Origin of the sequence: Mesorhizobium sp. M0954 (assembly GCF_040319155.1) — a bacterium.
GTDB lineage: Bacteria > Pseudomonadota > Alphaproteobacteria > Rhizobiales > Rhizobiaceae > Mesorhizobium.
The window spans coordinates 1-112,131 of the sequence record NZ_JAMYNR010000007.1; the positions used below are offsets into that span (position 1 = coordinate 1).

110 protein-coding genes, 3 tRNA genes and 1 pseudogene (1 of these 114 only partly in view) are annotated in these 112,131 nt (G+C 62.2%); 69 read left to right on the forward strand and 45 right to left on the reverse strand.

Features of this window, described 5'->3' with window-relative positions; all coding sequences use genetic code 11:
• Both NKH93_RS11215 and NKH93_RS11220 read right to left on the reverse strand, forming a co-directional pair.
• The coding region (locus tag NKH93_RS11215; RefSeq protein ID WP_352970359.1) for a DDE-type integrase/transposase/recombinase at positions 1-695 on the reverse strand (695 nt) is incomplete at its 3' end.
• 231 nt (positions 696-926) lie between these two features.
• Entirely contained in the window at positions 927-2,348 is a 1,422-nt protein-coding gene (locus NKH93_RS11220) for an MFS transporter (RefSeq protein ID WP_352970361.1), read from the reverse strand.
• Positions 2,349-2,643: 295 nt separating this feature from the next.
• Between NKH93_RS11220 and guaB the strand changes: the two genes are divergently transcribed.
• From guaB to NKH93_RS11235, 3 genes are read left to right on the forward strand one after another with little or no spacing between them, the layout of a single operon-like run.
• Positions 2,644-4,146, forward strand: a complete 1,503-nt coding sequence (guaB, locus tag NKH93_RS11225) for an IMP dehydrogenase (RefSeq protein WP_352458563.1) — start codon at positions 2,644-2,646, stop codon at positions 4,144-4,146.
• A gap of 31 nt (positions 4,147-4,177) precedes the next feature.
• Positions 4,178-4,717, forward strand: coding sequence for a hypothetical protein (locus tag NKH93_RS11230; RefSeq protein WP_352542392.1), 540 nt, complete (start codon positions 4,178-4,180; stop codon positions 4,715-4,717).
• Between the two features lie 28 nt (positions 4,718-4,745).
• A complete protein-coding gene (locus NKH93_RS11235; RefSeq protein ID WP_352542385.1) occupies positions 4,746-5,165 on the forward strand; it encodes an MAPEG family protein in 420 nt (139 codons plus the stop codon).
• A gap of 12 nt (positions 5,166-5,177) precedes the next feature.
• Here the strand turns inward: NKH93_RS11235 and rnd are convergent, their stop codons facing one another.
• Together rnd and NKH93_RS11245 are read right to left on the reverse strand one after the other, a co-directional pair.
• The gene (gene rnd, locus NKH93_RS11240) at positions 5,178-6,329 is read right to left on the reverse strand and encodes a ribonuclease D (RefSeq protein WP_352542386.1); all 1,152 of its coding nucleotides are present in this window, start codon (positions 6,327-6,329) and stop codon (positions 5,178-5,180) included.
• A gap of 73 nt (positions 6,330-6,402) precedes the next feature.
• Positions 6,403-7,650, reverse strand: coding sequence for an MFS transporter (locus NKH93_RS11245; protein ID WP_023674455.1), 1,248 nt, complete (start codon positions 7,648-7,650; stop codon positions 6,403-6,405).
• Positions 7,651-8,040: 390 nt separating this feature from the next.
• Between NKH93_RS11245 and NKH93_RS11250 the strand changes: the two genes are divergently transcribed.
• The 4 genes from NKH93_RS11250 (at position 8,041) to aspS (ending at position 13,115) form a co-directional block, all read left to right on the forward strand.
• Complete coding sequence (locus tag NKH93_RS11250; RefSeq protein ID WP_352970364.1) at positions 8,041-9,309, forward strand: ABC transporter substrate-binding protein; 1,269 nt, start codon at positions 8,041-8,043, stop codon at positions 9,307-9,309.
• Positions 9,310-9,377: 68 nt separating this feature from the next.
• Complete coding sequence (locus NKH93_RS11255; protein WP_352472057.1) at positions 9,378-10,250, forward strand: carbohydrate ABC transporter permease; 873 nt, start codon at positions 9,378-9,380, stop codon at positions 10,248-10,250.
• Positions 10,251-10,286: 36 nt separating this feature from the next.
• Positions 10,287-11,111, forward strand: coding sequence for a carbohydrate ABC transporter permease (locus NKH93_RS11260; RefSeq protein WP_352970366.1), 825 nt, complete (start codon positions 10,287-10,289; stop codon positions 11,109-11,111).
• Between the two features lie 213 nt (positions 11,112-11,324).
• A complete protein-coding gene (aspS, locus tag NKH93_RS11265; RefSeq protein ID WP_352970558.1) occupies positions 11,325-13,115 on the forward strand; it encodes an aspartate--tRNA ligase in 1,791 nt (596 codons plus the stop codon).
• Positions 13,116-13,195: 80 nt separating this feature from the next.
• Here the strand turns inward: aspS and NKH93_RS11270 are convergent, their stop codons facing one another.
• Complete coding sequence (locus tag NKH93_RS11270; protein WP_352970368.1) at positions 13,196-14,410, reverse strand: aq_1923 C-terminal domain; 1,215 nt, start codon at positions 14,408-14,410, stop codon at positions 13,196-13,198.
• 372 nt (positions 14,411-14,782) lie between these two features.
• Here NKH93_RS11270 and parC point away from each other — a divergent pair, with 372 nt between their 5' ends.
• Complete coding sequence (parC, locus tag NKH93_RS11275; RefSeq protein ID WP_352682070.1) at positions 14,783-17,035, forward strand: DNA topoisomerase IV subunit A; 2,253 nt, start codon at positions 14,783-14,785, stop codon at positions 17,033-17,035.
• Positions 17,036-17,285: 250 nt separating this feature from the next.
• Positions 17,286-18,506, forward strand: a complete 1,221-nt coding sequence (locus NKH93_RS11280; protein WP_352542394.1) for an AI-2E family transporter — start codon at positions 17,286-17,288, stop codon at positions 18,504-18,506.
• On the opposite strand, the gene NKH93_RS11285 is transcribed toward NKH93_RS11280, so the two are convergent.
• From NKH93_RS11285 to NKH93_RS11295, 3 genes are all read right to left on the reverse strand, one after another.
• Positions 18,494-19,390: a DMT family transporter gene (locus NKH93_RS11285; RefSeq protein WP_352472036.1), complete on the reverse strand. Its 897-nt coding sequence runs from the start codon at positions 19,388-19,390 to the stop codon at positions 18,494-18,496. The two genes, NKH93_RS11280 and NKH93_RS11285, sit on opposite strands and share 13 nt — an antisense overlap.
• A 122-nt stretch (positions 19,391-19,512) precedes the next feature.
• A complete protein-coding gene (locus NKH93_RS11290) occupies positions 19,513-20,277 on the reverse strand; it encodes an arginyltransferase (protein WP_352472035.1) in 765 nt (254 codons plus the stop codon).
• Positions 20,278-20,415: 138 nt separating this feature from the next.
• Positions 20,416-20,886: an RDD family protein gene (locus NKH93_RS11295; protein ID WP_352472034.1), complete on the reverse strand. Its 471-nt coding sequence runs from the start codon at positions 20,884-20,886 to the stop codon at positions 20,416-20,418.
• 210 nt (positions 20,887-21,096) lie between these two features.
• Between NKH93_RS11295 and sthA the strand changes: the two genes are divergently transcribed.
• A complete protein-coding gene (gene sthA / locus NKH93_RS11300; protein ID WP_352472033.1) occupies positions 21,097-22,485 on the forward strand; it encodes a Si-specific NAD(P)(+) transhydrogenase in 1,389 nt (462 codons plus the stop codon).
• Between the two features lie 9 nt (positions 22,486-22,494).
• Here sthA and NKH93_RS11305 read toward each other — a convergent pair whose 3' ends face one another.
• Positions 22,495-23,169 (reverse strand): alpha/beta hydrolase, encoded by a 675-nt coding sequence (locus NKH93_RS11305; RefSeq protein WP_352970370.1) that lies wholly within the window; start codon positions 23,167-23,169, stop codon positions 22,495-22,497.
• 216 nt (positions 23,170-23,385) lie between these two features.
• Between NKH93_RS11305 and NKH93_RS11310 the strand changes: the two genes are divergently transcribed.
• A complete protein-coding gene (locus NKH93_RS11310) occupies positions 23,386-24,561 on the forward strand; it encodes an OpgC family protein (RefSeq protein WP_352926110.1) in 1,176 nt (391 codons plus the stop codon).
• A gap of 23 nt (positions 24,562-24,584) precedes the next feature.
• Here NKH93_RS11310 and NKH93_RS11315 read toward each other — a convergent pair whose 3' ends face one another.
• Complete coding sequence (locus NKH93_RS11315) at positions 24,585-25,667, reverse strand: LacI family DNA-binding transcriptional regulator (protein WP_352501502.1); 1,083 nt, start codon at positions 25,665-25,667, stop codon at positions 24,585-24,587.
• Between the two features lie 163 nt (positions 25,668-25,830).
• Here NKH93_RS11315 and NKH93_RS11320 point away from each other — a divergent pair, with 163 nt between their 5' ends.
• On the forward strand, positions 25,831-25,974 hold the full coding sequence (locus tag NKH93_RS11320; RefSeq protein ID WP_352970372.1) for a hypothetical protein: 144 nt from the start codon (positions 25,831-25,833) through the stop codon (positions 25,972-25,974).
• A 57-nt stretch (positions 25,975-26,031) separates the two neighbouring features.
• Positions 26,032-26,175, forward strand: coding sequence for a hypothetical protein (locus NKH93_RS11325; RefSeq protein WP_352472029.1), 144 nt, complete (start codon positions 26,032-26,034; stop codon positions 26,173-26,175).
• A gap of 26 nt (positions 26,176-26,201) precedes the next feature.
• On the opposite strand, the gene NKH93_RS11330 is transcribed toward NKH93_RS11325, so the two are convergent.
• On the reverse strand, positions 26,202-26,570 hold the full coding sequence (locus NKH93_RS11330) for a DUF423 domain-containing protein (RefSeq protein WP_352542399.1): 369 nt from the start codon (positions 26,568-26,570) through the stop codon (positions 26,202-26,204).
• Positions 26,571-26,623: 53 nt separating this feature from the next.
• Positions 26,624-27,874, reverse strand: coding sequence for a multidrug efflux MFS transporter (locus NKH93_RS11335; protein ID WP_352682064.1), 1,251 nt, complete (start codon positions 27,872-27,874; stop codon positions 26,624-26,626).
• Positions 27,875-28,070: 196 nt separating this feature from the next.
• Between NKH93_RS11335 and NKH93_RS11340 the strand changes: the two genes are divergently transcribed.
• Positions 28,071-28,733 (forward strand): GntR family transcriptional regulator, encoded by a 663-nt coding sequence (locus tag NKH93_RS11340; RefSeq protein WP_352472024.1) that lies wholly within the window; start codon positions 28,071-28,073, stop codon positions 28,731-28,733.
• A gap of 96 nt (positions 28,734-28,829) precedes the next feature.
• Positions 28,830-29,087, forward strand: coding sequence for a DUF982 domain-containing protein (locus NKH93_RS11345; protein ID WP_023674477.1), 258 nt, complete (start codon positions 28,830-28,832; stop codon positions 29,085-29,087).
• A 51-nt stretch (positions 29,088-29,138) separates the two neighbouring features.
• On the opposite strand, the gene NKH93_RS11350 is transcribed toward NKH93_RS11345, so the two are convergent.
• Positions 29,139-29,297, reverse strand: coding sequence for a hypothetical protein (locus NKH93_RS11350; protein ID WP_254817539.1), 159 nt, complete (start codon positions 29,295-29,297; stop codon positions 29,139-29,141).
• A 113-nt stretch (positions 29,298-29,410) separates the two neighbouring features.
• Complete coding sequence (locus tag NKH93_RS11355; protein WP_352970375.1) at positions 29,411-30,454, reverse strand: aldo/keto reductase; 1,044 nt, start codon at positions 30,452-30,454, stop codon at positions 29,411-29,413.
• 280 nt (positions 30,455-30,734) lie between these two features.
• Here NKH93_RS11355 and ppk2 point away from each other — a divergent pair, with 280 nt between their 5' ends.
• A complete protein-coding gene (gene ppk2, locus NKH93_RS11360) occupies positions 30,735-31,655 on the forward strand; it encodes a polyphosphate kinase 2 (protein WP_352472021.1) in 921 nt (306 codons plus the stop codon).
• Positions 31,656-31,703: 48 nt separating this feature from the next.
• On the opposite strand, the gene NKH93_RS11365 is transcribed toward ppk2, so the two are convergent.
• From NKH93_RS11365 to NKH93_RS11375, 3 genes are all read right to left on the reverse strand, one after another.
• Positions 31,704-32,351 carry a dihydrofolate reductase family protein gene (locus tag NKH93_RS11365; protein ID WP_352472020.1) on the reverse strand — a complete coding sequence of 216 codons (648 nt, stop codon included), beginning with the start codon at positions 32,349-32,351 and terminating at the stop codon, positions 31,704-31,706.
• Between the two features lie 400 nt (positions 32,352-32,751).
• Positions 32,752-33,783, reverse strand: a complete 1,032-nt coding sequence (gene hemB, locus NKH93_RS11370) for a porphobilinogen synthase (RefSeq protein WP_352542426.1) — start codon at positions 33,781-33,783, stop codon at positions 32,752-32,754.
• Between the two features lie 86 nt (positions 33,784-33,869).
• Entirely contained in the window at positions 33,870-34,691 is an 822-nt protein-coding gene (locus NKH93_RS11375; protein ID WP_352970377.1) for a DUF8605 domain-containing protein, read from the reverse strand.
• Positions 34,692-34,836: 145 nt separating this feature from the next.
• Here NKH93_RS11375 and NKH93_RS11380 point away from each other — a divergent pair, with 145 nt between their 5' ends.
• The 17 genes from NKH93_RS11380 to NKH93_RS11460 all read left to right on the forward strand — a co-directional run bounded on the left by NKH93_RS11380 (position 34,837) and on the right by NKH93_RS11460 (position 51,217).
• Positions 34,837-35,880, forward strand: a complete 1,044-nt coding sequence (locus NKH93_RS11380) for an enoyl-CoA hydratase/isomerase family protein (RefSeq protein ID WP_352970379.1) — start codon at positions 34,837-34,839, stop codon at positions 35,878-35,880.
• Positions 35,877-36,299, forward strand: coding sequence for a DUF6163 family protein (locus NKH93_RS11385; RefSeq protein WP_023674485.1), 423 nt, complete (start codon positions 35,877-35,879; stop codon positions 36,297-36,299). Before NKH93_RS11380 ends, NKH93_RS11385 begins: the two co-directional genes overlap by 4 nt.
• Positions 36,300-36,501: 202 nt before the next feature.
• Positions 36,502-37,017, forward strand: coding sequence for a transcriptional regulator LdtR (gene ldtR, locus NKH93_RS11390; RefSeq protein WP_023674486.1), 516 nt, complete (start codon positions 36,502-36,504; stop codon positions 37,015-37,017).
• A gap of 338 nt (positions 37,018-37,355) precedes the next feature.
• Positions 37,356-38,609, forward strand: coding sequence for a L,D-transpeptidase family protein (locus NKH93_RS11395; RefSeq protein ID WP_023674488.1), 1,254 nt, complete (start codon positions 37,356-37,358; stop codon positions 38,607-38,609).
• Between the two features lie 125 nt (positions 38,610-38,734).
• Positions 38,735-40,381 (forward strand): Na+/H+ antiporter, encoded by a 1,647-nt coding sequence (locus NKH93_RS11400; protein ID WP_352472014.1) that lies wholly within the window; start codon positions 38,735-38,737, stop codon positions 40,379-40,381.
• Positions 40,382-40,497: 116 nt separating this feature from the next.
• Complete coding sequence (gene glyA / locus NKH93_RS11405; protein WP_352449301.1) at positions 40,498-41,811, forward strand: serine hydroxymethyltransferase; 1,314 nt, start codon at positions 40,498-40,500, stop codon at positions 41,809-41,811.
• A gap of 70 nt (positions 41,812-41,881) precedes the next feature.
• Entirely contained in the window at positions 41,882-42,466 is a 585-nt protein-coding gene (locus NKH93_RS11410; RefSeq protein WP_352472055.1) for an invasion associated locus B family protein, read from the forward strand.
• A 153-nt stretch (positions 42,467-42,619) separates the two neighbouring features.
• Positions 42,620-43,129, forward strand: a complete 510-nt coding sequence (gene nrdR / locus NKH93_RS11415; protein ID WP_352472013.1) for a transcriptional regulator NrdR — start codon at positions 42,620-42,622, stop codon at positions 43,127-43,129.
• Positions 43,130-43,131: 2 nt separating this feature from the next.
• Positions 43,132-44,262 carry a bifunctional diaminohydroxyphosphoribosylaminopyrimidine deaminase/5-amino-6-(5-phosphoribosylamino)uracil reductase RibD gene (ribD, locus tag NKH93_RS11420; protein WP_352926097.1) on the forward strand — a complete coding sequence of 377 codons (1,131 nt, stop codon included), beginning with the start codon at positions 43,132-43,134 and terminating at the stop codon, positions 44,260-44,262.
• A gap of 30 nt (positions 44,263-44,292) precedes the next feature.
• Complete coding sequence (locus NKH93_RS11425) at positions 44,293-44,910, forward strand: riboflavin synthase (RefSeq protein WP_352926095.1); 618 nt, start codon at positions 44,293-44,295, stop codon at positions 44,908-44,910.
• A 130-nt stretch (positions 44,911-45,040) separates the two neighbouring features.
• Positions 45,041-45,535, forward strand: coding sequence for a 6,7-dimethyl-8-ribityllumazine synthase (ribH, locus tag NKH93_RS11430; RefSeq protein WP_352501516.1), 495 nt, complete (start codon positions 45,041-45,043; stop codon positions 45,533-45,535).
• Entirely contained in the window at positions 45,532-46,032 is a 501-nt protein-coding gene (gene nusB / locus NKH93_RS11435) for a transcription antitermination factor NusB (protein WP_023674496.1), read from the forward strand. The genes ribH and nusB overlap by 4 nt, the downstream gene beginning before the upstream one ends.
• Complete coding sequence (locus NKH93_RS11440; protein WP_352770062.1) at positions 46,029-47,246, forward strand: MFS transporter; 1,218 nt, start codon at positions 46,029-46,031, stop codon at positions 47,244-47,246. The genes nusB and NKH93_RS11440 overlap by 4 nt, the downstream gene beginning before the upstream one ends.
• Positions 47,247-47,405: 159 nt before the next feature.
• Positions 47,406-48,317, forward strand: a complete 912-nt coding sequence (gene osmF, locus NKH93_RS11445; RefSeq protein ID WP_352542407.1) for a glycine betaine ABC transporter substrate-binding protein OsmF — start codon at positions 47,406-47,408, stop codon at positions 48,315-48,317.
• A gap of 43 nt (positions 48,318-48,360) precedes the next feature.
• Positions 48,361-49,536 (forward strand): ABC transporter permease, encoded by a 1,176-nt coding sequence (locus NKH93_RS11450; protein ID WP_352926093.1) that lies wholly within the window; start codon positions 48,361-48,363, stop codon positions 49,534-49,536.
• On the forward strand, positions 49,533-50,471 hold the full coding sequence (locus tag NKH93_RS11455) for an ABC transporter ATP-binding protein (protein ID WP_352770060.1): 939 nt from the start codon (positions 49,533-49,535) through the stop codon (positions 50,469-50,471). The genes NKH93_RS11450 and NKH93_RS11455 overlap by 4 nt, the downstream gene beginning before the upstream one ends.
• Entirely contained in the window at positions 50,468-51,217 is a 750-nt protein-coding gene (locus NKH93_RS11460) for an ABC transporter permease (protein ID WP_352820063.1), read from the forward strand. Before NKH93_RS11455 ends, NKH93_RS11460 begins: the two co-directional genes overlap by 4 nt.
• Before the next feature lie 27 nt (positions 51,218-51,244).
• Here the strand turns inward: NKH93_RS11460 and NKH93_RS11465 are convergent, their stop codons facing one another.
• Complete coding sequence (locus tag NKH93_RS11465; protein WP_352820064.1) at positions 51,245-51,478, reverse strand: hypothetical protein; 234 nt, start codon at positions 51,476-51,478, stop codon at positions 51,245-51,247.
• A 79-nt stretch (positions 51,479-51,557) separates the two neighbouring features.
• Between NKH93_RS11465 and NKH93_RS11470 the strand changes: the two genes are divergently transcribed.
• Both NKH93_RS11470 and NKH93_RS11475 read left to right on the forward strand, forming a co-directional pair.
• The gene (locus tag NKH93_RS11470; RefSeq protein ID WP_352820065.1) at positions 51,558-52,058 is read left to right on the forward strand and encodes a DUF2165 family protein; all 501 of its coding nucleotides are present in this window, start codon (positions 51,558-51,560) and stop codon (positions 52,056-52,058) included.
• A gap of 251 nt (positions 52,059-52,309) precedes the next feature.
• A complete protein-coding gene (locus tag NKH93_RS11475) occupies positions 52,310-54,451 on the forward strand; it encodes a sodium-translocating pyrophosphatase (protein ID WP_352501522.1) in 2,142 nt (713 codons plus the stop codon).
• 123 nt (positions 54,452-54,574) lie between these two features.
• On the opposite strand, the gene NKH93_RS11480 is transcribed toward NKH93_RS11475, so the two are convergent.
• Entirely contained in the window at positions 54,575-55,108 is a 534-nt protein-coding gene (locus NKH93_RS11480; protein WP_352472003.1) for an outer membrane protein assembly factor BamE, read from the reverse strand.
• Between the two features lie 114 nt (positions 55,109-55,222).
• Here NKH93_RS11480 and NKH93_RS11485 point away from each other — a divergent pair, with 114 nt between their 5' ends.
• From NKH93_RS11485 to NKH93_RS11515, 7 genes are all read left to right on the forward strand, one after another.
• Positions 55,223-55,762 carry a ubiquinol-cytochrome C chaperone family protein gene (locus NKH93_RS11485; protein WP_352501523.1) on the forward strand — a complete coding sequence of 180 codons (540 nt, stop codon included), beginning with the start codon at positions 55,223-55,225 and terminating at the stop codon, positions 55,760-55,762.
• Positions 55,763-55,802: 40 nt separating this feature from the next.
• Positions 55,803-56,351 (forward strand): YceD family protein, encoded by a 549-nt coding sequence (locus tag NKH93_RS11490; RefSeq protein WP_352456592.1) that lies wholly within the window; start codon positions 55,803-55,805, stop codon positions 56,349-56,351.
• 123 nt (positions 56,352-56,474) lie between these two features.
• Positions 56,475-57,545 (forward strand): phosphate acyltransferase PlsX, encoded by a 1,071-nt coding sequence (plsX, locus tag NKH93_RS11495; RefSeq protein WP_352472001.1) that lies wholly within the window; start codon positions 56,475-56,477, stop codon positions 57,543-57,545.
• 9 nt (positions 57,546-57,554) lie between these two features.
• Positions 57,555-58,526, forward strand: a complete 972-nt coding sequence (locus tag NKH93_RS11500) for a beta-ketoacyl-ACP synthase III (RefSeq protein WP_352970383.1) — start codon at positions 57,555-57,557, stop codon at positions 58,524-58,526.
• Between the two features lie 104 nt (positions 58,527-58,630).
• Positions 58,631-58,954: an integration host factor subunit alpha gene (locus NKH93_RS11505; RefSeq protein ID WP_023717292.1), complete on the forward strand. Its 324-nt coding sequence runs from the start codon at positions 58,631-58,633 to the stop codon at positions 58,952-58,954.
• Positions 58,955-59,199: 245 nt separating this feature from the next.
• Positions 59,200-59,742, forward strand: a complete 543-nt coding sequence (locus NKH93_RS11510; RefSeq protein ID WP_352682035.1) for a MerR family transcriptional regulator — start codon at positions 59,200-59,202, stop codon at positions 59,740-59,742.
• Between the two features lie 74 nt (positions 59,743-59,816).
• Entirely contained in the window at positions 59,817-60,158 is a 342-nt protein-coding gene (locus NKH93_RS11515) for a hypothetical protein (RefSeq protein ID WP_352926083.1), read from the forward strand.
• A 126-nt stretch (positions 60,159-60,284) separates the two neighbouring features.
• On the opposite strand, the gene NKH93_RS11520 is transcribed toward NKH93_RS11515, so the two are convergent.
• Positions 60,285-60,476 (reverse strand): hypothetical protein, encoded by a 192-nt coding sequence (locus tag NKH93_RS11520; RefSeq protein ID WP_023674514.1) that lies wholly within the window; start codon positions 60,474-60,476, stop codon positions 60,285-60,287.
• Positions 60,477-60,793: 317 nt separating this feature from the next.
• Here NKH93_RS11520 and NKH93_RS11525 point away from each other — a divergent pair, with 317 nt between their 5' ends.
• Both NKH93_RS11525 and NKH93_RS11530 read left to right on the forward strand, forming a co-directional pair.
• The gene (locus NKH93_RS11525; protein ID WP_023674515.1) at positions 60,794-61,072 is read left to right on the forward strand and encodes a helix-turn-helix domain-containing protein; all 279 of its coding nucleotides are present in this window, start codon (positions 60,794-60,796) and stop codon (positions 61,070-61,072) included.
• Between the two features lie 119 nt (positions 61,073-61,191).
• Entirely contained in the window at positions 61,192-61,650 is a 459-nt protein-coding gene (locus NKH93_RS11530) for a YbaK/EbsC family protein (RefSeq protein WP_352456594.1), read from the forward strand.
• Between the two features lie 38 nt (positions 61,651-61,688).
• Here NKH93_RS11530 and NKH93_RS11535 read toward each other — a convergent pair whose 3' ends face one another.
• The 7 genes from NKH93_RS11535 to NKH93_RS11565 all read right to left on the reverse strand — a co-directional run bounded on the left by NKH93_RS11535 (position 61,689) and on the right by NKH93_RS11565 (position 67,783).
• Positions 61,689-61,883, reverse strand: coding sequence for a hypothetical protein (locus NKH93_RS11535; RefSeq protein WP_023674517.1), 195 nt, complete (start codon positions 61,881-61,883; stop codon positions 61,689-61,691).
• A gap of 69 nt (positions 61,884-61,952) precedes the next feature.
• The gene (locus tag NKH93_RS11540) at positions 61,953-62,264 is read right to left on the reverse strand and encodes a hypothetical protein (RefSeq protein ID WP_352970386.1); all 312 of its coding nucleotides are present in this window, start codon (positions 62,262-62,264) and stop codon (positions 61,953-61,955) included.
• Positions 62,265-63,031: 767 nt separating this feature from the next.
• Positions 63,032-63,108: transfer RNA gene (locus NKH93_RS11545), tRNA-Pro, on the reverse strand.
• Positions 63,109-63,144: 36 nt separating this feature from the next.
• Positions 63,145-64,434, reverse strand: coding sequence for an O-antigen ligase family protein (locus NKH93_RS11550; RefSeq protein WP_352970389.1), 1,290 nt, complete (start codon positions 64,432-64,434; stop codon positions 63,145-63,147).
• The gene (locus NKH93_RS11555; protein WP_352449322.1) at positions 64,431-65,966 is read right to left on the reverse strand and encodes an undecaprenyl-phosphate glucose phosphotransferase; all 1,536 of its coding nucleotides are present in this window, start codon (positions 65,964-65,966) and stop codon (positions 64,431-64,433) included. The genes NKH93_RS11550 and NKH93_RS11555 overlap by 4 nt, the downstream gene beginning before the upstream one ends.
• A gap of 116 nt (positions 65,967-66,082) precedes the next feature.
• Complete coding sequence (locus tag NKH93_RS11560) at positions 66,083-67,207, reverse strand: glycosyltransferase family 4 protein (protein ID WP_352501530.1); 1,125 nt, start codon at positions 67,205-67,207, stop codon at positions 66,083-66,085.
• A gap of 12 nt (positions 67,208-67,219) precedes the next feature.
• Complete coding sequence (locus NKH93_RS11565; RefSeq protein ID WP_023674625.1) at positions 67,220-67,783, reverse strand: polysaccharide biosynthesis/export family protein; 564 nt, start codon at positions 67,781-67,783, stop codon at positions 67,220-67,222.
• A gap of 255 nt (positions 67,784-68,038) precedes the next feature.
• Here NKH93_RS11565 and NKH93_RS11570 point away from each other — a divergent pair, with 255 nt between their 5' ends.
• Entirely contained in the window at positions 68,039-70,288 is a 2,250-nt protein-coding gene (locus tag NKH93_RS11570; RefSeq protein ID WP_352918838.1) for a GumC family protein, read from the forward strand.
• A gap of 23 nt (positions 70,289-70,311) precedes the next feature.
• Here NKH93_RS11570 and NKH93_RS11575 read toward each other — a convergent pair whose 3' ends face one another.
• Positions 70,312-71,541, reverse strand: coding sequence for a GNAT family N-acetyltransferase (locus tag NKH93_RS11575; RefSeq protein ID WP_352970394.1), 1,230 nt, complete (start codon positions 71,539-71,541; stop codon positions 70,312-70,314).
• 90 nt (positions 71,542-71,631) lie between these two features.
• Here NKH93_RS11575 and NKH93_RS11580 point away from each other — a divergent pair, with 90 nt between their 5' ends.
• On the forward strand, positions 71,632-72,690 hold the full coding sequence (locus NKH93_RS11580) for a polysaccharide deacetylase family protein (protein ID WP_352501533.1): 1,059 nt from the start codon (positions 71,632-71,634) through the stop codon (positions 72,688-72,690).
• On the opposite strand, the gene NKH93_RS11585 is transcribed toward NKH93_RS11580, so the two are convergent.
• On the reverse strand, positions 72,687-72,914 hold the full coding sequence (locus NKH93_RS11585; protein ID WP_023674629.1) for a DUF2842 domain-containing protein: 228 nt from the start codon (positions 72,912-72,914) through the stop codon (positions 72,687-72,689). The two genes, NKH93_RS11580 and NKH93_RS11585, sit on opposite strands and share 4 nt — an antisense overlap.
• A 151-nt stretch (positions 72,915-73,065) precedes the next feature.
• On the opposite strand from NKH93_RS11585, the gene NKH93_RS11590 reads away from it, so the two are divergent.
• Positions 73,066-74,160 (forward strand): COX15/CtaA family protein, encoded by a 1,095-nt coding sequence (locus NKH93_RS11590; protein WP_352745893.1) that lies wholly within the window; start codon positions 73,066-73,068, stop codon positions 74,158-74,160.
• Here the strand turns inward: NKH93_RS11590 and NKH93_RS11595 are convergent.
• From NKH93_RS11595 to speB, 3 genes and pseudogenes are all read right to left on the reverse strand, one after another.
• Positions 74,150-74,988 (reverse strand): annotated as a pseudogene (locus tag NKH93_RS11595) (aminoglycoside phosphotransferase family protein). The gene NKH93_RS11590 and the pseudogene NKH93_RS11595 sit on opposite strands and share 11 nt — an antisense overlap.
• The gene (argC, locus tag NKH93_RS11600; protein ID WP_352449330.1) at positions 74,989-75,915 is read right to left on the reverse strand and encodes an N-acetyl-gamma-glutamyl-phosphate reductase; all 927 of its coding nucleotides are present in this window, start codon (positions 75,913-75,915) and stop codon (positions 74,989-74,991) included.
• Positions 75,916-75,944: 29 nt separating this feature from the next.
• A complete protein-coding gene (gene speB / locus NKH93_RS11605) occupies positions 75,945-76,952 on the reverse strand; it encodes an agmatinase (RefSeq protein WP_352449331.1) in 1,008 nt (335 codons plus the stop codon).
• A gap of 305 nt (positions 76,953-77,257) precedes the next feature.
• Between speB and NKH93_RS11610 the strand changes: the two genes are divergently transcribed.
• On the forward strand, positions 77,258-78,316 hold the full coding sequence (locus tag NKH93_RS11610; protein ID WP_352820070.1) for a glycerophosphodiester phosphodiesterase family protein: 1,059 nt from the start codon (positions 77,258-77,260) through the stop codon (positions 78,314-78,316).
• Between the two features lie 353 nt (positions 78,317-78,669).
• Here NKH93_RS11610 and NKH93_RS11615 read toward each other — a convergent pair whose 3' ends face one another.
• Positions 78,670-79,548 carry an aldo/keto reductase family oxidoreductase gene (locus NKH93_RS11615; RefSeq protein ID WP_352820071.1) on the reverse strand — a complete coding sequence of 293 codons (879 nt, stop codon included), beginning with the start codon at positions 79,546-79,548 and terminating at the stop codon, positions 78,670-78,672.
• A gap of 94 nt (positions 79,549-79,642) precedes the next feature.
• On the opposite strand from NKH93_RS11615, the gene NKH93_RS11620 reads away from it, so the two are divergent.
• The gene (locus NKH93_RS11620; RefSeq protein ID WP_352614137.1) at positions 79,643-80,551 is read left to right on the forward strand and encodes a LysR family transcriptional regulator; all 909 of its coding nucleotides are present in this window, start codon (positions 79,643-79,645) and stop codon (positions 80,549-80,551) included.
• An 87-nt stretch (positions 80,552-80,638) separates the two neighbouring features.
• Here NKH93_RS11620 and NKH93_RS11625 read toward each other — a convergent pair whose 3' ends face one another.
• From NKH93_RS11625 to NKH93_RS11640, 4 genes are all read right to left on the reverse strand, one after another.
• Positions 80,639-81,169: a hypothetical protein gene (locus tag NKH93_RS11625; protein WP_352766872.1), complete on the reverse strand. Its 531-nt coding sequence runs from the start codon at positions 81,167-81,169 to the stop codon at positions 80,639-80,641.
• Between the two features lie 223 nt (positions 81,170-81,392).
• Complete coding sequence (gene rpsI, locus NKH93_RS11630) at positions 81,393-81,875, reverse strand: 30S ribosomal protein S9 (RefSeq protein WP_023674644.1); 483 nt, start codon at positions 81,873-81,875, stop codon at positions 81,393-81,395.
• Position 81,876: 1 nt separating this feature from the next.
• Entirely contained in the window at positions 81,877-82,341 is a 465-nt protein-coding gene (gene rplM, locus NKH93_RS11635; protein WP_023674645.1) for a 50S ribosomal protein L13, read from the reverse strand.
• A gap of 214 nt (positions 82,342-82,555) precedes the next feature.
• Complete coding sequence (locus NKH93_RS11640) at positions 82,556-83,020, reverse strand: PaaI family thioesterase (protein WP_352471978.1); 465 nt, start codon at positions 83,018-83,020, stop codon at positions 82,556-82,558.
• A 156-nt stretch (positions 83,021-83,176) separates the two neighbouring features.
• Between NKH93_RS11640 and NKH93_RS11645 the strand changes: the two genes are divergently transcribed.
• From NKH93_RS11645 to NKH93_RS11665, 5 genes are all read left to right on the forward strand, one after another.
• Positions 83,177-83,998 (forward strand): enoyl-CoA hydratase, encoded by an 822-nt coding sequence (locus NKH93_RS11645; protein ID WP_352970397.1) that lies wholly within the window; start codon positions 83,177-83,179, stop codon positions 83,996-83,998.
• A 9-nt stretch (positions 83,999-84,007) separates the two neighbouring features.
• Positions 84,008-84,430 (forward strand): VOC family protein, encoded by a 423-nt coding sequence (locus tag NKH93_RS11650; protein WP_352449340.1) that lies wholly within the window; start codon positions 84,008-84,010, stop codon positions 84,428-84,430.
• A gap of 76 nt (positions 84,431-84,506) precedes the next feature.
• Positions 84,507-85,028: a CoA-binding protein gene (locus NKH93_RS11655; protein ID WP_352471975.1), complete on the forward strand. Its 522-nt coding sequence runs from the start codon at positions 84,507-84,509 to the stop codon at positions 85,026-85,028.
• Positions 85,029-85,173: 145 nt separating this feature from the next.
• Complete coding sequence (locus NKH93_RS11660; protein WP_023674650.1) at positions 85,174-86,454, forward strand: O-acetylhomoserine aminocarboxypropyltransferase; 1,281 nt, start codon at positions 85,174-85,176, stop codon at positions 86,452-86,454.
• 5 nt (positions 86,455-86,459) lie between these two features.
• A complete protein-coding gene (locus tag NKH93_RS11665; protein ID WP_352471974.1) occupies positions 86,460-86,810 on the forward strand; it encodes a cupin domain-containing protein in 351 nt (116 codons plus the stop codon).
• A 159-nt stretch (positions 86,811-86,969) separates the two neighbouring features.
• On the opposite strand, the gene NKH93_RS11670 is transcribed toward NKH93_RS11665, so the two are convergent.
• Positions 86,970-88,427, reverse strand: a complete 1,458-nt coding sequence (locus tag NKH93_RS11670) for an LVIVD repeat-containing protein (protein WP_352970402.1) — start codon at positions 88,425-88,427, stop codon at positions 86,970-86,972.
• A gap of 109 nt (positions 88,428-88,536) precedes the next feature.
• Between NKH93_RS11670 and NKH93_RS11675 the strand changes: the two genes are divergently transcribed.
• Positions 88,537-89,451 carry a LysR family transcriptional regulator gene (locus tag NKH93_RS11675; RefSeq protein ID WP_352471971.1) on the forward strand — a complete coding sequence of 305 codons (915 nt, stop codon included), beginning with the start codon at positions 88,537-88,539 and terminating at the stop codon, positions 89,449-89,451.
• Between the two features lie 160 nt (positions 89,452-89,611).
• Here the strand turns inward: NKH93_RS11675 and NKH93_RS11680 are convergent, their stop codons facing one another.
• The gene (locus tag NKH93_RS11680; protein WP_352970405.1) at positions 89,612-90,859 is read right to left on the reverse strand and encodes a cytochrome P450; all 1,248 of its coding nucleotides are present in this window, start codon (positions 90,857-90,859) and stop codon (positions 89,612-89,614) included.
• Positions 90,860-90,956: 97 nt separating this feature from the next.
• On the opposite strand from NKH93_RS11680, the gene NKH93_RS11685 reads away from it, so the two are divergent.
• Positions 90,957-92,060 (forward strand): NAD(P)/FAD-dependent oxidoreductase, encoded by a 1,104-nt coding sequence (locus NKH93_RS11685; protein WP_352614130.1) that lies wholly within the window; start codon positions 90,957-90,959, stop codon positions 92,058-92,060.
• A gap of 7 nt (positions 92,061-92,067) precedes the next feature.
• Here NKH93_RS11685 and NKH93_RS11690 read toward each other — a convergent pair whose 3' ends face one another.
• Entirely contained in the window at positions 92,068-92,658 is a 591-nt protein-coding gene (locus NKH93_RS11690) for a hypothetical protein (RefSeq protein ID WP_352542611.1), read from the reverse strand.
• Positions 92,659-93,032: 374 nt separating this feature from the next.
• On the opposite strand from NKH93_RS11690, the gene NKH93_RS11695 reads away from it, so the two are divergent.
• From NKH93_RS11695 to NKH93_RS11725, 7 genes are all read left to right on the forward strand, one after another.
• The gene (locus NKH93_RS11695; protein WP_352970408.1) at positions 93,033-94,427 is read left to right on the forward strand and encodes a TackOD1 domain-containing metal-binding protein; all 1,395 of its coding nucleotides are present in this window, start codon (positions 93,033-93,035) and stop codon (positions 94,425-94,427) included.
• On the forward strand, positions 94,424-95,698 hold the full coding sequence (locus NKH93_RS11700; RefSeq protein ID WP_352918814.1) for a glycosyltransferase family 2 protein: 1,275 nt from the start codon (positions 94,424-94,426) through the stop codon (positions 95,696-95,698). Before NKH93_RS11695 ends, NKH93_RS11700 begins: the two co-directional genes overlap by 4 nt.
• Positions 95,699-95,712: 14 nt before the next feature.
• A complete protein-coding gene (locus tag NKH93_RS11705) occupies positions 95,713-96,723 on the forward strand; it encodes an HlyD family secretion protein (protein WP_352970411.1) in 1,011 nt (336 codons plus the stop codon).
• 345 nt (positions 96,724-97,068) lie between these two features.
• Positions 97,069-97,698: an ATP-dependent Clp protease proteolytic subunit gene (locus tag NKH93_RS11710; protein WP_023674655.1), complete on the forward strand. Its 630-nt coding sequence runs from the start codon at positions 97,069-97,071 to the stop codon at positions 97,696-97,698.
• 304 nt (positions 97,699-98,002) lie between these two features.
• Positions 98,003-99,277: an ATP-dependent Clp protease ATP-binding subunit ClpX gene (gene clpX, locus NKH93_RS11715; protein ID WP_006332719.1), complete on the forward strand. Its 1,275-nt coding sequence runs from the start codon at positions 98,003-98,005 to the stop codon at positions 99,275-99,277.
• Between the two features lie 280 nt (positions 99,278-99,557).
• Positions 99,558-101,969 (forward strand): endopeptidase La, encoded by a 2,412-nt coding sequence (gene lon / locus NKH93_RS11720; protein ID WP_352501552.1) that lies wholly within the window; start codon positions 99,558-99,560, stop codon positions 101,967-101,969.
• A gap of 196 nt (positions 101,970-102,165) precedes the next feature.
• Positions 102,166-102,438 (forward strand): HU family DNA-binding protein, encoded by a 273-nt coding sequence (locus NKH93_RS11725; protein ID WP_006201846.1) that lies wholly within the window; start codon positions 102,166-102,168, stop codon positions 102,436-102,438.
• 74 nt (positions 102,439-102,512) lie between these two features.
• Here NKH93_RS11725 and NKH93_RS11730 read toward each other — a convergent pair whose 3' ends face one another.
• Positions 102,513-103,535: an aldo/keto reductase gene (locus NKH93_RS11730; RefSeq protein ID WP_352970414.1), complete on the reverse strand. Its 1,023-nt coding sequence runs from the start codon at positions 103,533-103,535 to the stop codon at positions 102,513-102,515.
• Between the two features lie 183 nt (positions 103,536-103,718).
• Between NKH93_RS11730 and hxlB the strand changes: the two genes are divergently transcribed.
• Together hxlB and NKH93_RS11740 are read left to right on the forward strand one after the other, a co-directional pair.
• Entirely contained in the window at positions 103,719-104,285 is a 567-nt protein-coding gene (hxlB, locus tag NKH93_RS11735) for a 6-phospho-3-hexuloisomerase (protein WP_352820085.1), read from the forward strand.
• A 5-nt stretch (positions 104,286-104,290) separates the two neighbouring features.
• Positions 104,291-105,034 carry a creatininase family protein gene (locus NKH93_RS11740; RefSeq protein ID WP_352471961.1) on the forward strand — a complete coding sequence of 248 codons (744 nt, stop codon included), beginning with the start codon at positions 104,291-104,293 and terminating at the stop codon, positions 105,032-105,034.
• A gap of 50 nt (positions 105,035-105,084) precedes the next feature.
• On the opposite strand, the gene NKH93_RS11745 is transcribed toward NKH93_RS11740, so the two are convergent.
• From NKH93_RS11745 to NKH93_RS11755, 3 genes are all read right to left on the reverse strand, one after another.
• Positions 105,085-106,002, reverse strand: a complete 918-nt coding sequence (locus NKH93_RS11745; RefSeq protein WP_352970417.1) for a carbohydrate ABC transporter permease — start codon at positions 106,000-106,002, stop codon at positions 105,085-105,087.
• 13 nt (positions 106,003-106,015) lie between these two features.
• Positions 106,016-107,137, reverse strand: coding sequence for a carbohydrate ABC transporter permease (locus NKH93_RS11750; RefSeq protein WP_352456633.1), 1,122 nt, complete (start codon positions 107,135-107,137; stop codon positions 106,016-106,018).
• Between the two features lie 128 nt (positions 107,138-107,265).
• Complete coding sequence (locus NKH93_RS11755; RefSeq protein WP_023674663.1) at positions 107,266-108,930, reverse strand: ABC transporter substrate-binding protein; 1,665 nt, start codon at positions 108,928-108,930, stop codon at positions 107,266-107,268.
• A gap of 293 nt (positions 108,931-109,223) precedes the next feature.
• Between NKH93_RS11755 and NKH93_RS11760 the strand changes: the two genes are divergently transcribed.
• Genes NKH93_RS11760 through rbsK form a run of 3 tightly spaced genes read left to right on the forward strand, consistent with a single transcriptional unit; the run spans position 109,224 to position 111,712 of the window.
• Positions 109,224-110,282, forward strand: coding sequence for an ABC transporter ATP-binding protein (locus tag NKH93_RS11760; RefSeq protein WP_352449436.1), 1,059 nt, complete (start codon positions 109,224-109,226; stop codon positions 110,280-110,282).
• 31 nt (positions 110,283-110,313) lie between these two features.
• The gene (locus tag NKH93_RS11765; protein ID WP_352471958.1) at positions 110,314-110,766 is read left to right on the forward strand and encodes an RbsD/FucU family protein; all 453 of its coding nucleotides are present in this window, start codon (positions 110,314-110,316) and stop codon (positions 110,764-110,766) included.
• A gap of 4 nt (positions 110,767-110,770) precedes the next feature.
• Positions 110,771-111,712, forward strand: coding sequence for a ribokinase (gene rbsK / locus NKH93_RS11770; protein ID WP_352769962.1), 942 nt, complete (start codon positions 110,771-110,773; stop codon positions 111,710-111,712).
• A 93-nt stretch (positions 111,713-111,805) separates the two neighbouring features.
• Here rbsK and NKH93_RS11775 read toward each other — a convergent pair.
• Positions 111,806-111,882: transfer RNA gene (locus NKH93_RS11775), tRNA-Asp, on the reverse strand.
• 217 nt (positions 111,883-112,099) lie between these two features.
• On the opposite strand from NKH93_RS11775, the gene NKH93_RS11780 reads away from it, so the two are divergent.
• Positions 112,100-112,131 (forward strand) — tRNA-Val (locus NKH93_RS11780); it runs 44 nt beyond the window's last position.

Here is a 112,131-nt window from a genome sequence, read left to right on the forward strand (position 1 = left end):
CCGATGGCGATGCCGATTTCGATCAGCCAGACGCCGAGCAGGGTAAAGTCGTTGCGGCCGCCATCGCCCCAAGGCGGGCCGTTGTCGGTGGCGATACGAAAGGGCAGGCCATAGCGGCGGAAGGCCGTGATCAGGCGCGTTTTCACGGTTTCGGTGGTCTGGTCGGAGCAGGCCGACAGCACGATCGAGAACCGCGAATGGTCGTCGAGCACGGTCAGCGGATGCAGGCGCCCGGCGCGCAACGGCACATGACCCTTGAAGTCCATCTGCCACAGATCGTTGGGCGCTTCGTGCTCGAAGCGGATGAAGGGCTTTGCCCCGCCGCCCAGCGCCCCGAGCTCGACGCCGTTGCGACGCAAGATGCCGGTCACCGTCGAGGGCGACGGACAGCCAATCCCCTGGCGCGCCAGGACCCGGGCGATCTTGCGCCCGCCCCAGGCCGGATGTGCCGCCCGCACCGAAAGCGCCGCTGCTTCGACCTCCCAGGCGCTGCGCCTGGGACTCGAGAGCGGTTGGCGCGAACGCTCCAAAAGCCCGGCCTCGCCCTCCGTCCGATAGCGCGCGATCAACTTGTGAGCCACGGTCCGACCGATCCCAAAGCGCCGGCACAACGCGCTCACATTCGCTCCCGGCGCGCTCGCCAACCTGACAAATTCCAGCTTCTGTTTCATCGCGCTCGTGTCCTCGAATGGCATCCCGAACCTCCCGGCGCAAAGCGCGCCAAACTGTTCGCGATGTCCTCGCACACCTGTTCGCGATGTCTCCGGTCCAAACAGGGGGGAGATCGGATGTCATCGCGACCTTCGCAAACCTTCGACTGTGAAGAGTGAGTGCAGTGCCGAAGCTGCCAATCTCCCTCCTTGAGGGGGAGATGGCCGGCAGGCCAGAGGGGGTGCCGTCGCGCCGGCGGTGGAGGGCGCCACTCCTCAACTCCCCGGCGGGCTCACCGGCTCCAGCGTCTTCGGCGGCGTCAACCGGCCATGGCCAGACACGGCATTGCCGGCGTCCGGCGCCAGCCGCATGAACGACAGCGAGGCTGCCGCCGACACCGCCGCTACGATGAAGAAGGCGGTGTGGAAGTCGCTCAGCGTCAGCGGGCCGCCATGGATCTTGGTCGACACTTCCAGGATGCCGCCGGCCAGCGCCACGCCGAGTGCGATCGCCAACTGCTGGAACACCGCGGTGATCGGCGTCGCCTTGCTGGTGTCGGCGGCCGAAATCTCGGCATAGGCAAGCGCATTGATGCCGGTGAAGAACATCGAGCGGATGAAGCCCCCGGCGAGCAGCATGGCGAGGATCAGCCCGTAGGGCGTGTCGGGTGTGAACAGGCCGTTGATGGCGATGGACGCGGCAGCGATGAGCGAGCCTGAAATCAGCACCCGCCGGAAGCCGGCGACCCTGAAGATCAGCGCGGTGACGAATTTCATGCCTATGGCGCCGATCGCCGAGACGAAGGTGATCATGCCGGACTGGAACGGCGTCAGCCCGAAACCGATCTGGAACATCAGCGGCAACAGGAAAGGTACGGCACCAATGCCGATGCGGAACAGTCCGCCGCCGAGCACCGACGAGCGGAACACCCGATTGCGAAACAGCTCGAGCGCCAGCAGCGGATTCTTGGCGCGGCGCGCGTGCAGCAGGTAAAGCACCGCCGATGCCAGCCCGACGACAACGGTGATAAAGCCGGCGACTGGCGGCAGAGCCGGCAGGCTGACCACCGACAGGCCGAACACGATGCCCGATGCCGCCAGCCCGCTCAGCACGAAACCGATGAGATCGAGCGGCGGCGTCTGCGCGGCGTCGGTCTTCGGCAGGAAACGCGTGGCCAGCCAGATGCCGATCAGCCCGATCGGCACATTGATCAGAAAAATCCAGTGCCAGGAAAAATAGGTCGTGATGAAGCCGCCGACCGGCGGGCCGACCAGGGGGCCGACCAGAGCCGGGACAGTCAGCCACGACATGGCGGCGACGAGCTCGCTTTTCGGCGTCGCGCGTACCAGCACCAGCCGTCCGACCGGCGTCATCATGGCGCCGCCAATGCCTTGCAGGAAACGTGACACTACGAAAGCCGGCAGCGAATTGGAAATGGCGCACGCGACTGAACCGACGATGAACACGGCGATCGCGGCACGGAAGACATTCTTGGCGCCGAAGCGGTCGGCCATCCAGCCGCTGATCGGAATGAAAATCGCCAGCGATACAAGATAGGCGGTCAGCGCCAGCTTGAGCGCGATCGGGCTGGTGTGGATGTCGATGGCGATCGCCGGCAACGATGTCGCAATGACGGTCGAATCCATGTTTTCCATGAATAGAGCGACCGCCAGGATAAGCGGAATGGTGCGGTTCACGATGGATCCGGCCTTGAAATGTGCGTCGCGATTGCTTGCCGGCCCTGGGGGCCAAACCGACAGGTAGGGCGGTTATCATGGCTTGGCCCGGATGTCGCATTAATTTGCTGTCACGTTTGTGCGACCGCAAGTCTCGCAGCCCCTGGGGCAAAATGCAGCTTCGCCACTACACAACCATCGGCTTTTCAACGGCCACGGGACGTGTTACGAGCCAGCGCCAATCCTGAAAGGGAAGAAGACGAGTCGGCGCTGTCCATCCAGGGCGAGCGCCTTTCCTGCATTCCGAGGGCTGGCCATGGCAAAAATCATCGAGACGTCCACCGGCGCATTGGCGCTGACCTTTGACGACGTGCTGCTGCAGCCGGGCCATTCCGAGGTCATGCCCGGCGAGACCGACATCCGCACCCGCATCGCCGGCGACATCGACCTCAACGTGCCGATCCTGTCGGCCGCCATGGACACGGTTACCGAGGCGCGGCTCGCCATCGCCATGGCCCAGGCCGGCGGCATCGGTGTCATCCACCGCAATTTCTCGCCGGCCGAACAGGCCGAGCAGGTGCGGCAGGTGAAGAAATTCGAGTCCGGCATGGTGGTCAACCCTGTCACCATCGGTCCCGAGGCGACGCTTGCCGATGCGCTGGGTCTGATGCGCACCTACAGCATTTCGGGCATTCCGGTGGTCGAGAACGGCGGCACCGGCGGCCACACGGTCGGCCGGCTCGTCGGCATCCTGACCAACCGCGACGTCCGCTTCGCCTCCGATCCGGCGCAAAAGGTCTATGAGCTGATGACCCGCGAGAACCTGATCACGGTCAAGGAGAACGTCGATCAGGACGAGGCCAAGCGGCTGCTCCATCAGCACCGCATCGAGAAGCTTGTTGTGGTCGATCGGGACGGCAATTGCGTCGGGCTGATCACGGTCAAGGACATCGAGAAGTCGCAGCTCAACCCGCACGCCACCAAAGATGCGCAGGGGCGCTTGCGCGCCGCCGCCGCCACCAGCGTCGGCGATGACGGTTTCGAACGCGCCGAGCGCCTCATCGACGCCGGCGTCGACCTTCTCGTGATCGACACCGCGCACGGTCATTCGCAGCGCGTTCTGGATGCGGTGACGCGGGCCAAGAAACTGTCCAACTCGGTTCGCATCCTGGCCGGTAACGTCGCCACCGCGGAAGGCACCTTGGCGCTGATCGATGCCGGCGCCGACGCGGTCAAGGTCGGCATCGGACCAGGCTCCATCTGCACCACCCGCATCGTCGCCGGCGTCGGCGTGCCGCAGCTCTCGGCGATCATGTCGGCGGTCGAGACGGCGCAGAAATCCGGCGTTTCGGTCATTGCCGATGGCGGCATCAAATATTCGGGCGATCTCGCCAAGGCACTGGCCGCCGGCGCAAGTGCTGCGATGATCGGCTCGCTGCTGGCCGGCACGGACGAGAGCCCGGGCGAGGTCTATCTGCACCAGGGCCGCTCCTTCAAAGCCTATCGCGGCATGGGCTCGGTCGGCGCGATGGCGCGCGGCTCCGCCGATCGTTATTTCCAGGCCGAGGTGCGCGACACGCTGAAACTGGTCCCGGAAGGCATCGAAGGGCAGGTGCCGTACAAAGGACCTGTGTCTGGCGTGCTGCACCAGCTTGCAGGCGGCCTGAAAGCCGCTATGGGTTATGTCGGTGGCCGCGACCTTGCCGATTTCCGCGAGCGCGCCACTTTTGTGCGGATATCCAATGCCGGACTTCGTGAAAGCCACGCCCATGACGTCACGATTACCCGCGAAAGCCCGAATTATCCTGGCGGAGCCTGACCGTCATGCGTCTTGGCGCAATCTGGCGGCAATGATCCTGCGGCTGTCGCGCCACGCGGCCGCACTCTGTGTCGCCACCGTGGCGGTTTTCATCATCATGACGGCAATGGAGTTCCTCTATTTTCGCCAATTGAGCGGCGGTCTGCCGTCGCTCGACATGCGCTATGCCGGTTTCACCCCGGATGAGGGCATGGCCTGGCTGACGGCACTCGGCCGGCGCGGCAGCGAAATTATTCTCGTCTGGCATTACCTGACCTTCGACCTGCTGTTTCCGGCGCTGCTGTCGCTGACGATGGTCAGCCTGATCCTGGCCACGGGCCGGCGGCTGAAGAATTTCCGTGCACTGCCTGCGCAAACCCAGTCGATATTCGCGGTTGTGCTGGTGCTGCCCTACCTGCTTACCGACTATGCCCAGAATATCGCTGTGGCTCGTCTTTTGTCCGATTTTCTGTCGGCCAATCCGGATTCGCTGTCCTTCGCCTCGGCGCTGATCGTCACCAAATTCGCCCTACTGGCGATACCAGTGACCGTCACTGCGGCTTTCACTCTGATGGCTCAGAAACGGTCTTGAAGGCTGGGTGACAGAGACAGGGGGCATCTTGAACCAGACCGCGATCTTCTGGCCGATGCTGGCGCAGGTGCTGCTGGTCTATATCGTCTACGTCGTTATGGGCCGGCGCCGCCATGGTGCGGTCAGATCGGGCGAAGCCAAGGCCGGCCAGTTCAAGACGCGCTCGACGGAGCCAGGTTCCAGCGTCACCGTCGCCGACAATCTGAGCAACCAGTTCGAACTGCCGGTGCTTTTCTACGTCTTATGCTTGACGCTGCACGTGACCAATGGCGTCAATTATCTGACCTTGGCACTGATGTGGATCTTTGTCGTCTCCCGCTATCTTCACGCATCGGTCCACTTGACCAGCAATCAGCTGATCCTGCGCAGCAGGGCATTCTACCTGGGCGCGGTGGTTCTTGCACTTGGATGGATATGGCTAGCGGTGCATCTGCTCGGCTTGGTCTGAGCAAGCTCAATGCTACAAATCGAACACAGCGATCTTGCGCTTGTCGAACCTGATGGCGAGTTCACCGCGCACCAGCTTGAGCGCGGCCTCGCCGAAGACGGCACGCCGCCAGCCTTGCAATGCCGGCACGTCGGCTTCGTCGCCCTCGGCAGCGATGCGGTCGATGTCGTCACTGGAGGCGAGTACCTTCGATGCGACGCCTTCCTTTTCGGCAACGATCCGCAGCAGCACCTTCAGCAACTCCGCCGCGGCGCTTGACCCCTCCGGCGGCTGGAAGCTCTTCGGCAGCTTCGGCATCTCTTCCCTGGGCAGGGCAAGGGCAGCGTTTACCGCGCCAAGCAGTGCCGTCGCCGTCGACGAGCGCTCCCAGCCCTTCGGCGTGGTACGCAGCTTGCTCAGTGCCGCAGCGTCGCGCGGCGCCTGCTGCGCCACTTCGTAGATAGCATCGTCCTTGAGCACCCGGCCGCGCGGCACGTCGCGCTCGCGCGCTTCGCGTTCGCGCCAGGCGGCCACCGCCTGCACGATCGCCAGTTCCTGCGGCTTGCGCAGCCGCATCTTGAGCCGCTTCCAGGCATCCTCGGGATGCGGATCGTAGGTCTCGCGCGAGGTCAGCACGTCCATCTCCTCGTTCAGCCAGTGGGCGCGGTTTTCCCGCACCAGCTCGGCACTGAGATGCTTGTAGACCTCGATCAGGTGGGTGACGTCGGCGAGCGCGTAGTCGAGCTGCTTTTCGGACAGCGGACGGTGGCGCCAGTCGGTGAAGCGCGAGGACTTGTCGAGCCGCGCTCCGGTGATGCGCTGCACCAGCTGGTCGTAGGAGACGCTGTCGCCGAAGCCGCAGACCATTGCCGCAACCTGGGTGTCGAACACCGGATGCGGCACCAGATCGCCGAGATGCACGATGATTTCGATGTCCTGGCGCGCCGCATGAAAGACTTTGACGATCGCCTCGTTGGACATCAGCCTGAAGAACGGTTTCAGGTCGATGTCGGGCGACAGCGGATCGATCAGCGCGGTCACCCCGGGCGCTGCCATCTGGATCAGGCACAGGATCGGCCAGAAGGTCGTTTCGCGAATGAATTCGGTATCGACGGTGACGAATTCCGCCTTTTCGAAAGCGGCAATAGCGGTCTCGAGTTCTTTCTGGGTGGTGATGACGTGCATCAAATCGCTTTTGGCAAGGGATAGGGTCTCTTTCAATTTCAGCCGCGCGCGCTTTCGTCAAGCGCAAGCACCTCTATCCAGGCTTTGCGGGTTCATCGGGATCGGCATTCCGCTTCGCCAGCCGGGCAAAAACCGTCGAAGTGCGCAACAGCGCCGTAAAACGGCTGCGATGGGTGGCCGGCACGGCGGAGCGCGCCTGCATCCGGTAAAGGATGACGGCCACGAAGATCGCATAGACGGTGGCGCTGAACACGAACAGCGCGCTCGGCCCGAAAAATTGCATCACCGTCGAGGCTGCGAACGGCCCGCCGATGGCGCCGAAGGAATAAAACAGCATCAAGGCAGCGTTGATCAGCACGAACTCGCCCTTGTCGGCGCGGTCGTTGGAATGCGCCGCTGACAACGAATAGAGCGGCATGGCGAAGCAGCCGAAGATGAAGACGAGCAGGAAGTTGAGAAACGGGCTGCCGCCTGCCACGAATGCCAGCGCCAGTGCCGCCACCATCGCACAGCACGTCGTCATCAGCAGCACCGAGCGCCGGTCCCAGCGGTCGGAGAGATAGCCAAGCGGGTATTGGATGATGGCGCCGCCGAAAATGCCGACGCTGACGAAGGTGACGACGTCGGCGACCGACATGCCGATCTGCTCGGCATAGACCGGCGACAGGGTGCGGAAGGCGCTGTTTGTGACGCCGACGGCGATACAGCCGAAGCAGCCGAGCGGCGAGATCCGCCAGACGCGCGCCAAATCGAGCTTGACGTCTTCCGGCGGCGTCGGATTGGAGCGGTCGCCGAGCGAAACCGGCACCAGCGAAACGGTGATCATCATCGACATGATGGCGAAGATGGCAAAGCCGCCGGCGCCAAAGATCGGGATCAGGAACTGGGCGCCCGTCACCGAGCCGATGTCGACCATCCGGTAGATGGCAAGCACCCGCGCCCGGTCGGTGTTGGTGACGCCGGAATTCAGCCAGGCTTCCATGATGGTGAACAGGCCGGCAAAGCAGAACCCGCCGGCAAAGCGCACGGCGCACCACATCACCGGATCGATGACCAGCACCAGAAGCAGCGTTCCCGCCGAGGCGATCGCCGCGAGTGCCGAAAAGGCGCGCACATGGCCGACGGACTTCATGATGCGGGTCACGGCAAGGCAGCCGAGCAGGAAGCCGGCGAAATAGAACGTGCCCATCAGGCCGATCGAGGAAGCGGGAAAACCTTCCTGCGCACCACGCAGCGCAATCAACGTGCTCTGCAGGCCATTGCCGCCGAGCAGGATGCCGGCGGCGATCAGGAGGGGGATCAGCGGGCGGATGGAGGACATGAAGGAAAGCCTGTCGTTGATCCTTCTTGAACCATCGCCTTCGCCAATGCCAGCGGCAATTCCCGGTGGCGTTGGGGCCAGCCGGGGGCCTTAATGCATGTCGCGCAAAAGTGTGCAGCGGTTTTGCGATAACGACATGCATAAAAACAAGAACCTAAAGCGCGTCGCCGAGGCCGATCGAACGCGACACGTTTTAGGTGCATTAACGAGGGGGAACTTGCGCTACCGCGTGGCGCCAGACCCTCCGTGTTGGGAACCAAGGCGTATCTTTGTAGTTCAGTGCTGGTGGGCGAATGCGCGTCTTGTGAGCTGCCGGTGTGCGGAGATGGTGTCAGGCATCGACGTCGTTTCTGCTGCCCGGCCTGAAGCTCCAAAGGGAGGTCCGCCATCATGAAATTTCATTCCGCATTTGCGGCATTTGCCGTGGCCGCAGTTCTGGCGGCCGGGCCGGCGCGGGCTGTCGACCTCGTCATGGTGTCCGGAGATACCGGCAACGGCCAGAGAATCCTTCGCGAGATCCTCGATCAATACGAGAAGACGACCGGCAACAAGGTTAGCGTCGTTCCGCTGCCCCCCTCGGCGACGGACCAGTTTGGCCAATACCGGCTCTGGCTTGCCGCCGGAAGCAGCGACGTCGACGTCTATCAAACGGACATCATCTGGGCCCCCCAGCTTGCAAGGCAGTTCATCGACCTGACCGAAGCGACCAAGGATGTCGTTGGCGCCCATTTCCCATCGATCATCAAATCGCAGACCGTGGACGGCAAGCTCGTCGCCTTGCCGATATTCACCGACGCTCCGGCGCTCTACTACCGCAAGGATCTCCTCGACAAATACGGCGCCAGGGTCCCGGCCAGCTGGGCTGAACTTGCCGATACCGCCAAGCTTGTCATGGATAAGGAGCGCGCGGCCGGCAACAAGGACATGTGGGGTTTCGTTTTCCAGGGCAACGCCTATGAGGGGCTGACCTGCGATGCACTCGAATGGGTGAAGTCGAACGGCGGCGGCCAGATTATCGAGCCGGACGGCACCATCTCCATCAACAATCCGCAAGCAGCTGCGGCGCTGGAAATGGCGAGGAGCTGGGTGGGAACCATCTCACCGCCCGGCGTTCTGGCCTACCAGGAAGAAGAGTCGCGCGGAGTTTGGCAGACCGGCAACGCCGTCTTCATGCGCAACTGGCCCTACGCCTACGCGCTTGGCAACAGCGAAAGCTCCCCCATCAAAGGCAAGTTCGAGGTGACGACGCTGCCGCCGGGGTCTGGTGAGGGCGCGCACCCGGCAGCAACGCTTGGCGGCTGGAATCTCGCGGTTTCCAAATATTCGAAGAACCCGGATGCAGCGATCGAGCTGGTCAAATGGATCGCCTCGCCTCAGATGCAGAAGTACCGCGCCTTGAAGGGGGCATATCTGCCGACCATCCAGGCACTCTATGACGATGCCGACATCGCCAGCGCCCAGCCGGTGATTCCGCGCTGGAAGGAAGTCGTCCACAACGCGGTGCCGCGTCCCTCGGCCCAAGCCAAGAGCCGGTACAATGAGGCATCGAGCGAGTTCTGGACCGCCGTCCACAACACCATTTCCGGCGAGGGCACAGCCGCCGACAACCTTGCCGATCTGGAGTTCTCCTTGACCAGGCTCAAGGGCACCGCCTGGTGACCTCGCCGCGCTCAGGCTCGCTGCTGGCGCGTCAGCGTGTGCGCTCGGCATGGCTGCTGCTTGCTCCGATGCTCATCGTGCTCGCCGCCGTTGCCGGTTGGCCGTTGATGCGCACGATCTATTTCGGCTTCACCGACGCCTCGCTCGCCGACCTCGAAGCCCGCCGCTGGGTTGGCTTCGCCAACTATTTCTCCGTCGTGCAAATGCCGAGCGGCCGCGTCGTCTATGACGGGCTGCTCGCCGATCCGGTCTGGTGGCGCGCCGTCTGGAACACGGTGCGCTTCGCGGTGATTTCGGTGACCTGCGAGACGGTGCTCGGCATGATCGTCGCGCTGGTGCTCAACGCCAGGTTTCGCGGCCGCGGTATCGTGCGCGCCGCGATCCTCATCCCTTGGGCGATCCCGACGATCGTCTCGGCGAAAATGTGGCAGTGGATGCTCAACGACCAGTTCGGCATCATCAACGACGTCCTGCTCAAGCTCGGCCTGATCAGCACCAAGATCGCCTGGACGGCCAGCGCCGACACGGCGATGGTCGCCGTCCTTGTTGTCGACATCTGGAAGGCAACCCCCTTCATGGCGCTTCTCATTCTCGCCGGCCTCCAGATGCTTCCACAAGAAATCTACGAGGTCGCCAAGCTCGACGGCGTCGGCGCGTGGAGAATTTTCTGGAAGATCACTTTGCCGCTCATCCGACCGGCGTTGATGGTGGCCATGATCTTTCGCGGTCTCGATGCCCTGCGCATCTTCGATCTGATCTACGTGCTTACGCCAAACAACATACACACCAAGTCGATGTCGGTGTTTGCCCGCGAGAGCCTGTTTGAGTTCGACAAGTTCGCTTCCGGTTCCGCCGCCTCGACGCTTCTCTTCCTTATCCTCGCTCTGCTGACCATGCTCGTTCTTTGGCTCGGCCGGATAAGACTGGACAAGGACTATTGACCATGGGGGACTATTGATCATGGGGGACTACTGACCATGTGGATCGTCAAGCGCACGGCTTTCTACCTCCTCGTCGCCGTTATCGTCGTCGTCGCGGTGTTCCCGTTCTACTACGCCATCATCACCAGCCTGAAATCGGGGACGGCGCTCTTCCAGATCGACTATTGGCCGAAGACGATTACCTTCAGCAATTACAGGACCGTGTTCACCGAGGGGACCTTCCTGCGCAACCTCGTGAACTCGCTGTTCATCTCGAGCGCCGTTGTCGTCATTTCGCTGTTCCTGGGTGTCACCGCTGCCTATGCGCTGGCGCGCATCCGCTTCCGCGGCCGCTCGGCTCTGCTCCTCATTATCCTGTCCGTTTCGATGTTCCCGCAATTGGCGGTGCTTGCCGGTCTTTTCGAGCTGATCCGCACCTTCGGCCTCTACAATTCGCCGTTCGCGCTGATCTTGTCCTACATGATCTTCACCTTGCCGTTCACCGTCTGGGTGCTCACCGCCTTCGTTCGCGACCTGCCGATCGAACTGGAGGAAGCGGCGATCCTCGATGGCGCCACGCCCTGGATCATCATCAGCCGCGTCTTCCTGCCGCTCATGTGGCCGGCGCTGGCGACCACCGGGCTCCTCGCCTTCATCGGTGCTTGGAACGAGTTCCTGTTCGCCCTGACGTTTACCTCCAGCAACGAGCAGCGAACCGTGCCGGTGGCGATCGCGCTGCTCTCCGGCAGCTCGCAGTTCGAGATCCCGTGGGGCAACATCATGGCCGCATCGGTGATCGTCACCGTGCCGCTCGTCGTCCTCGTTCTCATCTTCCAGCGCAAGATCATTTCCGGTCTCACGGCGGGCGGGGTGAAGGGGTGAGTGCATAGTTGAACTGCGGGCACAGAGCAGCGAACTCAGATTGACGCCTCGAGCATAAATTGATGCCGGTGGGAAGGGGCGGGAAGAACGCGAACTCGACCCGGCTGCCGCTTGCCTTGACAAATGCACCCTCTCATGTGCTTTTCGCGCAAATTTTCAGGCTGGGCCATCATGCCTTGGCCGCAACCCAACATCCGGACTTTAAGAATGACAATGCATCGTTACCGCAGCCATACCTGTGCCCAGTTGAGGAAGGCCGACGTCGGCTCGACCGTTCGCCTGTCGGGCTGGGTGCATCGCGTGCGCGACCATGGCGGCTTGCTGTTCATCGATTTGCGCGACCATTACGGCCTGACCCAGATCGTCGCCGATCCGGATTCGCCTGCCTTCAAGATCGCCGAGACCCTGCGCGGCGAATGGGTTGTGCGCGTCGACGGCGAGGTCAAGGCGCGCCTCGCCGACACCGTGAACCCCAATTTGCCGACCGGCGAGATCGAGATTTTCGCGCGCGAGATCGAGGTACTGTCGGCCGCCAGGGAATTGCCGCTGCCGGTCTTCGGCGAGCCGGATTATCCAGAGGACATCCGCCTCAAATACCGCTTCCTCGACCTGCGCCGCGACACGCTGCACAAGAATATCGTTGCGCGGACGAAAATCATCGCCTCGATGCGCAAGCTGATGGGCGAGGTCGGCTTCACGGAATTCTCGACGCCGATCCTGACCGCCTCGTCGCCGGAAGGGGCGCGCGACTTTCTGGTGCCGTCGCGCATCCACCCCGGCACTTTCTATGCGCTGCCGCAGGCACCGCAGATATATAAGCAGCTGATCATGGTGTCCGGCTTCGACCGCTACTTCCAGATTGCGCCCTGCTTCCGCGACGAGGACCCGCGCGCCGACCGTCTGCCGGGTGAATTCTACCAGCTCGACGTTGAGATGAGCTTCGTCGAGCAGGAGGATGTGTTCACCACCATGGAGCCGGTGATGCGGGGGGTGTTCGAGACCTTTGCCGCCGGCAAGCCGGTGACGGAGAAGTTTCCGCGCATTGCCTATGATGTCGCCATGCGCAAATACGGCACCGACAAGCCGGACCTGCGCAACCCGATCGAGATGCAGGCCGTCTCGGATCATTTTCGCGGCTCTGGCTTCAAGGTATTTGCCAACATCCTTGCCAACGATCCGAAGGCCGAGGTCTGGGCCATTCCGGCCAAGACCGGCGGGTCGCGCGCCTTCTGCGACCGCATGAACTCATGGGCGCAAGGCGAGGGCCAGCCCGGCCTCGGCTACATCTTCTGGCGCAAGGAGGGCGAGAAGCTCGAAGGCGCCGGGCCGCTGGCCAAGAACATCGGCGAGGAGCGCACCGAGGCGATCCGACAACAACTCGGCCTCGCCGATGGCGATGCCGCCTTCTTCGTCGCCGGTGATCCGAAGAAGTTCGTCTCCTTCGCGGGAGCGGCGCGCACCCGCGCCGGCGAGGAGCTCAATCTTGTCGACCGCGACCGCTTCGAATTGTGCTGGATCGTCGACTTCCCGTTCTTCGAATGGAACGAGGAGGAGAAGAAGATCGACTTCGCGCACAATCCTTTCTCGATGCCACAAGGCGGCATCGATGCGCTTAACGGCGAGGATCTGCTCGGCATCAAGGCGTTCCAGTACGACATGGTCTGTAACGGTTTCGAGATCGCCTCCGGCGGCATCCGCAACCATCTGCCCGAAACCATGGTCAAGGCGTTCGAAACCGTCGGGCTGGACCGCGCGACGGTCGAAGAGCGCTTCGGCGGTCTTTATCGCGCCTTCCAGTATGGCGCGCCGCCGCATGGCGGTATGGCGGCCGGCATCGACCGCGTCGTCATGCTTCTGGTCGGCGCCAGAAACCTGCGCGAAGTGACTATGTTCCCGATGAACCAGCAGGCCTACGACCTGTTGATGAGCGCGCCGTCGGAAGCCAGCCCGCAGCAGCTTCGCGAATTGTCGCTGCGGGTGGTGGCGACGAGGAAAGAGGTTTAGAAAACGCTCCGAACCGGTGCTGTTGATTCATAAAAAAGCCCGGCATCGCTGCCGGGCTTTTTGCTTGAAGCCTGTCTCGGTCAGTCTTCGTTTGCCGTAACCGTCACGCCGAGCGTTTTCGGCAGGTCGAGCGGGTTGGACATGGCGCCCGCCATGATCAGCGCGAACGGCACCGCTGCCGGCGGCTCGGCCGAGACCTCGATGCTTTGCGGATCGTCGAGGAACTTGTTGACCGCGGCCGAAACCTGCGCGGTCAGTTCCGGATTGTTGAGCTGCGCCATGCCGAAGGGCACGATCGCCTTGGCCTGGTTGGCGATGTCCTTGCCGGACATGCCTTGCTGCTTGCCGGCATAATCGAGCACCTTTTTGGTCAACGAATCGTCGTCGAAGCGCATCGAGGCGCTGTTGAACGAAAGCTGCTGCAGCAGCCCGAGCATGGCCATGCCTTGCGCCGAATTGTCCGCGCCTTCGGGCTGCGCTGCCATCTTCTTCTGCATCTCCTGCAGTGATTTGATGACGTCCAGCGTGTAGCCGCCGAGATCGAAGGTCATGCCGAGCGTGCCGGCATTGTCGACCGATATTTCGTATTTCGACAAGTCCATCCTGCCGTCGGTAGGCTGCCAGGTGCCTTCCATCTCAAGATTGCCTGTTATGTTCTGGTAGCCGAGTGCGTTGATGACTTCCTTGGACTTCGGATCTTCGACCAGGGTCAGGTCGGCAGCGAATTTTTCCGTAGTGCCGGAAAACGCCATGGCCTTGCCGTCGGCCGGCGGCGTGATTGCGATGGCAAGCCCGTCCATCGAGAAAGCAGTTTTGTCAGCCACTTTGACTGTCATGTTGTCGAGCTCGGCCGATTTGTACATCATCAGCGAGCCCAGCGGACCGGTTGCGCCTTCGGCCGGAACCGTCATGTCGTGGATGACGAAGGGGCTGAGATTGAGCGTGACGCCATCTTCGCTGTGTTCGAACGGCGACGTCGATACGGTCGCGATTTGATAGCCGCCATTGGCTTCGGTCACACCTTCGAGCTTGACGTCGCCGATCTTGAGCGCCTCCTTTTCGGCCGCCGGTTTGACCGCTACGCCTTGCAGAACCATGCTGGAGGTGTCGCCGGTTACTCCGGTCCAGGAGAGGTCGACACCCTGCGCGGCGAGGGCCGCCTTCAGCCGGTCGGCGACCGCGGTATCCTGCGCGAACGCCGCATTCAGCGGCAGCGTCAGCAAAAAGGTCGAAAAAGCCAGTCTCTTAACAAGTGTCGAGTGTCTTTTAATAAGTGTCGAGTGTCTGATCGTCATCGAGAGCTCCCCTGAGAGTGTCCTGAAATTCTTTTCAAATCGTCGCGTCGTCACCATTCGGTGACGAACTGGACCGGAAAAAGGCGGGCCTCGGCACAATGGTCGAAAATCGCGGCCAAAGGCAAACCCGATCCATCAGCCTTGCGATAGAAGCAGGATGTAACGGATTGATGTTGGCCGGCGTCGCGACGCTTCCAATTCCTGTTGCATAATGGGTGTCGCGCAAAAATGTGCAACGGTTTTGCGATAACGACATGCATCAAAACAAGGACCTAAAGCGTCGCATGGGGCCGGTCGAACGCGATGCGCTTTAGGAGCACGCATACCGGTGTGCCTCTTGCCGCGAATCACCCGCTCGGCTAGTGCCAGCCCATGGGAAAAAGGCTTTTGCCGCCCGAGAGTGGCGGCGGCGACAATATTGAGCCGGTCGATCTGAAGAAGGCGCTGGAAGAGCGCTATCTCGCCTACGCGCTGTCGACCATCATGCACCGGGCGCTGCCGGACGTGCGCGACGGATTGAAGCCGGTGCATCGTCGCATCATGCATGCCATGCGCCTGTTGCGGCTCAACCCCGACCAGGGTTTTGCCAAATGCGCCCGCATCGTCGGCGAGGTGATGGGCAAATTCCATCCGCATGGCGACCAGTCGATCTACGACGCGTTGGTGCGGTTGGCGCAGGATTTTTCGATGCGCTACCCGCTGGTCGACGGGCAGGGCAATTTCGGCAATATCGACGGCGATAACGCCGCCGCCATGCGCTACACCGAAGCGCGCATGACCGAAGTGTCGACGCTGCTGCTGGAAGGCATCACCGAGGACGCCGTCGATTTCCGCCCGACCTACAACGAGGAAGACGAGGAGCCGGCCGTGCTGCCCGGCGCCTTCCCGAACCTGCTCGCCAACGGCTCGTCCGGCATCGCCGTCGGCATGGCGACCTCGATCCCGCCGCACAATGCGGCCGAGCTCTGCGACGCCGCGCTTCACCTGATCGATCATCCGGATGCGCCCGTCACCAAGCTGATGGATTTCGTGCAAGGTCCGGATTTCCCGACCGGCGGCATCATCGTCGACAGCCGAGCCTCGATCCTCGAAGCCTACGAAACGGGTCGCGGCGGCTTTCGCGTCAGGGCGAAGTGGAGCCAGGAGGACCAGGGCAGGGGCACCTGGAACATAGTCGTCACCGAAATCCCTTACGGCGTCCAGAAGGCCAGACTGATCGAAAAGATCGCCGAGCTCTTGATGGCGCGCAAGCTTCCGTTGCTCGAGGATATCCGCGACGAGAGCGCCGAAGACATCCGCGTCGTGCTGGTGCCGAAGAGCCGCTCGGTCGATCCCGGCATCATGATGGAATCGCTGTTCAAGCTGACCGAGCTCGAAAGCCGCTTTCCGCTCAACATGAACGTGTTGTCGCGCGGCAAGGTGCCGAACGTGCTGTCGCTGAAAGGTGTGCTCAAGGAATGGCTGGAGCACCGCCGCGACGTCCTGATCCGCCGCTCCAAGCACCGCCTCGGCGAGATCGAAAGGCGGCTGGAGATCCTCGCCGGCTATTTGATCGCCTACCTCAACATCGACGAGGTGATCAGGATCATCCGCGAGGAGGACGAGCCCAAGCAGGTGATGATGGTGCGCTGGTCGCTGACCGACACCCAGGCTGAAGCCATCCTCAACATGCGGCTGAGAGCGCTGCGCAAGCTCGAGGAATTCGAAATCCGCGAGGAATTCAATGGCCTGACCGGGGAGAAGAAGCAGATCGAGGCACTGCTTGCGTCCGACGCCAAGCAGTGGGCGACGATCAAGTGGGAAGTCGCCAATGTTCGCCAGAAATACGGGCCCGACACCGAGATCGGCAAGCGCCGCACCGAGTTCGCCGACGCACCCGAGCATGACCTGACCGATATCGCCCACGCCATGATCGAGCGCGAGCCGGTCACCGTGGTCGTTTCGGAAAAGGGCTGGCTGAGGGCCATGAAAGGTCATCTGACCGACCATTCGGCCCTGACCTTCAAGGAAGGCGACAGCCTCAAGCTCGCCTTCCACGCCCAGACGACCGACAAGGTGCTGGTCTTCACCACCGGCGGCAAGTTCTACACGATCGGCGCCGACCGGCTGCCGGGTGGGCGTGGCCACGGCGAGCCGATCCGCATCATCGTCGACATGGACAACGACCAGGATATCGTCACCGCTTTCGTCCATGATCCCAAGCGCAAGCTGCTGCTGGTGTCGCATGACGGCAACGGTTTCATCGTGCCGGAAGAAGAAGTCGTCGCCAACACCCGCAAGGGCAAGCAGGTGATGAACGTCAAGGCGCCCGACGAAGCCCAGCGCTGTGTGAGCGTCGCCGGCGACCATCTCGCCATTGTCGGCGAGAACCGCAAGATGCTGGTGTTCCCGCTGGCCGAGATCCCCGAGATGGGACGCGGCAAGGGCGTGCGCCTGCAGAAATACAAGGATGGCGGTGTCCTCGACCTCAAGACCTTCACGCTGGCAAGCGGCCTGTCCTGGCAGGATTCGGCAGACCGCACCTTCACCAAATCGCGTGACGAGCTTGCCGAATGGATCGGCGCCCGCGCCTCGGCCGGCCGCATGGTGCCGAAGGGTTTCCCGAGGACTGGCAAGTTCGGGTGAAGCGGTAATCTCCCCCCTCGAGGGGGGAGATGGCCGGCAGGCCAGAGGGGGTCCCCGCGCATGAAGCGCCAGCCTGCTTTGTTCGTGGTAAGGTCGCGTCAGGACGTCCCGACCCCCTCTGTCGCCTTCGGCGACATCTCCCCCTCAAAGGGGGAGATTAGCAGCGCCACCCGAACATTTGGAATGTCGTCACGATTGCTGCACTATATCAGTGCATAAGCGATGCGATGGGCTAGGGAGAATTGGGCGCTTGAAGGAAATCAGGATCCAGAAGCCGGAGCGGCAACAGCGTCTGTTTGGCCTGTCGACGCCGCTCAGGGCCGCTGTCATTCCACCGCTGTCGGCGGCGCGCTGGCTCCTGGTGCTGATCGTCGCCGCCGGCGTATATTTTTTCCACGGCTTCCTGTTCCCGGTCCTTGCCGCCCTGGTTATCGCTTTCGCCAGTTGGCCGCTCTATCGGCGGCTGCTCGCAGGCGTCGGCGGCAACCGCACGATTGCCGCTACGCTTGCGATCCTGTTCATCCTGACCTTCCTGGTGGTGCCGATCGCGCTTGCCGGCACCTACGCCATCAACGAGGTGCGCGAATGGGTCGGCTGGGCTATCGAGACCAACCGCTACGGCGCGCCGACGCCGCACTGGATCGCCACGCTGCCTGTAGTAGGCGAATGGCTCAATGAACAGTGGACGGTCAACGTTGGCCATCCAGGCGGTATCGGCGAACTGATCCAGCTGATCAGCGGCGCCAATATCGGCAGCATCTATCGCGGCGCGCTTGCCGCCGGCGGCAGCGCCTTCGGACTTTTGCTGACGCTGCTGTTCATGATGATCGCATTGTTCTTTGCCTATCGCGACGGCGAGCATTTCGCCGGGCAGGTCGATCGCCTCGGCGAACGCATCCTGCCGGCCCGATGGGAACGGATCTCACGCGTGGTGCCGGCGACGATCTCGTCGACGGTTACCGGTATGACCGTTATCGCCATCGGCGAAGGACTGGTGCTGGGCATCGCTTACTGGTTGGCCGGCGTACCGTCGCCGGTGACGCTCGGCGCGCTGACCGGCATCATGGCGCTTATCCCCGGCGGCGCGCCGCTGTCGTTCACGCTGGTCTCGATCTATCTCGCCGCCAGCGGCTCGCCGATGGCGGGGCTGGCGCTGTTCGTCTGGGGCGCGGTCGAACTCTTCATCGTCGACAAGACATTGCGCCCGAAGCTGGTCGGCGGGCCGATAAAGCTGCCCTTCCTGCCAACCTTTTTCGGCCTGATCGGCGGCGTCAAGACAATGGGTTTTCTCGGCCTGTTCATCGGCCCGGTGCTGATGGCCCTGCTGGTCGCAATCTGGCGCGAATGGCTGCGCGAGGTGGAACTGACCGATGAACTCGCTGCCGCCGAACCGGCGGAGCAGGAAGATGCACCGCCGCAGATTGAAATTGTTGCCGAACGCGCCGCCGCGAAAAAGAATCAGGCCGGGTGACTGACGGCGAACGTGGCGCGGCGCTTGCGCCCGTCGTGCAACTGCCAGAGCGAATGGCCGATCAAGGTCATGATGAGGATCGCGCCGCCGATCAGGCTGTTGCGCGTCGGTGTTTCGGCGAAGATCATCCACACCCAGACCGGCGCCAGCACGGTTTCAAGCAGGTAGAACATCGCCACCTCCGGCCCGGAGATGTATTTCGGGCCGTTGGCGAGGCAGAAGAAAGAGATCGGCATGATGACGGCACCGTTGAAGACGATCCACCATGGCGCGTTGACGTGAAAACCCACCTTGGAAACCATCAGGGTGGCGACGGCCAGCGGCAGGACCACTCCGATCAGCGCCGTGAAACCCATATCCTTGCCGCTGGCGCGCGAGATGGTGATGGCCGCGGCGATCATGAAAGCCGAGCATAGCGCCATCAGGTCGCCGAAGAGATGTCCGGTTCCAACGGAATCGCCGACAATGATCGTCACGCCGACGATCATAAGTGCCAGCGCTGCAAGCGTCAGGGGCCGTGGCCTCTCCTTCAGGAACAGCCATGACAAAAGGGCCGCGAACATGGTTGTGAACGCCAGGATGAAAACGAGGTTGGCTGTCGAGGTATTGTAGACACCGGTGATGAAGGCGATCGAGCCGAGCCCGTAGAGGCCGGCAACGATGAGCCCTGACCAGCCCGGTACAAGCTGCGGTGCCTTTGCGCTCAGCGATCGCCAGGCGGCCCAGATGATAAGCGTGGCGACGAAGGTCGTGCCGGTGCGCAACAGCAGGATCGTCCACGCCTCGCCGTCGGCGAGCCGGATCAGCGGAATGTCGACGGTCAGCGTCAGCCCGCCGATGGCGGTGATCAGAAGGCCTCTCTGGTGGTCGTTGTGGGAAGACATGCGGCAATTCTCGCGTAGGCTTGGAGGCGCAAAATTGACCCGCCCGGTTTCCCAGCCGATCGGCCGGAAGCCCAGCGGCATCCTCCTCGAAACAATTTAAGAGTGAATACCGAAAGCGAAGATCAGCGCGAAACCGCTTCGTGATTGTAGCGTTCCCAGCCTTTCGGGCCGAGATGCTCCTGCGGCTGGAAGCGCATCTTATAATTCATCTTGCGCGAGCCGTTGACCCAGTAACCCAGGTAGACATGGGGCAGACCCATCGCCCTGGCGCGGGCGATGTGATCGAGGATCATGAAGGTGCCGAGCGAACGGTCCTCGAAGTCCGGGTTGAAGTAGGAATAGACCATCGACAGGCCATCGGCCATCTTGTCGGTAAGCGCCACGGCGATCAGTTCGCCCTGGCCCTTGCCGGTAATGAAGCTGTCAGGTCCGCGGCGACGGTATTCGATGACCTTGGTGTCGACATGGGTATCCTCGACCATCATGGCGTAGTCGAGCACGGTCATGTCAGACATGCCGCCACGGCGGTGGCGGACGTCGAGATAGCTGCGGAACAGCGAATACTGTTCGGTGGAGGGTTCGGCGTCGTGCATGGCGCCGACCAGATCCGAATTATGCTGTATGACCCGTTTCATGTTGCGGCTGGCGGTGAATTCCTGCGCCAGGATGCGCACGGACACACAGGCGCGGCAGGTCTCGCAGGCCGGCCTGTAGGCGATGTTCTGCGAGCGCCTGAAACCGCCCTGCGTCAACAGATCGTTCATCTCGGGGGCCTTGTCGCCGACCAAGTGTGTGAACACCTTGCGCTCGAACTGGCCCTCGAGATAGGGACATGGCGAGGGCGCGGTCAGAAAGAACTGCGGCGACTGGGTCGGGTGCTGCGTCATCGAGCCTTGGAAATACTCCTGCGAATCGCTCTACCTTTGGCGCGGACGCCGAAAAATTCAACAGGATTGTGAAAGCCTGGTTGATTGGACGTCTTCACATTTGTGCGCAAAGGCTGCGGCCGCGCTTCAAAAGTCTGCTCAGCGGCCACTGCGGCTGACAACGGTGCCGAGCAGCAGGTCGTGCAGCGTGCGCTTGCGGTCGGAAAACAGGCTCACCAGCAGGACCAGCGGCGAAAGGATGACATTACCGGCCCAAAACAGCACCGAATGCACGACGGCGGTCAGCCCGTCGATGCGGCTGCCGTCGAGTCGGTCGAGCCGGATGCCCATCATCTTCATGCCGGTGGTGGCCTGGTCTTTACTGCCGAGCGTGTTCCAGATGTAGAGGATGGCGACGGTCGGCACGAGAATGGAAAACAGCATCCAGCCGAGGCCGAGCGTCAACAGCCCGAACAGGAACACCAGGATCGCGAATGGAATGGTGAGCAGCGCGACGATGAAATAGTCGATGACGAAAGCGAGAATGCGCCGCGTGCGCACGCCCTCATAAGAGCGGACATCTTCGAGCCTGCTGGTGATGATTTCGCCGTCGAGAACGCGAGCGTTCATGCCATTTCCTCGTAATCGAACCCGGGTTAATGCACGGGCCGCGTATTGATGAAATGGTGAAGGTTCGCGGCGGAATCAAGATCGAGCCTTTCGCCGCCGTGTAGATGGCGACAGAGCGCCTGGGGCCGTCTGACTTGTTGAATTCACGGCGCGGATAGCGTTAGTTTGCTGCGGCGCACAAAGCGCGCCGAGCCGAGGGGACGGGGCGACATGGACTACGACATGCTGGTCATCGGCAGCGGCCCATCCGGGCGCCGCGCCGCGGTGCAGTCGGCCAAGCTCGGCAAGTCGGTGCTGGTGGTCGACAGGGGCCGGCGTCTCGGCGGCGTTTCGGTGCATACCGGCACTATACCGTCGAAGACGTTGCGCGAGACGGTGCTCAACCTCTCCGGCTGGCGCGAGCGCGGCTTTTATGGACGCGGCTACCGCGTCAAGCAGGACATTTCGGTCGGCGATCTGGTCGAGCGCCTGCACAAGACGCTCGACCATGAGGTCGAGGTGCTGCAGCACCAGTTCATGCGCAACACGGTCAAGAGTGCGCGCGCCGCGGTAAAATTCCTGGGCCCCAACAAGGTCAGCCTGACCACCGACACCGGCGACTACAGCGAGGTTGGCTTCGCCCATGCGCTGATCGCGGTCGGCACCCGGCCGCACCGGCCGCGCGACGTGCCGTTCGACAAGACACGGATCTTCGACAGCGACGAGATGCTGGAGCTCGATCGGCTACCGCGCACGCTGACGGTGATCGGCGCCGGCGTCATCGGCGTCGAATATGCGACAATCTTTTCGGCACTCGACGTTCCGGTGACACTGGTCGAGCCGCGCAACACGATGTTGGATTTCGTCGACCGCGAGATCGTCGACGACTTCATCCATCAGATGCGCGACCGCGGCATGACCATCCGATTGGGCAGTGCCGTCAAGGAGATCGCCTCGAAACCCGACTATGCTGAGGTGACGCTGGCCGACGGCCGCACCATACGTTCCGAGATCGTGCTTTATGCCGCGGGACGCACCGGCAATGTCGGCAATTTAGGGCTCGACGCCGTCGGCATCGAGGCTGATTCGCGAGGCCGCATCAAGGTCGATCCGCAGACCTTCCAGACCAGCGCGCCCAACATCTATGCCGCCGGCGATGTCATCGGCTTTCCGAGCCTGGCATCGACCTCGATGGAGCAGGGCAGGGTGGCCGCCTGCCATGCCTTCGGCGTGCCCTTGCCGCCCCCGCCCGAAACCTTTCCCTACGGCATCTACGCCGTGCCGGAAATCTCCACCGTCGGGCAATCCGAGGAGCAGGTGCGCGAGAGTGGTGCCGCCTACGAGGTCGGCGTGGCGCGGTTCCGCGAGACATCGCGCGGCCACATAATGGGCGTCAACACCGGTTTCCTGAAGCTTCTGTTCTCGATCGAAACACGCCGTCTGCTCGGCGCCCATATTGTCGGCGAGGGCGCGACCGAACTCATCCACATCGGCCAGGCGGTCATCAATCTCGGCGGCACCGTCGACTTCTTCGTCAACAACACCTTCAACTATCCGACGCTGGCCGAAGCCTACAAGATCGCCGGGCTGGACGCCTGGAACCGCATGGGGCGAGGGTAGCTTCGGGGCTCATCGATCCGACGCTGCAACGGCGACCGCAGGATCCGCCAGCCATTGCCTGACGATGTCGGCGTCCGGATCGCCAATTTCATGGCCGGAGGCGACGGTGTGGGCCTCGACCTTGGCGCCATGCGAGTTCAGTAGAGCGGCCAGCACCGGCGCGAATGGCACGTAGGTCAGGTCGGCGGCGCCGGCGATGATCAGCGCCCGCGCCTTCGACAGGTCGGCCGGCGGCACCTCGTCGAGCACCGGCATCGGACGCAGCAATGCAGCGCGCTCGATGAAGCCCGGATGCAGCAGCATGACGCTTGAGACCAAATTGGCGCCGTTCGAATAGCCGAGAAAGGTCGCGTGGCGGAGATCGAGGCTGTGGCGCTTCGCGACGCCGGCGACGAAGGCCGCGAATGCCTCCGCCTCCGCGCGGATGCTTGCCTGCTCGAATCGCGTCGGGGTGATTCGCGTGAACCAACGGAACCCGTCCTCCTGAGGGATGCGGCCACGGACCGCAACCAGCGCCGCATGCGGCGCGATTTGCCGACCAAGCGGCAGCAAGGTCGTCTCGTCGACACCCGATCCATGCAACAGGAACAGCCAGTCACCCAGTAAGTTGGCGGGTCGATGGAGCCGGTAGAAAAAGCCTGAATTCTCCTGCAGAATACCGTCTTCGAGGCTCTCCTCGGCCATGGTCACATCCTCTTGATTTCGCGTTACTTTCGTTAATTTGCCGGCTTCAAAACAAAATATTTTCAAGCTCCGCGAAAGTTGATTGAACCGGGCGCATTTCAGTCCGTTTCTTTGCCGATATAATCCCCGCGGGGGGATCGAAGCAGTGTGCGCCGGGTGGTCGCCCGAGGGATCGCATGCCGGACATAAAACAACCAGCTTTAAGGCCTTTTATCGATGACCATGCCAGTTTCGCCGGAACGCGATACGCGTATTGACGTGTTCCGGGCTCTCGCCCTCCTGACCATATTCATCGACCACGTGCCGGGCACCGTTTTCGAAACCCTGACCTATAAGAATTTCGGGTTTTCGGATGCGGCCGAGGCCTTCGTGCTGATCTCCGGCATGTCCGTCGCTCTTGCCTACGGCACCAAATTCCAACCAGGAAACCGGCTGGTCGCAACGCTGAAGATGTGGCGCCGCGCCGGCGTGCTCTATGTCACCCACATCGTCACGACGATGGTGGTCATGGCTATCTTCTGCGCAGCGGCGGTGTTTGCGAAACGGCCGGACCTTCTGACCCTGATCAACATCGAGCCGCTCGTCAGGAACCCGCCGCAAGTCCTCGTCGGCATCGTCACGCTCGGCCATCAGCTCGGTTACAACAACATACTGCCGGTCTATGCGGCCCTGCTGTTGATGGCGCCGGCCTTCCTGCTGTTCATCAGCTACAGGCCGCTGGCGGCGCTTGCCGTATCCGCAGCCCTTTGGCTGATTGCCGGTATCTACCAGATCGCGCCGCCGAACTACCCGGAGCCCGGTTTCTGGTTCCTCAATCCGCTGTCATGGCAATTGCTGTTCAATATCGGCATGGCCAGCGTGTTGCATGTGCGGCGCGGCGGCACCGTCCCTGTCAATCGCTGGCTGGTCGGCGCGGCCGCCGCCTATGTGCTGACGGCGCTCGTCTGGGTGCACAGCCCGCTGTGGGGGCATGTGTCATGGCTTGACCTGCCGGTGGTGCTGACCGGTTTCGACAAGACGTTCCTGTCGTTGCCGCGGCTGCTGCACATCCTGGCGATGAGCTATCTGGTCGTCGCCTTGCCCTTCGTCTCGAACCTGTTCCGCACCGGCCGCGACAATCCGCTCGCCATATTGGGCAAACGCTCGCTGCCGGTTTTCATTGCCGGCACGGTGATTGCCATGGCGGCGCAGGTGATGAAGCTGATCAACCCGGGCGGCATTGCCTATGACAGTCTGCTGCTCGCCGCCGGCATCGCCATGCAGTTCGCGCTCGCCTTCTATCTGGAGTGGCTGTCCGCCATCGGCTGGTCCGGCAAGGGCAAGCCGGTCCGCAACGAGGCGCCGCCTGTCCGTCCATCCTTTGGCATCGGTCCCATGGCGGCCAATAGGTAAGATTTGGAGCCGATCTGCCCCAGTCAGCCTGTACTTGGCGGCGGTCCGGACGATGCCCTGACGACAAGTTCGACGTCGAGCGTTTCTCGCCGCACGGTGCCGTCGAAGTCGAGGATTCTTCGCGCTGCCCGGCGGCCGATCTCGGCGATCGGCTGGGCGATGGTGGTGAGCGGAGGCTCGCAAGTTGCGGCTTCAGGCACGCCGTCGAAGCCGACGACGGAAACATCGCGGGGAACCGCGATGCCCCGTGCGTTGAGCCATTCCAATGCCACCATCGCGATCCGGTCCGACATCGCCAGGATGGCGGTCGGCGGTTCCGCCGAGGCGAAGATGGTTTCGACACCGGCCCTTGTGCTCGCCTTATCGTTTTCCGTCTCGTAGACCGGCACCTTGGCGGTGTCGACACCAAACCGGGAAAGCTCTTCGAAATAGCCGAGGAGGCGGTCACGGGTTCCGGTATAGACCGCGGTCCGGACCTGCTCGGGCGAGACAAGACCGGTGCTGTCGTCGGCGAAGGCCAGCGACAGCACGGCGAAGCGGCGATGTCCAAGTTCCGCCAGATGGCGCGCCGCGAGCCGGCCGCCGGCAACATTGTCGATACTGATCGCCGAGACCGTCTCGTCCTGCGAGCCGAGCTCGAGCGCGACGAAGGGGAGCTTTCGTTCGCGCGTCAGCTCAACGAGACGCGGACCGCCCTCGATGCAGAAAAGGATGAAGCCATCCACGAGGGCGCTCTGGATATTCCAGGCAAGTTTTTCCTCGTTGCCAGCCGACACGAGGGCTATCCCCGCGCCGGTGGCGTCGCAGGCTTCCGAGATGCCGGCCATCATCACGCGGGCAAACGGGTCGTCGAAGAAATAGGACAGCGGCTCGGTTGTGGCGACGCCGATTGCATTGACCTTGCCGGCGCGCAGCAGCCGGCCCTTGGGATCCGGGCCGGCGTAGCCCAGCGCCTCGGCCGCCGCCTTGACCCGCTCGCGGACTTCCTCGCGCACGATTTCGGGACGGCTGAAGGCATTGGAGGCAGTGCCGTGCGATACGCCCGCGGCTTTGGCGATGTCTGCCAGCCGGATGGGCCTCCTGCTGCCCTCGGTGGGTGATGTCATTTGTTCGTCTCCAGGACTCCTGTCCGACAGTAGTGCCGATTACCTAACATCTTCCTTGGATCGATTCAAATTTTTGCTTGACATTTATGCTGTGACGCATATTCTTGAATCGATCCAAGAGCGGTTTTGCCCGCACATTGGATCGATACAAGAGGAGAGTGCCATGCACCCCGTCAATTATCTGTTCGAGGACATTTACCGGAACGACTGGAGCATCCGCTCGAGCGCGGAGGCCCTCAAGGGGCGCGACAGGACCGGTCCGTGGATTCGCGACCTGCGTTTCCTCGTAGGACGCAAGCGGAGCTGATCGGCGGCCTATTTTTTGTGCCCGCTGATTGGATCGATTCAAAAAGGAGATTAAGCCATGCACCCGATCAAGCATCTGTTCGAAGACATCTATCGCAATTATTGGGGCATATCGCCGGCCACCGAACGGCCGGAGCGGCGGCGTGTGGTCAAAACGGCCAAACGCGACGGCCAAGTCCGGCCCGAACGTCGCCAAGACTGACAGAACCGGCGAACCTGGCTGCCGCGTCAAGGGCGCGGCCGCACCAGCGCCGAGGCGGCCATCATCAGCCAGCCGCCGATGAGCAACGTGCCGCCGATCGGCGCCGACATCGGGAACAGCCGCGAGCCAAGGAAGTCGCGGGCCAAAAGATCTCCCGAGAACAGCAGAAGCCCGACGAGAAGGATGAGGCTTCCGGTTCGCAGGATGCTATTGCCACCGAGCAGCCCGACGGCAAGGAAGACCGGCGCATGCAAGAGCAGGAAGGATGCGGCCGTACCGACCAAAGCGCCGCCGAGATGCGCCGCCGCCGCCGAAAGCGCCACGCCAGCCGCGCCGCATAGGCCGCCGGCAAAAACCAGAATGCGGCCGCCTGCCGCGTGTTCATCCGTGCTCATGTCCACGCCTCCGTGATTCCTGGCGACCGCCTGAGATAGTGCTGCGAACCGTGTCAGGATTTGCCGGCTTCCGCCAGCATGTCGCGCTCGCGGCGCGACTGGACCAGCCAGTTATAGGCCGCTCCGCCCGCCATCAGAATGGATGTGCCGAGAAACACCGAGCGCATACCGAAATGGCCGCCGGCAAAGCCGCCGAGCAACGGTCCGGCGACCTGCCCGACATATTGTGCCGAGATCGACAAGCCCAGCACATTGCCGCCGACCCCGTCGGGCACATTGTGGCGGATGACGCTGGTGATGCAGGGCAAAAGACCGCCAAGCGCTAGGCCCATCAGGAAACGCAGGCCGACGAGTTGCCAGCCCTGGGTAACGAAGGCCTGCGGGATCAGCAGCAGCGCCGAGACGGCGAGTGCGGCAACGATGACGTTCCAGTGGCCGATACGGTCGGCGAGATTGCCGAGCCGCGACGCCGACAGGATGGCGCCGAGCGCTGCCGCTGACATGACGATGCCGGAGACCAGCGTGACCTGGCACTGATCTTCGATGAGCTGCTGGACATAGACGGTGATGATCGGCTCGATCGACATGGTGGCGAAACTCAACAGCATGCCGGTCGCCAGCATGGCGACGACGGGGCGCTTGTCGGGAATCTGCGACCAGCTGTCCTTCACTTTTTCTTCTGACGCGGCCTTGGCGGCAACCGGGCGAGGCGCCTCCTTGATCAGCAAGGTGGTTGCCAGAAAAGCCAGGAAAATGACGCCGCCGGCGAGCAGGAATGTGGCGCGTATGCCAATCAGCGGCGGCAGCGCGCCGCCGAGCAGCGGACCGACCAGGGCACCGGCGGTGATACCGGCCGACAGAACGCCCAGCGCCCAGCCGGAGCGATCCTTCGGCGTCTGCATGGCAACCAGGATGGTCGAACCCGAAGAATAGCCGCCGGCAAAGCCGATCAGCAGGCGCAAGAGCACCAATTGCCAGACAGTCTGCACCATGCCGGTCAGCGACATGCACAGCGCCATGCCGAAACTGGCGCGCACCAGCATCAGTTTGCGGCCGTAACGGTCGCCTAGCCGCCCCCACAGGGGCGCGACCAGCGCGGCGGCAAGGAAGGTGGCGCCGTAGGCGACGCCCGACCACTGCACGATCGCCGCATGGCCCTCTGCGCCCAGCTGCTCGACGTAAAGCGGCAGGAAGGGCAACAGCAGCGTCATCGCTACAAGCGTGCTGAACGAGCCGGCAAAACACACGGCGAGATTGCGGCGCCAGTGGACGTTGTGCGTGGCGCGGTTGGCGTCTTGCGGCATGTCTGTCCTGTCCGGCCAGCTTGCATGGAACTTGCTGTGGATACCAATTTGGGATACCAATTTGGTATCTGTCATGAACGCAAGCCCCGTCGCTGTCAATGCGGGCCTCTCAAACATGATCGACAAAGGCCGGCGTGATCGGCCAACGCCGGCCAGTGACCCGATTGCCGGAACGAATGACCTGAACGGAACGCCAATGTCGCAGATGCAGAACGTCGAAAAGCAGCTTCGCGAGATGATCCTCGGGCTCGAGATTGGTCCCGGCGAGCGGCTGACGGAGCGCTGGGTCGAAAGCCGCTTCGGCGCCTCGCGCACGCCGGTCAGGGCTGCGTTGCTGCGGCTCGAGACCGAAGGCCTGATCTGCCGCGATGGCCGCGGCTGGACGGTCTCGCCAATCAATCTTGCCGAGCTGGAGCAGATCGCCGTCTATCGCGAGGCGGTCGAGGTCGCGGCAGTCAGGCTGACTTGCACCTTGCAGGACAGAAGTGCCGTCGAAATCATCGAGGCGATGCTCGATTCTTGCGACGACAAGACGCCGCGCGAGGAATGGCATCGCGTCGGCAGGGATTTTCATATCGAGCTGGCACGCCTGTCAGGCAACGAGTTCCTGTTCAGAGCGGTTCGCGATGCGATGACGCGCCTGTCGCGCGCCCGCTGGCTCGAGGTTCGCGACGAGGCAGCGCTCGGCCGCGCCTGGGCCGAACACCATGCCATTCTGTCGGCGGTGCGGGCCGGCGATGCCGATACCGCCGCCCGCCTGCTTTCGGCCCATATCATCGGCAGCCGCGACCGGCTGGTGACCTCGCTGCGCAACGACCGGCGCGGCCTGCGCGCCCGTGGATTTGCCGTCGTCGCTTGAGTGAGGATCGGCTGCCATTGATCACGAAAAGAGCAGATGAGCGAAGAATGCTACTTTCGGTCTCGCTTCGCAAATGCCGATGGCGTAAGAGCGGCGATGGAAAACAACCGATTTGACACACCCGTGACCGTCAAAGGCGCGGCGGGAAGCAATCAGCTCTTGCGTACGGCCCGCGAGGCTTCCGACTACCTCCTCAACAATTGGCCCGGCAAGCGCAGCCCCAAGCACCGCGAAGCGTTGCAAGCCTGTCATGATGCGCTGGCCGGCGACAAGCCGGCCATGAACGCAAGACGGGCCTTCATTGCCGCCGCTCGTGAAGTGAACGTCTTCGTCAGCGACAAGGCGCCTGCCTGAGGCATAGCGGGATTTGACCGAGGCCCGGCCCGCCTGGCAGCCCGGATATCATCACTCTGCCGTTTCGGTTTTGGTTTGGGACTCGCTCTCGCCCTCGGGCTTCGATCGCTCCTTGGCTGCGACCTTGGCAGCCTGCTTTTCCGCCTTCTTGGCAGCCTTCTGCCGGTCGCGTTCCTTGCGTTCCTGACCGTAGTTCGGTGCTCGTGCCATATCGTTTCCTTTCGTTGTGCTTGGCCTTTGCCTAGGAGCATTGGACCGCAAACACAACACCGCAAGGCACGATCGGGCTCCATATCTCGGCGCAGTCCGGAGAGCCCGGCTTTTCAGGCGCCGTCGCGGTCGAGAACGAGATCGGCCGGCCCGAACCGGTCCTTTGCCGTGAATTGCTGGTGCCAGTAGGGATAGAGCACGGGCGGCCTGCTGACCACATCGAGCCGTGTGCGCTCCTCATCGGCAAGCACAAGGCTTGCAGCGGCGATATTGTCTTTGAAATGGGCTTCGGTTCGTCCGCCGATCACCAGCGAACTGACAGCGGGCCGGCCGAGCAGCCAGGCAAGCGCCACCTGCGCCGCCGACACGCCGTGATTATTGCCGATATCGATCAGCGTGTCGACGATCCGCCACAGCCGGTCCTCGTCGCGGATCGGCGGTTCCGACCAGCCGCTGAGCTGGCGGGCGGTCGGCTGGTCACGGTGGTATTTGCCGGACAGCAACCCGCCGGCAAGCGGGCTCCAGACCAGCACGCCGAGCCCCTGGTCGACCGAGATCGGCAACAATTCATACTCGGCCTCGCGCGCTTCCAACGTGTAATGGATCTGCTGGGTGACGAAGCGCGGCTGGTGATGACGGTCGCTGATCCCCAGCCCCTTCATCACTTGCCAGCCGGAATAATTGGAGCAGCCGACATAACGGACCTTGCCCTGCGCGACCAGCGTGTCGAGCGCGGCGATGGTTTCCTCAAGCGGTGTCAGGCCATCCCACTCGTGCAGGAAATAGATGTCGATGACATCCGTCCTGAGCCGCTTCAGGCTCCTCTCGCATTCGCGGATCAGATGGTAGCGCGACAGGCCTTCATCATTGGGGCCTTTGCCGATCCGCATGCGCGCCTTGGAGGCGATCAGCACGTCGCCCTTGCGCTTGCCGCCGAGCGCCTCGCCGATGATCTCTTCCGACACGCCGTTCGAATAGACGTTGGCGGTGTCGATGACATTGACGCCGGCATCGATGCAAAGGTCGATCATCCGGCCCGCCTCGTCGAGGTCGGTCTTGCCGACCGCCGAAAACGCGCCGCCGCCGCCGAACGTCATGGTGCCCATGGTCAGCGTTGAAACCTTCAGCCCGGAACGGCCGAGAGTGCGGTATTCCATGTCGTATCCTCACAATTTATCGGGAAAGGGCGTTGCAGACGACAGCCCTCAATGAACCAGCTATTTGTAGGATAATTCGTTCCGCTTGTCGCCCGTTCCGCAGGGCAAGCTCGATCACATCTTGCGGATTGAAACGCACAGCCAGCTCAGTAGTGGCTGCAATAAAACCGTCATTGCCGGCCTATACTAACATCGGTCCAGCGCTTCGATTTCCGGCCGCCGGGCCGGGCGGCAGAGCGCCTGACAGCGGCCGGCAAGGCCTGTAAGCGGAGCAGCGTAAATGACCGAGATAAAACAGAATTCCCCGGCCAGGGACTGGCTGGAAGCGGAACTCGCCGACACGCTGGATGAAGACTATGAACTGGAAATCTCGGAGCCGGCGCTGTCGATGGAGATCGCCAAGATCTACAAGAATGCACATCCGCCATCGATCGACCGCCTGCAGTATTTTCGCGATCTCATCACGCTGCAATCCGAGTTGATCAAGCTGCAGTCCTGGGTCGCCTATCACAAGAAGAAGCTCGTCGTGGTTTTCGAGGGCCGCGACTCGGCGGGCAAGGGTGGTGTTATCAAGCGCATCACCCAGAGGCTTAATCCGCGCATCTGCCGCGTCGCAGCACTTCCGGCGCCGACCGAGCGCGAGAAGTCGCAATGGTATTTCCAGCGCTACGTTCCGCATCTGCCGGCCGGCGGCGAGATCGTGCTGTTCGACCGCTCCTGGTACAACCGCTCCGGCGTCGAGCGGGTAATGGGCTTTGCCCAGCCGGATCAGGTCGAGGAGTTCTTCCGCGACGTTCCGGATTTCGAACGCATGCTGGTCCGCTCAGGCATTACGCTTGTCAAATACTGGTTTTCGATCACCGACGAGGAGCAGCAGATGCGCTTTTTGATGCGCATCCATGACCCGATGAAGCAATGGAAACTGTCGCCGATGGACCTCCAGTCGCGCGTGCGCTGGGAGCAGTACACCAAGGCCAAGGAAGAAACGTTCGCCCGCACCAATATCCCGGAAGCCCCGTGGTTCATCGTCGAGGGCAACGACAAGAAACGGGCACGGCTGAACTGCATCGACCATCTCCTCAAGCAGATGCCCTATGAGGAGGTGCCGCACGAGGAGATCACACTGCCGGAGCGCGTCTTCAATCCCGAATACGAGCGCCAGGTACTGCCGCGCGAACTGTATGTGCCGGAGAAGTACTGACTAAAGCGGCGAGGAGGGCGCCGCTCCATGGCGGCACCCTGCAACAAGCTAGGTGCGCTCGATGATGACATGCGTGGCCTTCGGCGTCGCGACCTGCTCGCTGCAGCGATAGCCGAGCTTGGGCATGTCGATGCCGGCAAAAAGGCTCTCGCCGGCACCTAGCAGGACCGGTGAGATCGCCAGATGCATTTCGTCGATGAGCTTTTCCTTGAGATATTGCCGGATCGTAGAAACGCCGCCGCCCAGCCGTACATCCTTACCGTCAGCCACTGCCTTCGCCTTCTCCAGCGCTGAGTGGATGCCGTCGGTCACGAAATAGAAGGTCGTGCCGCCCTCCATGACAATAGGATCACGCGCATGGTGCGTGAGCACGAAGACCGGCACGTGGTAGGGTGGGTTGTCACCCCACCAGCCTTTCCAGCTGTCATCCGGCCATTCGCCGCGGATCGGCCCAAACATGTTGCGGCCGAGGATCCATGCGCCGACATTTTCGAAGCTGCGTGCCGCGAACGCCTCGTCGGTGTCCGTGGTCCCGCCATCCTTGCCGAGGACCATCTTGCGGAAGGTGCGGGTGCCGAACATCCATTCGTGCAGGGCTTCTCCGCCAACACCCAGCGGGTTCTTCAGGTCTTGGTCGGGACCGGCGCCGAAGCCGTCGATCGACAGGGTGAAGGCGCTGACGCGAAGTTTGGACATGAGAGCCTCCTCGATAGCCAATTGTGAGATGCAAGCAGTTATTGGGGTAGCTTAACTGATTGCATTTTGCAAGCGGTATTTTGAATCGCCGGCGGGGCAATCGCTTCCAAATCATGTTGGAATAACCAATCTCAATGTCGGCGCCGCCCGTCATCCGCCTGCCGGCAGCTTCTCCCTGTATAGTGACGGGGAGAAGGGGCTGGCCGCAACGTCGATGTTTTTGCAACGCTGGAGATTGGTGAAATCTTTTACGAACGCGTCTTTCTCCCTGCCACTTTACAGGGAGAAATGCCCGGCAGGGCAACGAGGGGCAGCGTAAACTTGAAGCGATGTCCTGCGGCGTTCCATGTCGCGCTTTGGACGAACGAACACTACTCGATGTAGACGCTACAAAGGCGCATCACCCCTTGAGCATCGCCGCCACTTCCGGCGCGAAGTAGGTCAGGATGCCGTCGCAGCCGGCGCGCTTGAAGGCGAGCAGCGATTCCAGCATCGCCTTTTCGCCGTCGATCCAGCCATTGGCGGCGGCGGCCTTGATCATCGAATATTCGCCCGAGACCTGATAGGCAAAGGTCGGCATCTGCAACTCGACTTTCAGCCGGCGGATGATGTCGAGATAGGGCAGGCCGGGCTTGACCATCAGCATGTCGGCGCCCTCGGCCAGATCCTGCTCGGCCTCGCGCACCGCTTCGTCGGAATTGGCGTGATCGATATAATAGGTCTTCTTGTCGCCCTTGAGCAGGCCGGCGGTGCCGACCGCCTCACGGTAGGGGCCGTAAAAAGCGGATGCGAACTTGGTCGCATAGGACATGATCGCCACATCCTGAAATCCATTGGCGTCGAGCGCATCGCGGATGGCACCGATCCGGCCGTCCATCATGTCCGAGGGGGCAATGATGTCGGCCCCCGCCGCCGCCTGGATGACGGCCGCCGCCGTCACTTGCTCCACCGTTTCATCATTGACGATAATGCCCTCGCGCAAGATGCCGTCATGGCCATGCGAGGTGAACGGGTCAAGCGCCGCGTCGGTGATGATGCCGATCTCCGGCACCGCCCGCTTGATGGCGCGGGTGGCGCGGTTGATGATGTTTTCCGGATCGAGGATGTGCGAACCGGTCTGATCGCGCAGGCCGAGCTCCACATTGGGGAAAGTGGCGATCGCCGGAATGCCAAGCTTGGCCGCGCGCTCAGCCTCCTTGACGGCGAGGTCGAGCGACAGGCGGAACACGCCGGGCATGGCGGCGATCGGTTCGCGCACTTGTCTGCCGTCGACGACGAAGATCGGCCAAATCAGATCGTCGACCGAGAGCCGGTTCTCCTGGACAAGGCGGCGCGACCAATCGGCCTTGCGCATGCGCCGCAGACGCCGGCTGCCGGTGATCTCGTCGACGCTGCGCGCGCCGGCAGGCTTTGCAGGGGTGAATTTGTTCATCGCAAAAACTCCGGATCGGGCGGCTTTTACCACGAGCTTCCGCTGCTGACCAATGCGACACGATTGTGCCAGGGTCCTGTCGGGCGCTATTCTGGTTGGCCATTGCCCGACAGGATCTGCGCAGCACCCCGCATGGCGACGCGGAATGCCTCGTCGAAGCTGACGCCGCGCACTTGCCAATTGTAGCTCTTGCCATTCAAGGCAAGCCGCCAGTCGGCTATCCAGCCCAGTTCCTTGTCGCTCCAGACGATACTGCCGGCGAGCGCCTGGTCGGCTCCGGCCTTCCTGGCAAGCTGGTCCAGCGTCGTGATATCGGCATGGCGCAGGGCCTGGTCGTCAAGCTTCGAGGCCGACAGCAGTGACGCTTCGGGAAACACAATCCGCATGACCAGCGGACCGGTGGCATTGACGAAGGATTCGCGCATCGCCGCCCCCTCATCGTCGGCGGTCAGCACGAACTGCCTTGTGCCTTGCTCCGCCGCCAGGAAAATTGCCAGGCGTGGCCGCTCGCCAAGCCATGGTTTGCTGCCAAGCGCGGCAAGCACCGGATCGATAACGTCAGGCCTGTACAGACAAGTGAGATCATGCGGCCGGTCATGGGTGCCTTGTTCGTCATGGATTGGAATGCCTTCGAGACGGTCGCGATAGCGGAATTCGGCAACGAAGCTGCCGGCCTTGTCGCGCAGCGCCGCCATCTCAGTTCTCTTCGGCAGCCGCTGATCGCCGGACACACGAACCAGCACCGCATCGAGGCAGGCCTTGAAGCCGATCTGCCTGTTGACCTCGCCCTGGCCGGTGACGATGGTCTGCGATTGATAGAGCTCGTCGACGGTTTCGGCCGATACGGGAGGAGTGTTCGCAGCGATCAGGCCGACCACCATAACAGCAAGGCGCGGCAACCAAGGCATGGTTCAACCTTCCGGTTCAAAGCGCCAGCATTAGCACTGGGTGACGCCGACGACCATGCAGCGGATTGGCCGCCGCCATTGACGCGGCCATGCGCCACGCTTTAGCACTTCACTCCCGGCGGGCGCGGGGAGGGATTCTCTGGCGATGCATTTTGGCGGAGGCGACGAGATTCGCTTCGAAAGATTGGGCAGGGCTGGCGTCGTCACGCTGACGCGGCCGCAGGCGCTCAATGCCGTAACCCACCGCATGGTCAAGGCGCTGGACAAGGCGCTGCGCAGTTGGGAGCGCGACGACGGCGTCGACGTTGTCGTCGTCAAGGCCGAGGGCAGGGCATTTTCGGCGGGCGGCGACATCCTCCACATCTACGAAGCCGGCCGCGCAGGAAGGCCTCCGGTCGATTTCTTCGCCGATGAATACCGGCTGAACGCCCGCATCGCCCGCTTCAAGAAACCCTATGTCGCGGTGATCGACGGCATCGTCATGGGCGGCGGCGTAGGTATCTCCTTCCATGGTTCGCAGCGAGTGCTGACCGAGAACGCCCAGTTTGCCATGCCCGAGGTCGGCATCGGCTTTTTCCCGGATGTCGGCGCCAGCCATCTGTTGCCGGATCTCGGCGGCAGCTTCGGCATGTATCTGGCGCTGACCGGCAACCGCATCCGCTATGGCGATGCTTTGTGCTCGGGCCTCGCCACCCATACGATCAAGGCGGAGGACCAGGCCGGCTTCCTCGACCGTCTGGCGGAAAGCGGCGACCCGGAATCGGTGCTGCGCGGCTGCTTCGTCCCGGCCAGGCGCGAGACCGACAGGCCGACGCTGGAAGCCATCGCCCGGCATTTCGCGCAGCCGTCGCTGGCCGATATCGTCGCCAGTCTGGAGCGGGCAGCCGCTGCCGACGAGTTCGCGGCAAAGACGCTGGCCACCATCCGCACACGTTCACCGACCAGCCTGCATGTTGCATGGCGCCAGATTAGCGCCGGGCAGACGTTGTCGATGGACGAGTGCATGAAAATGGAGTTCCGTATCCTCAACCGCATGCTTGCCGGGCACGACTTCTATGAAGGTATCCGCGCCGCCATCATCGATAAAGGCTCGACGCCGCAATGGCGGCCGGCAGGTATCGATGACGTCAGCGCCGCCAACGTCGACGCCTATTTCGCATCGCTCGGCGAACGGGAACTGAAGCTGTGAGCGAGGTCGCCTCGAGACGCGTGGTGCTGCAGCCCTCGACGATCGAGGTCATCTTCGCCTGGTTCCAGCGCGTCATCGCCGGCTACTGTCTGCTGTTCGGCATCTTGTACTGGATCCGGCTGATCGGCTTTTACCCCGGCCCGTTGTGGCGCTTCGACCTGATGCCGGTACACTGGCAGGTGGCGGCGGTGGTGCTGGCGGTGTTTTTTCCGTTCGCTGCCGCCGGCCTGTGGATGCTGGCGTCCTGGGGGCCGGTGATCTGGTTCATCTGCGCGGTGACCGAGTGCGTCATGTATGCTGGCTTCCCCGAGTTGTTCGGCCACCGGCCGCTGATCGTCGCCTCGCACCTTGCGGTGGCGCTGCTCTACATAGTGTTCCGCGTGGTGATCTGGATCCAGAAGCGGCAACCCCGGCGATAGCAATTCCGGCCAGGATCGTTGGCTAAATCTTTAGGTTAATTATCCTTGCTCGGGTGACCGTCCGTTAAGCCTCTTTCGAAACCCCTTACCGGTAAGCTCTTGTTAGCCTTGGCGTTTAAGTCGAATTTTATGAGTATTCGATAGTGTCGCGGTCAAGGTGAAGAACAAAAAATCACCGGGCGACAAACGAGAGGCAAAGACAATGATCAATTCGCGTCCGGCGGCGAAGACCGCCAACGTATCCGATGACCGCCGCGAGGCGATCCGTTCGCTGTACATGGAATCGCTGCAGCTGGTCGAGCGGCTGCATCGCCGTCTGCTTGATGTGATCAAGGACGAATTCGACCGCAACGGTCGCTCCGACATCAACGCCATCCAGGCGCTGCTCCTGTTCAACATCGGCAATTCGGAGCTGACCGCCGGCGAACTGCGCTCGCGTGGCTACTATCTCGGCTCGAACGTCTCCTACAATCTGAAGAAGCTGGTCGATCTCGGCTTCATCAACCACCAGCGCTCGCGCATCGACCGCCGTTCGGTGCGGGTTTCGCTGACGCCGAAGGGCAATGAGGTGGCGGAAGTCGTCGCCGGCCTCTACGAGCGCCATGTCGGTTCGATCGAGCAGGTTGGCGGCATCAACACGGAGGAGTTCAAGCAGATGAACCGCGCCCTGCAGCGCCTGGATCGGTTCTGGAACGATACCATCGCCTACCGGATGTAATCGCATCCGCCGCATCTAGATTTGAAGCTGGACTACGGAAGTGCTGCCGCGGAGTGGACCAAAGGCCGGTGCCGAAAAGCACCGGTCTTGCCGTTTCGTCAGGCCGGCCGATCCAAATTCGAGCAACAGCCACGTTGCCGCCATATTCCAATGGAACCGAAGATGCGGGTGATGCTGGGGCCAAAGCCGTGCATTTGTCCTGTGCTCAAGTCACTTCCCATGTGGTTTTACACCGAAGTGATGCGGGCCATGGTTGGCTAATTGTTAAGAAGCCAACTCTAGAGTGCGGGCGAGACCGCCCGGTGGGTTGAATTGTAGCAAGAATGTCTGGAACGTCCATGAGAACCAGCCGCCGTTTCTTCCTTTCAGGAGCCTCCGCGCTCGCAGCCGCAATGGTCGCCGGCCGCGCCAGTGCACAGGATGTGATCGGGGATATCCTGAAATCCTCGGCGCGCGGCAATTGGGACGACCAATTCGATGCGCGTGCCAGCGAAGGCGGCAAGGTTGCCTCGACGCTGCCGATCTTCAGCCTGCAGACGGTGTCCTTCACCGAGCAGGCGATCATGCAGTATCAGAATATCGTCGCGCAAGGCGGCTGGGAACAGGTTCCAGACACCAAGAAGCTGCAGCTTGGCGTCGAGGATCCCGATGTGGTGCCGCTGCGCAGGCGCTTGATGATATCGGGCGATCTGGCGCAGAGCGCCGGGCTCTCGGAAGCGTTCGATTCGTACGTCGACTCGGCGCTCAAGCGCTTCCAGTTGCGTCACGGCTTGCCGGCCGACGGAACCACGGGCAAATATACTTTCGCGGCAATGAACGTGTCGGCGCCGGTTCGGCTTGGTCAGCTCCAGACCAATCTGCAACGGCTGCGTGAGCGGGCCGGCACGCTTGGCAACCGCTATGTTCTGGTCGACATCCCGGCGGCGCAGATCGAGGCTGTCGAGAACGACCGCGTTGTGCTGCGCCACACCGCAATCGTCGGCAAGATCGATCGCCAGACGCCGATCGTCAATTCCAAGATCAACGAAATCATCGTCAATCCGTACTGGAACGCGCCGGTCTCGATCGTGCGCAAGGATATCATTCCGCTGATGCGGAAGGACCCCAACTATCTCAAGGACAGCCATATCCGCCTGTTTGCGCCGGACGGCAGCGAGGTCGACCCAATGACGGTCGACTGGTCGACCGATGATGCCGCCAAATACCGCTTCCGCCAGGATCCCGGTTCCGGCAACGCGATGGCCTCAGTCAAGATCAATTTTCCCAGCCCGGACGGCGTCTACATGCACGACACGCCGCAGCAGAGCCTGTTCGGCAAGCTGATGCGCTTCGATTCCTCTGGCTGCGTGCGGGTTCAGAACGTGCGCGACCTCGTCACCTGGATTCTGCGCGACACACCGGGCTGGGATCGCCAGCATTTCGAGGCGGCGATCAAGACCGGGGAGAACACGCCGGTGCAGGTCACCAATCCGGTGCCGGTTTATTTTCTCTACGTCTCGGCCTGGTCGACAGGGCCGGGCGTGGTCCAGTTCCGTGACGACATTTACGGCCTCGACGGAGCCAACGAGCTGCAGATCACATCCGCGCTCTAAGCAGCTGAGTTCATTTGCAAAAGGCCGCCGGAAGGCGGCCTTTTTCGTTGCCGAGTCTTTCGCGGAAAGCTTTGCTGGGCCGATTGCCGGAAAAAGGACGCGGCGCTGTAGTCGGAAATCGCATCATGCATGTCGCAATGTTCATTCTGGTCGTGCTCATCTTCGTCGCCGTTTCGGGCGCGCTGGTCCGGCTGGTGCGGGTGCCGCTGCCGGTACTGCAGATCGCCATCGGTGCAGCGCTCGCCTGGCCGGTGCGCGGCATGCATGTCGAGATCGATCCCGAGCTGTTCCTGCTAGTGTTCATCCCACCGCTGCTGTTCAGCGACGCCTATGGTGCGCCCAAGCGCGAACTGATCGCGCTGCGCGGGCCGATCCTCGACCTCGCCATCGGGCTGGTCTTCTTCACCATTGTCGGCTTCGGCTACGCTTTGCACTGGCTTGTCCCGAGCATCCCGCTCGTCGTCGCTTTCGCACTTGCTGCGGTGCTGTCGCCCACCGATGCGGTGGCCGTCTCCTCGATCGTCGACAAGAGCCTGGTCCCGGCCCGGCTGATGCACATCCTGGAGGGCGAGGCGCTGCTCAACGATGCGTCGGGCCTCGTGATGTTCCGCTTTGCGGTGGCAGCTGCCTTGACCGGCAGCTTCTCCTTCGTCGCGGCATCCGTGACTTTCCTCTATGCCGTCGCTGCCGGCATCCTGGCCGGCGTGGCTGCCTTGTTCGTCGCCGCCAAGGTGCTGCAATTGCTGAACCGTATCGGCGGCGTGCCGTCCGAGGCGCAGGTGCTGGTCATGGTCCTGCTGCCGTTCATCGCCTATCTCGGCGCCGAGAATGTCGGCGCCTCGGGCATTCTGGGGGCGGTCACGGCCGGAGTGCTCACCGGCGGCTCCGGGATTTTCCGCTTTCTCGGCGTCTCGGCGCGCATACAGACCGTATCGCTGTGGACGACGCTATCCTTCGTCTTCAACGGCGCGCTGTTCATCCTGCTCGGGTTGCAGCTTCCCGAAATCATCGGCAACGTGCCGCCTGAGCTCGGCAGCCGCTATCCGGTCATCCAGCCAATCGCCACGGTGGTCGCGCTGACACTATGCCTGATCGGGCTGCGCTTCCTGTGGATCTGGGTCGGCGACATCGCGACGCGCGTCTCGGCGCGATTACGCGAGCAGAAGGCCGAGCCGTTCGGGCTGCGCGTCCGGATCGCCGGCTCTGTTGCCGGCGTGCGCGGCGCCATCACGCTGGCCGGCATCCTGTCGCTGCCGCTCACCATGCCGAATGGTTCGCCCTTTCCGGCGCGCGACGTGGTGATCTTCCTCGCCGCAGGCGTCATCATCTGCTCATTGCTCATAGCCAGCCTTGCCTTGCCCAAGGTGGCACGGGGGCTGGTCGAGCCGGGCGAGGATCCTGGCGCTGCCGAGGAGCGTCTTGCGCGCGTGGGCGCGGCCAACGCCGCCATCGCCCGCATCGAGAGCATGGCCGGCGCGACCGACGGCGATGAAGGGGAAATACCCGGCGCCCGGCTTGCCGCCGCCGATAGCATCGTCGCCGGCTACCGTCGCCGCATCGCTGCCTCCGACGAGGCCGACGAGGCGCGCGCCGAGGCCCGCGAGGCCGGACGGCTGGAGCTCGAATTGAGGCTGGCGGGCATTGAGGCCGAACGCGCAGCGGTTCGCGCAATGTTTCGCAGCGGCCAGATTAACGACCATACGATGCAGGCGCTGTTCACCGAGATCACGCTCACCGAGGCCCTGCTGAAGGGCCGGCAGGCAAGGAAATAGAGGCTGCCAGTCTCTCTGGCGCAATCCGGCCAGCAAATTTCGCGCTGCAAACGTGGCGGGCCGAAAGCAACTGTGTTAATGGCGCGACAGACCCCGAACCTTGAGGATTTCAGCCCATGGCAACAGCAGCGGCAGTGTCGAACAAATTCGAATCCTTTTTCGAAACCACGCTTGCCGATGCCGACCCCGAGATTTTCGGCGCAATCCGCAACGAACTCGGCCGCCAGCGCCACGAGATCGAGCTGATTGCCTCGGAAAATATCGTCTCGCGTGCCGTGCTCGAGGCACAGGGGTCGATCATGACCAACAAATATGCCGAGGGCTATCCGGGCAAGCGCTACTATGGCGGCTGCCAATTCGTCGATGTCGCCGAGGAACTGGCCATCGAACGCGCGAAAAAGCTGTTCGGCTGCAACTTCGCCAACGTCCAGCCGAATTCCGGTAGCCAGATGAACCAGGCGGTGTTCCTGGCGTTGCTGCAGCCCGGCGACACCTTCATGGGCCTCGACCTCAATTCCGGCGGACACCTGACACATGGCTCGCCGGTCAATATGAGCGGCAAATGGTTCAAGGTCGTCTCCTATGGCGTACGCCGGGACGATCATCTGCTCGACATGGATGCGATCGAGAAGACCGCCCATGAGACCAGGCCGAAATTGATCCTGGCCGGCGGCACAGCCTATTCACGTGTCTGGGACTGGAAGCGTTTTCGCGAGATCGCCGATTCGATCGGTGCCTATCTGATGGTCGACATGGCCCACATCGCCGGCCTGGTCGCCGGCGGCATGCATCCGTCGCCGCTGCCGCATGCCCATGTGGTCACCACCACGACGCACAAATCGCTGCGCGGGCCGCGCGGCGGCATGATCCTTTGCAACGACGAGGATATTGCCAAGAAGATGAATTCGGCCGTCTTCCCCGGCCTGCAGGGTGGACCGCTGATGCATGTGATCGCCGCCAAGGCGGTGGCTCTGGGCGAGGCGCTGAAGCCGAGCTTCAAGATCTATGCGGAGAGCGTCGTCGCCAATGCCAAGGCGCTGGCCTCCAGTCTGCAGGAAACCGGTCTCGACATCGTCTCCGGCGGCACCGACAACCATCTGATGTTGGTCGACCTGCGTCCCAAGAACGCCACCGGCAAGCGCGCCGAGGCTGCCCTTGGCCGCGCCAACATCACCTGCAACAAGAACGGCATCCCCTTCGATCCGGAAAAGCCTTTCGTGACATCGGGCGTTCGGCTCGGCACGCCGGCCGGCACCACGCGCGGCTTCGGTCAGGCCGAGTTCCGCGAGATCGGCAAGCTGATCGCCGAAGTGCTGGATGGACTGAAGGTCGCCAATTCCGACGAAGGCAACGCGGCCGTCGAGGCAACCGTGAAGGCCAAGGTGGCGGCATTGACGGATCGTTTTCCGCTTTACCCGTATCTTGGTTGACGCAGGGCGTCGGTCCCCCAACTGTGACGGCGCCGATCAACTGGCCACGGCTGCATCTCGGAGACGCTTGATGATGATGCGAATTTTCCGTTTCACCAGTGTTGGCGCTGCCTTGCTCACCTTAGCCACCTCTCAGCTACTCGGCGCGGCCTTGGCGCAGACCGAGCCGACGCCGGCAGCACCCAAGACAGAAACCTTCGGCAGGTGGTCCACCACGGTGGACGAGGTCAACACCGGTGAGGACGTGCGCAAGACCTGCGCCGCCTCGACGGTCTTTTTCGACGCTAACGGCACCAGTGGCACCCTCACGCTGGCCATCTCGAATGGCGACGTACTGCCACCCGAGGGCTATCCGAGCCTCATCATCGCCGTGAGAAACAGTGACTTGCCCAAGGGGGACAACATCCCGGCGGTGTTCCGCGACGTCAACGACAAGATCAAGGCTGGTTTTCATATTATCGCCGACGGACAGTGGATGATGGACAACAAACCCGAGACCACGGTTGCCATACTGCGTGCCATGCGCCGTACCAGCGCCCTCGATGTCAGCTTCGCCGACAAGCCGGTCGCGACGATATCGATGGACGGCTTCACCAAGGCCTATCGCTATCTCGGCACGTCCTGCGGCTTCCCGACCGGCGACGTCGCTCCCTGATTGGCGTATTGCCGTCCAACTAATTGCCGCTCTCGCAATTTTCCTCGTGCCTCGCTATCTCTGAGACGCGATCGGTCATCGGCCATACTTTGCCATCGTGGCAAAAACCTCTAAGCCGTTCGCACTACGAGAATCGCGAACCGAAGGCTCTCCATGCGCTGTCCCTACTGTCAGTCCGAAGATACGCAGGTGAAGGATTCGCGCCCTGCCGAAGACGGTGCAGCGATCCGCAGGCGGCGCGTCTGCCCGGATTGCGGCGGCCGCTTCACCACTTTCGAGCGCGTCCAATTGCGCGATCTCGTCGTGGTGAAGAAGTCTGGACGCAAGGTGCCGTTCGACCGCGACAAGTTGCTGCGCTCTGTCGAGATCGCGGTACGCAAGCGCAATGTCGACCCGGAACGTATCGATCGGGCGGTGACCGGCATCGTGCGCCAGCTCGAAAGCTCGGGCGAGACCGAGGTGGCCTCGGGGGAAGTCGGCCGGCTGGTCATGGAGGCGCTTAAGTCGCTCGATGATGTCGCCTATGTGCGCTTTGCCTCCGTCTACCGCAATTTCCGCGAGGCCAAGGATTTCCACGACGTGTTGGGCGAACTCAAAGGCGACGAGCTCAAAGCCGACGAGCCCAGGGGCGAAGAGCTGAAGAGCGAAGAGGACGCCAGCTGAGCATGGCAGGGTCCGGACGCAGCACGGCTGAACAAGAGGTCCTCGATCGCCGCTATATGGCGGCAGCCCTCAGGCTGTCGCGCAAGAATGCCGGGCGGACCTCGACCAACCCTTCCGTCGGCACGCTGATCGTGCGCGATGACGGCGACGGGCCGATGATCGTCGGCAGCGGCGTCACCGCCGTCGGCGGCCGGCCGCATGCCGAGACCGAGGCTTTGGCAGAGGCCGGCGAACTGGCGCGCGGCGCCACCGCCTATGTAACGCTGGAGCCCTGCGCCCATCACGGCCGCACGCCGCCTTGCGCCAATGCGCTGGTCAGTGCCGGCGTGGCGCGTGTGGTCGGCGCTGCCAGCGATCCTGACCCGCGTGTTTCCGGCAAGGGCTATGCAATCTTGCGTGCCGCCGGCGTCGAAGTGGTGGAAAAAGTGTTGGCGGCCGAGGCTGCGGAGCAGATGGCCGGCTATTTAATTCGATCTCTGAAAAAACGCCCGGAAGTGATCCTGAAACTTGCGCTTTCGAGCGACAACAAGATCGGCGTGAAAGGCGAGGGACAGGTCTCCATCACCGGCGATATCGCCCGACGCGAAGTCTATCTGATGCGCGCCGAAGCCGATGGCATATTGATCGGCATCGGCACGGCACTGGAGGACGATCCGGCGCTGACGGTTCGGCTTCCGGGACTGGAGAGCCGTTCGCCAGCGCGCATCGTACTCGACCGTCAGATCAGGTTACCCGAGACTTCGAAACTGGTCGCCGGCGTCGACCGTGTGCCGCTCTATGTCGCTGCCTGCGCCGAGGCCGATCCGCACCGGCGCGCCACGCTCGAACGCGCCGGCGTGCGCTTCATCGGCACTGAGACGTATGAAGGCGATATTGCGCTGCCGGAACTGCTCGAGGATCTGGCGGCACTCGGCATGGCCAGCGTGCTGATCGAGGGCGGCGCCAAGATCGCCAAGGCCTTCCTCGCCGAACAAGTGGTCGACCGCATCGTGCTGTTTCAGGGGCCGGATGCGATCGGCGGGGACGGCATTGCATCGCCAGTCGATGCCAACAATATCCCGCCGGGATTTCGCAAATTGCGCAACATGCGTTTCGGCGAAGATACATATGCGGAATGGATAAGAGACATCTAGGACCGAACTGATGTTCACGGGGCCAAACTAATGTTCACTGGAATCGTCACCGATGTCGGCACCGTCGCTGCCGTGAAGCCGCTCAGGGAAGGCGTCGGTTTGCGTATCGACACCGCTTACGATCCGCAGACCATTGCCATCGGTGCCTCGATTTCCTGTGGCGGCGTCTGCCTGACGGTGACGGGATTGCCGGAAGACGGCGCCAACGAGCGCTGGTTCGAGGTCGAGGCCTGGGAAGAAGCACTCAGGCTGACGACCGCGATGGGCTGGAAATCCGGCACGCGCATCAACCTGGAGCGGGCGCTGAAGATCGGCGACGAGCTTGGCGGCCATATCGTTTCAGGCCATGTAGACGGCATGGCCGAGATCGTGGGGCGCAAGGAGGACGGTGACGCCGTTCGCTTCACTCTGGATGCACCGCGAGAGCTGGCCAAATTCATCGCGCCCAAGGGCTCCGTCGCACTCGACGGCACTTCGCTGACCGTCAACAAGGTCGAAGGCAGCCGCTTCGACGTGCTGTTGATCCACCACTCACTGACGGTCACCACCTGGGGCGAACGCCAGGTCGGCGATCGCGTCAATCTCGAGATCGACACCATGGCCCGCTATGCGGCGCGACTGGTGGAGGCGGCTAAAGAGGGGCTTTGAGGCGCTCGTCCATAAAGCCCATTCCCTGGTGCGACCGCCGCCGAGTTGGCCTTGAAAGTTCCTTCGGCAATCTTCCGCTTGCGATCAAACCGGCTTCGGCCTAAGTCACCGGCGATCCCCGGAGACATCTATGGCAGGCACATCCCAACACGGCAAAGCGTTCATCCGTCCGAAGAAGAAGGCCCACGTTCTTGTCATCGAGGCGCGCTTTCACGACGACCTTGCCGACGCGTTGCTCGAAGGCGCGACAAAGGCCCTCGAGGAAGCGGGCGCGACATACGATGTCGTCACCGTTCCGGGCTCGCTCGAAATCCCGGCGGTGATTTCCTTCGCGCTCGACGGTGCCTCCGAAGGCGGGACGAACTATGACGGCTTCGTCGCCCTCGGCACGGTGGTCCGCGGCGACACCTATCATTTCGATATCGTCGCCAATGAATCCAGCCGTGCCCTGATGGACCTGTCCGTGCAGGATGCGGTCTGCATCGGCAACGGCATCCTGACCACCGAAAACGACGAACAGGCCTGGACACGGGCCAGGCGTTCGGAAGGCGACAAGGGCGGCTTTGCCGCGCGTGCGGCGCTGACCATGATCGCTCTAAAGGAACAGCTGGGAGCGCCCTCGTGAGCGAACCCGCTTCGCCCGGCCAGCCCACGGTGCGCCACGCCAACAAGCGCGGTGCTGCCCGTCTGGCCGCCGTGCAGGCGCTCTACCAGATGGATGTCGCCGGCAGCGGCGTCTTCGAGATCACCGCCGAGTACGAGGCGTTCAGGCTCGGCAAGGAAGTCGACGGCGCGCTCTATCGCGAGGCCGACGCGCAATGGTTTCGCGCCATTCTTGCCGGCGTTGTCGAGCACCAGAAGACCATCGATCCAGTCATCCGACAGGCGCTGACCGAGGACTGGCCTCTGTCGAGGCTCGATTCCACATTGCGCGCCATATTGCGCGCCGGCGTCTACGAGCTGATGCAGCGCGAGGACGTGCCGGTGGCGGTTATCGTCTCCGAATATGTCGACATCGCCAAGGCATTTTACGAGGAAGACGAGCCTAAACTGGTCAATGCGGTGCTTGATCGCGTGTCGCGCCGGGTGCGTGGCGAGGGCCGCGGCAAGGACGCCTCATGACTGCTATCGTCGCCGTTGGGGCGGGCAAGGAAGCGCGTCGCACCGCCTTCATCCTCGCAGCCTCGCAGGCGATCATCGGCTCGGCCGCACCCATCGCCATTTCCATGGGCGGATTGGCGGGGCAGTACCTGCTCGATGCTGACAAGTCGCTGGCAACCGCGCCGATCACCGGTTTCAATGTCGGCGTGGCGCTCGGTTCCTTGCCGGCCGCGGCGATCATCCGCCGGCTCGGCCAGCGCGACGGCTTCATGACCGGCACAGCGGTCACGGCGCTTGGCGGGCTGGTCGCCACGCTGGCGCTGTTTCATGCCAGCTTCTGGCTATTCGCTTTCGGCTTGGCCGTGATCGGCATCGGAGGCGCCTTCGTCCAGCAGTTCCGCTTTGCCGCCGCCGACAATGCGCCGCCTGAATTCAAGGCGCGCGCCATCTCCTTCGTGCTGGCCGGCGGCATCGTCACCGCCATCCTTGGACCGCAGATCGTCATCTTCACCGGCGACCTGTTCTCGCCGGTGAAGTTTGCCGGCTCGTTTGCGTCCATCCTGGTGCTGGCGGCGGTCGGCGCCGCCATTCTCTCTTTGTTGCGCATCCCGGCCAAGGCAACCGACAAGGTGGAAATCGCCGACAGCGACGCCCGGCCGCTCTCGGAAATCGTCACCAGGCCGCGCTTCGTCGCAGCGCTGTTTTGCGCCGTCGGCAGCTACGCGCTGATGAGCTTCGTCATGACGGGCGCGCCGCTGGCCATGGTCGGCTGCGGCCTTTCGACCGACGACGCCACGCTAGGCATTTCCTGGCATGTGATGGCGATGTTCGCGCCGAGCTTCTTCACGGGGTCGCTGATCTATCGCTTCGGCGCTGAGCGGATCCTGGCCATCGGCCTGGTGCTGCTGATTGGCTGCGCCATAGTGGCGCTGTCAGGGTTGGCACTGTGGCAGTTCTGGACGGCGCTGATCCTGCTCGGCCTTGGCTGGAACTTCAGCTTCATCGGTGCCACCGCCATGGTGGCCGACAGCTACCAGTCATCCGAAAAAGGCAAGGTCCAGGGGTTTCACGATTTCGTCCTGTTCGGCTCCGTCGCCTTCGCCTCGCTGATGTCGGGGGCGGTCTACAATGCCTGGGGCTGGGAGATGTTGAACTGGATGATTTTCCCGGTCGTCGTGCTGTGCTTCGTGGCACTGGGCGTGTTGAAGATGACGGGCTTGCGCGCGGCCAGCTGACGTCACGCTGTCGGGACGAGGCAACGGCGGAGTCACTCGCATCCGAACAAAATTATTGCGCCCATCCCCTTTCTTATGAAACCGTGTACCCCGACGGGGCATCGAAGCCATGCTCATATGCGGCAGCCGTATTCCGGTTCACAGCAAGGGATTTGTGAGATGTTTTCAATCAAGGTTCTGGCCGGCGCTGTACTGGCGCTCGGAGTTGCGTTGGCCTCGGCGAGTGCCCAGGTGGTGGTGTCGTCGAAGATCGACACCGAGGGCGGCGTGCTCGGCAATATCATCCAACTGGTGCTGAACGCCAACAATATCCAGACCACCGACCGCATCCAACTCGGCGGCACACCTGTGGTGCGCAAGGCGATTACAGCCGGCGAGATAGACATCTATCCGGAATACACCGGCAACGCCGCCTTCTTCTTCGAGAAGGCCGACGATCCGGTGTGGAAAGACGCCGCCAAGGCCTACGAGACTGCCAAGAAGCTCGACTACGACGCCAACAAGATCGTCTGGCTGTCACCGTCACCGGCGAACAATACTTGGGCGATCGCCCTGCGCAAGGAGGTCGCGGATACCAATAAGCTCGTCACCCTTTCCGACTTCGGCAAGTATGTCTCGGGCGGCGGCAAGGTGGTGCTGGCGGCCTCCGCCGAGTTCGTCAATTCGGCGGCCGCGCTGCCCGCTTTCCAGAAGACCTATGGCTTCACGCTGAAGCCGGACCAGTTGATCACGCTGTCGGGCGGCGACACGGCGGCGACAATTGCCGCCGCAGCCAACCAGACCAACGGCGCCAACGCCGCCATGGTCTATGGCACCGACGGCGGTATCGCGCCCTCCGGCCTCGTCGTGCTTGAGGACGACAAGGGTGTGCAGCCGGTCTACCAGCCGGCGCCGATCATCCGCGAGGCGGTGCTGAAGGAGCATCCCGAAATCGAGACGCTGCTGAAGCCGGTGTTCGCCAAGCTCGATCTCGTCACGTTGCAGGAGTTGAATGGTCGCGTGCAGGTTGGCGGCGAGCCGGTCAAGGGCGTCGCCGAGGACTTTTTGAAAAAGAACGGCTTCCTGAAGTAAGGCGATTCCGGCGCTCCGCTTTCGAGGTGCGCCGGATCGGCCGATGGGGGAGGGCGTGCGCATCCGGTTCGACAAGCTCGGCGTGGTCATCGCGGCGATATCGGCCTATGCGGCTTTTGCGGCGCCATTCGCCACCTTCCGCGCCAATCGCATCGTACCCGGCGAGGCGCGCTCGATCCTCGAATCTTTGCCTGCGACGGTCGGTCCGCTGTTGATGGCGATTGTCGTCGCAGCGGCGCTCATTGCGCTGCTGAAAACGCCGCTTGCTCTGCGCCTCGCCGCCAGTGTGGTTGCGCTTGCAGCGCTGGCGCTGCTGATCGGCGTCGCCGGCAGTTTCCTGACACCCGCCGGCAACACCTTCGCCCGTATCTCGCCGGCTTCGGGCTTTTGGCTGCTCATCTTCGCCTTCACGCTTCTGCTCGCCGACGTGCTTACGCGGCTGAACCTGTCGCCGCAGGTACGCATCGGCGTGCTTGTTGTCGCCGCCGCGGCGATCGGGCTGCTGCTCGTCTCGGGAAGCTGGAACAGCCTGTCGATCCTCAAGGAATATTTCAATCGCGCCGATAGTTTTTGGGCGGAAGGCTCCAAGCACGTGACGCTGGCGCTGGGTTCGCTGGCGGCAGCGGTGATTATCGGCCTGCCGCTCGGCATCCTCTGCCACCGCGTCGAGAAATTGCGAGCCGGCGTGCTCAACGTGCTGAACATCATCCAGACCATTCCTTCGATCGCGCTGTTCGGCCTCTTGATTGCACCGCTCGGCTGGGTCGCTTCGCATGTTCCGGGTGCTGCCGCGCTCGGCATTCGCGGCATCGGTACAGCGCCGGCTTTCGTCGCTTTGTTCCTCTATTCACTGCTGCCGGTAGTGGCCAACACCGTGGTCGGCCTTGCCGGTGTGCCGCGTGCCGCCAACGACGCAGCGCGCGGCATGGGCATGACCGACCGCCAGCGGCTGTTCGGCGTCGAGTTTCCGCTGGCCTTCCCGGTGATCCTCACCGGCATCCGCATCGTGCTGGTGCAGAATATCGGCCTCGCCACGATTGCCGCGTTGATCGGCGGCGGCGGCTTTGGCGTGTTCGTATTCCAAGGGGTCGGCCAGACGGCGATGGACCTGGTGCTGCTCGGTGCTGTTCCGACGGTGGTGCTGGCCTTCGCCGCTGCCATCATCCTCGATGCAGTGATCGAAATGAGCGCCAGCAAGCGCAGGGTTGAAACGGCATGATCGAGATCGAAGGCGTCACCAAGCGCTTCGGCGAGACGACAGTCGTCGACGACGTGTCGATAGTAATCGAGCCGCGCAGCATCGCCGTCATCGTCGGCACCTCCGGCTCCGGCAAGACGACGCTGCTTCGCATGATAAACCGGCTGGTCGAGCCGACATCGGGCGTGATCAAGCTCGACGGCGTCGACAACCGCTCGGTCCCGGATTATGAGCTGCGCCGCAGCATCGGCTATGCCATCCAGGGCCACGGGCTGTTTCCGCATCGCACGGTGGCGCAGAACATCGCCACTGTGCCGGTATTGCTCGGCTGGGACGCCAACCGCATCAAGGCCCGCGTCGACGAGCTGATGACGCTATACCAGCTCGACCCGCAAGCCTACGGGCCACGCTATCCGCATGAGCTTTCCGGCGGTCAGCAGCAGCGCGTCGGCGTCGCCCGGGCGCTTGCCGCGGAACCCAACGTGCTGTTGATGGATGAGCCCTTCGGCGCGCTCGATCCGATCATCCGCAACAAGGCGCAGGAGGATCTGCTGGCGATCCAGAAACGCTTCGGCACCACCATCATCCTCGTCACCCATGACATGGAAGAGGCCGTTCACATGGGCGACAAGATCGCGGTGATGGATGGCGGCAAAGTAGTGCAATATGCCGCGCCGGCCGAGATACTGGCGAAACCGGCCAGCGCGTTTGTCGAGACCCTGGTTGGCGCCAGTGAAAAACCGTTCCGGCTGTTGTCGCTTGGCCGGGTGCGCGACGCGGTGGAAAAAGGCACGGCCGAAGGCGAGGCGATCCCCGGTGACGCCAGCCAACGCGACGCGCTCGCCGAACTCCTGTGGTCGGGCCGCCCGGCACTTCCGGTGAAAGATGCCGACGGCAAGCCGCTTGGCCGCGTCACTGTGGACGGGCTGGTTAAGCGCGCGGCGAGGCCTGCATGAAAGCCTGGTTTCCCTTGCTGCTCAGGCTTGCCCTGGTGGTGATGCTTATTGCCTTCGTCACCAATCCCGGCTGGTTCGAACCGCTGCTGAAGCCGCTGACAGAGAACAACGCGCCGGTAATCTACAATCAGGGCAGCCTTTTGACGTTGACGCTGCTGCATCTGCGGACCGTGCTGATCGCGACCGTTGCCGCGACGGTCGTTGCGGTCGCGCTCGCCATTCTGGTCACCAGGCCAGCCGGCGCCGAATTCCTGCCGCTGTCGCGCAGCCTGGTCAATATCGGCCAGACCTTTCCGCCGGTGGCGGTGCTGGCGCTTGCCGTGCCGGCCGTCGGCTTCGGCGAAAAGCCGACGCTGATTGCGCTGTTTCTCTACGGACTGCTGCCGATCTTCGAGAATGCGCTGACCGGCCTGACGACGCTGCCGGCCAACGTAGTCGAGACGGCGCGTGGCGCCGGCATGACCGGCTGGCAAAGACTGGTCAAGGTCGAGCTGCCGCTCAGCGCGCCGATCATTCTCGGTGGTATCCGGCTGTCGGTGGTGATCAGCCTCGCCACCGCGACCATCGGCTCGACGGTAGCGGCGAGGACACTGGGCGAGGTGATCATCGCCGGCCTGCTGTCGAACAACCTCGCCTTCATCCTGCAGGGTGGCCTGATCGTCGCCGCCCTTGCCGTGCTGATCTATGACGGGCTGTCGGCGGTCGAGCGCTATACCGCCCGGCGCATGGGACGCGAGCCCGAGTAGCGTCTCGGGGCGAAGTTCGCTCTTTTTTCAGTGGCCGGTCGACCGCGTCGGATGATCGAGCGTCAGTTCCAGCGTTGTGCTCGTCTCGCCGGTGATCCAGCGGCGGCGGATGATGGCGAAGTCGTGCTGTGTGTCGGCTCTAACCACAGAGACCAAGTCGCCCACCGCGCAATCACTGTCGAGATCGAGGGCTTCGACAGTCTCGGCAATGTCTTGCTTGCCGGCATAATGTCTCGCAATGGCTGTGAGCACGATGATCACTGGCCCACCCGTTGCGCGATCTTCGGGACTCGGCGATTGATGAGTGCGATGCCCCGATCTTTCAGCAGGAGTTCTTGCCATGACCGCGCGTTTCTCCAAGATCGTCATGTGTTTGTGTCTGGCGGCTTTCGCCTTCCTCGTCGCCTTCGGCAACATCACCGATTACGGCTCAAACTTCGCCTTTGTCCAGCATGTGCTGAGCATGGACACGACCTTTCCCGGCAATGCACTGATGTACCGCTCGATCATCAACCCGTCGCTGTGGACGGCTGGCTACTGGCTGATCATCATTGGCGAGGCTCTGACCTGCCTGCTTTACCTAATCGCCGCCTGGCAACTCTGGCAGGCACGCAACGCCAGCGGACAGGCTTTCAACGATGCCAAGAAGTTCGCCATCATTGCCGCCACAATGGGCTTCCTCGTTTGGTATTTCGGCTTCATGGTCGTTGGCGGCGAGTGGTTCGCCATGTGGCAGTCTTCGACTTGGAATGGTCAGGAGGCGGCGTTCAAATTTTACATCACCATGCTGCTGGTGCTGGTCTTCGTCGTCCAGCCGGACGGGGACCCGCGTAAAGCCTGACCACTGTTCGCCGATTTCAACCGATCTAACCGGATGGCAGTGTCGACAGGCGCTGCCGTCCAGCCTTTTGGGCGAAACCCGGGATCTTTTGGGCGAAAGCCGGACAGGAACGGAACAATATCTTGACGTTCCGAGCCCTGTTTCGCATAAGCCGCTGCGAAGGGACGGATTCCGGTTGCGGAAAATTCGTCCCCTGTCTCAACGGCCCGGGGAGGGGTTCTTTTGGGCCACCAATCGAGGAAAATTCGGCAATGACCATAATTTCAGCTGTCATCGCCTGCGGTCTGCTTTCAGTCCTTTACGCCATCTGGGCGACACGTTCGGTCCTCGCGGCCGATCAGGGCAATGCACGCATGCAGGAAATTTCCGCGGCCATCCGCGAAGGCGCGCAGGCTTATCTGGCGCGCCAGTACACCACCATCGCCATCGTCGGCGTCGTGGTCCTGCTGCTTGCCTGGTGGCTGCTTTCGATCACCGCCGCCATCGGCTTCCTGATCGGCGCCGTTCTATCGGGTGCCGCTGGCTTCATCGGCATGCACGTCTCGGTGCGCGCTAATGTGCGTACCGCGCAGGCGGCTTCCAACAGCCTCGCTGCCGGCCTCGAGATCGCCTTCAAGTCGGGCGCCATCACTGGCATGCTGGTTGCTGGCCTGGCGCTGCTCGGCGTCTCGATCTACTACCTGATCCTGACCCAGTTCATGGGTCTGCAGCCAAACGATCGCGTCGTCATCGACTCGCTTGTTTCGCTCGGCTTCGGCGCCTCGCTGATCTCGATCTTCGCCCGTCTCGGCGGCGGCATCTTCACCAAGGGCGCCGACGTCGGCGGCGATCTTGTCGGCAAGGTTGAAGCCGGCATTCCCGAAGACGATCCACGCAATCCGGCCACCATTGCCGACAATGTCGGCGACAATGTCGGCGATTGCGCCGGCATGGCCGCCGACCTGTTCGAGACCTATGCGGTGACCGTGGTCGCCACCATGGTCCTCGCCGCCATCTTCTTCGGTGGCACCGACGTTCTCGGCGCGGCCATGCTCTATCCGCTGGCCATCTGCGGCGCCTGCATTCTCACCTCGATCGTCGGCACTTTCTTCGTCAAGCTCGGTTCCAGCGGCTCGATCATGGGCGCGCTCTACAAGGGCCTGATCGTCACCGGCCTGCTGTCAATTGTCGGCCTTGCCGTGGCCACCTCGGCATGCATCGGCTGGGGTGAGATCGGCACCGTCGCCGGCATGACCATCACCGGCACGAACCTGTTCATCTGCGGCCTTGTCGGCCTTGCGGTGACCGGCCTCATCGTGGTGATCACCGAATATTATACCGGCACCAACAAGCGTCCGGTGAACTCCATCGCCCAGGCCTCGGTCACCGGTCACGGCACCAATGTCATCCAGGGCCTCGCGGTCTCGCTGGAAGCGACGGCGTTGCCGGCGATCGTCATCGTCGGCGGCATCATCTCGACATACCAGCTCGCCGGCCTCTACGGCACGGCGATCGCGGTGACGACGATGCTTGGCCTCGCCGGCATGATCGTCGCGCTCGATGCCTTCGGCCCGGTCACTGACAATGCCGGCGGCATTGCCGAAATGGCCGGCCTACCCAAGGAAGTGCGCCAGTCAACCGACGCGCTCGACGCTGTCGGCAACACCACCAAGGCGGTAACCAAGGGCTACGCCATCGGTTCGGCCGGCCTCGGCGCGCTGGTGCTGTTCGCGGCCTACTCTAACGACCTGAAGTTCTTTGCCGCCAATGGCGACAAATACCCCTACTTCCAGGGCATGGGCGACGTCTCCTTCGACCTCTCCAATCCTTACGTCGTCGCCGGCCTGATCTTCGGTGGCCTGATCCCGTATCTGTTCGGCGGCATCGCCATGACCGCCGTCGGCCGCGCCGCGGGTGCTATCGTCCAGGAGGTGCGCAAGCAGTTCCGGGAGGATCCGGGCATCATGGCAGGCACCTCGAAGCCGAACTATGCGCGCGCCGTCGACCTTCTGACCAAGGCAGCGATCCGGGAGATGATCGTTCCGTCATTGCTGCCGGTGCTGGCGCCGCTGGTGGTCTATTTCGGCGTCCTCCTGATCTCCGGTTCGAAGGCATCCGCCTTTGCCGCGCTTGGCGCCTCGCTGCTCGGCGTCATCGTCAACGGCCTGTTCGTCGCCATCTCGATGACCTCCGGCGGCGGCGCCTGGGACAACGCCAAGAAGTCGTTCGAAGATGGTTTCGTCGACAAGGACGGCCTCAAGCACATCAAGGGCTCCGAAGCGCACAAGGCTTCGGTGACCGGCGACACGGTCGGCGATCCCTACAAGGATACTGCCGGCCCAGCGGTCAACCCGGCGATCAAGATCACCAACATCGTCGCGCTGCTGTTGCTGGCCGTTCTCGCGCACGGCTAAGCTCGGTCGCTATGGCCTTAAAACAAAACCCGCGGGATCGCTCCCGCGGGCTCTTCATTGCCTGAGATATCCCGCTTACAGGGAAGCGAAAGGAACGGAAGGAAGCCGACACCCTCGGGTGGATCAGCTGCCGCCGAGCGTGCTGCCGCCGCTGGCGCCGGGAATACCAGGCGCCAGCTTGCTGGCGCCACTGATGATCTGGCTGAGGAAGTTCTGGTCCTTGCCGCCGGTCGGCGTGGTGCGCGAGATGAAGTCGAACACCTTGCCGTCCTTCAAGCCGTAATTGGCGATCTGGGTGACGCGCCCGTCATCGCCAAAATAGACCGCCAGCACATGCTGGTCGACCAGCCGCGGCTTGTCGAAGGCGACATAGCGCTTGCGCGTCTGCGAAATGTAATAAAAGGCCTCGTTATCGAAGGTCGCCTTCGTCGAGGGAGTGCCGAGCGCCAGCAGCACCTGTTCGCGGCTTGAGCCGACCGGCACCAGGTCGATCGCCTGCTGGTCTATGACGTAGCCTTGCGTCAGCGTCTCGCTCGGATTGAGATCGCCGATCATCTTGGACGAATTGCAGGCGGAAAGTGCCGCAGCGATCACCAGCAGCGAAACCGCACCGCCGGGCTTGGGCAGGAAAGTCGACTTGAATTTCAGCGCGCGCAACTACAACTCCATAAGCTGGCCGCAACTTGCGCTGGGCCGCAAAACCGGTAAACCAGCTTGCTTGCCGATGCAACAAGGCCACTTCAACAAACGGTCCCGGGAGACCACCCTCAAATGTTCCAGCGCCTCTTTGGCCGCGAACGACATGCCAACCGCGCCATCACCGAGGCGCTCTACGCACAAATCGTGGCGGCGGCGCGGCAAACGGTGTTTTATTCCGCCTGGAACGTACCGGACACGCCGCTCGGCCGCTTCGAGATGCTGTCGTTGCACATGTTCCTGTTTCAGCACCGGTTGCGCGGCGAGGGCGGTGCTGCGGCAGAGGTTGCGCAGGTGCTGATCGACGAGTTCTTCATGGATGTCGAACATTCGTTGCGTGAATTGGGCATTGGCGACGTCGGCGTGCCGAAGCGAATGCGGAAACTGGCGAAAATGTTCTATGGCCGTACCGCCGCCTATGATGATGCGCTGCAAAGAAATGACCATGATGCACTCGCCGTCGCCCTTGCCCGCAATGTCAGGCCGGATGCCGGCGCCTGGCCGCAAGCGTCGCAACTGGCACTCTATGCCGCCGATGCATCAAGGCAACTCGCGGAACAGCCGACCGAATCGATCGTTTCCGGAACGGTGTCATTTCCCGTGGCCAACGCTTGAGCGACGGCAGGCCGATGAAGGTGGCGAAGTGGAGGCGAAGATGAAACACCCTGATACCCACAGCCCAGTGTCATTCCTGGCAAATGTCGCCCGGCTGCCGCAAAAGGGGCTGCCGGTGGTGATCGATGCCGACGCTGGGCAGCGCGCCCTGCTGGCCGTCGAGCACGAGCTGCTTTCGGTCGAGAATTATCGCGCCGAACTCCTGGTCGAGCCCTGGAAACGCAACGGGGTGAAAGTCAGCGGCCATGTCGAGGCCGATATAACGCAGGCCTGCATCGTCACCCTCGACCCGGTCGAGGCGCATATCGACGAGCCGGTCGAAGCGCTGTTCCTGCCGGAGCAATCCAAGCTCGGGCGGCAAGGTTTCGACGGCGGCGGTGAGATTCTGCTCGACGCCGAAGGCCCCGACAGCCCGGAAACCTTTTCCGGCGATGCGATCGACGTCGGGGCGCTTGCCGAGCAGTTCTTTGGCTTGGCGATCGATCCATATCCGCGCAAGCCGGGTGTATCGCTGGAGGCCGCCGGCGATGCCGAGCCTGTGGAGAATGAATTCCAGCAAAAGCTCAGATCACTGTTGGGAAAATCCTGATGGCTGACCCAATTTGAGAAAAGTTGGTTGTGCGGCAGCCCAAAACCGTTATTTTCGCCGAACCTTCGCGAGCCCCGCACCTTGGCAAGCCCGCTGGCCAATCAACCGTGAGATGAACACCGCGTGATCAGGATTTCCATCGATGCCATGGGCGGCGATCACGGGCCAAGCGTGGTCATCCCGGCGCTCATGACTGTCGCCACCCGCCGTCCGGATATACGCTTCGTCATTTATGGGCGCGAAGAAGTGGTACGGCCCGAACTCGCCAAATTCCCCAAGCTGGCGGAAGTGAGTGAGTTCGTGCACTGCGAGATCGCAGTGCGGATGGACGACAAGCCGAGCCAGGCGCTGCGCCATGGCCGCTGGAAGTCATCGATGTGGAAGGCCGTCGAGGCGGTCAAGGCAGGCACTGCCGACGCCTGCATCTCGGCCGGCAATACCGGCGCGCTGATGGCAATGTCCAGATTCTGCCTTCGCACCATGGCGACCATCGATCGCCCGGCAATCGCGGCGCTCTGGCCGACATTGCGCGGCGAGAGCGTGGTGCTGGACGTCGGCGCCACCATTGGCGCGGATGCGCATCAACTGGTTGATTTTGCCATTCTGGGCACCGGCATGGCGCGCTCGGTTTTCGGCATCGAACGGCCGAGCGTCGGGCTGCTCAATGTCGGCGTCGAGGAGATCAAGGGTCAGGAAGAGGTCAAGGAGGCGGGTCGTATGTTGCGCGAGGCCAACATGGCCTCGATGAACTACCATGGCTTTGTCGAGGGTGACGACATCGGCAAGGGCAGTGTCGACGTCGTCGTTACCGAGGGATTTGCCGGCAACATCGCGCTGAAGACGGCGGAAGGCACCGTTAGGCAGATCGCCGGCTATCTGCGCGCGGCGATGAACCGGACGCTGATGGCCAGGATCGGCTATATCTTCGCCAAGACCGCCTTCGATCGCCTGCGCGAGAAGATGGATGTCGGCCGCTCCAATGGCGGCGTCTTCCTCGGATTGAACGGCATCGTGGTGAAGAGCCATGGCGGGGCTGATTCGGATGGCTTCGCGGCGGCGATCGAGCTTGGCTACGACATGGTGCGCAACAATCTGCTTGACCGCATCGAAGCCGATCTCGACCTGTTCCATGCCCGCAATCCGAATGCCCAGACAATCCGGAAATCCGACGTCGTCATCGACGCAAAGGAATAGGAAAGAGCATTGATCAGATCCGTCGTGCGCGGCACGGGCGCCGCGCTGCCCCGCCGCATTATGAAGAATGCCGATTTCGAAGGCATGGTCGAGACGTCGGACGAGTGGATCGTCCAGCGCACCGGCATTCGCCAGCGCCACATTGCGGCCGACGACGAGACGACGGCCTCGCTGGGCGAGGCGGCAGCGCGCGCGGCCCTCGACAGTGCCGGCCTGACGGCTGACGACATCGACCTGATCGTGCTGGCGACCTCGACGCCCAACAACACCTTTCCCGCGACCGCGGTCGAGATCCAGAACCGGCTCGGCATGCACCACGGTTTTGCCTTCGACCTGCAGGCGGTCTGCTCCGGCTTCGTCTATGCAGTGACGACCGCGGACCTCTATATCCGCGGCGGCTTGGCCAGACGGGTACTGGTGATCGGCTCGGAAACATTTTCGCGTATTCTCGACTGGAACGACCGCTCGACCTGCGTTTTGTTCGGCGACGGCGCCGGCGCGATGGTGCTGGAAGCAGGCACGGGGGCAGGCGGCATCGCCGACCGAGGCGTTCTGGCGGCCAGCCTGCGCTCCGACGGCATCCACAAGGACAAGCTTTTTGTCGACGGTGGGCCGTCGACCACCGGAACGGTCGGGCACCTCAGGATGGAAGGCCGCGAAGTGTTCAAGCATGCGGTCGGCATGATCACCGACGTCATCGAGGCGACGTTCGCACGGGCCGGCATCGGCGCCGCCGATCTCGACTGGTTCGTGCCGCATCAAGCCAATAAACGAATTATTGACGCTTCGGCCAAAAAGCTTGGGATAGAGGAGCGGAAGGTGGTGGTGACCGTCGATTTGCACGGTAATACCTCGGCGGCTTCCGTGCCGCTGGCACTGTCCGCAGCCGTCGCCGACGGTCGCATCAGAAAGGGTGACCTGATACTGCTCGAGGCGATGGGCGGCGGCTTCACCTGGGGTGCCGTCCTGCTCCGCTGGTAAGTGCCGAACTATCGGGTTCGGGTCCTTGACCTTGACGGATCAATTACTTAGGTTCTGCCGTTGCTTGTATCGATTTATGTTTTTGAGCTGATGGGACGGTTCGTATGGGGGGAAAGACACTTACGCGCGCCGACCTCGCCGAAGCCGTTTACCGCAAGGTTGGGCTGTCACGTACTGAATCGGCCGAGCTTGTCGAGGCGGTGCTGAATGAGATCTGCGAGGCGATCGTTCGCGGCGAGACGGTGAAGCTGTCGTCCTTCGCGACCTTCCACGTCCGCTCCAAGAACGAGCGCATCGGGCGCAATCCCAAGACCGGTGAGGAAGTGCCGATCCTGCCGCGCCGGGTGATGACCTTCAAGTCGTCGAACGTACTGAAGAACCGTATCCTGCGCTCCCATCAAAACAGCAAAGCCAAGGGCAGCAAGTAGCCGCCCAATACCCCTTTGCCAAGAATCATGCTCCAGGCTTCGGTTGAAAAATGAACCCGGCTTTTGCGCCGGGCTTGAATATTGTTTCATAAACCGCTGAAATAAGATGCGATTCGGTAGGCCGGATCGGCATTTGGGTGTGATCCGTTCCGCCGGGACGGAAAGCTGCTCTCTTTGTTAAGCGTGGTGTCGCCCGAACCCGGTTCCCGCCTTTCGCGATCATGCTCTAGCGTGAGGATTCGTCCATGGACAAGAGCCCTGATGCTTTCCGCACCATCAGCGAGGTCGCGGAGGATCTGGATTTGCCGCAGCACGTGCTGCGTTTCTGGGAGACGCGTTTCAACCAGATCAAGCCGATGAAGCGCGGCGGCGGCCGCCGCTACTACCGTCCGCAGGACGTCGAACTGATCAAGGGTATTCGTCATATGCTCTACGACCAGGGCTATACGATCAAGGGCGTGCAGAAGCTGTTGCGCGAGAACGGCAACCAGTTTCTGATCGCCGTCGGCAGTGGCGACATGGCGGCGGTCGAGGCGATCTCGCAGCGCCGACAGGCCGACACGGTACCGCTGACGCAAGCGGCGCAGCCGCGCGGCCCGGACGACGAAATGCTGGTTGGCCAGCCGAGGGTGAAACCCAGCCGTCGTTTTTTCGGTATGGGCAAGACCGACGAGGAAGGTCCGGTTCCGCCGGACACGTCAAAACTTTCCCGTGACAATCGCGCGTTGCTGCAGGAGGCGCTGTTCGACCTCCTGGAATGCAAGCGCCTGCTCGATCAGGTTCGCTAGAGCCCGCCGGGTTGACCGGAACGGTCTTCAGGGTCATGCGTTAGGCTTCCTTCTGCAGATGAAGGAAGCACGTCATGGCATCGCTTTCGAGCATCTCCGACACCGATCTCAACAAGCAGGTCGCGGCCTTGGCCAGGGAACTGGCCACCTTGAAGAAAGCCGTGTTGAAGCAGGGCGGCGCCTTTTACGAAGACGGGCGCGATACCGCGTCGGATTACTATTCGGATATCACTGAGCGGCTCGGCAACGCCTTGCCGGCAATCAAAAGGCAAGGCCGGGCGATCGAGAAGACCGCCCGAGATCACCCGGCGACGGCGGCCGCTGTCGGGCTGGTTCTGGTCGGGCTCGTCGCCAGTCTGTTCCTCGGCGGCCGACAGCAAAACGCGCCGCGAGCGCGTTCAAGGTCGGCACGTTAAGAAAAGCAAATGGCGGTGGTCAGCGGACCGCCGCCATTTTTCGCCGACACGGCAAACCCGGCAAGCGCGCCGCCCTTGATCAAGCACCAGAACGCCTGATTGCGGGTTGTTCGCCCGAGGGTGTTTTCAGTACTTCTTCGCGACAACCTTCTTGTGATGGTGGCGGTAGTGGTGGACGCGGTGATGGTAGTGATGGCGGTGATGCTTCTTGACGGTGGTGTGCATCGTCGTTGCATTCGCGCTGCTTGCGCCGATGATCGGCATCGAGAGGGCAAGTGCGATTGCAAGTCCAAGGGCGGAGAGAAGAGGCTTCTTCATGACATCGTTTCCTTTTTGCGCAGGCGGAATTTGAGCGTCACCGATTCAGGTCGGTGAGTCGAGCGCTGCGGTTGGGACTATCGCTTTGGAGTTTTTCGGCCGTTTTTCCGGCCTGTAGAATTTTGTTTCCGAACTGTGTCTGCTGACGATCCGGCCAGATGTCGGCGCGCGGGCATCCGCCATTCATTCCGGCGTCGGTTCACGATGCCGTGACGCTATCTTTGATGCTTGGCAAATCACCGGCGAGCGGGCATTCTCCCGATCGTCTCAGGCAACAACATGATTTGATCTAACTCTTTCATCCCACGGAGTTGCCAATGCCCCAAATAGCAAAACGCGAACCTTACTCCGAACTGGCGGCGAGCGCGGTTACGCCTGAACGCAGTGCCGTCCGAACCGCCCGGGAAGCCCGTGGATACAGCATCGAAGAGCTGTCCCTGGCGTGCGGGCTGGCAGCCTATGAGATTGCCGACATTGAAAGCGGCAAGGATGCCGATCCCTCGAAACGTCGGCGTATTGCCTCCGCGCTTCAACTTCCGGAAAGCGCTCTGTTTGACGAAGCCGTGTTGCCTGCCAAAAGGCGATCCGTGTCGTAGCGGCGTGTCATGCTTTTATTCCACGAGCTCGCCATGGGTCGCCCTGGCGGGCTTCGTTTTTTCGGCCAGGTAGTGGACTTGCCGGCCGCCACGGCGACGCCAGACGGAAATTGCCGGAGATGAGCCTCGAATCCGTTCGCGCCTTTTTCGCCGCACACGCGCCCGAAATTGATGTCATCGTCACGGAGGCAAGCTCGGCGACGGTGCCTCTGGCCGCCGAAGCGCATGGCGTAGCGCCGGCGCAGATTGCCAAGACGATCTGCTTGCGCGCCGGCGACCAGACGATGCTGATCGTGGCCAGCGGGATCTCCAGGCTGGACAATCGCAAATTCAAGGACCGGTTTGGTGGCAAGGCGCGAATGCTGGACGCCGAGCAGGTGCTCGCCGCGACCGATCATCCCGTCGGTGGGGTGTGCCCGTTCGGCCTACCGGCGCCGCTCCCGGTCTACTGCGACATCTCGCTGCGCGCCTTTGACGAGGTCGTCCCGGCGGCAGGCGCGACGAATGCCGCCGTACGGCTCAGCCCGCAACGCCTGGCCGAACTCGTCGACGCCGAGTGGGTGGATGTGTGCCAGTAGCCATTTATCCGGGTCGTGGGATCCGCTGAGCGTTACCGCTACTCGGTCTTCTGTGGCTCTTCTTTTTTGATCGTCTGAGCGTCCGTGACAGTCGACATATCGGCCTTCTCGACGCTTGCTGTCTTCGTCTGCGTGTCGACCGATGCCTGGACCTTGGAATGCGCGGGGCAATCCGCAGAGGCAGCTGATATGGACATGGTCAGTGCCGCGGCTATTGCGAGGAATGTCTTCATGATCATTCTCCTCTTTCGTTCGATGGGTAAAGTTAGCCCGTCTGGCACCGACCGCAAAATCACATTTGTTCACACGCGCTCCTGCGCACACGGAAGCCGACGCTGGGCCAGTAATTCAAATGGTTGCGCGGATAGCCGCTTGCCGTATCGAAGCCCACTGGCTCCGGCCGGAGGATTTTTGGCGTTAAAGATCTCGCCGCTCAGAGCCAGTCTCAAATCTTCGGCACTGAGCTGACCACTTTCAAATAAATCCATCACCCTGCGGCCGAGCACTTCTCTGCCTGGATCTCCATCAGCGAGGCCTAGTTCACGGCATCGGGCATCAAGTGCCTTGGTCAACATGGTCAGATCGGCAGGACAGGCAACCCCTTGAAGCGACATTGCATCTCTCCCGGAAAGGGCGAAAGCGCGTGGCATCTTCGAAGCGTCCGCTCGCCCTTACAACTGCGGACGACGGCAATTCAACTACAGCCAACCTTTTTCGAACTCAACATTCAAACGTACCAAAACGCCGCGCGCTCCAATGGGAGGATCCTGCTACAATACGGTATGGCCGTCCGAATAGCGGTTGTCCTCGCGCTTCTTTTCGCCTTCGCCTACGGTTTCGCAAAACTCGCGGAACATTATCGCAGCGTTGGCGACAGGCCTTCTCCGTGTGAAGAATTGCCCTATCCTGATTGTCCTGACCAAAAAGCTCCTCCCCGGGAAGAAACTGAGCCTTGAGCGCGCGCCTGTTCAGGCCAGGCCAGCCGTCGGGATTGAATTAGTTCTTTCCAACCGACGGTTGGTGGACGCATTGCAGCTGATGCGCCTAGGGTTCAGTACGATCCGCGCGCACCGGGCATGCCCAACCCCCGAGTCACCCCTGCCTGATGCAAGGCGCCTGATCGAGTCCCGCCGTTCTGGCATGTGCGGCGGGACCTTTTCTCACGATAAAGGTTGGCGTACGCAGCAAAGCTTACCTAGCCATTACCGCGCGGTTTCTCAGTGGGCTTCTGGCTAGACGCCAGCCTCCGTGCCTCGCGCACGAGTGATGCGTGATCGGTTCCCTCGATGAGATCACGCCTGCGTATGTTGCGCCGGCTGCAGTGCGGCTATTGTCTGTACAGCCAGTTTGGGGGAAAACTGGCTAAGCCTTTGGATTTTAATGGTCGGAGTGGCCGGATTCGAACCGACGACCCCTTGACCCCCAGTCAAGTGCGCTACCGGGCTGCGCTACACTCCGGACCGGTCGCGATGTATCGTGATAGACCGGGTCCGGTCAACCGAATTCGGTTGCTGTCCTGCCTGAAGCAACCGCGACGGGGATTGCCGGTCGCTGCGCCGCCCGCAGCTGCCACTGGTGGCGGTATTCGAGCGCGATGGCACCCCAGATCAAGCCAAGCAGCAGGTAGACATGGCGCCAGTGGTCGATGTCGATGAAGGTGCCGAGCCCGATATTGCCGATGAAGGCGACGTAGGCGCATAGAAGATAAGGCTGCCACGGCCGGTCGCGCAGCAGAATGCGGAAGCCGGCGGCGATCGTCCAGCACGTCAGCGTCAGGAACGACACGAAGCCGAGCCAGCCGTAATCCATCAGCATCTTCAGCCAGATGTCGTGCGTGTCCTCGCCGAACATCTTGCCGAAGACGAGCGGGCCGATGCCGAACGGATGCTCCAGTGCCATCTGAAAGCCGATCGTATAGCGGGCGAAGCGGCCGAGCCGGGCGGTGTCGTAGCTTTGTTCGAGCTGTGCGCGGTTCGAGAACATCTCGGCGACGCCTGGCAGTTGCAGGATGACGATCATTGCGATGACCAGCAGTCCGACGGCGGCGATGGTCATGACGACGACGCGCAGCCTGAACTTGCCGCTGGCGCTCTGCAGGAACAAGGCACCGGTCAAAAGGATCGCCGAAACGGCGAACATGCCCCAGGCGCCGCGCGAAAAGGAAAAGAAGATGCCGGCGGTGATGATCAGCAACGGCACCGCCAATAGCGGCATGCGTGCGACCGAGCCGGTAAGCAGCAGGTAGAGCAGGTAGATGCCGGGCAGCACCAGGAACGGACCGAACACGTTCGGGTCCTGGAAGGCGCCGGCGGCACGGTCGTATTTGGTGAAGATCTCGGCTCCTGGAAAGGCATGGAAATAGCCGGCTATGCCGACCAGCGAAGTCAGCACCGTCGACACCACATAGGCGACGAAGATCACCCGGTAGAGACTGGGCCGGACCGCCGTTACCGAAGCGAAAAAAACCGCGGTTAAGGCCAGGAACAGCGAGACGGCGAGATAGAGCGGCGTGCCGGCGAGGTCCGACATCTGCGTCATCGAGATCATGCCGCCGATGTTCATGATCACCAGCAGCACCAGCAGCGGCACCGCCGCGCGTTGTATGCGCAGGCCGAACAAGGGCCACACCACGATCAGCCCGACCATATAGAGGTCGTATGGCGCCGGTTCATCGATGACGAAGCCCGACAGGAAAACACCGAGGAAAACCGCCCCCGAAGCAACCAATGCAATCAGCTTGGCGTTGACCGCCGTCGCGGGCAATTCATAGGCCGTCGCGCTCAATACGCGTTTTCCGTATTGAGCAGTCGGATCGGCGTCAGGAACAGGATTTTGAGGTCGAACAAGAGCGACCAGTTCTCGATATAATAGAGGTCGTATTCCGTCCGCATGCGAATCTTCTCGTTGGTGTCCATCTCGCCGCGCCAGCCATTGATCTGCGCCCAGCCGGTCACACCGGGTTTGACCTTGTGGCGAGCGAAATAGCCGTCGACCACTTCATTGTAGAGGAGGTTGTGCGACTGCGCGGCAATGGCGTGCGGGCGCGGCCCGACCAGCGACAGCGAACCGAACAGCGAATTGAAAAACTGCGGCAGTTCGTCGATCGAGGTCTTGCGGATGAAGCGGCCGACGCGGGTGACGCGCGGATCGTTCTTGGTCACGGTCTGTTTGGCCGTCGGGTCCGCCTTGTCGGTATACATCGAACGGAACTTGTAGACGTCGATGATCTCGTTGTTGAAGCCGTGCCGCTTCTGATGGAACAGCACCGGCCCCTTGCTGTCGAGTTTGATCGCGATTGCGGTCGCCAGCATCACCGGCGAGAACACGATGATGCCGATGATCGAAAAGACAATGTCGAAGGCGCGCTTGGCGACCGAATCCCAGTCGTTGATCGGCTTGTCGAAAATATCGAGCATCGGCACCGAGCCGATGTAGGAATAGGCGCGCGGCCTGAACTGCAGCGCGTTCGAATGCGCCGATAGCCGGATGTCGACCGGCAGCACCCACAGCTTCTTCAATAACTGCAGCACGCGCGATTCGGCGGTCAGCGGCAGCGATACGATCAGCATGTCGATGCGCGCGATGCGGGCAAATTCGATGAGTTCGGAAATTGTACCGAGCTTGGGATAGCCGGCGACAACCGGCGGTGACCGCTTGTCGCCACGGTCGTCGAAGATGCCGCAGATGCGGATGTCGTTGTAGGGCTGCCTTTCGACCGAGCGGATCAATACCTCCGCCGCCTTGCCGCCGCCCACGATGACGGCGCGGCGCTCCATCCGCCCGTCGCGCGCCCAGCGCCGGATCAGCTTCGACATCACCAGGCGGAGACCCAGGATCAGCACGAAACCGACGACGAACCACGTGCCGAAGAGCAGGCGCGAATAGTCTTCCGACATTTTCATGGTGAAGGCGGTGAGCGCCATCAAGGCGAATGTTCCGGCCCAGACCAGCAGGAGACGGCCGAAATTGGCGATCGGCCGCATCAGCGCGACGATCTGGTAGCGGTCGGTGACGTCGAACAGAACGACCGCGAGGAACGAAGTGGCGGCGATCGTCAGTGAGTATTGCCAGGCAAGATAGTTGAAAAAGCCGACATAATAGAAATAGACGGCAAGACCTGACACCAACAGCAGCGCGAATTCCACCATGCGCAGGACGCCGCTCACCATGATCGGCGACATCGTATCGCGCCGGTATTGCGAGGCGACCTGGCGGGCAACATCGTTCATGCCGCCGGCCGTATTGTTCTCGGCAGGGGCGTCGAATTTGCGCACCGCGTCTAGCGAAAAACGGCGCGCTGGGTCGATTTCGTTCATGGGGCGTCCGCAGGTTTCCCTCAGGTGAATAGCAAAAGAGAGCTAAGAAACCCTTGAAACAACGGATGGCTTTGGAGACGCTTTCACCAGGAGCAGCCCGGTGGAAACCCGTTGCTCTATTTTTTGAGCGCGGCGAAATAGGCCTTTTCGATTTCGGCGGCCATTACATCGGCGCCGAAGCGTGCCTTGAGGTCGGCGAGGCCGGGCATCAGGCCTTTGTAGGTGTCGAGATCGGCCAATGCGGCGCTTATCTTGTCGCCAAGTTCGCGCGGGTCGGGCCGGATCAGGACAGGCGAGCCGGTGTCGAAGATTTCCGGTATGCCGCCGACCGCCGTCGCGATGATCGGCTTGCCGGCGGCGAGCGCTTCCAGAACTATATAGGGCATGGCTTCCGCGCGCGAGGGAACGACGACCAGTTCGGCCAGCCTGAAGGCGAGCCTGGCCGGCATCGGCGCCAGGAAGCTGACCTCGAGGCCGAGCTGATCTACCTGGGCGCGATAGCGCGGCAGGTCGTCGCCGTCGCCGACCATCAGCGCTTTCAATGGGCGGCCGAGCCGTGTCGCGGCTAGCCCCAGCGCATCGATGAAGATGTCCGGGCCTTTGAGGTCTCGCATCATGCCGATATAGAGGAGGTCAACCGCATTGTGCTCGGTCCGCACCGGCTCGAACTCGGCGGCGCGCAGGCCGTTGTGGACGAGAGCGTTCGGAATGGGTGGCTCGCCGACCTTCCTGCGATAAGTCCGCCGCTCATAATCGGAAACAAACAGCAGGCAATCGGTGAAGCGAGCCATGAAGCGCTCGAGCGCGAAGAACAACTTCCCCATGGCGGTGGTCTCGTCATAGTGAAGCGAGCCGCCATGCGGCGAATAAAGGCGGGCTACGCGCGACCTGGATACCCGCAACAATGAGCCGAACAGACGGGCATAGGCGCCACCTTTGGCGCCATGCCCGTGCAGCACGTCCGGCCGCAATTCTTTTATGATCCTGTAGGTGCGCCGGGCCGAGGCGAGATCGCCTGGCCCGACATGCCGCTGCATCGGGGTGCGGTGAATGCCGAGTGCCAGGCTGCCTTTCATCTGTTCGAACAGCCGTTCCTCGAAATCGCCGCCCGTCGTCGAATCGCAGACGATGCCGACGGCATGGCCGGCGGCGACCTGAGCCTCGGTCAGGTCGCGCACATGCCGGAAGATGCCTCCGACCGGTGAGCGAAAGCAGTGGACGATCCTGAGTGTGTCCGCCACTTTGTCAGCACATCAAAACAGGCGTTCGCGAACATAGACTGTATCGCCGGGCAGCAGCGGGTCGGAGGTCACCACGCGTCCGGTTATCACCTTGCCGTTGATGTCGCGGGTAATGTCGACGCTTTCCTGGTTGGCGCGTGGCGTGAACCCGCCGGCGATGGCGACGGCTTTCTGCACGGTCAGGCCTGGAACGTAGGAATACTGCCCCGCCGCACCCACTTCACCCATGACGAAGATCGGCCGGTAGCGATCGATTTCTACCGAAACATCGGGATCCCGCAAATAACCCTGGCGCAGTTTCTCGGCGATCTCGCTTTCAAGCTGTTGGGCGGTGTGGCCGCGCGCCGGCACGTTGCCGACGAGCGGCAGCGAGAGATAGCCGGACTGGTCGACGCTGTAGGTATTGGTCAGTCCTTCCTGCTCGAACACGGTTACGCGGACGCGGTCGCCAGCGCCGAGGCGATAGGGCTGGTCGAGAACTTCATGGAATGCGGCCGGCGTCGGCCGGTAGCTGGAGCAGCCCGAAAGCATCGATACGGCAAGCAGCGCGCGGAAAAGGGGAGCAGTGCTTTTCATGAGCGGACACGTACCTTTGAATAGCCGGCGACTCTGCGGCAAACCTTAACGATCGAGCTCGGTTATCATCCTGTTAGGGTTAATGGCCGGTAAAGGCGCGCGGCCGATGCGGGCCGGATCGACGAATGCAGATGGTTTTCAGCCTCTTGTTTGCGGCTTGTTAATAGAGCCTGACAGGTTCTTACCGCGATATTAACGGCTGAGTTACCATAGTTGTTTACGGTGCATGCTGACTCAGTACCGGAGCAGGGATGCATGTCCGTTCAATCCGCGGCCGCAGATGTCGACGTCGATCTCAGGCAGCTTTTCGCCAGCCTGGCGCGAAACTGGCTGCGCATCCTTCTCGTCGCATTGGTTGTAACCGGCCTGGCCTTTGCGCTCGCCTGGCTTGCAACGCCCGAATACAAGGCGGCAGCCAAGCTGGAGATCGGGCCTCGAGAATCGGAGTTCACGCGGCCAGCCGGGGCCAACGGCAACGAGCGGTCGATTCCCGACGAAGAAGCTGTGGCCACCGAGGTCCAGATCATCTCGTCCCCCGACATCCTCAAGCAGGTGGCGGCGAAGCTCGACCTGCAGAAATTGCCCGAATTCGACGAGGCGCTGAAGATGTCGGCGCTGAGCCGCGCCCTTGTCCTTGTTGGCTTGAAAAGCGATCCGTTCGAGATTCCGCTGGAAGAGCGCGTGCTGGACGCAATGCATGAGAAGCTCAACGTCTATGGCGTTGAAAAAACCCGCGCGATCGCAATCGAGTTCTCGTCAGAGGATCCAAAGCTTGCCGCCGCGATCCCGAACGCCATTGCAAACGCCTATATCGCCTCCAAGGGCAATGCCAAGCTCGAATCGAATTCCGCCGCCACCGACTTTCTGGCGCCGGAAATCGCGGATCTGCAGAACCGGGTAAAGGAGGCGGAAGCCAAGGTTGCCGCATTCCGTGCGCAGTCCGATCTTTTGATGGGCGGCAACAATTCGGTGCTTGCCACCCAGCAGCTGTCCGAATTGTCGAGCGAACTGTCACGCGTGCGCGCCAATCGCGCTTCGGCGGAAGCGACCGCTGACAGCGTGCGCAGGGCGTTGCGCAATGGCGGCTCGCTGGATGCCGTTCCGGAGGTGTTGTCTTCCGAACTGATCCAGCGCCTGCGCGAGCGGCAAGTCGAACTCAAGAACAACATCGCCGACCTTTCCACCACTTTGCTCGACAACCATCCGCGCATCCGCGCGCTGAAGTCGCAGCTCGCGGATCTCGACCGCCAGATCCGCAACGAAGCGGAAAAGATCATGAAAGGCCTGATGGCGCAGGCCGAGACGGCGAAGGCGCGAGAGGCTCAACTCGTGGCAGACGTCAACACGCTGAAGGCGGCGTCCGCCCGCGCCGGCGAAGAGCAGGTGGAACTCGATGCGCTGCAGCGTGATGCCGCGACCAAGCGTCAGCAGCTCGATCTCTATTCATCCAGCTATCTCCAGGCGGCCGCACGCAAGGATCGCAACTATCTGCCCGTCGACGCTCGCGTATTTTCGGAGGCCCAGGTGCCGGCCGAACCTTATTTCCCCAAGATTGGTCCGATTGTCAGTGCGGCCTTTGTCGGCTCGTTGCTCATCATGGCGATCGTCACGCTGCTGCAGGAACTGTTTTCCGGCCGCGCCATGCGTCCGGCCGCCGGTGCCCATTTCGAGCGCATCGAGCAGGTTGCGATGCCGGCTGTCCAGGCCGAACGCGTGATGGCCGAGCCCGACCCATCGGTTGGCCGGTCCGAACCGGCAGTCGTTGAGATCGATGAGGCCGACGACGACAATATCATTGAAAGCAAAGTGGAGCCGGAACCCGTCGCGGTGGCGGAAGCGGCTGCCGAGAAAATCGAACCGGAGTACTCTGAAATGGCCGCTGGAGACATTGAACCGGCACGTTCTATCCTCGGCGAGGTCGACATCGACAAGGCCGCGGAAAAACTGATCGCCACCGGTGCCGCCCGCGCCATATTCGTCTCGCCGGAAGGCGACGAGGCGGCTGCCTCGGCAGTGCTGGTGGCGCGCGCAGTCTCCGACGCCGGGCTACGCGTGCTGCTGCTTGATCTCACCGCTTCGGGTGCTGCCTCGCGGCCGATGCTGGACAGCGGGCTGTTTCCGGGCATCACCGATCTGCTCGCCTCGCAAGCGCAGTTCAGCGATGTGATCCACCCCGATCTCTATTCGGACTGCCACGTTATTCCCGTCGGCACAGCCGATCCGGTCCGCGCCATGCGCGCCGCCGACCGGCTGCCGATCATCATGCAGTCGCTGACCACCGCCTATGATTTGGTCGTGGTCGAATGCGGACCGGCTGACGCGCAAGGCATCAGCCGCCTGGTGGGCGAGGGGACCGAGGTCTTGCTCTCCATGCTTGAACCGGACGACGAGGTGACGCAGGCCGCGGTCGCGCTCATCGAGAGTGGCTATCCCGACCTGACGCTGGTCACGCCCATCGGCCATGTGGCGCCGGGCCCAATGCCGGGACGGCGCTCGGCCGCCTGAGGCAGTTTTCTCTCAAATCGAAATCAGCTGTCGTCTTCGCCTGCGGCCGGTGCTGTCCGCCCCACGGCTTTGCGGCGCAGCAGCTTGGTCAGCTTCCAGACCATTGGGCTGTGCTTGATGAATGCCTTCAGGCTTGCGCCCTGCCTGAGCGCAAGCGCCAGCGCACGACCTTTCGGCGTCAGCGGAACCAGCACCTCGAAATGCTGCGTTTCGACATCGCACCACAATCGCTTGTAGGGTTCGTCGCCGACCGAGAAATCATAGATTTCGAAACCCGCCTCGCAGGCTTCCTGGATGTTCTCGAAGAACAGGAAGTCGCCCGGGCTGGTATGTGCGAGGTCGTCCTCGGCAATCGCCCCGAATTCGCAGATCAGCCGCTTGCCCGAGCGGCTCGACCCGGTGACTGCACGAAGTTTGCCGGCGACTTCCAGCCCATGCAGGACGAAGGACGGATCTTCCTCTTGAAGCGCGTCGGCAAACAGCGAGCGGAAAAAAGCGCGCACCTCCGCCTCACCGAAAACATTGGCGATGCCCATCTTGCGGAAGCGGAATTCCTTCATCTCGAAAAAGGCATCGAGCAGCGTGTGCACCTCGTCCGAAGTTCTCGCCTCGATGCGACGATAGCTGCCAACGGCCTCGAACTTGCGCGCCTGCGAGCGATGCTTCTTGCGCCTGCGCTTGCCGCTCACGCGGGTGAGCAGTGCGTCAAATCCTCCCACAAGACCGGCGGCCAGCGACAGATTGGGGCTCGAAAAATGCGGCAAGGCGGAGAGCGGGTTGGCAACGCCGTCGAGATCGGGCAGCAGCCGCTCCAGCGCAACAAGATCGATGTCGCGCCGCGCCTTGGCAATCGCAGCCAGCATAGAACGGATCGCCACGCTATCGGCATTCGCCAGCCATTGCGAGTCGGCGGCGGCAAAATTGCCGTTTGCATGGCGGCCGCCCATGAACCGGGCGACGCGGAACGCTCCACTGCGAGTGACCTCCAGCGCCAGTGAGAAAACCGGCCTGTCCTCGGCGCGCAGCGTCGCAACGACAACGTCGGCGCCGGTATGTGCGGCCCAGTTCAGGATCCAGCCGGCGCTTTGCGCAGGGGCAAAAAGCGCCGAATGGCAGAATTCTGCGTACGCCGCCAACGCCGCACTATCGGCGACCGAGGTTGACAGGCCGGCTTTGCCGGCCGGCAAGGCACACGGCGACGCCTCGCTGCTTGCCAGCCGATTGCCGTCAAATGACGCGGTGGCGTCAACCATACCTCAATCCTTAGGGCGTATTCGTCGCGATTGGGGGTCCCGCGCAGGCGCATTCCATGCTTGATGAGCTTAGGCGCAAAAGGTGAATGAATGATCGACGGGGGCGAGGCAATCCGCAAACTGGCGCTCAATCTCGCCCGCTATTCCGGTCTCGCGCCGCTGGCCAAGCCGTTTATCGGCGGCCTTGGCGCCATCCTGATGCTGCATCGGGTTACCGCGACACCGGAAAAGCCGAACGGCGTCAACCGCCACTTGAACATCGCGCCCGGGTTTCTCGATATCGTGATCGCCGACATGAAGGCGAACGGCTACAGTTTCGTCACGCTTGACGAGGCGATCGAGCGCATCAAGGCCAGCGACAAGGACGGCCAGTTTGCGACGATCACCGCCGACGACGCCTATCGAGACAACATGACCGAGGCGCTGCCGGTGCTGGAGAAGCACGGCGCGCCGATCACCATCTACGTCGCGCCGGGGCTGATCGACGGCGCTGCCGATTTGTGGTGGGACGTGGTCGAGGACATCGTCAATGCGCGCGATCGCCTGACGCTGACGACGCCGGATGGCCCGGTGACAATCGACTGCTCGAGTCCGGGAAAAAAGGTCCAGGCCAATGCGCGCCTGCACGCTCATCTGACGCTGAAGGTGCGCGAGCAGGACCAGCGTGCGGTGTTGCGGGATCTGGCGCGCTCGAACGGCATCGAGTTGGGTGGTCCGCGCCCGAGCACGCTGATGAACTGGGACGAGATCCGCACCATGGCCGGGCACCCGCTGGTGACGATCGGCGCACATAGCGTCAATCACTGCAATCTGAAGCGGCTTTCCGAGAGCGATGCGCGACATGAGATCGGCGATGTCAAGCGCATATTGCAGGCCAAACTCGGCGAGGAGCCGCGCCATTTCGCCTATCCCTACGGTTATGCCAGTGCCGTCGGCCGCCGCGAAGTAGGCCTAGTTCGCGATGCCGGCTACGCCTCGGCGGTGACGACCCGCCACGGCATACTCCGCGCCGAGCATGCCGGCTTCCTGCACGCCCTGCCGCGCATTTCGGTCAATGGCCGCTACCAGAGCGTCGCCCACATCCGAACAATGTTGTCGGGCGTGACGACGCCGCTGGCCAATGCCGGCAAGACGGTGGTGACGATCTAACTGTTGCCTCGCCCCTTCGGCCGCGGCTCCAGGATCAGCCATTTGATGATGCCCATCGCCGGCAGCACCCACAAAAGCCCGCTGAGCAGGAAGAAGATGAAGTGCGCCAGCGGCCCGGACTGCGACAATTGGGCGACCGCCACAATCGAGGCGACCAGCGCATAGACTATGACCAGCACTACCAGCAGGAAGCTTCCGATCAGCTTTTTCAGGCGAATGGGCATGGCGCGATCTCGTTGATCGCTATCGCTTAGGCCGAACAGCCAATACGCGCAACCCGCCAGAAACGGCGCGACGGCGTGCCGCGCTGTCCGGTCTTGCAAGCCGGGTTGCGATGGTTCACCAATCCGCGACTTCAACCGCCGGGACAAATCCATGGCTGCTGCCATATCCGATGCCGCGCCTTTCGCCGCCCGCGATCGCGACCTTCGCAACCGCGCGCTGGTACGCGGTTGGCTCTATGTCGTGCTCCTGGTGCTGTTTGCGCTGGTACTGGTCGGCGGCGCTACAAGGCTCACCAATTCCGGCCTGTCGATCACCGAATGGCAGCCGATACACGGCGTCATCCCGCCGCTCAATGATGCCGAGTGGCAGGAGGAGTTCCTGCGCTACCAGCAGACCCCGCAATATGCCGAACTCAACAACGGCATGAGCATCGAGGCGTTCAAGTCGATCTTCTGGTGGGAATGGGTGCACCGCATCCTGGCGCGTAGTGTCGGCGTGGTCTTCGCCCTGCCGCTGCTGCTCTTCTGGGCGACGCGCCGCATCGAGCGGGGCCTCGGCACGAAGTTGTCGGGCATCCTCCTTCTCGGCGCCCTGCAGGGCGCGATAGGCTGGTGGATGGTGGCGTCCGGGTTGGTTGACCGGGTTTCGGTCAGCCAATACCGGCTGGCGACGCATCTGACGCTGGCGGCGCTGATCTTCACGGCGACCATGGTGGTCGCGCGTGGGCTGGCGCCGCACTCGGAACCTGCTGCCGACCGCTCGACGCAACGTCTGGCCGGCTTCCTGGTGCTGCTGGCGCTGGTCCAGATCTATCTCGGCGGGCTGGTCGCAGGGCTAGACGCCGGCTTGAGCTACAACACCTGGCCGCTGATGGACGGCAAGCTGGTTCCCGGCGACCTGCTGCTGCTGGAGCCGGCATGGCGCAATTTCTTCGAAAACCCGAAGACGGTGCAATTCGTCCACCGGGTCGGCGCCTACACGATCTTCGCGGTCGCGCTCTGGCACATGATTGCGACACGCCAGCGCCTGCCGGGCACGACGCATGCCCGACGCGCGACGCTGCTGTTCCTGATTGTCGTGGTGCAGGCGTCGATCGGCATCGGCACGCTATTGATGCAGGTGCCTCTGCACATGGCCCTGACGCATCAGGCATTCGCGCTGTTTCTGCTGGGCTTCGCCGCCGCGCATTGGCGCGGTACCAAGGGCGCTTACCCGCTGCCCCACGAGATCGCTCTCAGAGGCTGAGCCGCACCCGCCGGATTGCCGCGGCAATCGCCAGTTCGCGGTTTTCGTCGACCGCATTGCGATCTTCATGGTGCCATGCAGCCGACAGGCAGCCATAGGCGATGGCGTGGTCCAGTATCGCGGGCGGCGACTGGCCGAGCGTTGCTGCAAAGACATGCGCCATATGCGCGATCCGCCGCGGATCGAGGCAAAGATCGTCTCGGTCGAGTGGGTTGTAGAACACATTGGCGGCATCGAAGCCGGGGTCGCCGAGAACGCCCTTGGATCGATCGCCAGCCAGCCGCGCGGACCGTGCATGATGTTGTCGTGATGCAGGTCGCCATGCAGCGGCCGTACGTCGTGCGGATTGGACAACAGCCGTTCCGCGATTTCGGCAGCTTCGACATACAGGCTCTTTTCGCCGGCGGCGCGATCGGCCTTCGCCTTTTTGAACAGGCTGGAAAACCGGGTCCGCAACGGCTGAAGGTCCGGTGGAGCAGGGTGCTTCGACGGCGAGAACAGCTTGGCCATTACCTCCGCCGCGATCGCGGTGGCGGCATTGTCGCCCTGATCCGCAATCATCTATGACAGCGAGGTTTCGCCGGCATACTCGAGCAGCATGCGGTGGCCATCGCGGCCCAGCAGCCGCACCGCGCCTTCGCCGCGTCGCCAGGCGAGGAAATGCTCGTCACGCAACTCGTCCTCGACATCGTCGAAAGGCTTTAGATCCTTGACGATTGCCGGCGAGCCGTCCTCGCGCGCGACCTTCCAGATGCGGCTGCTGAACGTTTCGGCGATGAGTTCGGGCGCGCCGACCTTCCAGCGCTTTGGAAATGCCGGCACATCCATTTAGAGGCCGAGCATCAGATCCATGTTCTGCACGGCGGCGCCCGAGGCGCCCTTGCCGAGATTGTCATAGACCGCAAGCAGCAGCGCCTGCGCTCGATCGTCATTGGCGAAGACGTAGAGCTTCATCCGGTTGGTGCCATTATAGATCTCCGGATCGATGTCAGGCATGCGTTCCTGATGCAGATACGGCGCCACCTCGACCACGCCGCCATCGATGGAAGCGAAATGATCGGCGATCGCCGCGTGAAGCTCGGCGCCGGTCGGCACATGGTCGAGGCCGCCGAGTTGCAGCGGCACCACCGTGATCATGCCTTGCGCGAAATTGCCGACCGCCGGCTGCATGATTGGATCGTGCGAAAGCTTAGCATAGGTCCTAAGCTCAGGCACGTGCTTGTGCTGCAGCGTCAGCCCGTAGGGCAGGAATTCCGGCGCATCCTCGCCCTTGCCGACATAATCCTCGATCATCGGCCGGCCGCCGCCGGAATAGCCGGAAATGCCGTTGACGGTGACCGGAAAATCGGCCGGCAGCAGCCCCGCCGCAACCAGCGGCCGCAGCGTCGCGATTGGTCCTTGCGGCCAGCAGCCCGGATTGGCGACGCGCTTCGCCGAAGCGATCTTCTTCGCCTGGTCCTTGTCCATTTCGGCGAAACCATATTCCCACCCATCGGCGACACGATGCGCCGTCGAGGCGTCGATCACTTTGGTGGTGTCATTGGCGATCAGCGAAACGCTTTCCTTGGCGGCCGCGTCCGGTAGGCAGAGAATCGCGACATCGGCGGCATTGAGGAACTCGGCGCGCGCTGCCGTTTCCTTGCGGCGCTCGGTCGGGATGGAGATGATTTCCAGGTCGCCACGCTCGGCAAGCAGCGCCCTTATCTGCAGACCGGTGGTGCCGTGCTCGCCGTCGATGAAGATTTTCGGTTTCATTGCTTGCCAAAATTCCTGTTATCTCAAAGCTATATGCCGCTTGCCTGGTTCAATCCGGCAACGCCATGATTGCCCTGGTTCATTTCTTCGAGTCGGGCCTTTCGTTCCGCCAACAGCCCGAGATAGTGCATGGCCACCATCGACCCGGCAATTGCCGTTATATCGGCGTGATCATAGGCTGGCGCAACCTCGACGACGTCGGCGCCGACGATATCGAGCTGATTGATCTGGCGCAGCACCGACAGGATCTTTGCCGAAGACGGGCCTCCCGCGACCGGCGTTCCGGTGCCGGGCGCAAAAGCCGGGTCCAGGCAATCGATATCGAAAGTGACGTAGGTCTTCTTGCCGCCCGTACGGTCGACGATGGCATAGGCGATGTCCGACGCACGCATTTCCTCCACTTCATGGCCATACAGGATCTTGATGCCGAACGTGTCGGGCGCGTGGGTGCGGATGCCGATCTGGATCGACCGGTCGGGGTCGATGATGCCCTCCTTGACTGCACGGCCGACGAAGGAGCCGTGATCGATGCGCTTGCCGTCGTCGGGCCAGGTGTCCTGGTGTGCGTCGAACTGCACCAGAGCCAGCGGGCCATGGATGGCGGCATGCGCCTTGAGCAACGGCCAGGTGACGAAGTGATCGCCACCGAGTGACAGCAGAAAGGCGCCGGATTTCAGGATCTTCGCCGCTTCGCGTTCGATCGTGGCAGGCGTCTTCTGGTGATTGCCGCTGTCGAGCAGGCAGTCGCCATAATCGACCACGGCAAGCTGTTCGAACAGATCGCGCGAAAACGGATATTGCGGGTCGTTGTCGAGGATGGCCGAGGCGCGGCGGATTGCCTGCGGCCCGAAACGGGCGCCCGGCCGATTGGTGACCGCAGCGTCGAAGGGAATGCCCCACACCACCGCATCGGCGTCCTTCACGTCCTTCGAATATTTGCGCCGCATGAACGACAGGGCGCCGGCATAGGTCGGCTCGAACGACGCACCCGTCCTGGAGCGGGTGGTGAAGGCATGATCGATGGTCCTTGGCGGCATGAAGCGATCTCCTGTGCGTCGACGCGCAACCTTATTGGACATAATTCTCAGAATTGCGACCCCTGCGGAGGATCATGGCCATTCGATCCGGTCACAAATCCTTGCTCGCCAGGCGAACCCGGCATGGCTCGCCATGAGATTGCCTGGCAAGCAACCGAAAGTAGCCGCCGAAGACTGCTTCGGCCGGCGCTGACCTGATTTTCCGGCATTTTGCAAGCCGGCTTCGTTCACCTGCCTGTCACGGGCATCGCTTAACCGGGGTGCGATCCCGGTACGGAGCGATTCTCGTGCGAATGACCTGTCTCATGCGAACGATTTGGCTGAGCCTTCTATTTTCCGCGGCGCTGGCGCTCTCCCTTGGCCAGGCATCGGCAGGCGAAACGCGCGCCAGGCAGATTCTCGACCGCTTCGAGCACGCCAACCAATGGCGCGACCATGTGATAGTGGCCGCGCACCGCGCCGGCGGCATGCAATCCGGCAAGACGCTCTATCCCGAAAATTCGATCGCCGCCGCCGAGGCGTCGATCGCAATGGGCGCCGAAATCGTCGAGGTCGATATAAGGCGCTCGAAGGACGGACAGTTCGTCGTCATGCATGACAGTTGGCTCGACCGCACGACGAATTGCAAGGGTGAGGTGGTCAACCGCACGATGGCCGAACTCAAGACGTGCCGTTTGGTGATCGAAGGCACCGGCGCCGTTACGGGCGAGACGGTCTCGACGTTGCGCGAGATGTTGATGACGACCAGGGACAGGATCCTCATCAATCTCGACAACAAGCTCGACACCGAAAGCCTCGTCGGCATGGTCGCGGTTGCGCGCGACCTCGGCATGGCCGAACAGGTGATCGTCAAGGAGAACCTGTGGAATGTGGAGCGGATTGCCAGTGTCAAGGCCGCCATGGACGCGATCGGCAGCGGCTTCCAGTTCATGCCGATTATCGCCGATGACGCGGTTCGCGACGCCATGTTTGCCGAGAAAGTGGGCCGGGCCTTCCCGATGCGCGCGGTCGAGATGATCAACTGGCGCATGGGATCAGAGACACTGACCGAGACCGGCGGCCCGCTGTTCAGCCCGCGCATGCGCGCGCTGGCGGTGAGGGGCGACTGGCACATCTGGGCCGACACCTATGCCATCGTCAACAAGCCGGGAGGCTTCCTCGCCGGCGGTCGCGGCGACGAGCTGGCGGTTGCGGCCAGCCTGCCGCGCGAGACTTATGGCTTCTGGGTCGAGCGCGGCGCCACCATCATCCAGACCGACGAACCGAAGGCCGCCATCAGTTGGCTGGCGGCGAACGGTTTTCGCGTGCCCTATGCCGGTGAGAAGCGCCCGGCCGAGCCGGCCAACACGGCCAGCATCAACTAGACCGGCGCGGCGAGAATTGGATCTCCCTCTTGTGGTGACGATGCCCGGCAGGGCAGAAGGGCGCTGTCCCGCCGACCCCAGGCCGGCAGCGCCAAACTTTCGAAGGAACCCAGAAACAGAAAACCCGCCTCCGTGGGCGGGTCGCTGGAGCCAATTAGCACCATACCCAGATTAGTAGCATAGCTGCCGGCACAAAGCAAGAACAAAATGTGGCGTAGTAGCAGAAAAATGCGACGATCCTTCAGCGCCTCGGCGGTTCCGCCTGCAAGGTCGCGCCTTCGCTGTCCTGCCGGCAATCTCCCCCGCAAGGGAACCCACTTGGGGGAGATTGGCTCATCACTGCCTTCGGCAATCTACCCGCAGGCCGCCATTGCCACACCATCCAGCTCCTTGATGACATCGTCCGACAGTTCGAGGTCGGCAGCGGCGAGGTTCTCCCGCAGATGCGCGACGGAAGACGTGCCGGGAATCAGAAGAATGTTGGGCGCGCGGCGAAGCAGCCAGGCGAGCGCGACCTGCATGGGCGTGGCGCCGAGGCGTGCCGCGACCTTGGACAAGGTCGACGACTGCAACGGGTTGAAGCCGCCAAGCGGGAAGAACGGCACATAGGCGGTGCGGTCGCGGGCCAGATCGTCGATCAAGGCATCATCGCCCCGATGCGCCAGATTGTACTGGTTCTGCACGCAGACGATCCTGCAAATCCGGCGGCCTTCGGCGATCTGTGCGGCGGTGACGTTGCTCAGCCCGATGTGGCGCACGAGGCCCTGTCGCTGGAGCTCGGCAAGCGTCGCAAGCGGCGCCTCGATCGACCCTTCGGCGGGGCCATGCGCGTCGAACATGACCCGAAGGTTGACCACCTCCAGCACGTCGAGTCCGAGATTGTGCAGATTGTCGTGCACCGCCTGTGTCAGCTCTTCTGCCGAGAAAGCCGGCAGCCACGAGCCATCCGTGCCGCGTCGGGCACCGATCTTGGTGACAATAACGAGGTCGTCGGGATAGGGTGCGAGCGCTTCGCGGATCAACAGGTTGGTCACCTGCGGGCCATAGAAGTCGCTGGTGTCGATGTGGTTGACGCCTTGTGCAACGGCTTCGCGCAGTACGGCCAATGCCGCGTCGTGGTCCTTTGGTGGGCCGAAGACGCCTGGCCCTGCGAGCTGCATGGCGCCGTAGCCGAGCCGTCTCACCTTACGGTCGCCGAGGATGAATGTGCCGGAATGGTTGACGCTGGACATGGTCTTTCTCCTTCAGGAACGGTGCACAGATAGACGCTGTCCGATCTCATGATAATTGGCTACAATTCGCACGGGCTGTGCGGAATGACGAACAATGCAGATTGATCTCGGGGACCTGAACGCCTTCGTGGCCGTAGCGCGCGCCAAAGGTTTTCGGGATGCGGCACGCGCCAGCGGCGGCAGTGCGTCCGGCTTGAGCGAGGCGGTGCGGCGCCTGGAGACGCAGCTCGGTGTCAGGCTGCTCAACCGGACGACCCGCAGCGTTGTCCTGACGGAAGCCGGCGAAGGCCTGCTGGCGCGGCTCGGTCCTGCCTTGACCGAGGTGGAGTCGGCTCTCGACGTAGTGAACGGCTTTCGCGACAGGCCGGCAGGTACGTTGCGCCTCAATGTGCCGGTCAGCGCGGCGCGGCTGGTACTGCCCAGCATCGTTCCGCCTTTTCTCGCCGCCTATCCAGGCATCCGGTTGGAGGTGATCTCGGAGGAGAGCTTCGTCGATGTGCTGGCGGCGGGGTGCGACGCCGGCATTCGCTATGAGGAGCGGCTGGAGCAGGACATGATCGCTGTGCCGATCGGACCGCGTGTGCAGCGCTTCGCCACCGCCGCCAGCCCGGCCTACCTGGATCGTCATGGCCGGCCGCAACACCCGCGCGACCTGCTCGGCCACGCCTGCCTGCGCGGCCGCTTTGCCAGCCGTGCGATGCCGCCGTGGGAATTCGAGCGCGACGGCGAGGTGGTGCGGGTCGACCCGACGGGGCCGCTTCTCGTGACCCTGGGCGGGGCGACTGACCTCAAAGTCGATGCAGCCATCGCCGGCACCGGCATCATCAGCCTGTTCGAGGATTGGCTACGTCCTCACTTCGAGAGCGGAGCGCTCGAACCGCTGCTTGAACCCTGGTGGCAGAGCTTCTCCGGGCCGTTCCTTTACTATCCCGGACGGCGCCTCGTGCCGGCGCCGTTGCGGGCGTTCATTGACTTCATCAAGGCGTCCGCCGGCCAGCCCTGACACCCGGGAGAGCCGCGCCCGAAAATAAGCGCGGCTCCCTTCCCTCAGGTGACCCGCCACTACGCTTCGCGGCAGGTCTTGCTTGATCTATTTGACTGGAATCATCAGGTGCGCGTAGGGCGTGTCGGGGAACATGACGTATGGTTGTGTGGGGTTCGGCTCGTGGGGATACAAGGCCATCATGTCTGGTGCGTTCATGACCATCACGTGCGGACCATCATGCAGCCATTCGGCTCCCTCCGGCGGCTTGGTTGCAAAGGGGTCGGTATTGCTGGCCGCATCGCCTCCTTTTAGCATGTAGGCGAAAGCAACTTTCCCTGCCGGCGGCTCCTTCTTGGACATGATCGCGTGCATCCACGCCATCCCGTTCTCATCCGTGCACATTGGGTCGTCGGCGGGAGTGCTCGGGTCGTCCGGGATGCAAGTGAAACCGTTGGTGCCCTTCCTCAACGTTTTCATCTCCCAATTCACGACGGCGGCGTTTTTGCCGACAGCCGCCGGTGCCGCTGTAATCGCATTATCGATCAGCTGCTCGTCGCTTTTGTCGGCCGCAGGCGCGGCGAATGCCCAAGTGGCGGCGACAGCTGCCAGAAACACACTGCTGGAATGGATGCGCATTGCCTCCTCCTTCGCGAGCGTCGGGTTACCGGCGCGTCGCAACGTGCACAGCTCCCGCTCTGTGGAGTTGGCTGCTGGCCTGGGATCTGGAACGCGCCTGTAATTAAGATACTACTAATATTATGTTGGGTCACCTGAAGATGCGGGATTGCTATGTCGACAAAGAAAAGGGGCTGCGAATACGCAGCCCCTCTGAAAAAATCGATAGAAAACAGGTCTCTGTTTAACGCTTCGAGAACTGGAAGGAGCGGCGGGCCTTCGCCTTGCCGTACTTCTTGCGCTCGACGACGCGGCTGTCGCGGGTCAGGAAGCCGCCCTTCTTGAGCACGGCGCGCAGCGCCGGCTCGTAATAGGTCAGCGCCTTGGAGATGCCGTGGCGCACGGCACCCGCCTGGCCGGAAAGGCCGCCGCCGATGACGGTGGCAACGATGTCGTACTGGCCGGCGCGATTGGCGGCGATAATCGGCTGGTTGAGGATCATCTGCAGCACCGGACGCGCGAAATATTCGGCGAACACCTTGTCGTTGACGACGATCTTGCCGGAGCCGGGCTTCACCCAGACGCGGGCGATGGCGTTCTTGCGCTTGCCGGTGGCGTAGGCGCGGCCCGACTTATCGAGTTTCTGGACGTGGACGGGTGCGGCCGGCTGGGTGTTGGTATTGCCGGTGGCAGCTCCGAGTTCTGCGAGCGAGGAAAGCTCAGCCATCTTACGAAACCTTCTTGTTCTTGGCGTTCAGCTTGGCCACGTCGAGGACGACGGGCTGCTGGGCGACATGCGGATGTTCCGTGCCTGCATAGACGCGGAGGTTCTTCATCTGGCGACGGCCGAGCGGGCCACGCGGGATCATGCGTTCGACGGCCTTCTCGACGACACGCTCGGGGAAACGACCCTCGAGCAGCTGGCGCGCGGTGCGCTCCTTGACGCCGCCGGGGTGGCCGGTGTGCCAGTAATAGACCTTGTCGGTGAACTTCTTGCCGGTGAACACCACCTTGTCGGCATTGATGACGATGACGTTGTCGCCGTCGTCGACGTGCGGGGTGAAGGTGGGCTTGTGTTTGCCGCGAAGATGATTGGCGATGACAGTGGCGAGACGGCCGACGACGAGACCCTCGGCGTCGATCAGCACCCACTTCTTCACCACATCCGCAGGCTTCTGCGAAAAGGTTGCCATGGATTGTTGCTTTCGGTTAGGACCTTCAAAAGAAGGCGTTTCTTGTTGCTTGGATTGGCGAAAGGCGCTTGCCCGCCGCCAATAACAAAACGGCGGCCTTTGCGGGCCGCTGTTCCGTGAGGGCTTATAGGAGAGGACGGCGACTGCGTCAAGGCGCGTGAAATGTCGGCGAGCTATCAAAATCCAGCAAAAACAATGCCTTGGATGAAAGGTATTATTTTACCACACCGTCAATCCGCTTTGGCGGGATCGAATAGGTGCCCGTTGCGTGCGCTACCGTGTGTCCCTCCGGGCCGGCGACGATGTCGATATCGAACACCATCAGGCTCTTGCCGAGCTTGAGGATGCGGCAATGGCCGTCGATCGGCCCGGCCTCGGCCTTGCGGACGAAATTGATGTTGAGACTGGTGGTGACCGAAAGCGCATCCGGTCCGGCATGCGAGAGCACGCAGACATAACCGCCTATGTCGGCCAGCGTGAACAGCGCCGAACCCGACACGGTGCCGCCGGGACGCAAATGGCGCTCGTCGGCGTTGAGCCGCACGACACAGCCGCCTGGAAACACCTCCAACGCCTCGTAGAAGGTGAACTGGTCGTTGAGCTGCGGGAAAATGGTCGCCATCAGCGCGTTGATTTCGGCAGCCGTCAGCACCGGCTTGAGATTGCTGTGGGCGGGCATTTCAGTCTCCCGGTTTGCGCCCTGCTTGTATGAACGCGACGTGGCGTTTCTGGCAACAGCCATTCATTAGGGCAGTAGCGGACGAGGGAGTTGGACGAAGCGAGACGGCATACTAGATTAGTCCATCATCGATCCGGAATCGCGGAGGAACGACCTATGGCCGAAATCGTCGCCATCAAGCCTGCCGTTGCCGAAGGGCCGGTCGTCTCCAGGCTGGACAACGGTGTGCTGCGCCTGACGCTCGCCAATCCGCCGGCCAATGCTCTTTCGCTTGCAGTGATGGCGGCGCTGACGGCGGAACTCGACCGCGCCAAGGCCGACAAATCCGTCCGCGTCATCGTGCTCGGGGCGGCCGGCAAAGTGTTCTGCGCCGGACACGACCTCAAGGAGTTGAGCGCGCACCGCGCCGATGCCGATCGCGGCAGGGGCTTCTTCGAAAAGACGTTTTCCGCCTGCGCCGCGCTGATGCAGGCGATCGTTCGCCATCCTAAGCCGGTGATCGGCGAAGTCGACGGCCTGGCGACGGCGGCCGGCTTGCAGCTGGTTGCCAGCTGCGATCTCGCCATCGCCTCGCACGAGGCGACCTTCTGCACGCCTGGCGTCAATATTGGACTGTTCTGCTCGACGCCGATGGTGGCGCTGTCGCGCAACGTCTCGCGCAAGCACGCCTTGGAGATGCTTTTGACCGGCGAGACGATCGATGCGGCAACCGCCAAGGAATTCGGCTTGGTCAACCGCGTCGTGCCGCGCGAATATCTGAATCAGATTGTCACCAAATACGCGCAAACCATTGCGTCCAAATCCTCTCTGGTCGTCAAGATCGGCAAGGAAGCCTTCTACGAACAGGCAGAAATGGGGCTGGCCGAGGCCTATGATTACACCGGGCGCGTCATGGTCGAGAACATGCTGGCGCGCGATGCGGAAGAGGGCATTGGCGCCTTCATCGGCAAGCGCAAGCCGGAATGGCCGGAGGAGTAGGAGGCGGATATGGAACCGCGCATCTCCATCATCACCATCGCCACCGACGATCTCGACCGTGCGACGCGCTTCTATGAGGCGATGGGCCTGACCCGCCATGCCGGGATCACCGACGGCGTTGCCTTCTTCCAGATGGGCGGCGCCATTCTTGGCTTGTTTCCGCGCCCAAGCGCCGAAGAGGATTCGGGCGTCAGCTTCTCGAAGGCGCCGTCGGCCGTCTACCTCGCCTACAACACCCGCTCTGACGCCGAGGTCGACGAAGTGCTTGCGGCGGCTGAGAAGGCCGGCGGCAAGATCGTCAAGCCGGCCGGGCGCGCCTTCTGGGGCGGCTGGTACGGCTATTTCGCCGATGCCGACGGGCATGTCTGGGAAGTCGCGCACAATCCGGCTTTTCCGATCGCGGAAGACGGATCGATTTCGCTGCCGGGCTGACGACGTTCTCCCTGGCCCATTGCAAGCCACTTGCTCGGCTGTTGGCACCTCACTCTGAAGCGCTGTATGACGAGGCATGAACCACGACGCCTACGACAACGCCTATATCGCCGGCATCCTCAATTCGGTGAAGACCATCGCCATGGTTGGCGCGTCGGCCAATGACGTGCGGCCGAGCTATTTCGTGCTCAAATATCTGCTCGGCAAAGGGTTTTCGGTGTTCCCGATCAATCCCGGCCAGGCCGGCAAGGAAATCCTCGGGCGGATGACCTATGCCAGGCTGGCCGATGTTCCAGAGCCAATCGACATGGTCGACGTGTTTCGCGCTTCCGCTGCCGTGCCGGGCATTGTCGACGAGGTGTTGCGGCTCGATCCGCTGCCGAAAGTCATCTGGATGCAGCTTGGCATACGCCATGACGAGGCGGCGACGCGCGCAGAGGCTGTCGGCATCAAGGTGGTGATGAACCGTTGCCCCAAGATCGAATATGGCAAGCTGTCCGGCGAGATCGGCTGGACCGGCGTCAATTCCGGCGTCTTGTCCTCGAAGAAGCCGCTGATGCGCCCGGGATTCCAGAGTTTCGGCGTTCGCCAGAAGTAGGTAGTGAATAGAGAATGGTGAATAGAAAGATTTTTCTGGAAGGCCGGCAAGGCGGCATATGAGCCGCTTGCAATCAGGGTGGGGCTGGCCGACTTTGCCATTCACCATTCACCATTCACCATTCACCATTGAGGGAGGTTTTTCGATGGCCCGCACGCCCGGTTTCAATACGCTCGCCGTCCATGCCGGCGCCAAGCCGGATCCGGCGACGGGCGCACGCGCGACGCCGATCTACCAGACCACCTCCTTCGTCTTCGACGATGCCGACCATGCCGCCTCGCTGTTCGGGCTGAAGGCGTTCGGCAACATCTATACCCGCATCATGAACCCGACGCAGGCGGTGCTGGAAGAGCGCATCGCGGCACTCGAAGGCGGCACGGCAGGCCTTGCGGTCGCCTCCGGCCATGCCGCGCAGGTGCTGGTCTTCCACAATCTAATGCAGCCCGGCGACAATTTCGTTTCAGCGACAAAGCTTTACGGCGGCTCGATCAACCAATTCGGCCACGCCTTCAAGAATTTCGGTTGGCAGGTGCGCTGGGCCGACACCAATGACATCTCGACCTTCGAGAGCCAGATCGACGACAGGACCAAGGCAATCTTCATCGAGAGCCTGGCCAATCCCGGCGGCGTCTTCGTCGATATCGAGAAGATCGGCGACATCGCCCGCAAGCACGGCCTGCCGCTGATCGTCGACAACACGCTGGCCTCGCCCTATCTGCTGCGGCCGATCGAGCATGGCGCCGACATCGTCGTGCATTCGCTGACCAAGTTCATCGGCGGTCACGGCAATTCGATCGGCGGCGCCATTGTCGACGGCGGCACGTTCGATTGGTCGAAGTCGGGCAAGTATCCGATGCTGTCGGAGCCGCGCCCCGAATATGGCGGCCTGGTCCTGCATGAGACCTTCGGCAATTTCGCCTTCGCCATCGCTGCTCGCGTGCTCGGCCTGCGCGACATCGGCGCGGCGATTTCGCCGTTCAACGCATTCCTTATCCTGACCGGTCTGGAAACCTTGCCGCTCAGGATGCAGCGCCACTGCGACAATGCGGCGGCGGTCGCCGGATGGCTTTCCAACCATCCCAAGGTCGCCTGGGTTTCCTATCCCGGCCTGCCCAGCGACAAGAACAACGCGTTGCAGAAGAAGTACTCGCCGCTTGGCGCCGGCGCGGTGTTCACATTCGGGCTGAAGGGCGGCTATGCGGCGGGCATCAAGTTCGTCGAGGCGCTCGAACTGTTCTCGCATCTGGCCAATGTCGGCGACACCAAGTCGCTGGTCATCCACCCGGCATCGACCACGCATCGCCAGCTTTCCGACGAGCAGAAGATCAACGCCGGGGCAGGGCCTGACACGGTCAGGCTTTCGGTCGGCATCGAGGACGTCAACGACATCGTCGCCGATCTGGAACAGGCTCTCGCCAAGGTTTGATCGCCATGGCCACGCCGAAATTTCTTTCCGTCGGCGTCGACGCCGTCGAACCGGAACTTGGCGCACCAGCGCCGGATCGCCTGATTTCGGGCGATCCGAAATTCCGCACCTGGAATGTCGAGGAACAGCACGGCGGCCTCTATGCCGGCGTCTGGGAAGCAACGCCAGGCAAATGGCGCATCGAATATGATGAGTGGGAGTTCTGCCACATCCTGTCAGGGGTTTCGGTGATCGCCGAAGACGGCGGCGACGCGCGCACCGTCAGGGCAGGCGACAGTTTCGTGCTCAGGCCGGGCTTTAGAGGAAGCTGGGAAGTGCTTGAAACGACGCGCAAGGAGTATGTGATCAAGCTTTGATCTCGCATCGCGCCGGACTTTACAAAAGGCGATCGATGTCCGTGTCGGAAAATCCGTATCGGCTCATAATGCCGCGGTGCCATGAAACTTTCCCAGCAAATCATGACTGCCTCCGCTTCCGCGCTCCGACTAAGGCTTCATTCAGGGTGAATGTGACCGTCACGTTCGATCCGTTTCCGGCCGCGGGCCGGTGTAGCGGAGAATCCAGAGCCCCTGGTTCTTGTCAGTTATGTAAATGAAGCCGCGCCGGTCCACGACCACGTCCTCGGTCTGAACAACCAGCTTGTCTTCCGGCATAGGGCCGTAGCGTCGGACTGGCTCCGGCGGGATGAAGTAGCCGACCTCGCGCGGAAACCGAGTATTCGAGACGTCATCGACCCTGAGCCCGGCGTTGAAGTGCGCGATATAGAACAGATCGCCTTTTTTCTGGACGTCGGGATGATGCTGGTGGTGGTTGATGTTGTGCGGTCCGCGCCAGCCGCCACGAGTTGTGAAATCCGAATAGGGAGCGCCTTCGGGTGGCACTGGTTCGGGCAACAGCGACAGCAGAAAGGGTTCACTGGAATCGGAAATATCGACGATCGAAGCGTGATGCATCGGACCAAGTCCATAGGTGACGTTCTCCGAATTGGCGAAGGCAATGCCGCGCTCTGGAATCGGCAGCACGCTATGCACACCGAAGCGCGAGTGAAACGGAGGGCTGAAGCTCAGGCCGCCGACCTGCCTCGGCTGGGAGACATCGCTAATATCGAGCACAACGATTCCCGCCGCACCATAAGGCAAATAGACAAGATCGCCAGTGACATAAGGCGGGCCGTGCAGCGAGACATCCTCGCCCGTGCTGGCGCAGAAGGCGCCGCACATGCATTGCGGCTTCAGTCGCAACCGGTAGCGATCGGCGGTCTCCTGGTCGGCGGCGGGCTTCGCAGCCGCAAAGCTCTCGCCGCCGGCGTCGTGCTGGCCCGGCACCCACCAGCGTCCGGCTTCGCGCGGATTCGAGCGATCCGAAATATCGAGGATGACGTAGATGTTGCCCCTGTAACCCGGCATGCCGGCGGCAAGGTGGACATAACGTCCACCGGGATAGAGGTTGCGATGCGTGCCGTTTCCGCCGGTGCGGTAGTGACTGAGTTGTTTCGGATTGATGGGGTCCGCGATATCCCAGATCAGAACGCCTTCGCCGAACGGTGCGTCGGGGTCACCGCCGAAATTAGCAAAGGGCTTTTCGAGGGCGGTCACCATCGTGTCGCCGGACAAATCTATTTGTAGAGTCCAAGTATTCGTGCCGAGATAGGGCACGAACTTGACCGTCTCGGGCTTGGCCGGGTCGGTCACGTCCACGATGCTCCAGCCGGAGTGCCAGAAGTGCCCAGTGTAGAGATACCAACGTTCGCCAACCTGCCTGATCGCCATTTTGAAGGCTGGGCGATGATCGAGATCGGTATAGCCCACAGCTTCGACATTGTGGGCGAAAGCGCCAGGGGGCGCTGGCGACGAAGCTGGAACGGGTTGGGCAAGGGCCTCGCAGACAAGACCGGATTGAGATGTCGCGGCGATCGTCGCGCCGATGAGCGGCACTTTCAGCATCTGGCGGCGTGAAATCTCGGAATTTTTCAAAGCGCGTCTCCCGGATTTTGCAGCTTTCCGGATTTTGCAGATTCCGATACTTTCCGTCCAATATCGTTTGAGCCATGGGTAATTCTATTTGGGAAATTAAAGGCTGAAGATGAACCACAAGCTGATGCAGTCCTTCATGGCCGTCGCCGAAGAGCTGCATTTCGGGCGCGCGGCAGCGCGCTTGCATATCTCACAGCCGCCCCTGACAAAGCAGATCCAGCAACTGGAACAGGCGATGGGTGTGCGCTTGCTGGAGCGCACCAAGCGCAAGGTCGAGCTGACTGCGGCGGGGCGTGTGTTCCTTGATGAGGTTAGGGCCGTGCTTCAGCAGACAGAGCAGGCGGTGGAGCTTGCTCGCAAAGCCGATCGTGGCGAAACCGGCCATCTTGCTGTCGGATTCATCGACGCGGCTATCTACAGCGTGGTGCCTTCTGTCGTCCAACGCTTCACCAAGCGCTATCCCGAGGTCGAGTTGAGCCTGACCGACCTGCGCATTCCCAATCAAGTCAGGGCTGTGGCCGAACGCCAGCTCGATATCGGTTTTGTTCATCCTCCCGTCGTTCACAAGGCATTGAAGGTCGAAAGCATACTGGTCGAACCCCTGATCGTGGCCTTGCCGGAAACGCATCGGCTAGCCTCGGAAGCAGAGGTCGCGCTAGCCGACTTGGCCTCCGAAGCGTTGATTCAGTTCCCGCGCAGCATCAATCCATCCCTCTATGACGAGATCGTCGGGTTGTGCCGTTCATCCGGGTTCAGCCCGAGGATCGTTCGAGAAGCGACGCCGAAGCAGACAATCATCGGACTTGTATCCGTCGGGCTGGGCGTCTCGCTGCTGCCCGCCTGTCTGCAAAATTTGCGCCGGAGCGGCGTCGTTTATCGCCCTATCCAGGGACGAACCTTGTCTATCGACACTTCAATCATCTACCGGCATGAACAACCCTCGCCGGTGCTGAAGGCCTTCCTCGACATCGTCCGCGAGACGACGCAAAAAGATTCAAATCCCGTCTCTCTTCAAGCTTCATGACCGAATTTCTATAGGCATCCGGGATTGTTAGTGTGAGGTCCTGCTTCCGGTAGCTTCATCGTTCGATCAGCGATTATTTGGCACTCGCGGCCTTGAGATGTTACCTATTTGACCGGAATTCGCCGGAGCCGGCTTCGAAGCCTGTCGTCGGAAGCCGTCCTCAGATTCTGACGGCAAGCGTTTCCAGCCCGTGGAAATGATACGTGTCACGGAAGCGCGGCTGTTCGGCCATTTGGAGCCGCGGCAGGCGTTCGAACAAGGTTTTCAGCGACACCTGCAGTTCGAGCCGGGCGAGCGGCGCGCCGATGCAGAAATGGATGCCGGCGCCGAACGACACGTTCTTCTGGTCGGCACGGTCCGGCCTGAAGGCGAGGGGCTCGGCAAACGCAGTAGGGTCGCGATTGGCCATGCCGAGCAGCAGACCGATCGTCTCGCCCGGCTGGACGATGATCCCCGGCCCGGCCTCGACCTCCTGATAGGCGTAGCGCGTGAACATGTGCAGCGGCGCGTCGAAGCGCAGGCACTCTTCGACCGTCGCGGCTGTTGCTTCCGGTGAGGCGAAGAAGCGGCGCGGGTCGCCGCCTTGCGCAAGGATCGAGCGCACCGCATTGCCGGTCTGGTGGACAGTTGCTTCATGGCCGGCATTGAGCAAAAGGATGGCCGAGGATACCAGCTCGTCCTCCGACAGTTTCTGGCCGTCCTCCTGTGCCGCAATCAGCAGCGACAGAAGATCCTCGCCCGGCCTCTTTCGCCGCTCGGCGACGTAGCCGCGCAGAAAATCGGAAAAGTCGCGCGCGGCGCGATTGGCCGTGTCCTCCGTCCCGCGGGTGCGGCCATGCATGTACATGGCGACCATCCGATGCGACCAGTCGAGGAGCTGCGGCCCCATGTCGACCGGCACGCCGAGCATTTCCGCAATGATGGTGATCGGCAAGGGAGCTGCGAATGCCGGCAGCAGGTCGACTCCTCCTGGTTCGAAACGGTCGATCAGTTCGTTGGCCAGCGCCTCGACACGTGGCCTGAGCCGCTCGACCTGGCGCGAGACGAAGGCGCGGTTGACCAGCGTTCTGAGCCGTGTGTGGACAGGCGGCTCCAGCTCCAGCATCGAATTGGCCTCGATGCCGTCGAACGCGCTGAGGTGCGTGCGGTCCTGACCGATGCCTCGGCTGTCCGGAATGCCGGCCGGGTTCTGCCGGCCGAAGCGGCGATCGCGCAGCAGCCGGTTGACGTCGTCGAAGCCGCCAAAGCACCAGAAACCAAACTCCTCCCAGAAGAAGGCGTTCGATGCGCCATGCAGGAAGGCGTAGGCTTCGTACGGATTCTGGAAGAACGCCGGCTCGTGCGGATCGAGCCGCAGGCGACGCGTGGCTGGATCAAAAGCAAGGTAGGGCGGCTTCAATTCGGTCATGCCAGATCATTAGCGCGGCTTGCCAGTCTGGTGCCAGACCGTATGTTGGCCCTCCAGTGAGGTGAGCCGCCGAAGCGGTTGCGGAAGGACGGTTTTCATGAATGTGATCGTGGTCGGTGCAGGCATTGCCGGGCTATCCACGGCGTGGTCACTGGTCAGGGCCGGGCACCTCGTCTCGATCGTCGAGCAGGGACCGATCCCCAATCCGCTCGCCGCCTCGGGCGATCATCACCGCATCATCCGCCGCGCCTACCGGGCCGGAACGGGCTACGGCCGGCTGATCACCGAAGCCTATGAAGCCTGGGATGAGATGTGGGCCGATCTCGGCGAAAGCCATCTCGATCCGCGCGGCTTCATCTGCATTTCGCGCCAGCCGGGAGATGAGGCCGAGGAATACCGAGAAGGCATGGAAGCCGGGAACTACCCGTTCGAATTGTTCGAGCCGGATGCCGCGGTCGAACGCTGGCCGTTCCTGGAACCTGGTTCATTCCGCTATGCGTATTTTTCGCCGGACGGCGGCGCGCTGCACTGCCGCAAGATCGCCGCCGGCCTCGCCAGGTGGCTGCGCGCGAACGGCGCCAATGTCTACGAGAACAGCAAGGTGGTCGAGATCGACGCCGAGGCCGGGCATATCGTGCTGGCAGGCGGCGAAACGATGCAGGCCGACCGGATCGTCGTCGCTGCCGGCGCCTGGGTGCTGAAACTGTTCCCGGAGCTGGACGGCGAGCTGAAAACCTGGCGCACCGCGCTCGCCTATGTCGAACCGCCGGCGGATCTGCAGGCAGCCTGGCAGGCAGCGCCGGTTGTCCTCGACATTGGCGGCACTGTCGACGGCTACGCAATCCCGCCGACAGGCGGCGCCGGCATGAAATTCGGCTCGGGCCTGCACAGGGTGCCGACCAGCGATGCCGACTGGAACCGTCAGCCGGTGCCGGGCGAGGGTGAGGCGATCCGCAACCTGTTTTCGCCGCCGCTTGCCCGTATCGAGGAGTATAAGGTCACCGAGGTGGTCACCTGCGCCTACACATTCACCGCCGACGAGAAATTTCTGGCACACCAGAAAGGCAGATGCCTGGTCGTCTCGGCCTGCTCCGGCCACGGCTACAAGTTCGGCGCGGCAGTCGGCAGAAGGGTTGCGGCCTGCGTCGGCAATGGCGATGTCGACGGCCTGAAGAAATGGCTCAGGGCAGAGGTGGCCTGAGCGGCTGCTAGTACCGGCAGTGGCGTGGGATGTGCACGCGCCGCCAGCTGGATGAGCCCTCCCTGACCACCACGCGGCGAGCCACTGTCTGATAAGACGCCGGAATGTCGACGATGCGCTGTTGCTCCGGCCGCACGAGAACCTCTTCGGCGACGCTCTCGTATTCGGCGGGCAGGACAACGCGCCGCCGGCGTTCCGGCTCAATCACGACGATCTCGGCCACGCGTTCATAGCGCGCCTTGTGCCTGACCTTGCACAGCACCTTGCGGCCATTGATGATGCGCCATTCCCAGGAATAGCCGCCGTCATCGACCCTCACGGACCGGTAGATGGTGCGGGTGATGGCGGGCACGATCTCGTAGCTGACGCGCGCCGGCGCGATCTGCACCACGCGCTCGCGCGTCCCGTAGATTGGCGCCTCGTATTCCACCTGCTGGCCGGCTGGGCTGACGAGCACATCCTCGTAGACGGTGTCGTAGACGGCCGGCCGATTGACCTGCTCGTAGCATTCGACCGCGCGTCCGCCGGCCGCCGTTTCCGACATTGTGCCGAGCATGGTCAGGCCGGCAATGGCGAAGGAAGAAGCTTTCCTGGTCATGGAACTCTCCCTGTTTGAACCGCATGAAGCGGGTTCAACGTTGAACTGTAGGGAAAGCCATGTCGTGGAAAAGGCGATTCATCAAACTTCGTTAATTCGACTACCTGAGTCCGACAGACAAATTCTTGCTGCCAATTAAGCATCCGCTAACAATCAACGAATAACATTTGACGTATTCGAGTTGATTGACTTGGTCGCTGGTCAGGAACGTCGTGGGGGGACGTAGCTGGCCATCCGGTGTCGCATGCGATCCCGCGTTTTCCGCATATCTCGTCCTGCAATAATCCTTTCAGTAAATGTGACGTTGCCCTTGGATCCTCCACCCAGGCTGCAAGTCGTACCTGTGGCGGCGTTCCTTTGCGAGCGCCGGGCAAATGGAGGCCGACATGCCCGCAGAACTTGTTCCGAAATCCGTTGTGCAACTGCCGGCACCGACGGCTTCCACCGCAAGCCATGAACTCACCGACCTTTGCCTGGCACTCTGGGCCAGAATGGGATTGTCCTGGAAGCCTGCCGTCGAATGGTTCCCACGCGTGGTCGTTCTGCATTCGGCGATCTACCGCACGATGTTCGACTCCTCGTCGGAAGGGGACATCGATGCCGTTCTTCTGGCCGATGAGCGGCGTAACTCGCCGCTGGACAACCTGCGTGACCACATTCCGCTGGCGATGGTGCCTGTCATCGATCTGGGCGGCCGTGCCGGCCGGTTCGCGGATGTACATTTCGATCTGATGCAGCAAACGACTTGGGCGGAGACGGCAAAATGCATTCTCGATTTTCGCCGCCGCCGCGAACAGCTTGCCGCGCACATCCGTTCGACAAATACGCCCGAAACGCGCTTTCTTGCGCATGCCTTCGTCGCCGGCAGAAGCATCGAAGCCAAGCGCTATCCGATGACGTCGGCCTCCATAAGCTATCCGGGCTTTCCGTCGGCGGCCAAGACGATCCCGATCGCCGAAGATCTCTCCCATCGCGGACTTCTGCTTAAGACCTTCTTCGACCGCGTGCATGAGTGCGGCGCCTGCGGGTCGCGGCGGCTTACCGTTCGCGAGGAATGTCCCTCCTGCCGTTCGGCCGATATGTTCGAGGCCGAGCTTATTCATCATTATCGTTGCGCGGCTCTTCGTCCTGAAGGCGATTTTCGGCAGGGAAGCGCACTGGTCTGCCCCAAATGCAGCCAGCAATTGCGTCACTATGGAAAGGACTATGACAAGCCCGGCCACTCGCAAATCTGCAGGAGGTGCAAGGATTCGACATCGGAGCCGGCTGTTGGATTCGTCTGCCAGGATTGTGATGCGCGGGCTGATGGCGACAGCGTTAAACGTATCGACTTTTTTTCCTACGCACTCACGGATCAGGCGCTGTCTCTGCTCACCAGTCCGGAGAAAAAGCTGCCAACGTCCTTGTTGGGGTTGCCGCCATCCCTGGTTCAGGAACTCGACCGCGCACGCATGACCGGAGCGAAGGGCCCGCCGTTGGCGGTCACGGAATTGCGTTACGGAGCACGAGATTCGCTCATAAAATCAAAGGGCCAGGACGTGTTTGAGAAACTGCGCCGTCTCTTCATCGAAAACCTGAGCAATTACCTTGCGGAGACAGGATCGGTGCACAAAGGCGCCGCCGCCGACTATTTCATCATGACGGCGAAGGGCGACGAGACATTGTCGGAGCAGATATCGGCAATGCTTTCAATCTGCGAGGCGTCTTTGGGCGAAAAGCTTGACCCTCGCCCTCGGGTGGCGACCAAAACGGGGCAAGCCTCGCGTTGAATGATCTCGAACTCGGATTTGCATTCCTGCTAGCTCAATCGACGGCGAGCCTGGCCTCCGTTTTCTGGTACACGCTGGTCTTTGAGTTCCCCCGTTACATCATTCCGTTCGTCGCGGCCGCTGTGACCATGCGTTCGCGTGATGCCGCGGGTTCGATTGAGCATGAGCGACCATTACGGCCCAATGTAAGCATCATTCTGGTTGGCCATAATGAGGCTGAGTCCATCGAAACCTGCGTCCGCTCGTTGCGGGAACAGTCTTTCAATGACTTCGAAGTTGTCATTGTCAGTGATGGTTCGACCGATCGGATGAGCAGGGTCTCGCAAGCTCTGGTCAAGAGAGGTTATGCCTCGCGCATCATTTCGACGGATCTGCGGGGCGGCAAGGCGAGCGGGATCAATCTGGCGTGCCGCGTAGCCAAAGGCGACATACTGATCAATGTCGATTGCGACTGTTCGTTTGATCGGTACGCGATCGAAAATATTCTCGGCCCCTTTTCGGATCCAGCGGTTGGAGCGGCATGCGGCGATATTGCACCGCGCAACGGCCACGCGAGTATCGTCGCCCAGTTTCAGGAGATCGAATATTTGCAGTCGATTTCGGTCGGAAAGCGTATTGCTGGAGCTCTCGATCAGGTCGTTTGCATTTCGGGAGCGTTCAGCGCCTTCAGGCGCAAAGCCCTTTTGGGGGTTGGGGGGTTCGACGTAGGCGGTGGCGAGGATCTGGATGTCACGCTGAGATTGCGACGGGCGGGCTGGCGCATGGCCTATGTACCGGATGCGATCTGCTATACGGACGTCCCGATAACCGCATACCAATATATCCGCCAGCGATTGCGCTGGGAACGCGATGCCATTTGGCTACGCTTTCGCAAACACTACCGCCTGTTTCGTGTCTCGGACTCGGGTTTCCGGCTTCCGGAGGCCCTACACCAATGGGATTTCCTCCTTTTCAACGTCGTTGGTGCCGCGATATTCCCGCTCTATCTCGTCTGGCTTGCCCTCCAGTACGGCTCTTTCACGCCCGCGATCCTCATCGGCATGCAGTGCGGCCTCCTGGTTCTCGACGTGTTTGTGCTGGCGCTGGCCAGTTGGACCACCGAGCGGCAGGGGTTCTGGCGAAGCATATGGTTCCTGCCCGGCTACTCTCTGTTCATGACCTATGTGATGAGACCCGTTCGATTGATCGCCTATATCGATGAATGGGTGTTCTCAGGTTCACATCGCGACAACTACACGCCGATCAAAGTTCGGCTAGAGCGGCCCTGGTAGAGAACGAGCTTCAGATGAAATACATTCGAAAACACGTCCGAGTGGACAATCTGGGAAAACAGCAGCGCGCGAGTGTGGGAAGTTGGGGTCGCATCGTTTACCTCGCTCTCCTCGGTTTGTTTTCCTCTTCGATCGTCTACTACCTCATTGGTGATGCGGTCGTCTTGTCAGCGGACGGTATTGTCCTGAAGGATCGGTATGCCGTCGATGCCGCCTATCCGGCCAAGGTAACGCATGTCTTTGTCAAGGCGGGAGACAAGGTCGAGCCCGGTACATTGCTCGTCGAGCTTCAATCGTTCGACATGGTCAAGGAGATCGCGGAGCTGCTGTTGCGACAGGGTGAACTCGCCGTTCGCGAGGGCCAGCTCCACAGCCGACACGAAGCGATCCAGTCCGTGATGCCGCTGGCCGAGCGGACAGCGCGTGAAACCAGGACGACACTTGCGAGAATCGACACCATCATCACGGCAGGCATCGTCTCGACTTCGACGAAGGACGAAGCCGTTCGTGGCAGCTTCCAGGCCGCCGAACATCTGGCTGATCTGACCGGTCAATTGCAAGCGACCAAATCCGAACTCGCCCTGGTGGCGCAATTCCGTGCGAGATCGGGCGAGGCTATGGATGAGGTAAAGGCCATATATGACGGCGGAAACATCCGCTCGGTCACGGAGGGGGTCGTTGGCGCGAAGGTGCCGGTCCCTGGCCAGGTGCTGCGGTTCGGCGATCCGCTTCTACAGATCGACGGCGGCAAGTCCTACGTCCTCGCCTATCTGCCGGACAACTATCTGTTTTCGCTGCGCGAAGGAATGGCGGTCGACGTGGGTAACGGAACCGAGCGTGCAAGAGGAACAGTCGAAAAGATTCTGTCGGTCGCCGACGCCTTGCCGGACGAGTTTCAGAACATGTTCCGGCCCCGCGACAGGTCAAGGCTGATCCGTATCGCACTCGATGAGTCGAATTCCTTCGCGGTCTCGCAAAAAGTATCAGTGAGTGGTTGCGCGTTCGGCTTCTGTTGGGCCAGGTAATGCCTGCTTAATCCTGCGGAGGCAGCTACTTAGCCGTCCCGGGAACGCAGTCAATCTTCCTCGCCCGATACGACATTCCAGGCCCTTCGCGTTGCGAGCGACGCCAGTGCCACCATGGCCGCGCGAAACCGTGGGATCAAAGAGGTGAAGTCAATCCACCAGGATCCGTGCCGCGTCCTCCGGGCACCGTCCGGCAAGCTTGATTCGTTTTAACCAAGTGGCTAGGAGAGGCGGCCTTGCGCTAGGGTGAGCCGGCATCCTATTTACACAATAACGATCCAGAACCGATTCTGCCCGATTGCAAATCTCCGGCGCCGGAATCCCATCCTCAAAAAGGGATAGTCCATGAAGAACCCCGTCGAAACCTACATGAACCTCGTTCCGATGGTGGTCGAACAGACCAATCGCGGCGAGCGGGCCTACGACATTTTCTCGCGGCTCCTCAAGGAGCGCATCATTTTCATCACCGGCCCGGTCGAGGATGGCATGGCGACGCTGGTCTGCGCGCAGCTGCTGTTCCTCGAGGCGGAGAATCCGAAGAAAGAAATCAACCTCTATATCAACTCGCCCGGCGGCGTCGTCACCTCCGGCATGGCGATCTACGACACCATGCAGTTCATCAAGCCTGCGGTGTCGACGCTCTGCATCGGTCAGGCCGCCTCGATGGGCTCGCTGCTCTTGACGGCGGGCCACAAGGATATGCGCTTTGCCACGCCGAACGCCCGCATCATGGTCCACCAGCCTTCCGGCGGTTTCCAGGGCCAGGCTTCCGACATCGAGCGCCATGCCCAGGACATCATCAAGCTGAAGCGCCGCCTCAACGAGGTCTACGTCAAGCACACCGGCAAGAGTTATGATGAGATTGAAAAAACGCTCGACCGTGACCATTTCATGACTGCCGACGAGGCCAGGGATTTCGGCCTCATCGACAAGGTCATTTCGTCACGTGAGCCGGTCGAAGGTATTGCCTTATAGGCCCGCGGTGGCCCCGCGGTGGCAATGAGTGGCGGGATCACGCGCTTTTGGCGCAGCTTGCGGCATTTCGGCCACAATTGGCTGTTCCCTCGACGGGTGCAATTGCCTACGTTAAGGCTATGTTGATTTTCGACGGCTTAGCTTTGCGTGGGGTTGTTCGAATCATTGCCCCGTTTTCCGATTTGTGTTTCGTACGGAATGCGTTGCGGGAGCCGGGGCACTGGCGGCGGCGGATTCCCGCGATAGATTGAATATGCGCCCTTTCAACCAGACCATCGGCGGGCGGCCATGAAAGGACATGAAAATGAGCAAGGTCGGCAACAACAGCGGTGATTCCAAGAACACGCTTTATTGCTCGTTTTGCGGCAAAAGCCAGCACGAAGTGCGCAAGCTGATCGCCGGGCCGACGGTGTTCATCTGCGACGAATGCGTCGAACTGTGCATGGACATCATCCGCGAGGAGAACAAGACCTCGATGGTGAAGTCGCGCGAGGGCGTACCGACCCCGCAGGAAATCCTCAAGGTTCTCGACGACTACGTCATCGGCCAGCCTTACGCCAAGCGCGTGCTGTCGGTGGCCGTCCACAACCACTACAAGCGCCTCGCCCATGCCGGCAAGAACAACGACGTCGAGCTGGCGAAGTCGAACATCCTGCTGATCGGCCCGACCGGCTGCGGCAAGACGTTGCTGGCGCAGACGCTGGCCCGCATCATCGACGTCCCCTTCACCATGGCCGACGCGACGACGTTGACCGAGGCCGGCTATGTTGGCGAGGACGTCGAGAACATCATCCTGAAGCTGTTGCAGTCGGCCGATTACAATGTCGAGCGCGCCCAGCGCGGCATCGTCTATATCGACGAGATCGACAAGATCTCGCGCAAGTCGGACAATCCCTCGATCACCCGCGACGTGTCGGGCGAGGGCGTGCAGCAGGCACTTTTGAAGATTATGGAAGGCACCGTCGCCTCCGTGCCGCCGCAGGGCGGCAGGAAGCATCCGCAGCAGGAATTCCTGCAGGTCGACACCGCCAACATCCTGTTCATCTGCGGTGGCGCTTTCGCCGGCCTGGACAAGATCATCTCGGATCGCGGCAGGAAGACCTCGATCGGATTCGGCGCCATCGTCGCTTCGCCCGAGGATCGCCGCACCGGCGATGTTTTCCGCCTGGTCGAGCCTGAGGATCTGTTGAAGTTCGGCCTCATTCCCGAGTTCGTCGGCCGTCTGCCCGTCCTGGCGACGCTGGAGGATCTCGACGAGCCGGCGCTGATCCAGATCCTGACCGAACCGAAGAACGCGCTGGTCAAGCAGTATCAGCGGCTGTTCGAGATGGAGAATGTCGACCTGACCTTCCATGAGAACGCGCTGTCGGCGATCGCCAAGCGCGCCATCGAGCGCAAGACCGGCGCACGCGGCCTGCGTTCGATCATGGAAGCGATCCTGCTCGACACCATGTTCGAGCTGCCGGCACTGGAAGGCGTGCGCGAAGTGGTTATTTCGGAAGAGGTGGTGTCAGGCAACGCCAGGCCGCTCTACATCTATTCCGAGCAGAAGGAAAAGAAGGGCAACGTCAGCGCCTGACGTGAGCCGGCAATGGATTTTTCTGAAACGGCGCCGCAGGGCGCCGTTTTGCTGTCGCACACCGCGTACGGCGCCGCGTAGTGGCTGTGGATTGGAGGGACGGACCGTGTTGACCCTTGATCTTTACCCCCTGTGCCTCCAACTAAAGGCGGAAGGCCGTGGTGCCGAATTCTGTGCTGTAAAACTCCCGTCACAAACGGTGGTAGGCGGAACGATCCCCGGTCGTTAATATGAGATTCGCGGTTGGCCGATTGGCGGCCGCGACATGAAAGGTTGGACAATGGCCAAATTATCCAAGGCTCCCAGCGACGGCGTCTTCGCAGTCCTCCCACTGCGCGACATCGTGGTGTTCCCGCACATGATCGTTCCGCTCTTCGTCGGGCGTGAAAAGTCGATCAAGGCGCTGGAAGAAGTGATGGGTCAGGAAAAGCAGATCCTGCTCGCGACCCAGATGAATGCCGCCGACGACGATCCGGAGCCCGATGCCATCTTTGACATCGGCACGCTCGCCAATGTGCTGCAATTGCTGAAACTGCCGGACGGCACCGTGAAGGTGCTGGTCGAAGGTGCCTCGCGCGCGAAAATCGTCGCGTTCACCGACCGTCCCGACTTCCATGAGGCCCGTGCTGCGGCGCTGGTCGAACCGGAGGAGGAAGAGGTCGAGGTCGAGGCGCTGGCACGTTCCGTGGTCACCGACTTCGAGAACTACGTCAAGCTGAACAAGAAGATCTCGCCCGAAGTGGTGGGTGCTGCCAGCCAGATCGACGACTATTCCAAGCTCGCCGACACGGTCGCCTCGCATCTTGCCATCAAGATCCCCGAGAAGCAGGAGATGCTCGCCACGCTGTCCGTCAAGGAACGGCTGGAAAAGGCGATGGGCTTCATGGAAGCCGAAATCTCGGTGCTCCAGGTGGAGAAGCGCATCCGCTCGCGCGTCAAGCGCCAGATGGAGAAGACGCAGCGCGAATACTACCTCAACGAGCAGATGAAGGCGATCCAGAAGGAGCTCGGCGAGGGCGAGGACGGCCGCGACGAGGCCGCCGAGATCGAGGCGCGGATCAAGAAGACCAAGCTCTCCAAGGAGGCCCGCGAAAAGGCGGAAGCCGAGCTGAAGAAGCTGCGGACGATGTCGCCGATGTCGGCTGAATCGACCGTCGTGCGCAACTATCTCGACTGGCTGCTGTCGATCCCGTGGGGCAGGAACTCCAAGGTCAAGCAGGACCTGGCCTTTGCCCAGAATGTGCTCGATACCGATCATTTCGGCCTCGACAAGGTCAAGGACCGCATCGTCGAATACCTCGCTGTGCAGAGCCGCCAGAAGAAGCTGAAGGGGCCGATCCTGTGCCTCGTCGGACCTCCCGGCGTGGGCAAGACCTCGCTCGGCAAGTCGATCGCCAAGGCGACCGGCCGTGAGTTCATCCGCATGGCGCTGGGCGGCGTGCGCGACGAGGCCGAGATCCGTGGTCACCGCCGCACCTATATCGGCTCGATGCCCGGCAAGGTCATCCAGTCGATGAAGAAGGCGAAGAAATCCAACCCGCTCTTCCTGCTCGATGAGATCGACAAGATGGGCCAGGATTTCCGCGGCGATCCGTCATCGGCTTTGCTCGAGGTGCTCGATCCCGAGCAGAACTCGACGTTCATGGACCATTACCTCGAGGTCGAATACGACCTGTCGAGCGTGATGTTCGTGACGACGGCGAACACGCTGAACATCCCTGCGCCCTTGATGGACCGCATGGAGATCATCCGCATCGCCGGCTACACCGAGGACGAGAAGATCGAGATCGCCAAGCGTCACCTGATGCCCAAGGTGATCCGCGACCACGCGTTGCAACCGAAGGAGTTCTCCGTCGGCGAGGACGCGATCCGCGGCATCATCCAGACCTACACCCGTGAAGCGGGCGTCAGGAGCCTGGAGCGCGAGCTGATGAAGCTCGGGCGCAAGGCGGTGACCGAGATCCTGAAGACGAAGAAGAAGACGATCAACATCACGGCGGACAATCTTGCCGATTACCTTGGTGTTCCGCGCTTCCGCTTCGGCCAGGTCGAGAGCGACGATCAGGTCGGCGTGGTCACCGGGCTCGCCTGGACGGAAGTCGGCGGCGAGCTGTTGACGGTGGAAGGTGTCATGATGCCCGGCAAGGGCCGCATGACCGTGACCGGCAATCTGCGCGACGTGATGAAGGAATCGATTTCGGCGGCGGCGTCCTATGTCCGCTCGCGGGCCATCGATTTCGGCGTCGAGCCGCCACTGTTCGACAAGCGCGATATCCACGTCCACGTGCCGGAGGGTGCAACCCCGAAGGACGGACCGTCGGCTGGCGTGGCGATGGCGACGGCGATCGTCTCGGTGCTGACCGGTATCCCGGTCAGGGCCGATGTGGCGATGACCGGCGAGATCACGCTGCGCGGCAGGGTGCTGCCGATCGGCGGCCTTAAGGAAAAGCTGCTTGCCGCACTCCGCGGCGGCATCAAGAAGGTGCTGATTCCGGAAGAGAACGCCAAGGATCTGGCGGAGATTCCGGAGAACGTGAAGAGCGGCATGGAGATCATTCCGGTCTCACGGGTTGGCGAAGTGTTGCGCCATGCGCTGGTGCGCATGCCGGAACCGATCCAGTGGGTCGAACCCGTCAATGCGCCAGCCGTGGTCGATGTCGGAGACGAGGCTGGTAAATCGCTGGCGCATTAGTGCTTGCTAAAGTTGCAATGCACAAAGAGAGAGCCGGGCCTTGAGCCCGGCTTTTTCATGTGAAGAACCGCGGATTTCCGGGCTTTTTTCGACTTTCCCGGCGCTTTTCGACTTGGTTGCCGGAGCGCTTCTTTCTAAAGTCCGTTTCCTGCCGGATGAGTCGAGTGTTCCGGTTTTCTCATGGAAGGGAATTTTTATGAACAAGAACGAACTGGTGTCCGCTGTCGCCGATGCCGCGAGTATTTCGAAGGGTGACGCGCAGTCGGCGGTTGATGCGGTGTTTTCCGTGATCACCGGCGAACTGAAAAAGGGCGGCGATGTCCGGCTTGTCGGCTTCGGAAATTTCACCGTGTCAAAACGCGCCGCGTCGACCGGCCGCAATCCGCAGACCGGTGCGGAAGTGAAGATCCCGGCGCGCACCGTGCCGAAGTTCTCGGCCGGCAAGGGCCTCAAGGACGCGGTCAACTAGGCGCCTCCTTAAGTCTTTCAGAGAAAAGAAAAGCCGGCATATCCGGTTTTTCTTTTCTGATGGAAAAGGCGGCGCTATGCCGTCGGCGCGTCCGTGCGCATCAAGCCTTCTTTCTTGAGATCGGTCCACAGCGCCGACGGCAGCTTCGCGTCGAGCAGCGAGCGATTGCTTTCGACTTCGCCCGGCCGCTGGCCGCCGGGGATTACCGAGACGACGGAAGGATGCAGCAGCGGGAACTGCAGCGCCGCCTCGATCAGGGGCACGCCGTGGCGTTTGCAGACCGCCTCGATGCGGGTGACGCGGTCGATGATGTCCTGCGGCGCCTCCGAATAATTGTAGTAGGCGCCAGGCTTCGGCCCGGTTGCCAGGATGCCGGAATTGTAAGGCCCGCCGAGAACGATGCCGATGCCGCGTTGCTGGCATAGCGGCAGGAAAGACTGCAGCGCTTCCTGCTCCAGCAGCGTGTAACGCCCGGCAAGCAGGAACAGATCGAAATCGCCGCGCTCGGCCAGCGTCTGGGCAACCTGCCACTCGTTGATGCCGCCGCCGAATGCCTTGATCACGCCCTGGTCGCGCAATGCCAGCAATCCGTAGTAGCCGGAGCTCATGAATTCCTGGATGTGCTGGTCCGAGGCTTCCTTGCTGCCATGGGTGAAGATGTCGACATCGTGCACGAAGAGGATGTCGATGCGGTCGACGCCGAGCCGTTCCAGCGAGGCTTCGAAGGAGCGCATGACGCCGTCATAGCTGTAATCGTAGACCTCGCGGCGCGACGGCGTGTCGAAGAACTTGCCGATGCCGGTGCGCTGCTCCGGCGGGCAGGCGCGCATTATGCGCCCGACTTTGCTGGACAGCACGTAGCCGTCGCGCTTCTTCGAACGCAGGAACGGATTGAGCCGCGTTTCGGCTAGGCCCAGCCCATAGAGCGGCGCGGTGTCGTAGTAGCGGCAGCCGACCCGCCATGCCGCCTCCAGCGTAGCATTGGCATCCTCATCGGAGACGGCGCGGTAAAGATTGCCGAGCGGCGCGGTGCCGAAGCCGAGCTCGGTGAAATTGATGCCGCCATTACCGATGCGGTCGAAATGCCGTGTCTTCATATGCTGCCGTTTCCTCATTTGGATTTGCCGTGACACTATCACGGCTGTAGCGCATCAAAAGCACTGCGTGTCGTTGGACACCGATTTTCGCGGTGATAGCATGAATGAAAACAAGCCGTTCGGGGCAAAGGTGACTGAGATATTCAAATGGTTCTCCGGCACCGGCAAGCTGGTGCAAATGTCATGACGGACGCCGGCGAAAACCTGTTTGGGATTGCGCTGAACGAGCTTGGCACCGTGCTGGAGCGTATCGACGCAAGCCGCATCGACGCCGCTTGCGCCATCTTGGCCGGTGCGAAAAAGATCGTCACCTATGGCTGCGGCCGCGAGGCGCTGCAGGTCAAGGGTTTTGCCATGCGGCTCTATCATCTCGGTCTGCCGGTGTCGGTCGTCGGCGACATGACCACGCCGCCGCTGGGCGCGGGCGATGTCTTCCTCGCCAGTTCCGGCCCGGGTGAGACGTCGACGGTGCTGACCTTGATGCAGGTCGCGCGCGAGGTCGGTGCCACCGTCCTGCTGCTCACCGCGCAAGCCGACAGCACTGCCGCGAAGCTGGCCGACCTCACACTGCTTATCCCGGCTCAGACCATGGCCGACGACCAGGGGCCCGAAAAGACATCCGTCCTGCCGATGGGCTCGGTTTTCGAAGGCGCGCTGTTCGTCCTCTTCGAAGTGATGGTGCTGAAGCTCAGGGATCTGACCGGCGTCTCGCCGGGAGCGATGCGCGGCCGCCACACCAATATGGAGTAGGTGTCATGCGCTACGAATTGATGCTGCCGCATCAGATACGCAAGGTGATCGCCGAAAACCGGCCGGTCGTGTTGCCGCTGGGTGTGCTTGAATATCACGGCGAGCACATGGCCGTCGGCATGGACACGCTGGCGGTGGTCAAGAGCCTGGAACTGTTCGAAAAAGAAGCCGAGATCGTCATTCTGCCGCCCTTCTATTACGGCGCGGCGAGCTATGCTGTTGCAGCACCGGAGGGCAGTGGTTCGCTGCAGGTCGGCGGCAATGTGCTGGCGCCATTTGCGGAAGAACTGTTCTATAGCCTGCTGCGCATCGGCTTCCGCAACATCCACGCCATCATTCACCACCAGACCGAAAATTTTGCCGCCGGCATGCCAACCGATCTCGCCTTCAAGGCCGCCGGCCGGCAGGCGATCTTCCGCTTCCTGGAGAAAGAACGTGGCGAAGGCTGGTGGGGCTCTGCGGCGATGGCCGACTATTATGCCGAGCACGCCGAGGGCAGCAATTTCTTCAACTGGGTGCAGGTGCATCCCCTAATGCCGGCTTCAATGCACAGCCGGTACCCGTTCGACCATGCCGGCACCGGCGAGACGTCGCTGATGCTGGCGCTGTACCCGGAAGCGGTGGATGCCGGCCGCTTCGCCGACAACACCGGCTGGTACACGGCAAGTGCGCCCGAAGCTTCGGCGGAATTGGGGCAAAAAGGGGTTGCCATGATCCTCGAGCATTTGCGAGCAACACTTTCGGGTTAGCGCGCTTTTCCCTTCTCCCGCAACAAGGGGAGAAGGGAGAGCCGGCGCAGTTATTTCACCGCGCCCGCTGTCATGCCCATGATCAGGTAACGCTCGAGCGCGATGCCGATGACGGCGAGCGGCGTGATGGCGGCGGTGGCAAGCGCTGCCATCGACCACCAGTTGATGCCTTGTGAGCCGGTCTGGCTGGCCACCATGACAGGAATGGTCTTTGCGTCGGTCGAGGTCAAAAGCGCTGCGAAGAAATACTCGTTCCAGCACAGCACCATCGCCAGGATGAAGGCGGCGACCATGCCCGGCAGCGCGATCGGCATGACGATGCGCAAGAAGGCGCCCCAGATCGACAGGCCGTCGACGAGTGCTGCCTCCTCCAGCTCCACCGGTATGGAGTTGAACTGGTCGCGCATGATCCAGATGACGATCGGCAGCACCATCAGCGTATAGAGCAGGATCAGCCCGACGCGTGTGTCGAGCAGGCCGACCTCCCGGTAAAGCACGAGGAAGGGCAAGGCCAAAACCACCGGCGGCAGGATCAGCTGAGACAGGAAGAAGAAGGAAATATCCTCGTTCCTGAACCAGGCAAACTTGTAACGATAGCGGGTCAGCCCGTAGGCGGCGAGGCTGCCGATGACGATGGCGAGGGTCGACGCACCGACCGAAGTGATGACCGAATTCATGAAACGCTTGATGAATTCGTCGCGCACCGTCGACGTCCGAAAGATCGAGTCCGGCGACAGGCCGAGCGAACGCCAGCCCTTCCAGTCGGGCCGGAAGTCGACGAACGGGATCAGATGGCCCTGGGTGACGTCGACCGCGGTCTTGAACGAAGTGGTTATTGTCCAATGGATCGGGAACAGGCAGATGAAGGCCCAGAAGATGAGCGCGCCGTAGATGAAGACGCGGTTGGCGACGAAGCTCGCCGGCGAGCGAATTTCGGAAGCGGCATAGTCGGTGGTCTGAACGCTCATCTTGCCGGCCCGATCAGTTGACGTTGCGCACGAAGCGGCTGGCGAACTTCAGCAGCCAGGTCACGAACACGATGATGATGATCAAATAGGCCATCGCCAGCATCGTGCCGTAGCCGACGTTCGAACGGTCGCGATATTCGCGGTAGATGAAACTGGACACCGAATCGGTCGCGCCGCCCGGCCCGCCGGAGGTGACGGTGATGATGATATCGGCGAGCTTCAGCTTGAAGATGATGCGCAGGATGACCGCTGTCACCGACACCGGCAGCATCAGCGGGAAGGTGACCTGCCAGAAGGTCTGCCAGGCAGTGGCGCCATCGACACGCGCTGCCTCGAGCACCTCGCGCGACATCGCCTGCAGGCCGGCGAGCAGCATGATCATCATGAACGGGATGAACGTCCACGCGTCGAGCACCATGATCGAGATGCGGGCGGTGATCGGGTTGGAGAAGAAGGCCGGGTTTTCCCAGCCGAGATGCCGTGCCAGTGTCGCGGCCGGCCCGAAGCGGTATTCCATCAGCGACTTGCCGATCATCCACGACACCGCCACCGGCGACAGCATCAGCGGCATGAGAAACACGACGCGGAAGAATTTTCGTGCCCTAATCTGCGCGTTGAGCAGCAGCGCCAGGCCGAAGGCGATGACATATTCGACGAACACCGCCAGCACGTAGAGCACCATGTTGAACAGCGCGTTGCGATAATAGGCGTCGTTCAGCATCTGCCAGAAATTGTCGAGCCCGTTGAACTGCCGTCCGCTGAAGGAACTGAGGTTCCAGTCGGTCAGCGCGATGTAGAAGCCGAACAGCGTCGGGAAGATCACCATGGCAATGGTAAACAGCAGCGCCGGCAGCAGGAACAGCGCGCGCTGGCCGTCCTCGCCGCGCGTCAGCACCTGGCCGATGCCGAGCGCGACACCCCACAGCACGTAGGCGTAGACCACCGGCCGCCAGGTGTCGAAGCCGATGGTGTCGACCTCGCTCTTGTAGAGGATTTGCAGCGCGATCACCGCCAGAAGGCCGAGCGTCGCAGCAGCCATCAGCGCCCAGCCAAGCCGTTTGCGGCTCCGCGGAATCAGGTCGGATGGCACGGCGCCTGCCGGCCATTCACTTGTCGACAAAGTCTGGTCAGCCAGGGTCCGGTCAGCCACGCGTCTTGCCTGTTCACAGGAGGCTCGATGACCGGCCGAGCCGATCGAGGCCGGGCCGGTAAAGCGGATGTCCGGCGGCTGTGCGCCGCCGGACCAGGTTTAACGATCTCAGCCTACATGCCGAGCGATGCCTTGTAGAGCTTGACCTGTTTGTCGCGGCCGATCTGGTCGGTCAGCTTCTCCCAGGCGGCTGCGATGGCGTCGGCGCCTTCCTGCGCCTTCATCTTGCCGGCAAAGGTGTTGGCCAAAATGTCCTCGGCGGCGCTGTAGTACTGGAAGATGCCGGGGATGCGCGGCTCGATCGCCGCGTTTGGATGGTTGTAGCTGTCGGCTTCCGACTTCAGATACGAGGTGATGAACGCCTCGTCGTAGCCCGCCGCCACCCATTCCGGAATGTTGAAATGCGAGTTGCGATAGGGCTGGAAACCCGACGGATAGGCCGCGCACCAGAGCGACAGGTCCTTGCCGCCGAGGTGGGCAGCGGCAGACCATGCCGCCTTCTTCTTCTTTTCGTCGCTGTCGACGCGGGCCATGACGTAAACGCCCCAGCCGAGATAGGCGCAGTTCGGCGCATGGTTCGGGCCGCTGGCGAGCTTGTCCCACTGGCCGGTCTTGGAGTTGTAGACATCGTCCGAGCCCGGCAGGATCGAGAAGCCGGTGATGTCGCCGACGACCGAGGAATCGTTGGTCTTGACGTTCGAACCGACGTCGCCCCACCAGGTAACCATCGAACCGGTGCCTGCCAGGAATTGCTGGAAGGCGGTGGTGTTCGGGTCGGCGTTGATCTGGTCGGCAGGTTCGGAGGGCAGGGCATCGATGACGTCCTGGATCGCCCGCACCCATGCCGGATTGTTAACGCGCGGCTTCATCGTGTCGGCATCAAACAGCCAGGCCTTGTCATCGGGATGCTTGGCGTAGGCGCTGGCGCGGCTGCCGAGGAAATAAAAGCCGAAACCGCCCCAGGGCTTGGGCGCATCGAGATAGCCAAAGACGTCCTGGCCCTTCACCTGCTTGCCCTTGAGGAACTTCGTCACCGCCTGCACCTGCTGCCAGGTCTTCGGCACGCCCCATTCGCCTTCTCCGCCGCCGTCCTTCCAGGCCTTGGCGAGGTCGGCATCGGCAAACACGTCGGTGCGGTAGTTGAAATTATGTGCGTCGCCGTCAACGGTCACGCGATATTGCTTGCCGTCCCATGTGCCCACCGGCGGCTGCAGATAGGCCACGACATCCTTCATGTCGATCTGGTCCTTGACCCAGTCCGGCATCTCGGAGGTGAGACCCTTGCCGCAGACGTCGCCTTCGAACGGTGCCCCCATTTCGATGATGTCGAAATCGACGGTGCCGGTCGCGATCGACTGCTGCAGGCGGGCGTTGTAGTCAGCCTGCGCCAGGTCGATCCAGTTGATCTTGGCGCCGGTATAGGTCTCCCACGGCTTCAGGAAGCCGCGAAACAGCACATTGTGCAGGTTCTGGTTGTTGAGGCCCATGAAGGTGAGTTCGACACCGGCGAATTCGCCTTCCTTGACATTGGCCTTGGTGGCGCCAAGGCAAAGCTCGCCGACCTGCTGGAAGTCGGCATCGGTCGGCTGACCCTTGCCGACACCCGGAATCTGCAGGATCTGCGCGCGCAGGTCGTCGGCGGCCGCAGCCGTGCGCGTCAGCGCACCAAGTCCGGCGCTTGAGGCCGCCGCGAGGGCGGCCATGCTGGCCGCTCCCTTCAGCACGTCGCGGCGGGTGGCCCCGGCGCGGACAAGTTGGTTATAAAGGCTGACTTTCATTTCGTTCCTCCCAGAAGGTCAATTGTGAATTGGTTCAGATGGTGGAGCGCCGATTATGTTCCCCAACGACAGCGACTCCGGTAAATAGCGGCCCGAATTCTCCCTCCCGCGACGCTTGGCATTCAGTGCCGGACAAGCGTACCGGTGCGCCCGGAACAGGGTCATAAGCCGGACACTGTCACTATTCGCACAACGAAGTGCGGTGTCAACGTGAATGGGTTTTTTATCTATAAGAGACTGACTTGCCCTCGCCGTTTGCGTTGTTTAGCTTCACGGCAACTGAAGGGGGAATGATGGCTCAAGTCGCGATCCGCAATGTGGCCAAGGCGTTCGGAACCGTCAAGGTTCTGCACGATGTCAGCGTCGACATCGCCGACGGGCAGTTCGTGGTGCTGGTCGGGCCTTCCGGCTGCGGCAAGTCCACGCTGCTGAGGATGGTGGCCGGGCTGGAGACGGTCTCCGGCGGCACCATCGCCATCGGCGAGCGCATCGTCAACCATCTGCCGCCGGCCAAGCGCGACATCGCCATGGTGTTCCAGAACTACGCGCTCTATCCGCACAAGACGGTCGAGCAGAACATGGCCTTTGCTCTCAAGCTGCGCAAAACCGACCCGGCGGTGGTCACTGAGCGGGTCAAGCGCGCCGCCGACATCCTCGACCTCAATCCCTACCTCAAGCGCTATCCGCGCCAGCTCTCTGGCGGCCAGCGCCAGCGCGTCGCCATGGGCCGCGCCATCGTGCGCAACCCGCAGGTGTTCCTCTTCGACGAGCCGCTCTCCAATCTCGACGCCAAGCTGCGTGTCCAGATGCGCACCGAGATCAAGGAACTGCACCAGCGGCTGAAGACCACCACCATCTACGTCACCCACGACCAGATCGAGGCGATGACCATGGCCGACAAGATCGTGGTGATGCGCGACGGTCGCATCGAACAGGTCGGCGCGCCGCTGGAATTATTCGACCGGCCGGCCAACCTGTTTGTCGCCGGCTTCATCGGCTCACCCTCGATGAACCTGCTCAAGGGCGTCGTGCGCAAGGGCGACAAGCCTGTCGTCGAGATCGCCGGGACGCCGTTCCCGATTGCGGCGACCAGTGCCGTCGAGGATGGCCGTAATGTCGTCTACGGCGTGCGGCCCGAGCATCTCGAAATCCATCCCGATGGTGTTCCGGCGAAGATTTCGGTGGTCGAGCCGACCGGTTCCGAGACTTTGGTGTTCCTGCGCTTCGGCGAGGGCGAGATGGTGGCGCTGTTCCGTGAGCGCCACGACTTCAAGCCGGGCGACACACTGCACCTGAAACCGCGGCTCGACCAGGTGCATCTCTTCGACGCAGAGACCGGCAAGCGTCTCTGATTTCGCCCCAGCAAACTTCGCGAGGAATACCATGCTCAAAGGAATCAATCCGCTGCTCAATGCCGATGTGCTGCAGGCGCTGCGGGCGATGGGCCACGGTGACGATCTGATTATCGCCGACACCAATTTCCCGTCCGATTCGGTGGCGCGCCAGACCGTGCTTGGCCGGCTGCTGCGCATCGATGCGTCGGCGGCCGACGTGGTCAAGGCGGTACTGTCGCTCTATCCGCTGGACACCTTCGTCGACGATGCCGCCGCGCGCATGGAGATCGTCGGCAAGCCGGACGACATTCCCGCCGTGCAGAAGGAAGTGCAAAAAGAGATCGATGCCGCCGAGGGCAAGGCCTGGCCGATGATCTCGGTCGAGCGCTACGCCTTCTACGAACGCGCCAAGAAGGCCTATTGCGTCATCCAGACCGGCGAGCGCCGCTTCTATGGCTGTTTTGCGTTCCGCAAGGGCGTCGTGCCACCGGATGCGGAGTAGCGGGATGCCGGCGAATCCGATCGTCATGAAGCCGGTTGTCATATTGGGCGTCTTCGTCGCCGATACGGCCTACCGCGCCGCCCGCCAGCCGCGCATGGGCGAGACGATCCTGGGCACGTCCTTCACGCTCGGCCCCGGCGGCAAGGGCTCGAACCAGGCGGTGGCGGCCGGCCGGCTCGGCGCCGACGTCACCTTCCTTACCCGCCTCGGCGTCGACCCCTTTGCCGATATGGCGAGACAGACCTGGTCGCACGCCGGCGTGAAGAGCGCCGTCATCGACACACCGGAAAGCTACACCGGTGCCGCCTATATCTTCATCGAGGAGACGAGCGGCAACAACGCGATCATCGTCAGTCCGGGTGCGGCGATGCTGATCTCGCCCGCCGATATCGAGGCAAATGCCGGCCTGATCCGCGCGGCCGGCGTTTTCGTCACCCAGCTCGAACAGCCGATCGAGGCGGCGCTGCGGGCGCTGGAGATCGCGCGCGGGGCAGGGGTGACCACCATCCTCAACCCGGCGCCCGCGGCCAGGCTTCCGGACCGCATCTACACGCTTTGCGACTATGTCACGCCGAACGAAACCGAGGCCGAGGAACTGACCGGCATCAAGGTGTCCTCGATCGACGACGCCCGCCGTGCCGCCGACAGCCTGCTTGAGAAGGGCGTTGGGGCAGTCATCGTGACGCTTGGCGAAAACGGTGCGCTGCTGCACACGGCCGATCGTTCCGAGCATGTCGCAGCGGTCGCCGCCGGCCCGGTGGTCGAGACCACAGGCGCGGGCGACGCCTTCAACGGCGGCCTGGCTGCCGCGCTGTCGAGGGGGATCGAACCTCTGGAAGCGGTGCGCTTCGCCTGCGCCGTCGCAGGCATCTCGGTGACGCGCCCGGGCACCGCGCCGTCCATGCCGACGCTGCAGGAGGTCGAGGCGCTGCTCGCCGAGGGGTGAGACCGTATGGATTACATCATGAACGACGACGGTTTTTGACAAATCAACGTCGACATTTCTCCGACACCAGGGGACGTGACCCCAAAGGAGAAATGGCGCGAGTGACGGGGCTCGAACCCGCGACCTCCGGCGTGACAGGCCGGCACTCTAACCAACTGAGCTACACCCGCGCATGGACGAGCACGTGTCAGCCGTGTTCGTCGTTGGGGCGGTGGATAAGGGGTAAGCCACCGGGTGTCAAGCGGACCCGGACAGCATAACAGCAAACAGCAGAAGGTTTTTTGACAAGCCGAACTTTGTTGCCGAAACCGGCTCCCGGCCAAGCCACTGGCCGCTCATTTGGCCTTGCGAAGCCGGTCCTAACTGCTTAAAGGTCCGGCCCGGAGCGGGCGATTAGCTCAGTTGGTAGAGCGCTTCGT

Excerpts from the sequence above, each read along its gene's own strand:
- NKH93_RS11285 (WP_352472036.1), bottom strand. The coding sequence starts at position 19,390 with ATGTCTTCCCACAACGACCACCAGAGAGGCCTTCTGATCACCGCCATC.
- clpX (WP_006332719.1), top strand. The coding sequence starts at position 98,003 with ATGAGCAAGGTCGGCAACAACAGCGGTGATTCCAAGAACACGCTTTAT.
- NKH93_RS11745 (WP_352970417.1), bottom strand. The coding sequence starts at position 106,002 with ATGAGCGTTCAGACCACCGACTATGCCGCTTCCGAAATTCGCTCGCCG.
- NKH93_RS11460 (WP_352820063.1), top strand. The coding sequence starts at position 50,468 with ATGAAAGCCTGGTTTCCCTTGCTGCTCAGGCTTGCCCTGGTGGTGATG.
- NKH93_RS11255 (WP_352472057.1), top strand. The coding sequence starts at position 9,378 with ATGCTCATCGTGCTCGCCGCCGTTGCCGGTTGGCCGTTGATGCGCACG.
- NKH93_RS11335 (WP_352682064.1), bottom strand. The coding sequence starts at position 27,874 with ATGCCGCAAGACGCCAACCGCGCCACGCACAACGTCCACTGGCGCCGC.
- hxlB (WP_352820085.1), top strand. The coding sequence starts at position 103,719 with ATGACGGACGCCGGCGAAAACCTGTTTGGGATTGCGCTGAACGAGCTT.
- glyA (WP_352449301.1), top strand. The coding sequence starts at position 40,498 with ATGGCAACAGCAGCGGCAGTGTCGAACAAATTCGAATCCTTTTTCGAA.
- rbsK (WP_352769962.1), top strand. The coding sequence starts at position 110,771 with ATGCCGGCGAATCCGATCGTCATGAAGCCGGTTGTCATATTGGGCGTC.
- NKH93_RS11295 (WP_352472034.1), bottom strand. The coding sequence starts at position 20,886 with ATGAACGCTCGCGTTCTCGACGGCGAAATCATCACCAGCAGGCTCGAA.
- NKH93_RS11375 (WP_352970377.1), bottom strand. The coding sequence starts at position 34,691 with ATGCCTTGGTTGCCGCGCCTTGCTGTTATGGTGGTCGGCCTGATCGCT.
- NKH93_RS11490 (WP_352456592.1), top strand. The coding sequence starts at position 55,803 with ATGAAACACCCTGATACCCACAGCCCAGTGTCATTCCTGGCAAATGTC.
- NKH93_RS11650 (WP_352449340.1), top strand. The coding sequence starts at position 84,008 with ATGGAACCGCGCATCTCCATCATCACCATCGCCACCGACGATCTCGAC.
- ldtR (WP_023674486.1), top strand. The coding sequence starts at position 36,502 with ATGATCAATTCGCGTCCGGCGGCGAAGACCGCCAACGTATCCGATGAC.
- NKH93_RS11660 (WP_023674650.1), top strand. The coding sequence starts at position 85,174 with ATGGCCCGCACGCCCGGTTTCAATACGCTCGCCGTCCATGCCGGCGCC.
- NKH93_RS11410 (WP_352472055.1), top strand. The coding sequence starts at position 41,882 with ATGATGATGCGAATTTTCCGTTTCACCAGTGTTGGCGCTGCCTTGCTC.
- NKH93_RS11585 (WP_023674629.1), bottom strand. The coding sequence starts at position 72,914 with ATGCCCATTCGCCTGAAAAAGCTGATCGGAAGCTTCCTGCTGGTAGTG.
- NKH93_RS11610 (WP_352820070.1), top strand. The coding sequence starts at position 77,258 with ATGCGAACGATTTGGCTGAGCCTTCTATTTTCCGCGGCGCTGGCGCTC.
- NKH93_RS11725 (WP_006201846.1), top strand. The coding sequence starts at position 102,166 with ATGAACAAGAACGAACTGGTGTCCGCTGTCGCCGATGCCGCGAGTATT.
- NKH93_RS11705 (WP_352970411.1), top strand. The coding sequence starts at position 95,713 with ATGAAATACATTCGAAAACACGTCCGAGTGGACAATCTGGGAAAACAG.
- NKH93_RS11685 (WP_352614130.1), top strand. The coding sequence starts at position 90,957 with ATGAATGTGATCGTGGTCGGTGCAGGCATTGCCGGGCTATCCACGGCG.
- NKH93_RS11695 (WP_352970408.1), top strand. The coding sequence starts at position 93,033 with ATGGAGGCCGACATGCCCGCAGAACTTGTTCCGAAATCCGTTGTGCAA.
- NKH93_RS11625 (WP_352766872.1), bottom strand. The coding sequence starts at position 81,169 with ATGCGCATCCATTCCAGCAGTGTGTTTCTGGCAGCTGTCGCCGCCACT.
- NKH93_RS11535 (WP_023674517.1), bottom strand. The coding sequence starts at position 61,883 with ATGAAGACATTCCTCGCAATAGCCGCGGCACTGACCATGTCCATATCA.
- NKH93_RS11580 (WP_352501533.1), top strand. The coding sequence starts at position 71,632 with ATGATCGACGGGGGCGAGGCAATCCGCAAACTGGCGCTCAATCTCGCC.
- NKH93_RS11260 (WP_352970366.1), top strand. The coding sequence starts at position 10,287 with ATGTGGATCGTCAAGCGCACGGCTTTCTACCTCCTCGTCGCCGTTATC.
- NKH93_RS11565 (WP_023674625.1), bottom strand. The coding sequence starts at position 67,783 with ATGAAAAGCACTGCTCCCCTTTTCCGCGCGCTGCTTGCCGTATCGATG.
- NKH93_RS11470 (WP_352820065.1), top strand. The coding sequence starts at position 51,558 with ATGACCGCGCGTTTCTCCAAGATCGTCATGTGTTTGTGTCTGGCGGCT.
- NKH93_RS11305 (WP_352970370.1), bottom strand. The coding sequence starts at position 23,169 with ATGGCCGAGGAGAGCCTCGAAGACGGTATTCTGCAGGAGAATTCAGGC.
- argC (WP_352449330.1), bottom strand. The coding sequence starts at position 75,915 with ATGAAACCGAAAATCTTCATCGACGGCGAGCACGGCACCACCGGTCTG.
- guaB (WP_352458563.1), top strand. The coding sequence starts at position 2,644 with ATGGCAAAAATCATCGAGACGTCCACCGGCGCATTGGCGCTGACCTTT.
- rplM (WP_023674645.1), bottom strand. The coding sequence starts at position 82,341 with ATGGCAACCTTTTCGCAGAAGCCTGCGGATGTGGTGAAGAAGTGGGTG.
- NKH93_RS11455 (WP_352770060.1), top strand. The coding sequence starts at position 49,533 with ATGATCGAGATCGAAGGCGTCACCAAGCGCTTCGGCGAGACGACAGTC.
- NKH93_RS11575 (WP_352970394.1), bottom strand. The coding sequence starts at position 71,541 with ATGGTTGACGCCACCGCGTCATTTGACGGCAATCGGCTGGCAAGCAGC.
- NKH93_RS11320 (WP_352970372.1), top strand. The coding sequence starts at position 25,831 with ATGCACCCCGTCAATTATCTGTTCGAGGACATTTACCGGAACGACTGG.
- NKH93_RS11755 (WP_023674663.1), bottom strand. The coding sequence starts at position 108,930 with ATGAAAGTCAGCCTTTATAACCAACTTGTCCGCGCCGGGGCCACCCGC.
- NKH93_RS11325 (WP_352472029.1), top strand. The coding sequence starts at position 26,032 with ATGCACCCGATCAAGCATCTGTTCGAAGACATCTATCGCAATTATTGG.
- rpsI (WP_023674644.1), bottom strand. The coding sequence starts at position 81,875 with ATGGCTGAGCTTTCCTCGCTCGCAGAACTCGGAGCTGCCACCGGCAAT.
- NKH93_RS11450 (WP_352926093.1), top strand. The coding sequence starts at position 48,361 with ATGGGGGAGGGCGTGCGCATCCGGTTCGACAAGCTCGGCGTGGTCATC.
- ribH (WP_352501516.1), top strand. The coding sequence starts at position 45,041 with ATGGCAGGCACATCCCAACACGGCAAAGCGTTCATCCGTCCGAAGAAG.
- NKH93_RS11340 (WP_352472024.1), top strand. The coding sequence starts at position 28,071 with ATGTCGCAGATGCAGAACGTCGAAAAGCAGCTTCGCGAGATGATCCTC.
- NKH93_RS11740 (WP_352471961.1), top strand. The coding sequence starts at position 104,291 with ATGCGCTACGAATTGATGCTGCCGCATCAGATACGCAAGGTGATCGCC.
- NKH93_RS11690 (WP_352542611.1), bottom strand. The coding sequence starts at position 92,658 with ATGACCAGGAAAGCTTCTTCCTTCGCCATTGCCGGCCTGACCATGCTC.
- speB (WP_352449331.1), bottom strand. The coding sequence starts at position 76,952 with ATGCCGCCAAGGACCATCGATCATGCCTTCACCACCCGCTCCAGGACG.
- NKH93_RS11425 (WP_352926095.1), top strand. The coding sequence starts at position 44,293 with ATGTTCACTGGAATCGTCACCGATGTCGGCACCGTCGCTGCCGTGAAG.
- ribD (WP_352926097.1), top strand. The coding sequence starts at position 43,132 with ATGGCAGGGTCCGGACGCAGCACGGCTGAACAAGAGGTCCTCGATCGC.
- NKH93_RS11250 (WP_352970364.1), top strand. The coding sequence starts at position 8,041 with ATGAAATTTCATTCCGCATTTGCGGCATTTGCCGTGGCCGCAGTTCTG.
- NKH93_RS11330 (WP_352542399.1), bottom strand. The coding sequence starts at position 26,570 with ATGAGCACGGATGAACACGCGGCAGGCGGCCGCATTCTGGTTTTTGCC.
- NKH93_RS11760 (WP_352449436.1), top strand. The coding sequence starts at position 109,224 with ATGGCTCAAGTCGCGATCCGCAATGTGGCCAAGGCGTTCGGAACCGTC.
- osmF (WP_352542407.1), top strand. The coding sequence starts at position 47,406 with ATGTTTTCAATCAAGGTTCTGGCCGGCGCTGTACTGGCGCTCGGAGTT.
- NKH93_RS11505 (WP_023717292.1), top strand. The coding sequence starts at position 58,631 with ATGGGGGGAAAGACACTTACGCGCGCCGACCTCGCCGAAGCCGTTTAC.
- NKH93_RS11645 (WP_352970397.1), top strand. The coding sequence starts at position 83,177 with ATGGCCGAAATCGTCGCCATCAAGCCTGCCGTTGCCGAAGGGCCGGTC.
- NKH93_RS11345 (WP_023674477.1), top strand. The coding sequence starts at position 28,830 with ATGGAAAACAACCGATTTGACACACCCGTGACCGTCAAAGGCGCGGCG.
- NKH93_RS11475 (WP_352501522.1), top strand. The coding sequence starts at position 52,310 with ATGACCATAATTTCAGCTGTCATCGCCTGCGGTCTGCTTTCAGTCCTT.
- NKH93_RS11655 (WP_352471975.1), top strand. The coding sequence starts at position 84,507 with ATGAACCACGACGCCTACGACAACGCCTATATCGCCGGCATCCTCAAT.
- NKH93_RS11675 (WP_352471971.1), top strand. The coding sequence starts at position 88,537 with ATGAACCACAAGCTGATGCAGTCCTTCATGGCCGTCGCCGAAGAGCTG.
- NKH93_RS11555 (WP_352449322.1), bottom strand. The coding sequence starts at position 65,966 with ATGAACGAAATCGACCCAGCGCGCCGTTTTTCGCTAGACGCGGTGCGC.
- sthA (WP_352472033.1), top strand. The coding sequence starts at position 21,097 with ATGGACTACGACATGCTGGTCATCGGCAGCGGCCCATCCGGGCGCCGC.
- lon (WP_352501552.1), top strand. The coding sequence starts at position 99,558 with ATGGCCAAATTATCCAAGGCTCCCAGCGACGGCGTCTTCGCAGTCCTC.
- NKH93_RS11400 (WP_352472014.1), top strand. The coding sequence starts at position 38,735 with ATGCATGTCGCAATGTTCATTCTGGTCGTGCTCATCTTCGTCGCCGTT.
- NKH93_RS11710 (WP_023674655.1), top strand. The coding sequence starts at position 97,069 with ATGAAGAACCCCGTCGAAACCTACATGAACCTCGTTCCGATGGTGGTC.
- NKH93_RS11365 (WP_352472020.1), bottom strand. The coding sequence starts at position 32,351 with ATGTCCAAACTTCGCGTCAGCGCCTTCACCCTGTCGATCGACGGCTTC.
- NKH93_RS11290 (WP_352472035.1), bottom strand. The coding sequence starts at position 20,277 with ATGACGCAGCACCCGACCCAGTCGCCGCAGTTCTTTCTGACCGCGCCC.
- NKH93_RS11620 (WP_352614137.1), top strand. The coding sequence starts at position 79,643 with ATGCAGATTGATCTCGGGGACCTGAACGCCTTCGTGGCCGTAGCGCGC.
- NKH93_RS11765 (WP_352471958.1), top strand. The coding sequence starts at position 110,314 with ATGCTCAAAGGAATCAATCCGCTGCTCAATGCCGATGTGCTGCAGGCG.
- parC (WP_352682070.1), top strand. The coding sequence starts at position 14,783 with ATGGGAAAAAGGCTTTTGCCGCCCGAGAGTGGCGGCGGCGACAATATT.
- hemB (WP_352542426.1), bottom strand. The coding sequence starts at position 33,783 with ATGAACAAATTCACCCCTGCAAAGCCTGCCGGCGCGCGCAGCGTCGAC.
- NKH93_RS11380 (WP_352970379.1), top strand. The coding sequence starts at position 34,837 with ATGCATTTTGGCGGAGGCGACGAGATTCGCTTCGAAAGATTGGGCAGG.
- NKH93_RS11615 (WP_352820071.1), bottom strand. The coding sequence starts at position 79,548 with ATGTCCAGCGTCAACCATTCCGGCACATTCATCCTCGGCGACCGTAAG.
- ppk2 (WP_352472021.1), top strand. The coding sequence starts at position 30,735 with ATGACCGAGATAAAACAGAATTCCCCGGCCAGGGACTGGCTGGAAGCG.
- NKH93_RS11530 (WP_352456594.1), top strand. The coding sequence starts at position 61,192 with ATGAGCCTCGAATCCGTTCGCGCCTTTTTCGCCGCACACGCGCCCGAA.
- NKH93_RS11640 (WP_352471978.1), bottom strand. The coding sequence starts at position 83,020 with ATGCCCGCCCACAGCAATCTCAAGCCGGTGCTGACGGCTGCCGAAATC.
- NKH93_RS11665 (WP_352471974.1), top strand. The coding sequence starts at position 86,460 with ATGGCCACGCCGAAATTTCTTTCCGTCGGCGTCGACGCCGTCGAACCG.
- NKH93_RS11310 (WP_352926110.1), top strand. The coding sequence starts at position 23,386 with ATGACCATGCCAGTTTCGCCGGAACGCGATACGCGTATTGACGTGTTC.
- NKH93_RS11730 (WP_352970414.1), bottom strand. The coding sequence starts at position 103,535 with ATGAAGACACGGCATTTCGACCGCATCGGTAATGGCGGCATCAATTTC.
- NKH93_RS11440 (WP_352770062.1), top strand. The coding sequence starts at position 46,029 with ATGACTGCTATCGTCGCCGTTGGGGCGGGCAAGGAAGCGCGTCGCACC.
- NKH93_RS11485 (WP_352501523.1), top strand. The coding sequence starts at position 55,223 with ATGTTCCAGCGCCTCTTTGGCCGCGAACGACATGCCAACCGCGCCATC.
- NKH93_RS11355 (WP_352970375.1), bottom strand. The coding sequence starts at position 30,454 with ATGGAATACCGCACTCTCGGCCGTTCCGGGCTGAAGGTTTCAACGCTG.
- NKH93_RS11520 (WP_023674514.1), bottom strand. The coding sequence starts at position 60,476 with ATGAAGAAGCCTCTTCTCTCCGCCCTTGGACTTGCAATCGCACTTGCC.
- NKH93_RS11525 (WP_023674515.1), top strand. The coding sequence starts at position 60,794 with ATGCCCCAAATAGCAAAACGCGAACCTTACTCCGAACTGGCGGCGAGC.
- NKH93_RS11315 (WP_352501502.1), bottom strand. The coding sequence starts at position 25,667 with ATGACATCACCCACCGAGGGCAGCAGGAGGCCCATCCGGCTGGCAGAC.
- NKH93_RS11245 (WP_023674455.1), bottom strand. The coding sequence starts at position 7,650 with ATGTCCTCCATCCGCCCGCTGATCCCCCTCCTGATCGCCGCCGGCATC.
- NKH93_RS11510 (WP_352682035.1), top strand. The coding sequence starts at position 59,200 with ATGGACAAGAGCCCTGATGCTTTCCGCACCATCAGCGAGGTCGCGGAG.
- NKH93_RS11395 (WP_023674488.1), top strand. The coding sequence starts at position 37,356 with ATGAGAACCAGCCGCCGTTTCTTCCTTTCAGGAGCCTCCGCGCTCGCA.
- NKH93_RS11270 (WP_352970368.1), bottom strand. The coding sequence starts at position 14,410 with ATGACGATCAGACACTCGACACTTATTAAAAGACACTCGACACTTGTT.
- rnd (WP_352542386.1), bottom strand. The coding sequence starts at position 6,329 with ATGCACGTCATCACCACCCAGAAAGAACTCGAGACCGCTATTGCCGCT.
- NKH93_RS11590 (WP_352745893.1), top strand. The coding sequence starts at position 73,066 with ATGGCTGCTGCCATATCCGATGCCGCGCCTTTCGCCGCCCGCGATCGC.
- NKH93_RS11230 (WP_352542392.1), top strand. The coding sequence starts at position 4,178 with ATGATCCTGCGGCTGTCGCGCCACGCGGCCGCACTCTGTGTCGCCACC.
- NKH93_RS11570 (WP_352918838.1), top strand. The coding sequence starts at position 68,039 with ATGTCCGTTCAATCCGCGGCCGCAGATGTCGACGTCGATCTCAGGCAG.
- NKH93_RS11515 (WP_352926083.1), top strand. The coding sequence starts at position 59,817 with ATGGCATCGCTTTCGAGCATCTCCGACACCGATCTCAACAAGCAGGTC.
- NKH93_RS11540 (WP_352970386.1), bottom strand. The coding sequence starts at position 62,264 with ATGTCGCTTCAAGGGGTTGCCTGTCCTGCCGATCTGACCATGTTGACC.
- NKH93_RS11350 (WP_254817539.1), bottom strand. The coding sequence starts at position 29,297 with ATGGCACGAGCACCGAACTACGGTCAGGAACGCAAGGAACGCGACCGG.
- aspS (WP_352970558.1), top strand. The coding sequence starts at position 11,325 with ATGCATCGTTACCGCAGCCATACCTGTGCCCAGTTGAGGAAGGCCGAC.
- NKH93_RS11680 (WP_352970405.1), bottom strand. The coding sequence starts at position 90,859 with ATGACCGAATTGAAGCCGCCCTACCTTGCTTTTGATCCAGCCACGCGT.
- nrdR (WP_352472013.1), top strand. The coding sequence starts at position 42,620 with ATGCGCTGTCCCTACTGTCAGTCCGAAGATACGCAGGTGAAGGATTCG.